We start from the raw sequence: 113,457 nt of genomic DNA, 5'->3' as shown, positions 1-113,457 counted from the left end.
GGGTGCGTCCTGAGGGGTGAAGCTGCCGCCGGGAACGGCCGGCGGCACGGGGGAAGCATGCGGAGGACACCGCGTGACCGAAACAGTCGTCAGCCCGGCCGGCTCCGGAGAAGGCTCCGGAGAGCGCTCCGAAGAGCCCGTGGCCGAACTCACACCCTTCCTCGATGCCCTGCGCGTCCCGCCGCTGCTCCGGCCCGGCCGGACGGAAGCGCTCCACGGCATCGAGATCGAACAGACCACCACCTGGGTCCGGCTGCACTCGCAGCTGCCGCCCACCCGCGTATGGGCCTACGAGGGCCACGTCCCGGGACCGACGATCGAGGTGCGGCGCGGCCGCCGCCTGCGCGTCACCTGGAGCAACCGCCTCACCGGACCCCACCCGGTGACCGCCGTGGAGGCCGCGCAGGCACCCGGCGCCCCGGTGCCCGACACGCTGCCCGGCCGCGGCGGGGCCGCACCGCTGGCCGACGTCGCCGCGCTGCCGCCGTGGACGGTCACCCACCTGCACGGCGCGGTCACCGGCGGCGGCAACGACGGCTGGTCCGAGAACGCCGTCGCGCCCGGTGACAGCCAGCTCTCCGAATATCCCAACGACCACCGCGCGGCCGCCTGGTGGTACCACGACCACGCCATGGACATCACCCGGTGGAACGTCTTCGCGGGCCTGGCGGGGATGTACCTCGTCCGGGACGCCGAGGAGGACGCCCTGCACCTGCCCTCGGGCAGGCACGAGATCCCGCTGATCGTCCAGGACCGCAACCTCGACACCGACCCGGACGGCAAGCTGTCCGGCCGGCTCCTCCACAAGACCGTCATCGTCGGCAAGGACGCGCAAGGGAAGAACGTCACCCGGTCCTTCAACGGCCCGTACACCCTGGTCAACGGCGTCATCTGGCCGCACCTGGACGTGACGGCGCGGTGGTACCGCTTCCGGCTGCTCAACGCCTCCAACGCCCGCACCTACGCCCTGCGCCTGGTGGACGAGGAGACCGGCGCCCCGGTGCGGGGCGCGGCCTGGCAGATCGGCACGGACGGCGGGCTGCTGCCGCGCCCCCTGCCGCTGGACGGGCCGCTGTCCGTTGCCCCCGCCGAGCGGATGGACCTGCTGATCAACTTCGGCCTGCTCCGGGGCCGCCGCGTCCGCCTGGTCAACGAGGACCCGGGGGCCGCCTATCCGCAGGTCATGGAGTTCCGGGTGGCGGACGAGGAGGCGGACGACCGGTTCGTGCTGCCGCCGGTGATCTCCAGCTCCTTCGAGCGGATCACCCATGACACGGCGCCCGCGCACGAGCACCGGCTGATCGCGCTGCTCCCTCCCGGCACGGCCGGGAACGCCCACCCGGGCCTGTGGGAGATGCAGCGGGTGGAGCCCGGTGACGTGCAGGTCCCGGGCGAGGGCGTGATCCAGGTCAAGGGCGCGGACGGCAAGCTGCGCACGTACCGCAGGGGCGCGCAGACCTTCGACGACGCGCTGGGCTTCATGGTCACCTACGACGGCTGGGAGCAGTGGAGCTTCCTGAACCTGGGCGGCCCCACGCACCCCATGCACATCCACCTGATCGACTTTCAGGTGCTGAGCCGGGACCTCTACCCGGCGGGCCCGGGGAGCCCGTTCGACACGGTCCTGGGCGGCACGCGCTCACCTCTGGAGTACGGGGGGACGGTGCCCGTGGCGGACGGCGACGCGGGCTGGAAGGACGTGATCCAGGTGCCCGCCGGGCAGATGGTGAACGTGATCGGCCGCTTCCACGGAGCGCGCGGCCGGTTCATGTACCACTGCCACCTGCTGGAGCACGAGGACATGGGGATGATGCGTCCGTTCGTGGTGATGCCGGGTGAGGTGCTGAAGTTCCATCACGGCGAGCACGCAGGCCACGGAGGACACGGTCACGGCGGTCACCCGGGTCACTCCGGCTGACGCTCCCGCGGGTGCTCGCGGCCCGCAGAGCGGCCAGGACGAGGAAGGCCGCCCCGGCCGCCGGGTAGCCGGCGTCGAGCAGCATCTGGCCGCCGCTCTGGTGGAGTTCGGGCCGGAGCTCCGGGCTGTGCGGGACCCGCCACAGCGCGTACGAGCAGAACAGCACGGCGGCCGCCGCGGTCCCCGCCCACCAGGCGGGGCTGCGGCGGTCGGCCGCCTCGCGGACGAGCAGCAGCCCGGCCGGCACGCACCACACCCAGTGGTGCGACCAGGAGACGGGGCTGACGAGCAGCGCGGTGGCCGCGCAGGCCAGGGCGCCCCAGGCGGCGCCCCGCGGCCCGGCCGGCCGGGTCCGTACGGCCACGGCCAGGCCGAGGAGGGCGACGGCCGCCGCGGCGACCGCCCACCACGGGCCGGGGTCGCCGGTGTGCAGCAGCCGGGCGAGGACGCCGCGCAGCGACTGGTTGGCGGTGTCCTCGGCGTTGCCCACGCGTTCGGTGGCGAAGACGGCGCCGGTCCAGAAGCGGCGCGAGTCGTGCGGCAGGGCCAGCGCGGCGAGCGCCGCCGTGCCGCCGAAGGCGGCAGTGGCGACGGCCGCGCGGCGCAGCCACGGCCCGCCGTCCGCCCGGCGGGCCAGGCCGGTGGCCGCCAGGTGGACGATGAACAGGGCGGGAGTGAGCTTGATGCCCGTCGCCAGACCGGTGCCGAGGCCCGCCCCGCGGTGCCCGGCCGGCCGCGTCAGGTCCCACAGCACCAGGGCGACGACGAGGAGGTTGATCTGGCCGTTGCGCAGGGTCTGCCACACGGGCTCGCACCAGACGCCCAGCGCGGCGACGGTGAGCGTCACGGCGGCCCGCGGGCGGCCGTCCACGAGCCGTACGGAGAGGTGGGCGAGGGCGAGCAGCAGGCCGAGGTTGGCGAGCTCGGTGAGGACGCGCAGCGCGGTCGTGCCGGGCAGGGTGAGGGCGGTGAACAGGAGCGCCGCGAAGGGCGGGTAGGTGGCGGGCAGGCCGCGGTGCGTGGCGCGCATCGCGTAGAGGTCGCCGCCGGTGCGGACGGTCCAGCCCTCCGCGCGGTAGACGAGGACGTCGGTGGAGGTGGCGTGGAAGGCCCGCTGGGCGAGGAGGAAGAGGCAGAAGGAGACCAGACAGCCCGCGGCGGCGGCCAGGGTGCTGCGGCCGGGGCGGCCGGGGCGGCCGGGCCAGGCTGTCACGAGGAGCGCTCCGGTTCCGCGGGTGACAAAACGGGCGAATAGGGGGCGATGTTATCCCATTCGCCCGGCCCGCCCGTGCTGCCGGACAGCCGATTTGGCAGGTGGCGGGGGTGTCCGTGTAATGTTGTCGATGTCGCCGGGGGAAACCGCAGAGGGCAGCGTCCCGAACCGATCCCGGTGGCAAACACCGCAAGGGGCTATAGCTCAGTTGGTAGAGCGCCTGCATGGCATGCAGGAGGTCAGGAGTTCAATTCTCCTTAGCTCCACAGGAAATAAGCGGGTCGTCCGGAAACGGACGGCCCGCTTTTTCGTTTCCTCGTACGTGGTTACGGGTGCCGGCGCGGGTCCGCGCCCCGTAGGGGCGCGGGGAACTGCGCGATCAGCCCCCACCGGCCCGCACGCGACGCACTCCCCTCCCCGCGGAGCGCTTAGTGCCGCCCCTCCTTGTCGAGTCTCAGGGCCAGCGCCGGGCAGCGGCGCACGGCCCGCTGCGCCCGGCCCCGCAGGTGGTCCGGCACCCCCGCGTCCGCGAGCGAGGGATAGCCGTCCGGCCCGATCCGTACGAGCTGGGGCAGCAGGCCCGCGCACAGCCCGTGCCCCTCGCACAGCGTCCAGTCCACCGCCAGCCGCTCCGCGCGCCGCGGGCCGGACGGGCTGCCGCCGTCCGCAGGGGCGTCCGCCCCGGCGGCCGAGGGCAGCGGCAGCACCCCGGCCGTGGGGCGGCCGCAGCCGCCGCTCAGGACGTGCGCCGCCAGGTCGTCGGTGAAGGCCGACAGCGCGCTCAGGACGAACCGCGCCGTACCGTCCGGGTGCCCGCACGCCCCGCGCCCCCGCACGGCCCCGGCCGCCTCCCGCACGCGCTCCAGGGCGCCCTGGCCGGCGCCCGCCGCCACGTCCGCGAGCGCCCCGGCGAGCGCGGGCAGCCCGGAGCGGCACGGCCCGCACTGCCCGGCCGACTCGGCAGCCAGCCAGTGCGCGGCCCGTACGGTCTCGCCCAGGGGGCAGGTGTCCGCGGGCAGCGCCAGCACGGCACCCACCCCGAGGACCCCGCCGCGGTCCGCGAGGCCCCCGTGCGAGACCCGGGCCCGGGCCGCCGTCGCCGCGTCCAGCCACGCGCCGTGGCAGCCGCCCGTCAGCACTCCCTGCGGGCCGGAAGTGGCGCCGCACACCTTCAGCACGTACGCGAGCGGCACCCCGCCCGGCACCTCCACAACCTGCGGCTCGGGCACCGCGCCCGAGACCGTCAGCAGCAGCGTGCCCGGCTCGCCCGGGGCTCCCGTGGCCGCGTAGCCCTCGGCGCCCAGGCGGGCGGCCAGGGCGAGTTGGGCGAACGTCTCCGCGTTGGACAGCAGCGTCGGCGCGCCGCCCAGGCCCTCGCGCGAGGCCCGGTCGTGCCGCCCGGGCGGCAGCGGGAGCCCGCCGTCGGCGGCCCGCAGCAGCGCCGAGGACTCGCCCGACACCAGCCGCTCGGGCAGCCGCACCACGCGGGCGCGCACGGACAGGGCCCGCCGGCCGGTGAGCCCCCGCTCGGCCAGGGCCTCCCGCACCGAGGCCTCGGCCGCCGCCCGGGTCACCCCGACGACCACCGAGCCGGCGCCGAGGGCCGCCGCCGTCAGCAGGGCCCCGTCCAGCACCAGGTGCGGGGCCCGCGCGAGCAGCACCGCGTCCTTGCGGCTCGTCGGGTCGCCCTCGCAGCCGTTGACCACGACGGCGGGGCGCGCGCCGCGCCGCCGCGCCGCCCGCCCCACCGCTTGCAGCTTGCGCGCGAACGGGAAGCCCGCGCCGCCCCGGCCGCGCAGCGCGACCGCCTCCGCCAGGGCCGTCAGCTGCGCTTCGGTGTGCTGGGGCAGCGATCCGTGCGCCGACAGGTGGGCGCTGCGGTCGAGGCGCGCCGCGCGGTCCAGGCCGGCCAGCAGGCGCGGGCGGCCGAGGGCGAGGACCGCCGGCTGTTCGGGGAGCGCGGCGCTCACCGGGCCCGGCCCGGAGCGCCGGCGTCACCAGTGGGGTCGGGGAATGCGGGCAGGTGGGGGAGGTCCATGGCACGGCACCGTAGGGAGCCCACCGGCGGCGTGCGGTCCGCTTCGCGCAACCCCGGTGCGAGGGGCCTCACCACTGCTAACGTCGGATCTTTTGCGATCGCCGGTCGCCGTCGACGGCCCGGGGCGGCAGGGCCCCGCGGTCCGCGGTGGCAGGGCCCTCGCGTCCCCTCCGGCACCGCCTTGATCTCTTCTTGACGAACTCATGCCCCACGGTTGAGCAGTTCGCCGAAAGAGTGACGCACTGTGGGCGTGCTCATGCCAGTACGCCCCATTGTTGTGCGACCACTCGTTTCGCAGGGGGTTCCATGAGATCAAGCCGCACCCGCGTGCGCGCCGGACTGGCCCTGGCGGCAGCGCTGCCGCTGGCCGCCGGGGCGCTCGCGCTCGGCACGCCCACCGCCCTGGCGGCCCAGCCCGGGCCGCACGACCGGCAGGCGCTGGTGGGCACCAAGCCGCTGTGGGCCACGCCTTCGGCCGACCGCGGCACGGCCGACGCGGCGGAGAAGGTCACCGCCCGCGTCTACCTCGCCGGCCGGGACGCCAAGGGCCTGGCCGCCTACGCCCGGGCCGTCTCCGACCCGGCGTCCGCCTCGTACGGCAAGTACTTGACGTCGCGCCAGGCGAAGGAACGTTTCGGGGCGACGAAGGAGCAGATAGCCGGGGTCACCGGCTGGCTGACGTCCTCCGGCCTGAAGGTGACCGGCACCAACGACCACTACGTCACCGTCACCGGTGGCGCCGCCGCGGCCCGGAAGGCCTTCGGCACCGAGCTGCACCGCTACGTCAAGGACGGCCGCACCTACCACGCGCCCTCCACGACGGCCTCCGTCCCCGCCTCGCTCGACGGCGCCGTCCTGACCGTCGTGGGCCTGAACGACGCCCCGCGCCTGGCCAAGCACCGCGAGACCCTGCCCGGCCCGTCGACCGCCTTCCGCAACGCCGGCCCGTTCTCCACGTATTACGGCTCGAACGTGAACAAGAGCCTGCCGTCCGCCTACGGCTCCCACGCGCCGTACGCGATCAAGGGCTACACCGGCAAGCAGCTGCGCGCCGCGTACGGGGCGAAGAACTTCACCGGCAAGGGCGTCACGATCGCCATCACCGACGCCTACGCCTCCCCGACGATCTCCCAGGACATCCAGCAGTACGCCAAGCGCAACGGCGACAAGAGCTGGAGCAAGGGCCAGTACTCCCAGGTGCTGCCCGCCGACTGGACGCACACCGGCGAGAAGGAGTGCGACGCCTCCGGCTGGTACGGCGAGGAGACCCTCGACATCGAGGCCGCCCACGCCGTCGCCCCGGACGCCGGCATCGTCTACGTCGCCGGCTCGTCCTGCCAGGACGACGACCTGATCGACGCCCTGCACAAGATCGTCGACGGGCGGCTCGCGGACATCGTCTCCAACTCCTGGGGCGACGTCGAGAGCAACGAGACCCCGGACGTGGCCGCCGCCTACGACCAGGTCTTCCAGACCGGCGCCGTCGAGGGCATCGGCTTCTACTTCTCCTCCGGCGACGACGGCGACAACGTCGCCAAGCACGGCACCAAGCAGGCCGACACGCCCGCCAACTCCCCGTGGGTCACCTCGGTGGGCGGCACCTCCCTCGCCGTCGGCAAGGGCGACAAGTACTTGTGGGAGACCGGCTGGGGCACCCACAAGGCGGAGCTCTCCAAGGACGGCCTGAGCTGGGAGGGCTCGGTCTTCACGGGCGGCGCCGGCGGCGGCACCAGCAAGATCCACCAGCAGCCGTTCTACCAGCGCGGCGTCGTCCCCGATGCGCTCGCCAAGGCGGGCGGCAGCACCCCCATGCGCGTCGGACCCGACATCGCGGCCGTCGCCGACTCCAGCACCGGCTTCCTCGTCGGCCAGACCCAGACCTTCCCCGACGGCTCGGTGAAGTACGACGAGTACCGCATCGGCGGCACCTCGCTCGCGGCCCCGGTGATCGCCGGCGTCCAGGCGCTCGCCCAGCAGGCCCGCCACGGCGTGCCGATCGGCTTCGCCAACCCCGCCATCTACGACCGCTACGGCACCGCCGCCTACCACGACGTCACCGACCACCCGCTCGGCAAGGGGCAGGGCATCGGCGTCGTCCGCGTCGACTACAAGAACAGCGTCGACGCCAAGGACGGCCTGGTCACCACGTTGCGCAGCCTCGGCGGCGACAGCTCCCTCTCGGCCGTCGTCGGCTACGACGACGTCACGGGCGTGGGCTCGCCGGGGGAGTCCTACGTGACGTCGTACGTCCCGGGTCACCGGCGCTGACCGCCCGAGGTCACCGCGGCTGACGCCGCGCTTCGTCTCGCCGTTGCGGCAGCGGACAGATGCCCGCCGCAACGGCGAGACGCCCGCACGGCGAGGGTCCGGCGGAATCCGTGGTCACCGGAACCCGTACATGGCCGTCATCCGCCGGAGGCTCCTGCGGTAACCTGGCTGCATGCGTGCCGTACGCCTTCTGCTTAGCGGGCCGCGCTGATCAGTACCGACCGGTGACCACGGTCGGCATCGGCGCGGCGTCCCCTCCTGTGCGAGGGGCTTTTTCATTTCCGCAGGTGCCGCAGGTAGAGACGACGACGATCGATGGAGCTTTGAGGACGATGAGCGAGACCAACACCGCCGCCGAGCCGGCTGCCCCGCACCGCTACACGGCCGCGCTGGCCGCCGACATCGAGGCACGCTGGCAGGACGCCTGGGACGCCGAGGGCACGTACGAGGCGCCCAACCCGAGCGGCGACCTGGCGGGCGACCCGGCGGTCGTGGCACGCCCCAAGAAGTTCATCATGGACATGTTCCCGTACCCCTCGGGTGCGGGCCTGCACGTCGGCCACCCGCTCGGCTACATCGCCACCGACGTCTACGCGCGCTACCACCGCATGACCGGGCACAACGTCCTGCACACCCTGGGCTTCGACGCCTTCGGCCTGCCCGCCGAGCAGTACGCCGTGCAGACCGGCACCCACCCGCGGGTCTCCACCGAGGCCAACATCGTCAACATGAAGGCGCAGCTGCGCCGCCTGGGCCTGGGCCACGACAAGCGCCGCTCCTTCGCGACGATCGACCCGGCCTACTACAAGTGGACCCAGTGGATCTTCCTCCAGATCTTCAACTCCTGGTACGACGAGGAGGCGAAGAAGGCCCGCCCGATCGCCGAGCTGGTCGAGCAGTTCGAGAGCGGTCGGCGCGAGGTGCCGGGCACGCGCGCGTGGAGTGAGCTGACCGCCGCCGAGCGCTCCGACGTGCTGGGCGAGTACCGCCTGGCCTACGCCTCCGAGGCGCCCGTCAACTGGTGCCCCGGCCTGGGCACCGTGCTGGCCAACGAGGAGGTCACCGCGGACGGCCGCTCCGAGCGCGGCAACTTCCCTGTCTTCAAGTCCAAGCTGCGCCAGTGGAACATGCGGATCACCGCGTACGCGGACCGCCTGCTGGAGGACCTGGACGCCCTGGACTGGCCCGAGGCCATCAAGCTCCAGCAGCGCAACTGGATCGGCCGCAGCGTCGGCGCCCGCGTCGACTTCGCCGTCGAGGGCCATGCAGAGGCCAAGGTCACCGTCTTCACCACCCGCCAGGACACCCTCTTCGGCGCCACCTACCTGGTCGTCGCGCCCGAGCACCCGCTGGTGACCGAGGACGAGGCGCACCGCTCCGCCATCCCGGCCGCCTGGCCCGAGGGCACCCACGAGGACTGGACCGGCGGGCACGCCACCCCGGCCGAGGCCGTCGCCGCCTACCGCAAGGAGGCCGCCGCCAAGTCCGACGTCGAGCGCCAGGCCGACGCCAAGGAGAAGACCGGCGTCTTCACCGGCGTCTACGCGGTCAACCCGGTCAGCGGCGAGAAGCTGCCCGTCTTCACCGCCGACTACGTCCTCATGGGCTACGGCACCGGCGCGATCATGGCCGTTCCCGCGCACGACAGCCGCGACTTCGCCTTCGCGCGCGCCTTCGACCTGCCGATGCGCTGCGTCGTGCAGCCGGCCGACGACCGCGGCACCGACCCCGCCACGTGGGCCGAGTCCTTCGACTCGTACGACGCCGAGATCATCAACTCGGCGGGCGAGGGCATCTCGCTGGACGGCCTGGTCGTCAGCGACGCGAAGGCCCGCATGGCCGAGTGGCTGACCGAGCGGGGCATCGGCGAGGCCACCGTCAACTACCGCCTGCGCGACTGGCTCTTCAGCCGCCAGCGCTACTGGGGCGAGCCCTTCCCGATCGTCTACGACGAGCAGGGCGTCGCCCACTCGCTGCCCGAGTCGATGCTGCCGCTGGAGCTGCCCGAGGTCGAGGACTACTCGCCGCGCACCTTCGAGCCCGACGACGCCGACACCGAGCCCGAGACCCCGCTCTCCCGCAACGAGGACTGGGTCAACGTCACGCTCGACCTCGGCGACGGCCCCAAGCGCTACCGCCGCGAGACCAACACCATGCCCAACTGGGCCGGCTCCTGCTGGTACGAGCTGCGCTACGTCGACCCGCACAACGACCAGCAGCTGGTCTCCCCCGAGGCCGAGCAGTACTGGATGGGCCCGCGCGAGGGGCAGCCGCACGGCGGCGTCGACCTGTACGTCGGCGGTGCCGAGCACGCCGTGCTGCACCTGCTGTACGCCCGCTTCTGGTCCAAGATCCTCTTCGACCTGGGTCACGTCTCCTCCGCCGAGCCGTTCCACAAGCTCTACAACCAGGGCATGATCCAGGCGTACGTCTACCGCGACGCGCGCGGCTTCCCCGTCCCGGCCACCGAGGTGGAGGAGCGCGAGGGCGCGTACTACTACCAGGGCGAGAAGGTCGGCCGGCTGCTCGGCAAGATGGGCAAGTCCCTGAAGAACGCCGTCACGCCGGACGAGATCTGCGCCGAGTACGGCGCCGACACCCTGCGCCTCTACGAGATGGCGATGGGCCCGCTGGACGTCTCCCGCCCCTGGGACACCCGCGCCGTCGTCGGCCAGTACCGCCTGCTCCAGCGCCTGTGGCGCAACGTCGTCGACGAGGCCACCGGTGAGGTCACCGTGGTGGACGCCGAGGCGGACGACGCGACGCTGCGCGCCCTGCACAAGGCGATCGACGGCGTCGCCCAGGACCTGGCGAACCTGCGCTTCAACACCGCCATCGCCAAGATCACCGAGCTCAACAACCACGTGACCAAGCTGCGCGAGGTCCCGCGGTCCGTCGCCGAGGCCATGGTGCTGATGATCGCGCCGCTGGCCCCGCACATCGCCGAGGAGCTGTGGCGCAAGCTCGGCCGCACCGGCTCCGTGGTGCACGCGGACTTCCCCGCCGCCGACCCCGCCTACCTGGTCGACGAGGCCGTGACCTGCGTGGTCCAGATCAAGGGCAAGGTCAAGGCGCGGCTGGAGGTCCCGCCGTCCATCTCCGACGAGGAGCTGGAGAAGGTCGCGCTGGGCGACCCGGCGGTCGTCGCGGCACTGGGCGGCGCGGGCATCCGCAAGGTCATCGTGCGGGCGCCGAAGCTGGTGAACATCGTTCCGGCGTAACGACTGAGGGTTTGTCCCTACGGGCAGGTTGGGGGTTCGTTCGGAACCCGCGGCCTGCCCGTGCCGTTTACGGTGGAGGGGGGAGCGGCTGCCCTCCTTTGTGCGGTCGCCGTCCTGCATACCGTTCCGCCGTCGTGAACACCGTCCTGAGCCCCGAGGAGCGTCATGGAAGCCGTGGCCGTGATCGTCGCACTGATCTTCGCGGTCTTCGTCGCCCTGGGAGTGATCGCCACGGTCAGGACGGTGCGGGCGGTCAAGCGCGGCGTGGACCGCACGGTCCACCAGGCGCGGCGCACGGTCGAGGACACCCGGCTGAAGGCCAGGCAGTTTGCCCAGCCGGGCGCGGCCGGGGAGGTCGCGCAGCTGCGCCTCTCGCTGCGCACGTCGATGCGCGCCACGCAGGACGCCCTGCAGACCGCCGCCCCCGAGGACCCCTCGCTGTCCGAGGCGCTCGCCCTCTTCCAGCGCCTCAGCGCCCACGGCCACGAGCTGGACGACGAGCTCAAGCGGCTGGAGACCGAGCCGGACAAGGCCCGGATCGCGGCCCGCCTGCCCGAGCTGCGTGAGCGCACGGCCCGGGTCAAGGACTCGGCGGACTCGCTGCGCTTCGCGGCCCAGGACCGGGCCCGGCGCTTCGCCGAGGACGACCTGGAGACGCTGAGCGGCCAGATCCGCATGGAGGCGGGCGCGCTGCGGCACTGGAGCGACGACGGGCTGGGCGAGGGGATCGGCGAGGGGACGGGCGAGGCTGCGGGGGCGGGCACGGGGGCGGGTTCCGGCGGTCGGACGGCCGCCCCGGGGGCCGGGGCGCCGGCGGGGGAGCAGCCGGAGGCGCGCGCGATCACCGGGCGGGACCGGGACGCGTGGCGTGCACCGGGCTATTCGTGGCAGAAGACGGGACGTACGGAGAACGCGGGCTGAATGGCAGGGCCCGTGGGGTCTCCCCCATGGCGTCTACCGCATGGGGGCTCCTACTGTCCGGCCGTCCCGCAGGATGATCACCTGTACGGGGGCCGTACTGCCGTCGGAGCGGCCCGGCGGGTAATCTCCGGAACATGTCCCGCCATGTCGCTGTCATTACTGATTCAACGGCCTATCTGCCGCAGCGGGCGATGGAGCGGCACCGCATCACCGCCGTACCGCTCACCGTCGTGCTGGGGGACGAGGCGCTCGAAGAGGGCACCGAGGTCTCGGCCCGCTGCGTGGCCGAGGCGCTGAAGAAGCGCAGGCCGGTGACCACGTCGCGGCCCGGCCCCGAGGTCTTCGCGGCGGCGTACCGCGCGGCCGCCGAGACGGGCGCGCAGGGAATCGTGTCGCTGCACCTGTCGTCGGAGTTCTCCGGCACGTACGACGCGGCGGTCCTCGCGGCGCGCGACGCGGAGGTTCCGGTGCGGGTCGTGGACACGGGCATGGTCGCCATGGCCCTCGGCTTCTGCGCGCTGGCCGCCGCCGAGACGGTGGACGCCGGCGGCACTCTCGACGAGGCGGTCGCCGCGGCGGAGAAGCGCGCGCAGGGCACGGCCGCCTACTTCTACGTCGACACCCTGGACTACCTCCGCCGGGGCGGCCGGATCGGCGCGGCCCAGGCCCTGCTGGGCTCGGCGCTCGCCGTCAAACCCCTGCTGCAACTGGAGGGCGGCCGGATCGAGCTGCGTGAGAAGGTGCGCACGGCGTCCAAGGCCATCGCGCGCCTGGAGGAGATCGCGGTCGAGCGCGCGGCCGCGGCCCCCGTCGACATCGCGGTCCACCACCTGGCGGCGCCGGACCGCGCGACCGAACTGGCCGACCGCCTGAGGGAACGCCTGCCGGCGCTGGAGGAACTGCACGTCAGCGAGGTGGGCGCGGTCATCGGGGCGCACACGGGGCCGGGTCTGCTGGGCGTGGTGGTGGCTCCGAAGTAGGCAGTATCTCCGCTACATCCGCTATCTCCGTTTCCCCTCGCCCGCCCGGGTGGCGAAGTTATCCACAACTGCCGGGTTATCCACGGAAATCAGACCGTCTCAGCGGGATCGGGGGAATCGCCCTACGGTCTTGCGCATGACGGATCGCGTGCAGGGCCACCTCTCCCCACCCGGGCGCAACCGCCCGCGGTGGGGCGGCGGTTGGCGGATCGCGGTGCGGGAGCGCCTGCCGCTGTGGCTGCAACTGCGGTGCGGCATGGAGCCGAAGACGCTCGCCGCACTCGTGGTCGTGCTGGCAGCGGCGTGCGCCTTCGCCGGGTACCACTTCCTGGCCGGGCGCCCGCAGACCGTCCGGGCACCCGCGCGGGAGACGCCGGTCGTGGTGACCTCGCCGCCTCCGCCGGTCGTGGCCTCGCCGTCCCGTACGGGCGGGGCGGTCGTCGTGGACGTGGCGGGCAAGGTGCGCAGGCCCGGCGTGCTGCGCCTGCCGCCGGGTTCGAGGGTGGCCGATGCGCTGGCGGCGGCCGGCGGGGCCCGCCCGGGCGCGGACACGACGGGCCTCAACAGGGCGCGCGTGCTCGTGGACGGGGAGCAGATCGTGGTGGGTTCCCCGGCGGGCGGCTCGGGCAGCGGTTCGGGCGGTGCGGCGCCGGTGGCGTCGGCGGCTGCCGGCGGAGGAGGGCCCGCGCCGGCCGGGCCGGTGAGCCTGAACTCCGCGACGGTCGAGCAGCTGGACGCGCTGCCGGGCGTCGGGCCCGTCCTGGCCCGGCACATTCTCGACTACCGCACGCAGCACGGCGGTTTCCGCTCCGTAGAGGAGCTCCGCAAGGTCAATGGCATCGGCAGCCGCCGCTTCACCGACCTCCGTCCCCTGGTGCAGCCATGACGGCGCCGCCGTCCCGGCCCCGCGGAGGCTCCTTCGAGGCCTCGCGGCTGCTCGGGCCCGCGTTCGGGGCACGCGGCCCCGCGGCGCTTCGCCCTCAGGCGCAGTCATGACGGCGGTCGTCGGCGGGCAAGAGCCCGGGGCAGCCCGCCCCGGGCCGGCGCTCCGGAACGAGGGCCCGGTGGATCTGCGGCTGATCGCGCCCGCCGTCGCGGCGTGGGTGGCTGCGGCCGCGGCCCTGACCGCGAGCGGCTGGGCGGTGGTCATGGCGGCAGGCGCCGGGGTCTTGACGGCCGGTGCGCTGCTGGCCCGGGGAAGAGGCGGCCAGGGCGGGCTCGCCGTCGCCCTCGCCGCCATCCTGCTGTGCGCCGCGACCGGCGGCGCGGTGGGCGCCCTGCGGGGCGCGGATTCCCGCCGGGGGCCGCTGCCCGGGCTGGCCCGCCGGCATGCCGAGGCCGTGGTGGAGGCGACGGTCACGGCCGACCCGCGGGCCGCGCGCCCGCAGGTGCGGGGAGCGGCCCGGGCGGCCCCCGCCGCCGTGGTCGAGGCCGAGGCGGTCAAGGTGACCGCAGGCCGCGTGACGACCGCCGTCCGCACGCCCGTACTGCTGATCGCGCCGCCCTCGTGGCTCGGGCTGCTGCCGTCCACGCGGGTGCGGGCCGAAGGGCGCCTCGCCGAGCCGACCGGGACGGCAGGTTCCGGCCCGCTGCCCGCCGCGGTGCTGCGGATCGGCGGCCGGGAGCCGCCCCGGGTCGTCGAGGGCCCGAGTGCGGTGCAGCGCGTCGCCGGCAGGTTCCGCGCGGGGCTCCGGGAGGCCACGGACGGGCTGCCCGAGGATCCGCGGGCGCTGCTCCCGGGCCTCGTGGTGGGGGACACCTCGCGGGTGCAGCCCGACCTCGACGAGGCATTCCGGGCGACCGGCATGACGCACCTGCTGGCCGTCTCGGGCAGCAACCTCGCGATCCTGCTCGCCGTGCTCGTCGGGCCGCCGCACCTGGCCGCCCGCACCGAGCGCCGCGGCCTCGCGGCCCGGCTCGGGGTGCCCCTGCGGGCGACGGCGGTGCTGGGCGCGGGGCTCGTGCTGGGGTTCGTCGTGGTGTGCCGGCCCGACCCGAGCGTGCTGCGTGCGGCCGCCTGCGGACTGGTGCTGCTGCTCGCCCTCGGCACGGGCCGCCGCCGCAGCCTGCTGCCCGCCCTCGCGGCCGCCGCCCTGCTGCTCGTCCTCTACGACCCGTGGCTCGCCCGCAGCGCGGGCTTCCTCCTCTCGGTGCTGGCCACCGGCGCCCTGCTGACCCTCGCGCCGCGCTGGAGCGGGGCCCTCCGGCGACGCGGGGTACCGCCGCGCGTGGCCGAGGCCCTGGCGGCGGCCGCCGCCGCGGAGGCGGTCTGCGCGCCGGTGATCGCCGTGCTGGCGGAGCGGGTGAGCCTGGTGGCGGTGCCGTGCAACCTCCTCGCCGAGGCGGCGGTCGCACCCGCCACGGTGCTCGGCTTCGCCGCGCTCGCCGTGTCGCCCCTGGCCCTGCCCGTCGCCGTGTGGCTCGCCCGGCTCGCGTCCTGGCCCGCCTCCTGGGCCGCCGCGGTGGCCCGTACGGGCGCGGATCTGCCCGGGGCGGAGCTGGCCTGGCCGGGCGGCTGGGCCGGCGGCCTGCTGCTCGCCGCGGTCGCGGCCGCCGCCGTGCTCACGGCCGGCCGGCTGCTCCGCAGCCCCTGGGCCTGCGCGGCCTGCGCCCTGCTGCTGCTCGTCTCGGTCGTCCGTCCGGCGCCCCTGAACCGCGCGGTGACGGGCTGGCCGCCGCCCGGCTGGCGGCTCGCGGTCTGCGATGTGGGGCAGGGGGACGCCTTGGTCCTCGCGGCGGGCGAGGGGAGCGCGGTCGTCGTGGACGTCGGCCCGGAGCCCCGGGCCGCGGACCGGTGCCTGAGCGCACTCGGCGTCGAGCGGATCCCTCTCGTCCTCCTGAGCCACTTCCACGCCGACCACGTGGACGGGCTGCCCGGGGTGCTGCGGGGCCGGGCGGTCGGGGGCATCGAGACGACGCCGTTCGCGGAGCCCGCGAGCCAGGCCGCGTTCGTCCGCCGCGAGGCCGGGCGGGCGCACGTGCCCGTGACCACGGCCCGGGCGGGGGAGCGCCGCCGGGTGGGCGAGCTGACGTGGGAGGTGCTGTGGCCGCCGCCGGCGGGCACGTCCGCGGTGGCCGAGGAGGGCCCCAACGACGCCAGCGTCACCCTGCTGGTGCGCAGCGCCGGGCTGACCGCGCTGCTGCTCGGCGACCTGGAGCCGCCCGCCCAGCAGGCCCTCCGGGAGGCCCATCCCGGCCTGCCCGCCGTGGATGTCCTCAAGGTCGCCCACCACGGCTCCGCCCGCCAGGATCCGCAGTTGATACGCGAGCTCCGGCCGCGCCTCGCGGTCGTCTCGGCCGGCGCCGGCAACCCGTACGGTCATCCCTCGCCCCGCACGCTCGGTGCGCTCCGGGCTCAGGGCACGGCCGTCCTGCGGACGGACACCGACGGCCCGGTCGCGGTGACCGGCAGCGGGGCGGAGGTCACGGCGGTCACCCGGGCCACGGCGGGACGGCGGAGAGACGCAGGGCGCCGGTGCCGGCACCGGCACCGGCACCGGCACAGACAAAGGGACGGGCCGCCGCGACACGGGCTGCGGCGGCGCAGCCCCCCGCGGTGCGGGGCACGGCGGCACAGCCCCCGCGGCACAGCCCCCGCGGCACAGCCCCCGCGGCACAGTCCGCCGCGACACAGGCTGCCCGACCACAGACCCGCATCCCACGGCCTGGGCCCACGACCGGGACCGCAGCCCGATGACATCAGCCGCGATCTGAGGGATAACTGACCCATGGACAAGATCATCAGCAGTGCGGACGCCGACGCGTACCTGGCCCGTATAGGCGTCCCCCGGCCGTCCGTGCCGGACCTGGCCGCGCTGCAGGAACTGCACCTGCGCCACCTGCACGCGGTGCCCTTCGAGAACCTGTCGATCCACCTGGGCGAGGAGATCGTGCTGGACCCCGCCGCCCTCGTGGCCAAGGTGACGGGCGGGCGGGGCGGCTTCTGCTACGAGCTCAACGGCGCGTTCGCCGCGCTGCTGGAAGCCCTGGGCTACCAGGTCACGCGGCTGGCCGGGCGGGTGATGGGGCCCGAGGGGCTGTTCGGCCCGCCCTTCGACCACCTCGCGCTGCTGGTCCGGACGGCGGACAGCGCGGAGCCGTGGCTGGTGGACATCGGGTTCGGCCGGAACAGCCACTACCCGCTGCGGTTCGACGAGCGGGGCGAGCAGGCCGACCCCGCCGGCACGTTCCGGCTCGCCGAGACGGCGGACGGGGACCTCGACCTCCTCCGGGAGGGTGACGTGCAGTACCGCCTCGAACTCCGGCCCCGGGAGCTGGCGGACTTCGAGGGCGGCTGCTGGTGGCACCGCACCTCGCCCAAGTCCCTCTTCACCCGGGCGGTGATCTGCTCCCGGCTCACCGGCAGCGGCCGCGTCACCCTCAGCGACCGCACCCTCGTGACCACCGGTGCGACGGGCCGTCAGGAGGTCCCGCTGGCGGAAGAGGAGATCCTGCCCGCCTTCCGGGAGCACTTCGGCATCGCGCTGGAGCGCATACCGCAGGCGAGCGGCCCCGTCCCGGCCGAAGGCTGAGTCACTCCCGCTCGAGCCAGCCGTCGTACTCCTCGGCCAGCTCGCGCAGGGCGGCGAGGTCGAGGTCCCCCTCGGAAGCCTCCAGGACGACCAGCCACTGGGCGTCCTCGGCGTCGTCCTCGCCGGCGAGGGCCTCGCGGACTATCTGAGGGTCGTCGTCGAGCGCGAAGCGCTGCGAGGCCTCCTCGGCCGCCTCCTCCGCGGCATCACGGTCGGGAAGCACCAGGAGGTGTCGTACGGAATCGGTGTCTGAGGAGAGGTAAGGGCTGCTCACAACGCACATTGTGCGATATGGCGGACGGGCGCGCGGGGGGAGGTGTCAGTAGCGCGTGGGATGCTGGTCGGGATGGCCAGGAAGACTGCAACCGACGACGTTCTCGCCCCCGTCACGCTCGCCGTGGGCCAGGAGGATCTCCTCCTGGACCGGGCCGTCCGGGAGGTGGTCGCGGCCGCCCGCGCCGCCGACGCGGACACCGACGTGCGTGACCTCACCCCCGACGCCCTCCAGCCGGGCACCCTCGCCGAGCTCACCAGCCCGTCGCTCTTCGCCGAGCGCAAGGTCGTGATCGTGCGCAACGCCCAGGACCTCTCCGCGGACACGATCAAGGACGTCAAGGGCTATCTCTCCGCGCCTGCCGAGGAGATCACCCTGGTGCTCCTGCACGCCGGCGGTGCCAAGGGCAAGGGCCTGCTGGACGCGGCACGCAAGGCCGGGGCGCGGGAGGTCGCCTGCCCCAAGATGACCAAGCCTGCCGACCGCCTGGCGTTCGTACGGAGCGAGTTCCGCGCGACCGGCCGCTCCGCGACCCCCGAGGCCTGCCAGGCCCTGGTGGACGCGATCGGCAGCGATCTGCGGGAGCTGGCCAGCGCCTGTACCCAGCTCGTCGCCGACGTCGACGGCACGATCGACGCCGCCGTCGTCGGGCGGTACTACACGGGCCGCGCCGAGGCCTCCAGCTTCACCGTCGCCGACCGCGCGGTGGAGGGCCGGGCCGCCGAGGCCCTGGAGGCGCTGCGCTGGGCTATGTCCACGGGCGTCGCGCCCGTCCTGATCACCAGCGCCCTCGCGCAGGGCGTCCGCGCCATCGGCAAGCTCGCCTCCGCCCCCCGCGGCGCCCGCCCGGGCGACCTCGCGCGGGATCTCGGCATGCCGCCGTGGAAGATCGACCGGGTCCGGCAGCAGATGCGGGGCTGGTCCGCCGACGGCGTCGCGGCGGCGCTCACCGCGATCGCGGAGGCCGACGCCGGCGTCAAGGGCGGCGGCGACGATCCGGAGTACGCCCTGGAGAAGGCGGTCGTGGCAGTGGTCCGCGCGGCCAGAAGCCGCGGCTGAAAAGCCGGCAGGCCCCGGGGGCTCGATGGCCCCCTGCCGAAGCCGGCAGGCCCCGGAGGGCCCGAAGGCCCCGCGCCGAGCCGGAAGGTCCCGAAAGCCCGATGGCCCCCTGCCGAAGCCGGCAGGCTCTGGAGACCCGAAGGGTCCCCTGCCCAAGCCGGAAGGCTCCGGGAGCCCGGAGGCCCCCTGCCGAAGCCGGCAGGCCCCGGAGGGCCCGAAGGCCCCGAAACCCCGAAGGCCCCGGCCAAACCCCGAAGGCCCCGCGCCGCCCTTGGGGAAAGGGGGCGCGGGGCCTTCGGATCGTTCATCGAGCCCTAGGGCTCATGCCGCGCACGCGTGGCGAACGACCGAGCGCGGCGGGGGTGCCGGACCGGAGCGGTAGAGGGGCCGCTGATTCCGATACCGGCGAAGGACCGGGGCTCACGCCCCGGAGAGGCTTCAGCCCTTGAGGGCGGCAACCTGCTTGGCCAGCGCCGACTTCTTGTTGGCGGCGGCGTTCTTGTGCAGGACACCCTTGGTGGCGGCCTTGTCGAGCTTCTTGCCGGCCAGGGCGACGGCGGCGACGGCCTTGGCGGCGTCACCGGCGACGATGGCCTCGCGGGCCGCACGGACAGCGGTCTTGACCGAGGACTTGACGGCCTTGTTACGCAGGCGCGCCTTCTCGTTGGTCTTGTTCCGCTTGATCTGGGACTTGATGTTCGCCACGAAAAGAGCCTTTTCAGGTTCGTTGGATTTCGATTGCGTGTCTTGTACGTGTGAGAGGCACGACAGACACAGTGGACCAGGCTACCAGCAGCCCCTCCGGCCGCCCAAACCGGACGACGGCCGCCGCTCATGGGACGATGGGGGAGTCGTATACCCGACTCCCGCCGAGACTGGCGTACCAACGCCGAAGTCACCGAATGGATCCTGCGTGCCCGCGACCCCTACCAACGTGCCCGAGCCGAGCCGTACCGACCCGGCTCTGATCCGTAACTTCTGCATCATCGCGCACATCGACCACGGCAAGTCGACGCTCGCCGACCGGATGCTCCAGCTGACCGGCGTGGTCGACCAGCGGCAGATGCGCGCGCAGTACCTCGACCGGATGGACATCGAGCGCGAGCGCGGCATCACGATCAAGTCCCAGGCGGTCCGTCTGCCGTGGGCGCCCACTGAGGCTGCGTCTGATTCAAAGGCCGTGGGCAACACCCACATCCTCAACATGATCGACACCCCTGGTCACGTCGACTTCACCTACGAGGTCTCGCGCTCGCTCGCCGCGTGCGAGGGCTGCATCCTCCTGGTCGACGCCGCGCAGGGCATCGAGGCCCAGACCCTCGCCAACCTCTACCTGGCGATGGAGAACGACCTCACGATCATCCCGGTCCTCAACAAGATCGACCTGCCTGCCGCCCAGCCGGAGAAGTTCGCCGCCGAGCTCGCGAACCTCGTCGGCTGCGAGCCCGAGGACGTCCTGCGGGTCTCCGCCAAGACCGGCGTCGGCGTTCCGGAGCTGCTGGACCGCGTCGTGCGCGACGTCCCGGCCCCGGTCGGCGTCAAGGACGCCCCGGCCCGCGCGATGATCTTCGACTCGGTCTACGACTCCTACCGCGGCGTGGTCACCTACGTCCGTGTCGTCGACGGCGAGCTCAAGAAGCGCGAGCGCATCAAGATGATGTCGACCGGCGCCACCCACGAGCTGCTGGAGATCGGCACCAACTCGCCCGAGATGCTCCCGGCCGACGGCCTGGGTGTCGGCGAGGTGGGCTACATCATCACCGGTGTGAAGGACGTCCGGCAGTCCAAGGTCGGTGACACGATCACCTCCCAGCAGAACGGCGCCACCCAGGCCCTGGGCGGCTACAAGGACCCGAAGCCGATGGTGTTCTCGGGCCTCTACCCGCTGGACGGCTCGGACTACCCGGAGCTCCGCGAGGCCCTCGACAAGCTCCAGCTCAACGACGCCGCGCTGGTCTACGAGCCGGAGACCTCGGCCGCCCTCGGCTTCGGCTTCCGCGTCGGCTTCCTCGGCCTGCTCCACCTGGACGTGGTCCGCGAGCGCCTGGAGCGCGAGTTCGGCCTCGACCTCATCGCCACCGCGCCCAACGTGGTCTACAACGTGCGGATGGAGGACGGCGCCGAGTACGTCGTCACCAACCCGAGCGAGTTCCCCGAGGGCAAGATCGCCGAGGTGCACGAGCCGGTCGTCAAGGCGACCGTCCTCGCGCCCACCGAGTTCGTCGGCGCGATCATGGAGCTCTGCCAGTCCCGCCGCGGCACGATGCTCGGCATGGACTACCTCTCCGAGGACCGGGTCGAGCTGCGCTACACCCTCCCCCTCGCGGAGATCGTCTTCGACTTCTTCGACCAGCTGAAGTCCAAGACCCGCGGCTACGCCTCCCTCGACTACGAGCCCACCGGCGAGCAGACCGCCGAGCTCGTCAAGGTCGACATCCTGCTGCACGGCGACAAGGTCGACGCCTTCTCCGCGATCACGCACAAGGACAAGGCGTACGCGTACGGCGTGCGGCTCGTGGCCAAGCTGCGCGAGCTCATCCCGCGGCAGAACTTCGAGGTGCCGATCCAGGCCGCGATCGGCTCCCGCGTCATCGCCCGCGAGACCGTCCGCGCCATCCGCAAGGACGTCCTCGCCAAGTGCTACGGCGGTGACATCTCCCGTAAGCGGAAGCTGCTGGAGAAGCAGAAGGAAGGCAAGAAGCGGATGAAGATGGTCGGCAGCGTGGAGGTCCCGCAGGAGGCCTTCATCGCGGTGCTGTCCAGCGACGAGTCGGGGGAGAAGGGCAAGAAGTAGCCCGCCCCCGGACCGGTCCCCGGACCGCTCTCCGGAGCGCACCCGGCCCGTACGAAGCGCCCGTTCCACACGGTGGGACGGGCGCTTTCGTACCACTGGGACGGGCGCTTCCGTACGTTCCGGCCGTCCCGCCGGTCACAGCTTCGACAAGCCCATCTCAGCCCCTTACGCCACGGGCCCGGGCCGCTTACGCTGATCACTGCTTTGAAGGTTACTCGTGAGTCACCAGCAACGAATCGGGCCCCGGAGGACGCCGTGACCGAGACACAGGCTTTGATCGAGAACCGGCCGCCCTCCGTGGCGACGATCCTCCTCGAACGCGTTGAGGCGACACCCGGCGCGGAGGCCTACCGCTACCCCGTCCCCGCCCCCTCCGGCCAGGGCCCCGAGACCTGGGCCTCGCTCACCTGGGGCCAGGCCGCCGAGCGCGTCTTCGCGATCGCCGCGGGCCTGGTCGAGCTCGGCGTGCAGCCTGAGGAGCGGGTCGCCCTCTCCTCCGCCACCCGCGTGGAGTGGATCCTCACCGACCTCGGAGTGCTCTGTTCCGGGGCGGCGACGACCACCATCTACCCCAGCACCAACGCCGAGGAGACGGCGTTCATCCTCTCCGACTCCGAGAGCCGGGTGCTGATCGCCGAGAACGCGGCCCAGCTCGCCAAGGCCCGGCAGCACCGCGCCGAGCTGCCCGGCCTCGCGCACGTCGTGGTCGTCGAGGAGGCCGACGCCGTCCCCGCCGAGGGCGACCCCGAGGGCTGGGTGCTCTCCCTCGCCGAGCTGGAGCGGCGCGGTGCCGCCCGCCTGGCGGCCGAGCCCGGGGCCGTGCGCGAGCGCATCGAGGGCCTGCGCTCCGACCAGCTCGCCACCCTCATCTACACCTCCGGCACCACGGGCCGCCCCAAGGGCGTGCGCCTGCCGCACGACACCTGGTCGTACATGGCCCGCGCCATCCAGGCCACCGAGATGGTCCGCCCCGACGACGTGCAGTTCCTGTGGCTGCCGCTCGCGCACGTCTTCGGCAAGGTGCTGACGTGCAGCCAGATCAGCACCGGGCACGTCACCGCGGTCGACGGCCGCCAGGACCGGATCGCCGAGAACCTGCGGATCGTCCGCCCCACCTACATGGCGGCCGTCCCGCGCGTCTTCGAGAAGGTCTACAACGGCGTCGCGAGCAAGGCCCGCGAGGGCGGCGGCGCCAAGTACAAGATCTTCCGCTGGGCCGCCGAGGTGGCCCGCGAGTACGCCAAGGCCTCCCAGGACAACTTCCGCCGCACCGGCACCACGGCCGTCCCCTTCGGCCTCGCCACCAAGCACAAGATCGCGGACGCCCTCGTCTACGCCAAGATCCGCGAGGCCTTCGGCGGCCGCCTGCGCGCCTGCGTCTCCGGCGCCTCCGCGCTGCCCCCGGACATCGGCTACTTCTTCTCCGGCGCCGGCATCCACATCCTGGAGGGCTACGGCCTCACCGAGACCAGCGCCGCCAGCTTCGTCAACCCCGGCGAGGCCTACCGCACCGGCACCGTCGGCAAGCCCCTGCCCGGCACCGAGGTCCGCATCGCCGACGACGGCGAGATCCTCCTGCGCGGCCCCGGCGTCATGGCCGGCTACCACCGCCTGCCCGAGAAGACCGCCGAGGTCCTGGAGAGCGACGGCTGGTTCCACACCGGCGACATCGGCGAGCTGTCCCCCGACGGCTACCTGCGCATCACCGACCGCAAGAAGGACCTGATCAAGACCTCGGGCGGCAAGTACGTCGCGCCCACCGAGGTCGAGGGCCGCTTCAAGGCGCTGTGCCCCTTCGTCTCCAACGCCGTCGTGCACGGCGCCGACCGCAACTACTGCACCGCCCTCATCGCCCTGGACGAGCCCACGCTCATGACCTGGGCCGCCGAGCACGGCCTCGCCGGCAAGCCCTACGCCGACGTCGTCGCCGACCCGCGGACCGTCGAGCTCATCGACGGCTACGTGCAGCGGGTCAACGAGGGCCTCCAGCGCTGGCAGACGATCAAGAAGTTCCGGCTGCTGCCGCGCGACCTGGACGTCGAGCACGGCGAGCTCACCCCGAGCCTGAAGCTGAAGCGGCCCGCGGTCGAGCGGCGCTACCAGCACCTGATCGAGGAGATGTACGAGGGCGCCAGGGAGGCCTGAGGGAAGCGGACGGGCCTGATCGCGGGGTGGGCGGGGCTGATCGCGGGAGCGGCCCGGCCGGTCCGCTCCCGCGATGCCGGACAATGGACCCATGCCTTCCGTACTGCCTGACGGCGAACCCATGCCCGAGGACGGGGCCCTGCCCCGGCACGCCCTTGCCGGCGCCGGGCAGCGGCCGCTCGGGTTCTACCTGCACGTGCCCTACTGTGCGACGCGCTGCGGGTACTGCGACTTCAACACGTACACCGCGAGCGAGCTGCGCGGCTCCGGCGGCGCGCTCGCCTCGCGCGACAACTACGCCGAGACGGTTGCCGAAGAGATCCGCCTCGCACGGAAGGTCCTGGGCGACGACCCGCGCCCCGTCGAGACCGTCTTCGTCGGCGGCGGCACGCCCACGCTGCTGCCCGCCGCCGGCCTCGTCCGGATGCTCGCCGCGATCCGCGACGAGTTCGGCCTCGCCGACGGCGCGGAGATCACTACCGAGGCGAACCCCGAGTCCGTCGACCCGCGCTACCTCGCCGAGCTCCGTGAGGGCGGCTTCAACCGGATCTCCTTCGGCATGCAGAGCGCGCGGCAGCACGTCCTGAAGATCCTCGACCGCACGCACACGCCGGGCCGCCCCGAGGCGTGCGTCGCGGAGGCGCGCGCGGCCGGGTTCGAGCACGTCAACCTCGACCTGATCTACGGCACGCCCGGCGAGTCCGACGAGGACTGGCGGGCCTCCCTGGACGCGGCGATCGGCGCCGGCCCCGACCACGTCTCCGCGTACGCGCTGATCGTCGAGGAGGGCACCCAGCTCGCCCGCCGGATCCGCCGCGGCGAGGTCCCCATGACCGACGACGACGTCCACGCAGACCGCTACCTCATCGCCGAGGAAGCGCTCACGGCCGCGGGCTTCTCCTGGTACGAGGTCTCCAACTGGGCCACGACCGACGCCGGCCGCTGCCGCCACAACGAGCTCTACTGGCGCGGCGCGGACTGGTGGGGCGCGGGCCCCGGCGCGCACTCCCACGTCGGCGGCGTGCGGTGGTGGAACGTCAAGCATCCCGGCGCGTACGCGCAGGCGCTGGCCGAGGGCCGCTCTCCGGGCGCGGGCCGGGAGGTCCTGCCGGACGAGGACCGGCGGGTGGAGCGGATCCTGCTGGAGCTGCGGCTGGTGGAGGGGTGTCCGTTGTCTTTGCTGCGGCCCGCTGGTGCGGCGGCGGCCGCGCGGGCGCTCGCGGACGGGCTGCTCCAGCCCGGCCCGTACGAGCAGGGCCGCGCGGTCCTGACGCTGCGGGGGCGGCTCTTGGCGGACGCGGTGGTGCGGGACCTGGTGGACTGACACGGGGCTCCGCCCGGACCCCGGTCCTCAATCGCCGGACGGCTCAAAAATATTCGAGCTGTCCGGCGATTGAGGCGACGCGCGTCAGGGGCACGTCACGAAATCGATCAGCTCCTCCACCCGCCCCAGCAGCTCCGGCTCAAGATCCTTGTACGAGTGCACGGACGACAAGATCCGCTGCCACGCCGCCCCCGTGTTCAACGGCCACCCCAGCGCCTCACAAACCCCCGTCTTCCAGTCCACTCCCCGCGGCACCCGCGGCCACTCCCGGATGCCCACGGAGGAGGGCTTGACCGCCTCCCAGACGTCCACGTACGGGTGACCCACGACGAGGACGTGCTCGCCCGTCACCTCCGCCGCGATGCGGGACTCCTTGGAACCGGGCACGAGATGGTCCACCAGGACGCCGAGCCGCGCGTCCGGGCCGGGCGCGAAGGAGCGGACGATCGCGGGCAGGTCGTCGACGCCCTCCAGGTACTCGACGACCACGCCCTCGATGCGCAGGTCGTCGCCCCACACCCGCTCCACGAGCTCCGCGTCGTGGCGGCCCTCCACGTAGATGCGCCCCGCCCGGGCGACCCGCGCCCGCGCGCCGGGGACGGCGATCGAGCCGGACGCCGTCCGGGCGGGCCCCCGCGACGCGGGAGGCGCCGCGGCGGGCCGTACGAGGGTGACCACGCGCCCCTCCAGCAGGAACCCCCGCGGCTCCATCGGGAAGACGCGGTGCTTGCCGAAGCGGTCCTCCAGGGTCACCACCGGCCCCTGCGCCGTCTTCTCGCAGCGGATCACCGCCCCGCAGAAACCGGTGGTGACCTCCTCGACCACGAGATCGGCCTCGGCCGGCACCTCGGGGGCGGCCGCCGTCCGCTTCCAGGGAGGGGTCAGGTCAGGTCCGTACTCTCTGCTGCGCATGCGCGCCATTGTGGATCACGATCACGGTCACCCTCACGACACACCGAAGCGCGCCGCCAACGCGTCCCGCTGCGCCCGCACGAACGCCGCGTCCACCGCCGCCCCGTGCCCGGGCACGTACACCGCGTCCTCGCCGCCGAGGGCCAGCAGCCGGTCCAGGGCCGCGGGCCAGCACCGGGGGAGGGCGTCCGGGCCGGCCTGCGGCTCGCCGGACTCCTCGACGACGTCCCCGCAGAAGACGACCTCGGGCGCGCCGCCGCGGCCCGCGACGAAGACCGCAAGGTCGTGCGCGGTGTGGGCGGGCCCGAGGTTGGCGAGGAGGGCCTGGCGGCCGCCGCCCAGGTCCAGCGTCAGCTCCCCGCTGACGCCGTGCCGGGGCACGACGAGGCGCTCGGCGGCCTCCGCCGCCGCCCCGGGCGCGAGCCCGTACCGCTCCGCGTCCAGCCGCAGCTCCTCGCGCTCGCGCCGCATCAGCTCGTCGGCGCCCACGGCTCCGTAGACCTCCGCGCCCGGGAACGCGGCGGTGCCGAATACGTGGTCGAAGTGGGGGTGCGTAAGAGCGATATGCGTCACGCTCCGGCCGAACAGCTCCCGCACCTCGTGCCCGAGCTCCGCCCCTTCCGCAACCGTCGCCCCGGTGTCCACGAGCAGCACACCCGTACTGCCCACGATCACTCCTACTGTGGCGTCCCACACAGGCATGCGGCGGCGTGCGACCCCGGGCGCGAGCCGTTCCCACCGCGCTGCCGCCCCCCGCCCTTGCTGACCACTGTCCATACCAGGACGCTAGCGGGAGCGCGGTACGGTTGCCCGTCCGGCCGCTTCGCCCGGGCTGCCGCGGGCGCGCGGCGCGGACGGCTCTTGCCCTGGCTGTGGTGCACGGCCGTACACTGGCTGGAGGGCTTTGGCACTCGCCACCACTGAGTGCCAGGATCGGCCCCGTAAGACGGTCTGGACTTGGAGGTGCGCGCGATGCTGAGCGAACGCAGGCTCGAGGTGTTGCGCGCCATCGTCCAGGACTATGTGGGCACCGAGGAGCCCGTCGGCTCCAAGGCCCTCACCGAGCGGCACCGCCTGGGCGTGTCCCCGGCCACGGTGCGCAATGACATGGCCGCGCTGGAGGAAGAGGGCTTCATCGCCCAGCCGCACACCAGCGCCGGCCGCATCCCGACCGACAAGGGCTACCGGCTCTTCGTCGACCGGCTCGCGGGCGTCAAGCCCCTGTCGACCCCGGAGCGGCGCGCCATCCAGAACTTCCTGGACGGCGCCGTCGATCTGGACGACGTCGTGGGGCGCACGGTCCGCCTGCTGGCGCAGCTGACCCGGCAGGTCGCGGTGGTGCAGTATCCGTCGCTGACCCGCTCGACGGTGCGCCACGTGGAGCTTCTTTCGCTCGCGCCGGCCCGCGTCATGCTCGTCCTGATCACCGACACCGGCCGGGTCGAGCAGCGCATGATCGACTGCCCGGCTCCGATCGGGGAGACCTCGCTGGCGGATCTCCGCGCCCGGCTCAACAGCCGTGTCGTGGGCCGCCGGTTCACGGACGTGCCGCAGCTGGTCTCGGACCTCGCCGACTCCTTCGAGCAGGAGGACCGCGGAACCGTTTCTACGGTGCTCGCCACCCTGCTGGAGACGCTCGTCGAGGAGACCGAGGAGCGGCTCATGATCGGCGGCACCGCCAATCTCACCCGCTTCGGGCACGACTTCCCCCTGACCATCCGGCCCGTGCTGGAGGCGCTGGAGGAGCAGGTCGTGCTGCTGAAGCTGCTGGGCGAGGCCAAGGACTCCGGGATGACGGTCCGCATCGGGCATGAGAACGCTCACGAGGGACTGAACTCCACATCGGTCGTCGCCGTCGGCTACGGTTCGGGCGACGAGGCAGTCGCCAAACTCGGCGTGGTCGGACCGACCCGCATGGACTACCCCGGAACGATGGGAGCGGTACGCGCAGTGGCACGTTACGTCGGACAGATCCTGGCGGAGTCGTAAGTGGCCACGGATTACTACGCGGTCCTGGGCGTACGCCGCGACGCCTCGCAGGACGAGATCAAGAAGGCCTTCCGCCGCCTCGCCCGCGAGCTGCACCCGGACGTCAATCCGGACCCGAAGACGCAGGAGCGGTTCAAGGAGATCAACGCCGCTTACGAGGTGCTCTCGGATCCGCAGAAGAAGCAGGTCTACGACCTCGGCGGCGATCCGCTGTCGGCTTCCGGCGGCGGTGGCGGGGCGGGCGGCTTCGGCGGCGCCGGCTTCGGCAACTTCTCCGACATCATGGACGCCTTCTTCGGGCAGGCGGCGCAGCGCGGTCCGCGCTCGCGCACGCGGCGCGGCCAGGACGCCATGATCCGTCTCGAAGTGACCCTCGACGAGGCCGCGTTCGGGACCACCAAGGAGATCCAGGTCGACACGGCCGTCGTCTGCACCACGTGCAGCGGCGAGGGCGCGGCCCCGGGCACCTCCGCCCAGACGTGCGACATGTGCCGCGGCCGCGGTGAGGTCTCGCAGGTCACCCGCTCCTTCCTCGGCCAGGTCATGACCTCGCGGCCGTGCCCGCAGTGCCAGGGCTTCGGCACGGTCGTGCCGACCCCCTGCCCGGAGTGCGCCGGCGACGGCCGCGTCCGCTCGCGGCGCACCCTGACCGTGAAGATCCCGGCCGGTGTCGACAACGGCACCCGGATCCAGCTCGCGGGCGAGGGCGAGGTCGGCCCCGGCGGCGGCCCCGCCGGCGACCTCTACGTGGAGATCCACGAGAAGCAGCACACGGTCTTCCAGCGCCGCGGCGACGACCTGCACTGCACGGTCACCATCCCGATGACGGCCGCGGCCCTCGGCACCAAGGTGCCGCTGGAGACCCTGGACGGCGTCGAGGAGATCGACATCCGGCCCGGCACGCAGTCGGGCCAGTCGATCCCGCTGCACCAGCGCGGTGTCACGCACCTGCGCGGCGGCGGCCGCGGTGACCTCATCGTCCACGTCGAGGTGATCACCCCGAACAAGCTGGACCCGCAGCAGGAGGACCTGCTGCGGCAGCTGGCGAAGCTGCGGGGCGAGGAGCGGCCGATGGGCGAGTTCAAGCCGGGGCAGCAGGGGCTGTTCTCGCGGCTGAAGGACGCGTTCAACGGGCGCTGAGCCCCCGTAACACCCTTGTCGGCGATCGCCGGGCGGGCCCCTCGCGGACCCGTCCGGCGATCGCCGTTGCCTGTGACACGATGTGTGCATGGCTTACGAACCCAGGGTGGCTTCCGCGCTCGCCGGCCTGTGCCGGCACCCGGTCGTGCAGGCCCCCATGGCGGGCGGTGCCTCCGGGCCGGCCCTCGCGGCCGCGGTCTGCGAGGCGGGCGCCCTCGGCTTCCTGGCCGCCGGCTACAAGACGCCCGCGGCGATGTACGAGGAGATCAAGCAGCTCCGGGCCCGTACCGCCGCACCCTTCGGTGTGAATCTGTTCATGCCCCAGCCCCCCGCCGCCGATCCGGCCGCCGTCGAGGTCTACGCCGAGCAGCTCGCCGGCGAGTCCGCCTGGTACGAGACGCCGCTCGGCGACTGGGACCAGGGCTGCGACGACGCCTACGAAGCCAAGCTCGCGATCCTCCTCGACGACCCCGTGCCGGTCGTCTCCTTCACCTTCGGCTGCCCCTCGGCGGAGGCCGTCGCCGCGCTCCGCGCCGCCGGCACGCGCACCGTCGTGACCGTGACCTCGGCCGCCGAGGCGCTGGCCGCCCGTGACGCCGACGCGGACGCGGTGTGCGCCCAGGGCGTCGAGGCCGGCGGCCACCAGGGCACCCACCGCGACGACCCGCACGCCGACGGCACCGGCGCGGGCCTCGGCCTGCTGTCCCTGATCGCCCAGGTCCGGGATGCCGTCGACCTGCCCGTGATCGCCGCCGGCGGGCTGATGCGCGGCGAGCAGATAGCCGCCGTCCTCGCCGCGGGAGCCTGCGCCGCGCAGCTCGGCACCGCGTTCCTGGCCTGCCCCGAGTCCGGCGCCCACGCGCTGCACAAACAGGCCCTGACCGACCCGATGTTCGGTGGTACGGAGCTGACCCGGGCCTTCTCGGGCCGCCCGGCCCGGGGGCTGGTGAACCGTTTCATCCGGGAGCACGGCCCGTACGCCCCGGCCGCGTACCCCCAGGTCCACTACCTGACGGCCGGGCTGCGCAAGGCCGCCGCCGCGGCGGGCGACCCGCAGGCGATGAACCTGTGGGCGGGCCAGGGCCACCGCCTGGCGAGGCCGCTGCCGGCGGCGGAGCTGCTGACGGTCCTGCTGGGGGAACTGGGGGCGGCCCTGGGGATGTTGAGCGATATGCGAGGGAGCAAGTCATGACAGCGCCGGTGTTCCTGGTCGAGGAGGACGCCCTGACGGGGGTCTTCCCCGGTACGGTCTTCCCCCTCGACGGCCCCGAAGGGCGCCACGCCGTCTCCGTCCGCCGCCTGCGGGTCGGCGAGGAGATCGGGCTGACGGACGGTCAGGGCACGGGCGCGTTCGGCACCGTGGCCGCCGTCGAGGGCAAGGACCACCTGGACGTCGCCGTGACGTCCGTACGCTCCGAGCCGCTGCCCGAGCCCCGCATCACCGTCGTCCAGGCCCTGCCCAAGGGCGACCGCGGCGAGCTCGCCGTCGAGACGATGACCGAGACCGGCGTCGACGCCGTCGTCCCCTGGGCCGCCTCGCGCTGCATCACCCAGTGGAAGGGCGACCGCGGCCTGAAGGCGCTCGGCAAGTGGCGCGCCACGGCCCGGGAGGCCGGCAAGCAGTCGCGCCGCCTGCGCTTCCCCACGGTGAGCGAGCCGATGACGACCCGGCAGGTCGCCGGGCTGCTCGCGGACGCGGCCTTCGCCGCCGTCCTCCACGAGGAGGGTCACAGCGCCCCCCTTGCCACGGCGCCGCTGCCCGCCACGGGCGACATCGTCCTCGTGGTCGGCCCCGAGGGCGGCGTCTCGCCCGAGGAGCTCGCGGCCTTCGCCGAGGCCGGCGCGCGGCCGTACCGCCTGGGGGCGAGCGTCCTGCGCACCTCCACGGCAGGGACGGCGGCCACGGCGCTGCTGCTGGGGCGCACGGGGCGCTGGTCCTGAGGGACTGTTTCCGGGCACCGGGGGAACTTCTGAGGAGCGGGATGACGGGGGTCACGAGGGGGGAGCAAGCTCTGCCATGGCAGCACAACTCCGCACACGGGACTACGGTCAGATGCTTGACCTCGTCGTCGCCGTCCTGGAGAACGAGGATGCCGACGCCGCCTGGCACGTGATGGCCCGGCAACTGCTGGACTCACTGGGCTGCGACTCCGCGACCTTCTCGCACGTACGGGTCGCCGAGGGCACGGGCTCGGTCGTCGGCTGGGCGCCGGAACCGCTGAGCCGCGTCGTGGACGGCCTCGTCCAGCGGCGCATCCAACAGCGGCACCCTTTGCTGGAGTACAGCCTTACGGAGACGGCGCCGGTGAACATCGCCGACATCTGCGACGGCTGGCGCAACACCAACTGGTACCGGGAGGCGCGCCGCGACTTCGGCGTCACCCAGCAGGTGGGCGTGCCGCTCCTCCACGAGAACGGCGGGATGTGTGTCGCCCTCCTGGGCCGCCGGGGCGACTTCATGTCCCATGACCTCGCCTTCCTCAGCCGCCTCCAGCCGGTGATCCAGACGATGGGCAGCCACCTGTCCGAAATGAAGCGCCTCCGGAGCGTGGGGGCGCCCGCGGCGGGCGGCGACCTGACACCGCGCGAGGCGACGGTGCTGGGGCTGCTGGCGGAGGGCTTGACGGCGGCTGCGATCGCCCGCCGCCTGGCCATCTCCCCCCACACGGTGAACCGCCACCTGGAACGGATCTACCGCAAGCTCGGCACGAACAACAGGGTGTCGACGGTGGCGGTGGCGCGGCAGGAGGGGCTGGTCGCCTGAACCGGCTGAACCGTTGGTCGGTTCGCCCAACTCTGCTGCTGGAAACCGCTATTCCCGGCGTGGGCGTCCTCCGGAGCACTCCCGGGCAGGGTGCGTTTGTAGGGAGGGGGCGCCCATGGGACGCCACCGGAAGAAGTCGCTTCTCGGACGTATCTGCGCGGTGATCCGCGAGTTCGGGAGGTGGCTGACCGGGCGGTGACCGCCAGTCCTCACCGATACTGAGGGCTGACGGCCACAGCCGTCCGAATCACTTTCGGTGGACCCTCGTCGCGGACAAGCCCTCCGTGGCGGGGGTCTATACGTGCAGCCGGTCGCCCAGCTGCACGCTCACCAAGCTAGCACTCGCGGCAGCGGTCGCACCACGACCCGCAGTGGCCGGAGCTTCGGCGGCGCGGCCCTCGCGGGTAGGAAGATCTTCCTATGGCGACCCCTGCCCGCCGTCGGCGAACCTTGACCCCGGAAGAACCGAGGCCGGCCGTCGGGTACGGGGGTACCGGCGGCCGCCGGGTTCATGGCCTGTTCGAACGTCCCGGACGTCAGGTCGTAGATGGACCAGGGGCGATCCACGGAGTAGTACGTCTGGAAGTCCGGGTCCACGGCGTCACAGGGGCCGGCCATCGCCCCCGATTCGGTGACTTTGCCTTTGACGCCCATCCAGGCGAGCAGCTGACTGGAGATTGCGTCGACCTCGTCCTCGGCAGGCTTGACCGCGCGTACTTCCGGTTCGTAACCGAGCTTGTCCCTGTCGCTGCTCAGTAGTGAGCATCCCGCCAGGATCAATGGAGCTACCAGAGCGGCGGTCAGCCGGGAGAGCCTTCGGGGTGCGAATATCGCCCCGAGGCGCAGCTCGCTCAAGTGTCCCGTCCTTCTGGTTCTGGTAGTCGCCGTGGCCGCGTGCGCGGTGCTCCGGGATTCGTACAGCGGGAACGCTATCCGGCGATCCGATCGCGAACATGAGTACGGATACCTATCCGGGCCGGAGTTGCCGCCGTGGGCGGCTTGTTTGCCGCTGGGCGGGAGGACCAGCATGGTTCCCTGACGGGAACGGGCGAGGGGAGTGGTCGGGAGTGGCTGTCCGGGATGGGGACAGGATCCGTGTCGAGACGAGCGGTTCGGGCTGGGTCGACGGGATCGAGGGCGTCGTCGCCGGGACGTGGGAAGGCCGTCTGCGGGTCAGGGTCACCAAGAACGCGCCGCCGGGGGTGAACGCGGTCCTCTTGGAAGAGGACGCCGTGTACGACGTGTGTGACGGGTTCGACCAGAACGGGGTGCCGGGACCGATGCCGTTGTGCTCCTCGTGCGGGGGAAGCGGAAAGATCGAGTGGGAGGACGAGGACGGCTGGCAGCACGAGGCGCCGTGCACGACGTGCGGCGGCGAGGGCGAGGTGAACCGCTGAGGTGACGGCGTCAACGTCACGCCCCGCGTAACCTCTTCCCGTGCCAGCCTCCCGCCTGCATCGCGTCGCCGTCCTCGTGCTCGAGGGGGCGAAGCCGCTCGACGTCGGAATTCCCGCGCAGGTCTTCACGACCCGCGCGAGCATGCCGTACGAGGTGCGGGTGTGCGGGGCGACCCCCGGTCCCGTGGCCGGCGGCGACGGTCTCGCGTACTACGTCGCCCACGGCCTCGACGCGCTCGCGTGGGCCGACATCGTCTTCGTCCCCGGCTACCGGCTCCCGGACCGCGACGACCCGCCGCGGGCCGTCGTCGACGCACTGATCGCCGCCCACGACCGGGGCGCGCGGCTCGCCGCCATCTCGACGGGCGCCTTCGCGCTCGCCGCCACGGGCCTGCTCGACGGCAAGCGCGCCACGACGCACTGGCACTACACGCGGGCGCTCGCGGCCAGGCATCCGCTCGTCCGGGTCGACGAGAACGTGCTGTTCGTCGACGAGGGCAGCGTGCTCACCTCGGCCGGCGCCGCCTCCGGCATCGACCTGTGCCTGCACATCCTGCGCGGCGACCTCGGAGTGGCCGCGTCCAACCACGCGGCCCGCCGTCTGGTCGCCGCCCCCTACCGCAGCGGCGGCCAGGCCCAGTACGTGCCGCGCAGCGTGCCCGAGCCGCTCGGCGAGCGGTTCGCCGCCACCCGCGAGTGGGCGCTGCACCGGCTCGGCGAGCCCCTGACCCTCGACATACTGGCGCGGCAGGCCGAGGTCTCGCCGCGTACGTTCTCGCGGCGCTTCGTCGAGGAGACCGGCTACACGCCGATGCAGTGGGTGATGCGCGCCCGCGTCGACCTGGCCCGCGAACTGCTCGAACGCTCGGAGCGCAGCGTCGAACAGATCGCCGCCGACGTCGGGCTAGGCACCGGCGCGAACCTGCGCCTGCACTTCCAGCGCATCCTCGGCACCACACCGAGCGAGTACAGGCGCACGTTCACCCGGGGTGAGTAACCCGCCCGCCCACTCGCCCGGCACCCGCATGGCGGGATCCTTTTGAACCGTGGCGATCCCGCCACTGTCAGCCGCGCGGGCTGCGGGCGAACCTGGTGGCAACGGGAAGGGACATCACACATGACTCGCATCGCCATCAACGGATTCGGCCGCATCGGACGCAACGTGCTGCGCGCACTGCTGGAGCGCGACAGCGATCTCGAAATCGTCGCCGTCAACGACCTGACGGAGCCCGCCACGCTCGCCCGGCTGCTCGCCTACGACAGCACGGCCGGACGGCTCGGGCGCCCGGTGACCGTCGACGGGAACGCCCTCGTCGTCGACGGCCGCCGCATCACGGTGACGGCCGAGCGCGAACCGGCGCAGCTGCCGTGGGCCGAACTCGGCGTCGACATCGTCCTGGAAGCCACCGGCCGCTTCACCTCGGCCGAGGCCGCCCGCGCCCACCTCGCCGCCGGCGCGAAGAAGGTGCTCGTCAGCGCGCCGTCGGACGGCGCCGACGTCACGCTCGCGTTCGGGGTCAACACCGACGCGTACGACCCGGCCGTGCACACGATCGTCTCGAACGCCTCCTGCACCACCAACGCGCTCGCTCCGCTGGCCGCGGTCCTCGACGAACTCGCCGGCATCGAGCACGGGTTCATGACGACGGTGCACGCCTACACGCAGGAGCAGAACCTTCAGGACGGCCCGCACCGCGACGCCCGCCGCGCCCGGGCCGCCGGCGTCAACATCGTGCCGACCACGACCGGCGCCGCCAAGGCGATCGGCCTGGTGCTGCCGCAGCTCGACGGCAAGCTGTCGGGCGACTCGATCCGCGTACCGGTGCCGGTGGGCTCGATCGTCGAGCTCAACACGACCGTCGCCCGCGACGTGACGCGCGAGGACGTGCTGGCGGCGTACCGTGCCGCGGCGGAGGGGCCGCTCGCCGGCGTCCTGGAGTACTCGGACGACCCGCTCGTCTCGTCCGACATCACGGGCAACCCCGCCTCGTCGATCTTCGACTCGGCCCTCACCCGCGTCGACGGCCGCCACATCAAGGTGGTCGCCTGGTACGACAACGAGTGGGGCTTCTCGAACCGCGTGATCGACACGCTGGAGCTCCTCGCCGCCGGCTGACGGACGCGGGGCCGCGGGGGGCCGCGGGGCGTTCCCTTGCCAAGCCTCCCCTCGTCAAGTGTCCCCTCGTCAAGCCTCTTCCGACGCGGAGTTGAATCGTCCGATTCGCGCTCGCAAGCGTTGACGGGCTCCTCCTTCCAGCCCCAGGATTCCGGCGTTCCGTCACTCACCCCGTACACCGGGAGGACGCAATGCGAGCACGGATCACCGCAGCAGCCATGGCCCTCACCGCCGGCGCCGCGCTTCTGACCGCCACGCAGGCAGGAGCCGCGCCGGCGCCCAAGCCGGTCACGCCCGCGGCATGGTGCCTGCAGAAGGGCGGTACGCCCGCCGACTACCGCGCGTACTACGACAACCAGCTCGGCCTCACCCCGCTGGGCACGGTGCGCGAGCTGTGCCGGTTCCAGAACGCGAAGGACAACACCCGGATCATCCTCCCGTCCGACACCCTCGCCGCGGACAAGCCGACCCTCGCGGCCCTGGCCTACATCCGTAAGCCCGCGCTGCCGTCCGTTCCCGGAGGGGCCAACCCGGCCGCGGTGTACTGCGCCCACCTGGGCGGGACCTCGCAGTTCGGTGCGGGCAAGCTCGACGTCGGCGGATGGATCAGGGAGGGGGACCGTGTCAGCCGGGACAACCTGCACTCCATGTGCATGTTCGCCGACGGCTCGGCCATCGACGAATGGGGGCTGACCTACCACACGTTCGGGGTCGTACGGGGCGCGAACCTGGAGAAGAAGTTCCGGGCGCACATCCCCTCCGCGCAGGGCAGGGAGGCGTGGAACCGGCTGTAAGCCGTCCGTGTCATCCGGGCCGTGGGGTGCGGCAGCCCCGGCCGCCGTACCCCGTAATCCGTACCCCGTAGCCCCACCCCCACTGCGTGTCAGACACCAGTCCACCGCACGCACATGCGAACATGTGGCGTTGGTGTACGACCTGGCGGGGGAGGCGGCTATGGGCAACGGCCCGGGCGGCGGCGGTAGCGGCGACGGCAAGATCCTGGACATCAAGACCGCGGACCTCAAGTCCGCGGCGCCGACCTTCAGCGAGCAGAGCGGCAAGCTGCGCGACGCCCTGTCGGAGCTGACCGACACCCTTGACGGCCTCGGTTCGCCGTGGGGCGCGGACGAGCAGGGGAAGGCGTTCGGCGAGTCGTACAAACCCAAGCGCACCCAGATCGAGAACGCGACGAAGATCCTCATCTCCGGCCTCGCGAGCATTCACGAGGCGATGGCCGACATGTCCGACGGCCACATCGAGAACGACAAGCTGATCGCCGCGATGTTCACGAAGAAGGGCGCCAAGGGCGCTCAGGGCAGCGGCGGCGGTAGCGGCAAGTGAGCGTCAAGCACAAGGTCCAGCACTTCCTCATCGACTACATGGGCCTGTACTGGCCCGACGGCGATGCCGGCAAGCTCCGTAAGGCCGCCAAGGCGTGGCGCACGTTCGCGGGCGAGGTCGAGAAGGTCCGCACCCCGGTCAACAACCAGGCCACCTCCCTCATCCACAACAACAAGGGTGAGGCGATCGAGGCCTTCGAGGTCTTCTGGCACCGCTACGCCAAGGGCTCGCAGGACGGCTGGCTGCACGACCTCGCGGAGTCGGCGAAGAAGATGGCGGACGGGCTGGAGAAGCTCGCCGAAGCGGTCGACAAGGCGATGGACCAGCTCTGGGACAAGATCATTGAGGACCTCGCCGTCCTGGGTGCCGCCGTCGCCGTCGCCGTCCTCACCGGCGGCGCCCTCTCCGGCGCTGCCGGAGCCGCCGCGACCGCAATCGTGGAAGCCGGTGCCGCGCTCGGCGTCGTCGTATCCACCACCGTGGCGGAAGTGGCCGGTGTGACCCTGGCCGCCGCGGCGTTCGGCGGCCTGGAGTCCGTCACGGTCAACCTGGCCGTCGCCCAGCCCATCAAGATCGCGCAGGGGCGGCAGGACGGCTTCAGCCTGACCGAGGCGAGTGACTCGGCCAGGGACGGCATGATCTACGGCGGCATGTTCGGCGGCTTCGGCAGCCTCGCCAAGAACGCCGGCGCCGCGGGCGGCTACCGCAACCTCTTCAAGGGCGTCCGCCCCATGGACGTCGAACTCGCCCAGGCCGCCCGCCTCCCCGTCAACATCGACTGCGCCCTCGACCCCATCGACGTCGCGACCGGCGCCATGCTCCTCCCGGCGACGGACGTCACCCTCCCCGGCTCCCTGCCCCTCGTCGTCGAGCGCACCCACGTCTCCTCGTACCGGGCGGGCGCCTGGTACGGCCCGACGTGGGCCTCGACCTTCGACGAGCGGGTCCAGCTCGACGGCGACGGCGTCGTCTACGCGGCCGCGGACGGCATGCGCCTGGTCTACCCCGTGCCGGCGCCCGGCGAGCCCGTCCTTCCGGTCAAGGGCCCGCGATGGCCCCTGACCTGGGACGGCCGGCCCGGCGGGGTCATGACCATCGCCGACCCGCAGACGGGCATCACCCGCACCTTCGGCGGCCTGGTCCCCACCGAGGAGCCGGGCACCCTCCAGCTGCCGCTGGAGAGCGTGGAGGACCGCAACGGCGCGCGCATCGACTTCGAGCGCACGGCCACCGGCACGCCCACCGCGATCCGCCACTCCGGCGGCTCCTACGTGGCCGTCGAGACGGACGTCATCGGCGATGCGGGTGCCCGCGTCACCGCCCTCCGCCTCCTCGACGAGCCGCCGTCCCCGTACGATCCTCCGACCGCCCCCGGCCGCGGCACGACCCTCATCCGCTACGGCTATGACGACGCGGGCAACCTGACGGAGGTCACCAACTCCAGCGGCAAGCCCCTGCGCTTCACCTACGACGCCGAAGGCCGAATAACCTCCTGGACCGACCGCAACGGCACGTCGTACGGCTACACGTACGACGCGTCCGGCCGCGTGGTCCGTACGGAGGGGAGTGACGGTTTTCTCTCGGGCTCGCTGGCGTACGACACCGCAACCCGCACGACCACGGTCACCGACTCGCTCGGCCACGAGCGCACGTACCGCTACAACGCCGACGCCCTGGTCACGGAGGAGACCGACCCGCTGGGGCACAAGACGGTCACCAAGTGGGATGAACGGGGCGCGGACCGGCTCTCCGTGACCGACCCGCTGGGCCGCACGACCCGCTACGCGTACGACGAGGCGGGCAACCTCGCGCAGGTCACCCTGCCGGACGGCTCGACGGCCTCCGCGGCGTACAACGACCTGCACCGGCCGACGGAGGTCACCGAGCCGGGCGGCGGGCGGTGGCTGCACGCGTACGACGAGCGGGGCAACCTCGTCGCGACGACGGATCCGGCGGGCGCGGAGACCCGCTACACCCACGACGAGCAGGGCCGCCTCGCCACGGTGACCGACGCTCTCGGCAACGTCTCGCGGGTTGAGTGCGACGCGGCGGGGCTCCCGGTCGCGATCACCGACGCTCTCGGGCACCGGACGACCGTGCGCCGGGACGTGTTCGGCCGCGTCGTGGAGGCGGTCGATCCACTGGGCCGGGCCACCCGCACGACGTGGACGACGGAGGGCCGGCCCTCCCGGCGCGAGTACCCGGACGGGACGAGCGAGACCTGGACGTGGGACGGCGAGGGCAACCTCGTCACGCACACGGACGTGGCGGGCAACACCGTCAGCCACGAGGCCGGGCACTTCGACCTCCCGGCCTCCCGGACCGACCCCGACGGGACGACGTACGCCTTCGCGTACGACACCGAGCTGCGCCTGACGGGAGTGACGAACCCGCAGGGGCTGGTGTGGTCGTACGCCTACGACGCGGCGGGGCGGCTCACCTCCGAGACGGACTTCAACGGCCGCACGCTCACGTACGCGCACGACGCGGCGGGCGGGCTGGCCGCCCGCACGAACGGCGCGGGCGAGACGCTGCACTTCACGCGCGACGCGCTGGGCCGCGCGACGGAGCAGCGGGCGGATGGCGCCGATGCGGCCACGACGACGTTCGCCTACGACGCCGCCGGCAACCTCACCCGCGCGGTGAACGCCGACGCGGAGGTCGTCTACGAGCGGGACGCGCTCGGCCGCGTGCTGTCGGAGTCGGTGAACGGCCGGGCGACGAGCTACGCGTACGACGCGCTGGGCCGCCGGGTGCGGCGCGTGACGCCGTCCGGGCTGACGTCCGAGTGGACGTACGACGCGCTGGGGCGGCCGACGGAGCTGCGGGGCGACGCGGGTGGGCTGACGTTCGCGTACGACGCGGCGGGGCGGGAGACGGAGCGCCGACTGGGCGGCGAGGGCGCGGCGCTGACCCAGGACTGGGACGCGGCGGACCGCTTGACGACCCAGGTCGTACGGGGCGCGGAACGCCTCCTGCAACACCGCGAGTACGCGTACCGCGAGGACGGCTACCTCCGCGAGATCCGCGAACTCACCTCCGGCACGCGCCGCTTCGACCTCACGGAAACGGGCCGCGTCACGACGGTCCGGGCGCACGGCTGGACGGAACGGTACGCGTACGACGGCGCGGGCAACGTCACCAGTGCTGCGGCCCCTGACCACTCGGCCCCGGGGCAGCGCGAGTTCGACGGCACGCTGATCCGCCGGGCGGGCCGCACGAGCTACGAACACGACGCCCAGGGCCGCCTCATTCGCAAGGCGCGCAAGCTCCTCAACGGCCAGACGCGGGCCTGGACGTACACGTGGGACGCGGAGGACCGCCTGAGGGAGGCGGTGACGCCGGAGGGGGAGCGGTGGCAGTACGCGTACGACCCGCTGGGCCGGCGCGTATCGAAGCGGTGCGCGGGGCGTGACGACGACGCAACGCTCTTCTCGTGGGACGGCACGAGGCTGGCGGAGCAGACGGCTGCTGACGGCAGGACGACGACCTGGGACTACGCCCCGGGCACGCACCGCCCTCTGACGCAGACGGACTCCCTGCGTTTGACCAGGTCAGCGGGCAAGTCCCTGATCGAGGACTTCGCGGAGGACGCGGAACGGGACTTCGGGACGCGTTTCTACGCCGTCATCACGGACGCGGTGGGCACCCCGACGGAACTGGTCACGCCGACGGGCGAACTGTCGTGGCAACACCGCACGACCCTCTGGGGCACGCACCTCCCGTCCCCCACGGCCGAAGGGGGCACGGACTGCCCCCTCCGCTTCCCGGGCCAGTACCACGACCCCGAAACGGGCCTGCACTACAACTACTTCCGCTACTACGACCCGGAGACCGGACGGTACCTCTCGCCGGATCTGTTGGGGCTGGCGGCCGCGCCGAATCACCACACCTATGTGGTTAACACGTCCTATTGGTCCGACCCGCTCGGTCTGGCGCCCGAGTGCGTGCCAGTACAGGGCAGGAACCAGTGGCCTGAAGGGACCATCCAGCCCGGGTTGGTGCGGTTCTCGCAGGACTCGGTGGGGAGAAGTTTCAGCGATGGTCTGACGATCGAACATGTTGCAGCAGGGCTCAGGTCAGGTTGGATCAACCCGGGGAAGATCCCCGAGATCCGTCTTACGGTGCGGGACGGTGAGCTGTACACGCTCGACAACAGGCGTCTTGTAGCCTTCCAGAAGGCTGGAATGCCGGTGCCGTTCCGCATGGCGACCTCCGAAGAGGCAGCCAATGAGGCCTGGAAATTCACCACGGTCACGAATGGCAAATCGATTCTTGTTCGTGGGATAGATGAGGAGTGGGCTCCATGAGCGCTGTGAATCCTGACCCGTCTGCTGTGAACTCAAGAGAAGACCTCTCCCGGTTCCTGCTTGAGCTGGTGCGCAGTGTGGAGTCGGGAAGCCTTCCCATGGAAAATGCGACGTCCACCGAGTATGTGAGAGCTGCGGCCTACTGGACTCGATCCATGCACGGGTTCTTCGCTAATCGTGGTGAAGAGTGCCCCGAAGAGCCGGACTGGAAGACTGTCGCAATGATTTTTTCAGCCGCGTTTGTGTATGAGTAGGCAGTTTGGGCATGGAATGGCTCTCCGCGGAAGAAGAGTGTCTCCTTGTCAACGCCAGGGAGATGTCGCCGCTCTGGTCTGTATTGGCCGACTGGACGCGTGGAGGAGACGAAGCCGAATGGCTAGCCGTTGCTCCTGTTTTTGCTGAGATCGTCGGCCGGTGGGAGCGGGCCGGGTACGTCGAGGTGTATCGAGGCGACGAGTGGCCGGCGCATGAGGGTGGGGAGCGGTTGACCGGTGGCGTGCTTGCCGACGTGCTTCGTCGGCCGTCTACCTGGGAATACCGGGAAGGGCCCCCGGTGATTGGGCTGTTGGCCGTGGCGGGGAGCGCCGCGCTGTATTCTCCGCCATCGGGTCGGCGTCCTTGAGCCCCGATCAATGTCCGGAGATCAAAGCCTGGGTCGAGAGTTTCACGGGCGCCCTGGACTCCGTCGGCTTCCTTAACGAGCACTGCACGGTGGGCACGTGGCTGGCCTTCGCCCACCTGATGAACCCCGAGTTCGTCGAGGTGCGTGGGTGCGTGCTGCGGAAGCGTTCGTACGTGCCGGGCAGCTTTGACGACTGGTACCGCCGGCTCGATGGCGACGTTCGCAGGATCGAAGCCGTCCTCAACCGCTTCGTGGTCGGGTATGCGATCGACTGCGGTGACACCGCCGAAGAGGAAGAAGCACTAGGGCACATTGCCCAGGCCGTGGCGCACTCCTGGGAGGCGGCGCTCCGGCGGGCCTTTCCGCGGAAGCGGTTCGACGTGCGGGTCTTGGAGACCGATGACGGGCCGACCGTTATCTTCGGCCAGGCGGCGGCGCCGTACGTCCCCGCGGCGCCTGACGAACCCTGGCTGCGGCTGGTGCCGCGCGACGCCACCGCCAGGGAAGTCGACATCCTGCTCGCGTCCGGGATGACGTTTGTCGCGCGGCTGGACGGGGCCGCGATGGGGGACAGCGGCGGGGTCTTCGAGCAGTTCTGGGACCGGCTGAGGTTTCCCGACTACTTCGGGTGGAACTGGAACGCTCTCTCCGACTGCCTGCGGGAACTCCACTGGCTGCCCGCCGACCAGTACGTCGTCGTGATCGAGAACTCGGATCGGCTGCTCTCGGAGAGCCCGGAAGACCGAAAGGATTTCTTCGTCCTGCTGAAGCAGGTGGCCGAGCACTGGTGCAACCCGCACCACAAGCCCCGCGGCGTCGGCATTCCGTTCACCGTGCTGCTCGTCTGCGACCCCGGTGAGGCAGCCGCGGACCTCCTCCGCCCGGACGAGCTTCCCGGCGGGTTTGTCTACCCCGCGGAGTTTCTCCGCGCGGTCGAGAGCGGTCTCGTGGGTCTCGAACCGTGGTGGCTCCTGGAAGGCGACGCGTTGCGGGCGCGGGCCGTGGGCCTTCTGGAACGCTTCCCCGAGCGGCGCCTGCTGCCGTTCGCCCGGCGTGAGGACAACGACGAGGTCGCCTGCTGGGACCTGGATACCGGCACGGTGTGGGTCGTTCATGACTTCACCACGCCGGAGCGCGTGAATCGGAGGCAATTCGCCGCGTTCCACGACTGGCTTCGGGCCGCCCTTGAAGACTTCATCGACTTCGGGGAAGGGGAGGCCTTGTGAGCCTCTGAATCCGAACGGGATTTAGAGGCTCAGCAGCAGGAGGAACGTTGAGGCGGTCAGCATGATGAGGCCCGCGAAGGTGAAGGCCACGCCCCTGAGGCGGAAATTGGTCGTGGTGAGACCACTGCGGCCTACCGACGGCATGGTCAGGCTGTCCTTGCCGGTGAGGCGGGTGTAGATCCGTTCGGACCTCGCCCGGGCCGTGGCCGCGGCCGTGTCCGCAGCGCCGCCGATGTTGAAGATGAGACGGATTCCGAAGACGACCACTGCCAGGCCGCCCACCGCGAACAGGATGGGGATTGCTATGCGCATGATGCACGATCATATCCTCGCCGCGTACAGGGAATTCCTTCCGCCCACCGCCGCCGCAGTTCGTCCGGAATTCGGTCGTTTATTTCATCTGTCGCCCTGGTCAGTGCATGACCCTTGTGGCCCGATGGCCCCCGGCATAGCCCACCGCGTTCAGAAGAGAGGCCGACATGCGCAAGGCATCAACCGCACTCGCCGTCGCCGCAGGACTGGGCGCCGTCGCGTTTGCTCTGGGCGCCGGAGCCGGGGCCCAGGCGCAGGCGCCGCAGCGGCCGGAGCTCTCCGGGCCCGCTGCCGGGAAGGCCGTGGTCGACGTCGGAGACGCCGCCGCGCTGCCCGGCATCGGGTCGGCCTCCAGACCCGCCGCCGACACCGTCTACCGCACGCCCGCGTTCACCAACAACCTCGGCAACCAGTGCCTCGACGGCGACCGGAACACCATTCCCAACAACGGCGCCAAGGTGCAGCTCTGGGGCTGCAACAACTGGGACAACCAGAGCTGGTACTGGACCCCCGTGCCCAACCAGCCCGCCGGCTACTACACGATCCAGAACGGCTACCGGTCGCAGTGCCTCGACGGCGACCTCAACACGATCCCCAGCAACGGCGCCAAGGTGCAGCTCTGGGGCTGCAACGGGTGGACCAACCAGATCTGGATGTGGAACGGCACCAACCTCCAGAACGCCCAGGGCGCCCAGTGCCTCGACGGTGACACCAACACCATCCCCAACAACGGTGCCAAGGTGCAGCTTTGGGCCTGCAACGGGTGGGCCAACCAGAAGTGGGTCTTCCACTAGGCGACCAAGGAACCAACCTCGCGCGCTGCCGGCCGGCTTCTTCTCGTGCCGGCAGCGCGTTCCGCTCCCTCACGCGACCCCTTAGTCGGCGTGTGTCCCCCTGGTGCCGTCCGGCCTTTCGCCCTGCTCCCCGGAGTGGGAAACTGCCGCGTATGCGGGCATTGGGGCGCCTACGGGGACGATCGGTGCTGTGTGCAACTGGTGCGGTGGTGCTCGCGGGCACCGCCGCCCTCGGGCTCACCGGCTGCCGTCAGGAGGGCCCCGGCGGGCTGGATTCGGTCGTCGTCGCCGTGACCGCCGACAAGCGGGCCACCGCCCGCCTGGAGCACGACGGCTACCCCGTCCAGTGGCTGACCTGCACCGGAACGGCCGAGGACCCCGGCGTCACCGAGAAGGGCGGGACGCGCCCCGTCACCGCCGTGGGCGTCGACTGCGACGGCCGCACCAGCGGCGGCCAGAAGATCATCGTCTTCGGGCGGGTGACCGGCCTCTACGACGACTCCTGCGTGCAAGGGAAGCTGACCGCCAAGGTCGACGGGAAGACCGTCTTCACCGCCGGTGTTCTCGGCGATTGCTCCGGGAGCGGCACCACCAACGGCGGCGGCAACGGCGACAAGCCCACGAGCAACAACGGAGACAAGCCCACGAGCAACAACGGTGACAAGCACTGGCAGGGCAGTCCCCACCAGTCCAAGTAGGGGGCCTCCTCCCACCCCCGCTTACCCTTGGTCCATGCCCGAAGAGTCCCCGCTCATCAAGAGCCTGCGTGCGGCCGTCGACTCCGCACCCGACGATGTGCCCCTGCGCCTGCACCTCGCCCAGCTCCTCCTCGACGCGGGGTTCAGCCAGGACGCCATTTCCCAGGTCGCCGCGGCCCTCCAGCGAGAACCGGGCAACGCCGAGGCCCAGGCGCTGATAGCCCGCGCCGTCGCCCCTCCCGTGACGGCCCCCGCATCCGCCGCCCCGGCCCCCGCTCCGGCAGAAACCCCGGTCCCGGCCCCGGCCCCCGCCGGAACCCCCGCCCCCGCCGAAGAAGCCCCCCGCTACGACTGGAAGCAGGCAGAGGACGAGCTGTCCGACGTCATTCCTCCCCGCTTCGTAGAGACGGACGTAGAGACCGAGGAGCCCCAGCCCCTCTCCGCCCACGGCCACGACGACCCCGCCGCCGCGAGCGCCTGGGACGTCGAGACCGCCGGCCTCTCCCTCGCCGACGTCGGCGGCATGGAGCAGGTCAAGGAGCGCCTGGAGGCCGCCTTCCTCGCGCCCATGCGCAACCCCGAGCTCCGCAAGCTCTACGGCAAGAGCCTGCGCGGCGGGCTCCTCATGTACGGGCCGCCCGGCTGCGGCAAGACGTACATCGCCCGCGCCGTCGCCGGCGAGCTGGGCGCCCGCTTCATGTCGGTCAGCATCACCGACGTCCTCGACATGTGGATCGGCAACTCCGAGCGCAATCTGCGCGAGCTCTTCGAGACGGCCCGCCGCAACGCCCCGTGCGTCGTCTTCCTCGACGAGCTGGACGCCCTCGGCGCCAAGCGCAGCCAGCTCCGCCACTCCGGCCTGCGCACCACGGTCAACCAGCTGCTGACCGAGCTGGACGGCGTGGACGCCGACGCCAACGAGGGCCTGTTCGTCCTCGCCGCCACCAACCACCCCTGGGACGTCGACCCGGCCCTGCGCCGCCCCGGCCGCCTCGACCGCACGGTGCTGGTGCTGCCGCCCGACGAGCCCGCCCGCGAGTCGGTCCTGCGCCACCACCTCAAGGACCGCCCGATCGCCCGCATCGACCTGCGCAAGCTGGTCAAGCGCACGGACGGGTTCTCGGGCGCGGACCTGCGCCACCTGTGCGAGAGCGCCGCCGAGCGCGCCCTGATGGACTCGGTCCGCACCGGCCGGGCCCGCATGATCGAGACGGACGACCTGCTTACGGCCCTCGCCCAGATCCGGCCCTCCACAGGCCCCTGGTTCGACTCGGCCCGCAGCGTCGCCCAGTTCGCCAACGAGGGTGGGCAGTACGACGAGCTCCTCGCGTACCTGAAGAAGAAGAGGATGCTCTGAGCGTGAGTGACACCCCTTACGGCGGCGGGCACCCGAACGTGGCCCGTGCCGAGGCGCTGCTGAGCGTCGGCCGGGTCGACGACGCCTGCGACCTCCTCACCCGGCACACGAGAGAGGTCTCCCACAAGGACGCCGACGTCTACGCCCTGCTCGCCTGCTGCCTCTACCGGAAGCAGGCGTGGCCCGCGACCCTGGTCATGGCGGAGTCCGCGCTCAGCCTCAACCCGTCCCACACCGACGGCCACATCTACCGCAGCGAGGCGCTGTGGCGCCTCGGCCGTGCGGACGAGGCCGTCACCGCGGCCCGCGAGGCGATACGGATCTCGCCGCACCACCAGACGCCCTACCAGTCGCTGTCGAGGGCGCTGCGTGCCACGGGCGATCTCGACGGTGCGCTGGCGGCCGCGAACGAGTCCGTGCGCGTCAGCCCGGAGTCCGTGAACTCGCACTTCGCCCGGTACTCCGTCCTGATCGACATGGGGGACAAGGCGGGCGCGCAGCAGACGATGCGCGACGTCCTGAGCTTCGCCCCCGAGGACGCCGACGCGCGCGCCGTCCTCGCCGGCCTCAAGGACGAGGCCCGCGAGCTCAGGCTGCCGGAGCTGGCCAAGGAGTACACCGCCGCTCTGGGGACCGACCCCGGTAACGCGTACGTCACCGCCAAGCTGGAGGACATCGCCCTCCGTCTCGTGCGCCGCACCCGCTGGGTCGCCCTGCTCTGCCTCGTGTACGCCGCCGTCACCGCCCGGGCCTTCCCGACCGGCGACGACCCGACGTCGCTGCCCGCGCCGCTCGGCCCCCGCCTGTGGTTCTTCTTCCTGATGTGCGTGGGCTGGGGCGTGTGCGTCTGGCGCACGTACTTCACGCTGCCGAAGGGCGCCCAGCTCACCCTGCGGTCGGTGGTCCGGCGCGCCTTCGCCGCGAAGCTCGCCGCGGTGCACTCGCTGTGGGGCACGCTCTGCGCGGTGCTGCTGGTGACCGTCCCCTGGACGGACCGGGGCTACGAGCAGGCGCTCGTGTGGATCGGCGGGGTGCCCGTGGTCCTCGCCATGTGGTACGGGGCCGCCCAGCGGCGGAACGAGCGCGAAGCCGCCGAGAAGGCGAAGGAAAAACGGCTGAAAGCCGCCCGCGAGAGGGAATCCGAGGCCGCCCGGTAACCTACGGACCGTAGGAGCCGACGAGCCGACGACCCGTGAGGAGCCCACCCGTGGCGGGAGAACCGCAGGCGGACTGCCTGTTCTGCAAGATCGTCAAGGGGGAGGTGCCCGCGACGGTCGTCAAGGAGACGGAGACCACCGTCGCCTTCCGGGACATCAACCCCCAGGCGCCCGTGCACGTCCTGGTCATCCCCAAGGTGCACTACCCGGACGCGGGCTCGCTCGCCGCGGCCGAGCCCTCGGTCGCCGCCGACGTGCTGCGCGAGGCGGCCGAGGTGGCCCGGCAGGAGAACGGGGACAAGGGCTTCCGCATCGTCTTCAACACCGGCGCCGGCGCGGGCCAGACCGTCTTCCACGCGCACGCGCACGTCCTCGGCGGCCGCGGCTTCAACTGGCCCCCCGGGTAGGCAGCGCCCCTTGTCCGTACGTGAACTGGTCGTCCTCGGCACCGCCAGCCAGGTCCCCACGCGCCACCGCAACCACAACGGCTACGTGCTGCGCTGGGACGGCGAAGGCCTGCTCTTCGACCCCGGCGAGGGCACGCAGCGGCAGATGCTGCGCGCCGGGGTGGCCGCGCACGACCTGAACCGGCTGTGCGTCACCCACTTCCACGGTGACCACTCCCTCGGCCTCGCCGGCGTGATCCAGCGCATCAACCTGGACCAGGTGCCGCACCCGGTCACCGCGCACTACCCGCGCAGCGGCAAGCGCTTCTTCGAGCGCCTGCGGTACGCGACGGCCTACCGCGAGACGGTGCAGCTCGCCGAGGAGCCCGTCTCCGGCGCGGGCGGGGTCCTCTGCGAGGGTCCCTCCTACCGCCTGGAGGCGCGCAAGCTCTCGCACCCCGTCGAGTCGTACGGCTACCGCCTGGTCGAGCCCGACGGCCGGCGGATGCTCCCCGAGCGGCTCGCCGCGCACGGCATCAGCGGGCCGGACGTCGGCCGGTTGCAGCGCGAGGGGGCGGTCGGCGGGGTCACCCTGGACGAGGTGAGCGAGGTGCGGCGCGGGCAGCGGTTCGCGTTCGTGATGGACACGCGGCTGTGCGACGGCGTGGACGAGCTGGCCGAGGGCTGCGACATGCTCGTCATCGAGTCGACGTTCACGGACGAGGACGCGGCCCTCGCCGCGGACCACGGCCACCTCACGGCCGGGCAGGCCGGCCGGGTCGCGGCCGGTGCGGGAGTGCGGCATCTCGTGCTGACGCACTTCTCGCAGCGGTACGACGACCCGGCGGTCTTCGAGCGGCAGGCCCGCGCGGCGGGCTTCGAAGGCGAGCTCACGGTGGCCCGGGACCTGATGCGCGTGCCCGTGCCCAAACGGCGTTAGGGCACGGGCGGAGGGGCGCTACGGCAGGAAGTACATCGGGTTCGGCAGCTTGTACGTGTGCTGGGCGTAGCCGCCCTGGAGGTCGCTGTACTGGTCGCCGAAGTTGCCGACGATGCGGTAGCCCTGGGACTCGATGTGCTTGCGCGTCCCCGCCTTGTACTCGACGGTGCTGCACGTGGCGCCGCACGGCAGGTACGCCGGCGGCGTCTTCTTGTTCTTCAGGAAGAAGTGCGCGGTGTCGGCGGCGGGCTTGTAGCCGGCGTTCTTGAGGTTGCGCACGCTCCAGTCGCGCTGGTGCTCGTCGCGCCCGGTGACGTAGAAGACCGTGATGCCCTTGGACTGCGCCCAGTTGACGAGCTGCGGCATGCCGAAGACCGGGGCCATGTCGGTGGACTTCAGGTAGGCGTCCTGCGACTCGGGCGTGAAGTGGAAGCCCTGCTGGAGCTCGTAGTTGTACGTGAGCAGCGTGGTGTCGTCCACGTCCAGGACGATGGCGGGCTTCGCGGCGCCCTTCGTGCCGGCCTGGTTCTTCCCGGACTGGTTCTTGACGGCCTTCTCCAGCTGCGCCTTCGCCTTCTTCTCGATGTCGGCGACCTGCTTGGCGTAGTTGCTGTCCGGCGACGCGTAGTGCTGGCCGTTCTTGTCGGTGGTGTCGCCGTAGTAGGCCTTGATCTTGTCCGTCACCTTGGTGAGGTTCGGGATCTCCTTGTCCGTGCGCGGCACGGAGTGCTCGGCGCTGGCGGCGCCGGCCGTGTAGAGGCCGGCGCCGACGGCGAGTGCGGCACCCGCCGCGGCGATGCGGGCGCGCTTGGACGCAAGGCTGAGCTGCACGTGTGTACTCCTGAGTAGCAAGGGCGGTGCAGCGCGAAGCTAGGGCCTTGGCGGGTGCAGGTCAAGCATCGACGGGTCAAACATGGGTGCAGGTCAAGCGCGGTCTACGCGAGTAGGGGAGAAGCGTCCCCTCCGGTACGCCGAACGGCCCCGCGCCCGGCCCGCTCCAGGATCCGCGCCGCCACCGCCGGCGAGTCGACCAGCGGGTGCAGGGCGAGGGCGCGCAGCGCCGCGTCGCGGTCCTCGTGCACGGCCGCCGCGATCGTGGCCCGCTCGACCGCCTTGAGCTGGAGCATCAGCCCCAGCTGGTCCTCGCGCAGCGGCGCGCACGGCAGCGGCCGGGCGCCCTCGCCGGTGACCTCGCACACCGTTTCGATGATGGCGTCCGGGGCCAGGCCGGGGACGGTCGTGCCGTTGGGCACGTTGAGGATCAGGCGCGCGGGCTCGTCCCGGGCGACGGCGCCCATCAGCGCGAGCGCCACCCTGTCGTAACCGCCGCCGTCCAGGTCGCAGGAGTCCCGCTGCCAGCCGCCGCTCGCCGCGCGGCTCTCGGCCATGTAGGTGGACTCGCGCTGCAGCCGGGCGCGCTCCCACAGCTCGTACGAGCGGTCCGGCGCGGCCGCCGCCTGCGCGAAGAAGCCGCTCTGCTGCTCGTCGAGGAACTGGCCCCGGGTCTCCGGCGACTCCAGCACCGAGCGCAGCGTCTCCCGGCGGAAGTAGTAGTAGTGGAGGTATTCGTTGGGCAGGGCCCCCAGGGCGCGCAGCCAGTCCGCGCCGAAGAGCTTGCCCTCCTCGAAGGAGCCGAGGGCCGCGTCGTCCGCCAGCAGGCGCGGCAGCAGGTCCTCGCCGCCGACGCTCAACGACCTCAGCCAGCCCAGGTGATTGAGGCCGACGTAGTCGAAGCTCACCCGATCGGGGTCGGCTCCCGCGGCGTGCGCCGCCCGCCGCACCAGCCCGACGGGGGAGTCGCAGATGCCGATCACCCGTCTGCCGAGGACGGACGACATCGCCTCCGTCACCATCCCCGCCGGGTTGGTGAAGTTGATGACCCATGCACGGGGTGCGACCGCCGCGACCCGCTCCGCGATCTCCAGGGCCACCAGCACCGTGCGCAGCCCGTACAGGACCCCGCCCGCGCCGACGGTCTCCTGCCCCAACACCCCCTCGCTCAGGGGGATCCGCTCGTCCAGGACCCGGCCGGCCGTGCCGCCGACGCGGATCGCGGAGAACACGAAGTCGGTACCGCGCAGGGCGTCGTCCAGGCTGTGCGCGAGGCGCACGGACGGGGCGTCCGGCACGCCCTCCGCCTGGGCCGCCAGCACCGAGGAGATCACTCTCATGCGCATGGAATCGGTGTCGTAGAGCACGAGTTCCGTACAGCGGCCCGGGGTGTCGCGCCGCGCGTCGTCAAGGAGGGCCCGGTGCACCAGAGGCACCCGGAACCCGCCACCGCCGAGAATCGTCAGCCTCATGTTCCGGAAGGTACCCCAGCATCGGGCACACTGTCCGGATCCGCACCCCGTGAGAGGAGCAGCGAGCGCGTATGACGACCTCTTCGCCCCACTCGGCCCCCCGGAAGGACCTACGGAACGGGCACTGCCCGGGCGAGCGCACGGAGGGCTTCGAGGGGTTCCGCGGGGCGGCTCCCGTCCTCGACCCGCTGGCCGCGGTCCGCTCGGAGGCCGACCCGCCGACCGACGTGTACCTGACCGGGACGGTCTTCCTGGACATCATCTTCACGGGCCTGGACTCGGCCCCCGTGCGCGGCACGGAGTCCTGGGCGCGGGGCATGGGGTCGAGCCCCGGCGGCATCGCCAACATGGCCACCGCCCTGGCCCGGCTGGGCCTGCGCACCTCCCTCGCCGCGGCCTTCGGCGACGACATGTACGGCGAGTACTGCTGGGAGGCGCTCGCGCAAGGGGAGGGAATCGATCTCGGCCCTTCGCGCACGGTGCCCGGCTGGCACTCGCCCGTGACCGTCTCCATGGCCTACGAGGGCGAGCGCACGATGGTCTCCCACGGCCACGAGGCGCCGCCGCCCGGCGACGGCGGGGGCGTGCCCGCCCCCGAGTGCCCGCCGGCCTCGCGGGCCTGCGTGGCGCTGCTCGTGCCCGGCCGCCAGGAGGAGTGGATCGCGCGCGCCGCCGCCCGTGGCAGCAGGGTCTTCGCCGACGTCGGCTGGGACGAGACGGGCCGCTGGGACCCGGCCGACCTCGCCGACCTGGAGCACTGCGAGGCCTTCCTGCCCAACGCGGAGGAGGCCATGCGCTACACCCGCACCGACTGCCCCCGCGCCGCCGCCCGCGCCCTCGCCGAGAAGGTGCCGGTCGCCGTCGTCACCATGGGGGAGAAGGGCGCGTTCGCGGTCGACAGCAGCACGGGGGAGAGTGCCGAGGTCCCCGCGATCGCCGTCGAGGCGCTCGACCCCACCGGCGCCGGGGACGTCTTCGTCGCGGGCTTCGTCACGGGCACCCTGGCCGGCTGGCCGCTCGCCGACCGGCTCGCCTTCGCCGGGCTGACGGCCGCCCTGTCCGTACAGGAATTCGGGGGGTCGCTGTCCGCGCCCGGGTGGGTCGAGATCGCCGCCTGGTGGAAGCACGTGCGCTCCTACGACGACCAGGCCCCCGCCGTCCGCCGCCGCTACGCCTTCCTCGACGGCCTGCTGCCCGCGGCCGTCCGCCCCTGGCCGCTGCGCCGGGCCGTGCCCACGCTCGGCTTCCGCAGCCCGTAGCCCCCGGGCCGCTTCCGTCCCGGAAAACCCGGCGGGCCTGCGGGCGACCCGTCGTACCCTGGTATTCCAAGGATCTCCGGACCCGGAATGCAGAAAAGAGGCGATGAGCAGGCCAGAGCGCCGGCCCATGACTCAGACACCCACACGACCGCAGGCGACGGCGCGGTTCACGGTCCCGGCCAAGCACCCCATGGTGACGGTCCTGGGCTCCGGTGACGCCCTCCTGCAGGTCATAGAGAAAGCGTTCCCGTCCACGGACATCCACGTACGGGGCAACGAGATCAGCGCCACCGGGGAGCCGCGGGAAGTCGCCCTCGTGCAGCGCCTGTTCGATCAAATGATGCTGGTGCTCCGCACGGGTGCGCCGATGACGGAGGACGCGGTGGAACGCTCGATCGCCATGCTCAGGGACGAGGCGCAGGGGGCCGAGACCCCCGCCGAGGTCCTCACCCAGAACATCCTCTCCAGCCGCGGCCGCACCATCCGGCCCAAGACGCTCAACCAGAAGCGCTACGTCGACGCGATCGACAAGCACACGGTCGTCTTCGGCATCGGTCCCGCGGGCACCGGCAAGACCTACCTGGCCATGGCCAAGGCCGTGCAGGCCCTCCAGTCCAAGCAGGTCAACCGGATCATCCTGACCCGCCCCGCCGTCGAGGCCGGCGAGCGGCTCGGCTTCCTGCCGGGCACGCTCTACGAGAAGATCGACCCCTACCTGCGCCCGCTCTACGACGCCCTGCACGACATGCTCGACCCCGACTCCATCCCGCGCCTGATGGCCGCCGGGACGATCGAGGTCGCCCCGCTGGCGTACATGCGCGGCCGCACCCTCAACGACGCCTTCATCATCCTGGACGAGGCCCAGAACACGAGCCCCGAGCAGATGAAGATGTTCCTGACCCGGCTCGGCTTCGACTCCAAGATCGTCATCACGGGAGACATCACCCAGATCGACCTCCCCGGCGGCACGAAGAGCGGCCTGCGCCAGGTGCGGGAGATCCTCGACGGCGTCGACGACGTCCACTTCTCCCTGCTCACCAGCAACGACGTCGTCCGGCACAAGCTCGTCGGCCGTATTGTCGACGCGTACGAACAGTACGACAGCCGAAACGAAAGCACCCCCCGGTAAAAACACGATGGCTATCGACGTCAACAACGAATCCGGCACGGACATCGACGAGCAGGCGGTCCTCGACATCGCCCGCTACGCCCTCGCCCGGATGCGCATCCACCCGCTCTCCGAACTCTCGGTCATCGTTGTCGACGCCGAAGCCATGGAGCAGCTCCACATCCAGTGGATGGACCTGCCCGGGCCCACCGACGTGATGTCCTTCCCGATGGACGAGCTCCGTCCCCCGGCCAAGGACGACGACGAGCCCCCGCAGGGCCTCCTCGGCGACATCGTGCTGTGCCCGGAGGTCGCCAAGCAGCAGGGCGAGGACGCGCCCACCCGGCACTCCATGGACGAGGAGCTCCAGCTGCTCACCGTCCACGGCGTCCTCCACCTGCTCGGCTACGACCACGAGGAGCCCGACGAGAAGGCCGAGATGTTCGGCCTCCAGGCCGCCATCGTCGACGGCTGGCGCGCCGAGCGCGGGATCGAGGGGCCCTCCCCGGCCCCGACGTTCACGTGACCGGGCGCCTGATCGCGGCCGCGGTCCTGCTCCTCGTCGTCGCCTGGCTCGCCGCCTGCGCCGAGGCCGGCCTCGCGCGGACCACCCGGTTCCGCGCCGAGGAGGCCGTCCGGTCCGGGCGGCGGGGCAGCGCCCGGCTGATGGCGGTCGCCGCCGACCCCACCCGCTACCTCAACGTGGCGCTGCTCGTCCGCGTCGCCTGCGAGATGGCGGCCGGCGTGCTCGTCACGTACGTCTGCCTGCAGGGCTTCGAGAAGACCTGGCAGGCGCTGACCGTCGCCATCGCCGTGATGGTCCTCGTCTCCTACGTGGCCGTCGGCGTCTCCCCGCGCACCATCGGCCGCCAGCACCCGCTGGGCACGGCCACGGCCGCCGCCTACGTGCTGCTGCCGCTCGCCCGGATCATGGGCCCGGTGCCGCAGCTGCTGATCCTCCTCGGCAACGCCCTCACCCCCGGCAAGGGCTTCCGCAAGGGCCCCTTCGCCTCCGAGGCCGAGCTGCGGGCCATGGTCGACCTCGCCGAGAAGGAGTCGCTCATCGAGGACGAGGAGCGGCGCATGGTCCACTCCGTCTTCGAGCTCGGCGACACCCTGGTGCGCGAGGTGATGGTGCCGCGCACCGACCTCGTCGTCATCGAGCGCGGCAAGACCATCCGCCAGGCCCTCACCCTCGCCCTGCGCTCCGGCTTCTCCCGGATCCCGGTCACCGGCGAGAGCGAGGACGACATCGTGGGCGTCGTCTACCTCAAGGACCTCGTCCGCAAGACGCACATCAGCCGGGACGCGGAGTCCGAGCTGGTGTCGACCGCGATGCGGCCCGCCGTCTTCGTGCCCGACACCAAGAACGCGGGCGACCTGCTGCGCGAGATGCAGCAGCAGCGCAACCACTGCGCCGTCGCCATCGACGAGTACGGCGGCACGGCCGGCATCGTCACCATCGAGGACATCCTGGAGGAGATCGTCGGTGAGATCACCGACGAGTACGACCGCGAGCTCCCGCCGGTGGAGGAGCTCGGCGAGGGCCGCTACCGCGTGACCGCGCGGCTCGACCTGGGCGACCTGGGCGAGCTCTACGGCCTCGGCGAGCTCGACGACGAGGACGTCGAGACGGTCGGCGGCCTGCTGGCGAAGTCGCTGGGCCGGGTGCCGATCGCGGGCGCCGTGGCCGAGGTGGACCTCGCGGAGTACGGGCTGGGCGAGCCGGGCGGCGTCACGGGCCTGCGCCTGACCGCGGAGGCGTCCGCGGGCCGCCGGAACCGCATCGTGACGGTCCTGGTCGAGCCGGTCCGCTGACGTAAGCGGCCGGCCGGCCGGTCGCCGGGCCGGTGCGCGCCGATCGCCCGGCCGATCTCGCGAAGCCCCCTGCGTCCATGCGGGGGGCTTTGTGAGCATTTCGTATCAGGGGCGGCCCGACGGGGCGATTCGGGAACCCCGGGCCGTGATTCCTTCATCTGGAGGCACGGAACTGACCGCCTTTGTCTGCCGGAGCACCACGATGACGAATCCCTCCACCGGGGCCTACCAGTCCCGCGGCCGCAACCGTGCTCGCCGTGCCCGACGATGGCTCGTTGCGGTGGCGTCCGTAGCCACGCTGGGGCTGATCGCCTGGCCGGTGATGAGCTACTTCGAGATCCCCCCGTTCACCGACAAGGGGGATCCCGTCAGCTACGGCCAGGCCGGTGGCGGGGGCGGGACGGACGCCAGTGGGAAGACGCTGATGCCCACGGGCCCGCAGGCCGACTTCAAGAACGCCAAGACGCTCCCCGACGGCACGCACGTCAGCGTCGTCACCCTGGACGGCAAGAAGTCCGGATTCAAGGGCAAGGTGTGGGTCTGGGCGCCCAAGGAGTACACCGACGACCCGAAGTTCGCCTCCAGCGGCTTCCCCGTCATGATCGCCCTGCCCGGCGGCCCCGGCAACGACAGCAACTACTGGGGCGTGGGCGAGTTCGGCCCGGACAAGCTCTCGCTGGAGAAGAGCGTCTCCAAGTGGTACCAGCAGGGCAAGAGCAAGCCCTTCCTGCTGGCCATGCCGATCCTCAACCCCGGCCCGGACGACAAGGGCATCTACTGGGACGGCAGTGACATCCCCGGCCAGGCGAAGATGGGCACCTGGCTGACCGAGGACGTCCCGGACCTGATGAAGGCCAACTTCCGCACGATCAAGTCACGCGACGGCTGGAGCTACATGGGCTCCTCCACCGGCGGCTTCGCGAGCCTGAAGTCCGTGCTGAAGCACCCCGACAAGTTCAAGACCGCGATCGCCAACGGCCCGGACATCGTGCCCGACTCGCCGCTGTGGCGGGGCCATGAGAAGGAGAAGGCGGAGAACAACCCCGAGGTGCTGGCCAAGCAGCTGGCGGCCGCCAAGGGGCCCGACGTCTACATCGCCTTCCAGTACGGCACCAAGGAGAACGCCAAGATGATCTCCGACGTGAAGAAGTTCATGGCCACCTACGGCAAGGGCCCCGTCCACACCAAGCTCTGGGAGATACCGGACGGCACGCACAACGCCGCCACGTACCTCAAGATGATGCAGGAGCCCATGAAGTGGATCAGCGACCAGATGGAGGGGCCGGTGCCCTCCTCCTGATCGCCTGATCACCCTCCGTACGCACGCCCGGGGCGGGCTGGAATCCCTCCAGCCCGCCCCGGGCGTTCGTCACGCCGCGCGCCGTTTCCGCAGGCCGACCGCGACGGCCGCCGCCACCGCCACGACGACCAGCGCGTCCACCCCGAGCCCCAGCCGGATGCCGCCCAGCGTGGCCGCCGCGAAGTCCGAGCCGCCGTCGGCAAGGGCCGCGGACCGGGCCGAGGCCACCGCGCTCAGCAGCGGGATCCCGATCGTGAGCCCGACCTGCTGCGAGCTGGTCACCAGCCCCGTGGCCAGACCCTGCTCGGTGTCGGGCAGGCCCGACGTCGCCGTCACTCCGTAGGCGACGATCGCCCACAGGTGCCCGACACAGGCGATGCTCGCCGCCACCAGGGCCAGCCACGCGCCGGAGGCGTCCTGCCCCAGCGCGAGCAGCGCGGCCGTGAACACGGCCTGCACGGCCAGGCCGGCCAGCAGCGTGGTGCGGGTGCCGATGCGGGCGATGACCTTCGGCGCGGAGATGCCGGCGGCGACGGCGAAGACGCCCTGCACGCCGAAGACGAGGCCGGAGCGGAAGGCCGACAGCTCCAGCACCTCCTGGAGGTACAGCGTGAGCAGGAAGATGACGGCGCTCATCATCGCGAAGGTGACCAGGCCGGCCAGGTTCCCCCAGGCGACCGTGGGTCGCCGCAGCATCGGCAGGGAGACCAGCGGCTGCGCGGCCCGGGACTCGACGACCACGAAGGCCACCAGCAGCACGGCGCCCAGGACGAGCGCGATCAGGACGTCCGCGCCGCCGAAGCCGCGCTGGGCCGCGGTCGACAGCCCATAGATGAGGGCCAGCAGGCCGCCGGTGACGGTCACCGCGCCCGGTATGTCGATCCGGGGCCGCTCCGCGGGCCGCGACTCGGTGAGCAGGCGCGGCGCCAGCGCCAGGATCGCCAGCCCGGCGACGCCCAGCAGGCCCATCGTCGAGCGCCAGCCGAGGGTGTCGGTCATGACGCCGCCGAGCACCATGCCGACGGTGAAGCCGAGCGAGAGCAGCGTGCCGCTGATGCCCAGGGCGCGCTCGCGCTGCGGGCCCTCGGCGAAGGTCGTGGTCAGCAGGGACATGCCGGTCGGCACGATGACGGCCGCGCCCAGGCCCTGCACGGCGCGCCCGGCGAGGAAGACGGCCGGGTCCCAGGCGAGCGCGGCGAGCACGGAGGCCGCGGTGAAGAGCGCGAGCCCGGCCAGGAAGACGCGGCGGCGGCCGTAGAGGTCGGCGATCCGGCCCGAGAGGAGCAGGAAGCCGCCGGACGGCAGGGCGAACGCGGTCACCGCCCACTGGAGGTCCGCCTGGCCCATGCCCAGGTCGTCGCCCAGGACGGGCAGCGCCACGTTCAGGATGGAGAAGTCGAGGGCCACGATGAACTGGGCGGCGCACAGCACCAGCAGGACCAGCTTGTCGCGGGCGGACATGCCCGGCGCGGCGGCGGTGGCCGCGCCGGCGGAGGGGGAGGGGGAGGTGGAGCGGGGAGGGGAGTCGATCGCCATGCCCCCACCTTCCGGCGGGCGGAAGAAACGTGGGGAGAGCGTGCTTATGGTGGTGGCCGCACCACCAGGCAAGGGGGAGAAAGTTGACTGCACAGGCGCGCCGCCGCCAAGAGCTGCGTGAGTTCCTGATGAGCCGCCGGGCCCGGGTGGCCCCGGCCGACGTGGGCCTGCCGGACGGCGGGGGCCGCCGGCGCACGCCCGGGCTGCGCCGCGAGGAGGTCGCGGTCCTCGCCGGCGTGGGCGCCTCCTGGTACCAGTGGCTGGAGCAGGGGCGGGACATCACCGTCTCGCCGCAGGTGCTGGACGCCGTGGCGAACGTGCTCAGGCTGAGCGGGGACGAGCGCCGCCACCTCTACGTGCTCGCCGGGCTGAACCCGCCGCAGCCGGAGTCCCCGTACGACCCGGACTACCTGTGCGAGGGCTTGCAGCGGCTGATCGACGGCTGGATGCCGTACCCGGCGCACATCATGGACCCGTACTGGAACCTGATCGCGTTCAACGACTCGGCCCGCCTGGTCATCGGCTTCCGCCGGCAGCCGCGGCCGAACTGCCTGGTCGACTTCTTCACCGACCCCGCCTACCGCGCCCGCGCGGCGAACTGGGAGCAGAACGCCGGGCGGGTCGTCGCGCAGTACCGCGCCGCGTACTCGGAGCGCCCGGACGACGAGGGGTTCCAGGAGATCGTGGCGGAGCTGTCCGCGGAGAGCCCGGAGTTCGCGGAGCTGTGGGCGCGGGGCGACGTGCAGGCGGGCGGGCAGCTGGTCAAGGAGTTCGACCACCCGGTGGCCGGGGCGCTGTACCTGGAGAGCACGCAGCTGCGCGTGCCGGCCCGGCCGGACCTGACGATCGTCATGCACAACCCGGTGGCGGACACGGGCACGGCCGCGAAGCTGGAGTGGCTGGTCTCGCCGGAGGGCCGGCGGGGCGGGATGTACTCGGTCGCGGGCTGACGGGGGACTGGCAGGAGCCGGTCCCGGCAGGGGCGGGCGCGCCCGGGCTCTTTATGCTCCCCCGTATGACGGAGAGCACGCTGGACCCAGAAGACCGCAAGATCATCACCCTGGCCCGCTCCGTGCGCGCCCGCAACGCCGTGCCCGAGGGCGCGGCCGTACGGGACGAGACGGGCCGCACGTACGCGGCCGGCACGGTCGCGCTCGACTCGCTGCGGCTCAGCGCGCTGCGGACCGCGGTCGCCATGGCCGTCGCGAGCGGCGCGAAGTCGCTGGAGGCGGCGGCGGTCGTCTCCGAGGCGGGGGCCGTCTCCGACGAGGACCGGGCCGCCGTACGGGACCTGGGCGGGGCCGCCACCCCCGTGCTCCTCGCGGGCCCCGACGGCGCCCTGCGCGCCACCGTCACCGCGGGCTGAGGCCGCGCGCGGGGCGGCGGCCGGGGAGCCCGCTGGTCGGCGGGGGGAAGTGGATCGGGGAGAATGTGGAGCATGGACAGCTCTGCCGCCCCCTCCCAGGCCCCTCACCGCGCGGGCTTCGCGTGCTTCGTCGGCCGCCCCAACGCGGGCAAGTCGACCCTGACCAACGCACTGGTGGGGACGAAGGTCGCCATCACCTCCAACCGCCCGCAGACCACGCGCCACACGGTGCGCGGCATCGTGCACCGGCCCGACGCCCAGCTCGTGCTGGTCGACACCCCCGGTCTGCACAAGCCCCGCACGCTGCTGGGCGAGCGGCTCAACGACGTCGTCCGCACCACGTGGGCCGAGGTCGACGTCATCGGCTTCTGCCTGCCCGCGGACCAGAAGCTCGGTCCGGGCGACCGCTTCATCGCGGCCGAGCTGGCCGGGATCAAGAAGACCCCCAAGGTCGCGATCGTCACCAAGACCGACCTGGTGGACTCCAAGGCGCTGGCGGAGCAGCTGATCGCCATCCAGAAGCTGGGCGAGGAGCTCGGCATCGAGTGGCGGGAGATCATCCCGGTGTCGGCCGTCGGCGACCAGCAGGTCTCCCTGCTGGCCGACCTGCTCGTGCCGATGCTTCCGGAGAGCCCGCCGCTCTACCCCGAGGGCGACCTGACCGACGAGCCCGAGCAGGTCATGGTGGCCGAGCTGATCCGCGAGGCCGCGCTGGAGGGCGTGCGGGACGAGCTGCCGCACTCCATCGCCGTCGTGGTCGAGGAGATGCTCCCGCGGGAGGACCGGCCGGCGGACAAGCCGCTGCTGGACATCCACGCGAACGTCTACATCGAGCGCCCCAGCCAGAAGGGCATCATCATCGGCCCGAAGGGCGCCCGCCTCAAGGAGGTGGGCATGAAGTCCCGCAAGCACATCGAGGCGCTCCTTGGTACCCCGGTCTACCTGGACCTTCACGTGAAGGTGGCAAAGGACTGGCAGCGCGACCCGAAGCAGCTGCGGAAGCTGGGCTTCTAGACGCCGGCAAGGCGTTACGCGCCTTCTTTCAGGACCAGCCTGATCAGTTCTCGTTGGTCGTGGGTGACGTGCGGGTCCGCGCAGTGGACCGTGCGGCCGTCGACGTCGATCTCGTACCGGAAGCCGTCCGGGACCCCCCGCGCGGCTCCCGCGCCGGCGGGCGGCGCGGCGAGTGCGCGGTGGGCCAGGGCCTGTACGTGGGTCGCGTCGGGCCGGCCGTTCGTGTCCAGCTCGGCCCGGCGCTCGATGCCGGCGAATCCGCCGGTCCGGGTGATGACGATCCGCATGGCGCCATTCTCGCCCCGGCGGGCCCACCTTTACGAGGTGGGTACGCCCACCTGCGACCACGCCTTGAGGACGGCCTGGACCTCGTCGCCGTCGCGGTAGAGCGCCCGCGCGGCCGCCACCGTCAGCCGGGCGAAGTCCGCGAACTGGGCGTCGGACGCCAGCTCTCCGCCGGTCAGCGTCGTGTACCAGATCTTCCCGGCCCGCTCCCACGCGTTGCCGCCGAGCCGGCTCGCCACGAGGTAGAAGGCGTGGTTGGGGATGCCCGAATTGATGTGCACTCCGCCGTTGTCGCGCGAGGTGCGGACGTAGTCGTCCATCGTCGCCGGCTGCGGGTCCTTGCCGAGGACGTCGTCGTCGTAGGCCGTGCCGGGCTCCTTCATGGAGCGCAGGGCCACCCCGCGGTCCACGCCCGGCCCCAGCAGCCCCTGCCCGATCAGCCAGTCGGCCTGGTCGGCGGTCTGCCCCAGCGCGTACTGCTTGATCAGCGAGCCGAAGACGTCCGAGACGGACTCGTTCAGCGCCCCGGACTGGCCGTAGTACTCCAGGTTGGCCGAGTGCTGGGTGACACCGTGGGTGAGCTCGTGGCCGATGACGTCCACCGGGATGGTGAAGTCGAGGAAGACGTCCCCGTCGCCGTCCCCGAAGACCATCTGGCTGCCGTCCCAGAAGGCGTTGTTGTAGCCCTGGCCGTAGTGGACCGTGGCGTCCAGGGGCAGGCCCGCGTCGTCGATGGAGTGCCGGCCGTACGCCTTGAGGTAGAGCTCGAAGGTGGCGCCGAGCCCGGCGTGGGCGCGGTTGACCGTCGCGTCCTTCGAGGGCGCGTCGCCCTCGCCGTGGACCTTCTTGCCGGGCTGCACCGCCCGGTGCCCGGCGTCGTAGATCGTCCGCTGCGGGGTGTCCGAGGGGGTGCCCGCCGGGGCGGTGACTCCGCGCAGCGCCGTGACCCGGCGCCGGGTGCGCTGCAGGGAGTCATGTTCCAGGGTGCGCTGGGCGGTCTCGGCCCGCGCGGCGTCGTCGGCGCGCGCGAGCTTGTCGAGCACGTGCGGCGGAATGATGGTGCAGAAAACGCTCTTCACGGTGTCACTCATGGCCTGAATCTGGCACCGGCCCCCGGCCCTGTCAGGCCCCGGCGCACCGATTAACACAATCGAGTGGAGCCGTTCCGTGTCCCGCATGCTGGAACGCCCGTACCGGATCCCGTACGGCTCGGCTACCGTGCTGTGCATCATGCGTTTCGGGCTGCTTCTTCTTAGCTGCCGCGGCGAGGGCCTGTAGTCGATCGGCCGACCCCCTCCCCGCGGAGTGAGGTGCTGCGGTCACGCTGTGACCCCGCCCCGTCGGCCGGCCCTTCCAGGACCCATGAGGAGCCCCCGCAGATGCCCGAGATCCCCGCTTCGGTCGGTCGTCCCACCCCGCTGACCGCCGCCACGGTCACCCAGCGCCCCTCCGGGATGCCGGTGCACAAGTACCGCCCCTACGAGGCCGTGGAGATCCCCGACCGCACGTGGCCCGACCGGCGGATCACCAAGGCGCCCCGCTGGCTGTCGACCGACCTGCGCGACGGCAACCAGGCCCTGATCGACCCGATGTCGCCCGCCCGCAAGCGCGAGATGTTCGACCTGCTGGTCCGCATGGGCTACAAGGAGATCGAGGTCGGCTTCCCGTCCTCCGGCGCCACCGACTTCGAGTTCGTCCGCTCGATCATCGAGGACGGCGCGATCCCCGAGGACGTGACGATCTCCGTCCTCACCCAGGCCCGCGAGGAGCTGATCGAGCGCACGGTCGAGTCCCTGCGCGGCGCCCACCGCGCCACGGTCCACCTCTACAACGCCACCGCCCCGGTCTTCCGGCGGGTCGTCTTCCGCGGCTCGCGCGAGCAGGTGAAGCAGATCGCGGTGGACGGCACGCGCCTGGTCGTGGAGTACGCCGACAAGCTCCTGGGCGAGGAGACGGTCTTCGGATTCCAGTACAGCCCGGAGATCTTCACCGACACCGAGCTGGACTTCGCCCTGGAGGTCTGCGAGGGCGTCATGGACGTCTGGCAGCCCGAGGACGGCCGGGAGATCATCCTGAACCTGCCGGCCACCGTCGAGCGCTCCACGCCCTCCACCCACGCCGACCGCTTCGAGTGGATGTCGCGGCACCTGTCCCGCCGCGAGCACGTCTGCCTGTCCGTGCACCCGCACAACGACCGGGGCACCGCCGTCGCCGCCGCCGAGCTGGCGGTCATGGCCGGGGCCGACCGCGTCGAGGGCTGCCTGTTCGGCCAGGGCGAGCGCACCGGCAACGTCGACCTGGTCACCCTGGGGATGAACCTGTTCTCCCAGGGCGTCGACCCGATGATCGACTTCTCGCAGATCGACGAGGTGCGGCGCACGGCCGAGTACTGCAACCAGATGGAGGTCCACCCGCGCCACCCCTACGCGGGCGACCTCGTCTACACCGCCTTCTCCGGCTCCCACCAGGACGCCATCAAGAAGGGCTTCGAGGCCATGGCCGCCACCGCCGCGGCCGAGGGCAAGGGCGTGGACGACATCGAGTGGGCCGTCCCCTACCTGCCGATCGACCCCAAGGACGTCGGCCGCTCCTACGAGGCCGTCATCCGCGTGAACTCGCAGTCCGGCAAGGGCGGCATCGCGTACGTCCTGAAGAACGACCACAAGCTGGACCTGCCGCGCCGGATGCAGATCGAGTTCTCGAAGATCATCCAGGGCAAGACCGACGCCGAGGGCGGCGAGGTCACCCCGGCCGAGATCTGGTCCGTCTTCCAGGACGAGTACCTGCCCACCGCCGGCAACCCCTGGGGCCGGATCGCGCTGCGCTCCACCCAGACGTCCACCACGGGCGAGGGCGGCGACGCGCTGACCGTCGAGGCGGTCGTGGACGGCGCCGACACGGTCCTGACCGGTACGGGCAACGGCCCGATCTCCGCCTTCGTCGACGCGCTGGCCGCGATCGGCGTGGACGCCCGCGTCCTCGACTACAGCGAGCACACCATGAGCGAGGGCGCGGCCGCCCGCGCCGCCTCGTACATCGAATGCGTGATCGACGGAAAGGTGCTGTGGGGCATCGGCGTCGACCCCAACACCACGCGCGCCTCGATCAAGGCGGTGGTCTCGGCGGTGAACCGGGCGTACCGCGGCTGACCGGCCGCGCCGCCGTCAAGGGACCCCGGGCGAAACCACCGTATCCGGTGGTGCCGTGGCGAGATCCCCCGTATGACGCCCGCCCGCTGCGCACGGGGTACTGACGTCGCATCATCGATGTGGCTAACATCACGTCAACGCGGCGACGAGGCCGTGGCGTTATGGAGGTGTGCGCCGTGATGCACGCGCAGGGCCGACCCGGCCGGGACCGGTGTGTGGTGGGCGTACGCACCGTGTGGCGCACGGTCGGCGACGGCGAGTTCTACTGCCCCGGCTGCGGCGGCGACCGCAATTACCGCCGCCGCACCGGGCGCCGCCGCCTCGTCGCCTTCGGACTGCCGCTGCTGCCGCGCGGCCCCGTCGGGCCGGTCGTGGAGTGCTCCGCCTGCCGCACCCGCTACGGCACGGACGCCCTCGACCACCCCACCACCACCCGCTTCTCGGCGATGCTGCGCGACGCCGTGCACACCGTCGCCCTCGCCGTCCTCGCCGCGGGCGGCACCGAGGCCCGCACGGTCCGAAGAGCCGCCGTGGGCGCCGTCCGGGCCGCGGGCTTCGTGGATTGCAGCGAGGAACAGCTGATCACCCTCATCGAGGCCCTCGCCGCCGACACGGGCCGCCTCCCCGGCGCGTACGGCACCGACCTGGGCACCCCGTCCCCCTATGCGGGGAGGGACGGCTTCGACCCGCGGGGCACGGCCCTCGCCATCGAGCTCCACGAGGCCCTGGAGCCCCTCGCGCCGCACCTCGCGCCCGCCGGCCGCGAATCGATCCTCCTGCAAGGCGCCCGCATCGCCCTCGCCGACGGCCCCTACCGGCCCGCCGAACGGGAGGTCCTCGCCACGGTCGGCCGGGCCCTCATGCTCGCCCCGGAGGACACGGACCGGCTGCTGACCGCGGCGCGGACCCCCTCCTAGCAGCGCCGCGGGCGCGCTACGCCCTGCTCTCCGAGGCGGCCGCCCCCTGCGGCTCCCCGGCCGGCTCCGGCCGCCGCAGCGCCCCCAGCACCCACGGCACGTGCTTGCGCTGCACGCCGATCAGCACCTCGTCGGCGCCGTCGCGGCAGACCACGACGACCTGGCGCAGCGCCTTCCGCCAGCCGCGGGTCTCGGCCGTGACGCCCGACGGATCCGACCAGTACGGCACGCGCACCCGCTCCACCACCAGCGTGCGCGGCAGCACCCTGCGCAGGGTGCGGCCCTCCGGGTCGGGCGTCACCGCCAGCAGGCCGGGGCCCACCACCAGGTACGGGCCGATGAGCTCGCCGCGGTACGGGGTGCGGGCCGCGACACCGCCCTCGACGCACTCCTCCCGCTCCGGCACGACCGGGGTGACCTCGAACTCCTCCGCCTGCCGGCGGCGCACCCTGATGCGCCACAGCGCGCCCAGGACCACGGGCAGCGCGCCCGCCCCGGTCAGCACCAGCGCCGTCGGCACCGTGTCCGTGACCATGGCCGCGACGAACGCCACGACCCCGGTCAGGACCCCTGCGCAGGGCAGCACGGTGGCCTGCCAGGCGTAGCGCGCGGGGTGGCTGCGGACCTGCCGGACCATCCAGTAGGTGAGCCAGGCGAACGTGGCGCCGAGCGCGAGCAGCCCCAGGCCGATGGCGAACGGGAGGCGGTAGGCGTCCTTCGGCTGGTCGGCGGTGAGCTGCACGGTGCCGCGGAAGTCGACGAAGCGGATCTTGCCGCGCCAGTAGGTGGCCTTCACCTTGTCGCCGGGCCTGACCGTGCCGTAGACCGAGGACGGGCCGTTCATATCGGCGTGGTGGGTGTCGCCGCCGCGACCGGTGATGGTGAGCCAGTAATGCGTCGTCTTGCCCCGGGGCACGGTCTCGGTGCCCTTCACGGTGCCGTCGATCGTCTTGCGGCACTCCAGGGCCGGCTCGTCGCCCACGCACGCGGGGGCCGTAGCGAAGGCCCGGCTGTCGGCGCGCTTGCCGGGCACGGTGACGAACAGCAGGAAGAGCGCGGCGAGCAGGCACACGAGGGTCGCCGCGGCGGCGGAACGGACGGGATGACGGCGCCTGCGGCGCCGGCGGCGGGTGGGGGTCACCGGGAACAACTCACTGGGGGAAGGAAGATCGACATGGCGCTCACATTGTGCCCTCGGAGGCGCGGGCGTTCAGCCCGCGTGGGTACGGGAGAATAGCTCCATGAGCCTCTTCCGCGACGACGGCATCGTGCTCCGCACGCAAAAGCTCGGTGAGGCCGACAGGATCATGCTGCTTTCTCCCGGGGGGCAACCCCCGGACCCCCGGCCGGACACCCGAGGGGGTGCGCGATGAGTCTTTTCCGCGACGACGGCGTGGTGCTGCGTACACAGAAGCTCGGTGAGGCCGATCGCATCATCACCCTCCTCACCCGCGGTCACGGCCGCGTGCGCGCCGTCGCGCGCGGGGTGCGGCGGACCAAGTCGAAGTTCGGGGCGCGCCTGGAGCCGTTCTCGCACGTCGACGTGCAGTTCTTCGCGCGGGGGAGCGAGCTCGTCGGGCGCAGCCTGCCGCTGTGCACGCAGAGCGAGACCATCGCCGCGTACGGCGGCTCCATCGTCACCGACTACGCCCGCTACACCGCCGGCACGGCCATGCTGGAGACCGCCGAGCGGTTCACCGACCACGAGGGCGAACCGGCCGTCCAGCAGTACCTGCTGCTCGTCGGCGGGCTGCGCGTGCTCGCCGCGGGCGAGCACGCCCCGGGCCTCGTCCTGGACGCGTTCCTGCTGCGCTCCCTCGCCGTCAACGGCTACGCGCCCAGCTTCGACGCCTGCGCCAGGTGCGGAATGCCCGGTCCGAACCGGTTCTTCTCGGTCGCCGCGGGCGGCGTGATCTGCGGCGAGTGCCGGGTGCCGGGAAGCGTCGTACCCTCCTCGGAGGCGATCGGGCTGCTCGGTGCGCTGCTGACCGGCGACTGGGCCACGGCCGACGCCTGCGAGGCGCGCCACGTCAGAGAGGGCAGCGGCCTGGTCGCGGCATATCTGCACTGGCACCTGGAGCGGGGCCTCCGCTCGCTCCGGTATGTCGAGAAATAGGGAAACAGGGACCAAGGAGTAGTGGCACGCATGGCACGACGCGGCATTCTGGGCCGTTCCCGACGCGAGTACCGCACAGCCGAGCCGCACCCGTCCGGGGCACGGCCGCCGAAGATCCCCGGCGAGCTGGTCCCGGGGCACGTGGCGATCGTCATGGACGGCAACGGCCGCTGGGCCAAGGACCGCGGGCTGCCGCGCACCGAGGGCCACAAGGTCGGCGCCGAGCGCGTGCTGGACGTGCTCCAGGGCGCGATCGAGATGGGCGTCGGGAGCATCTCGCTCTACGCCTTCTCCACCGAGAACTGGCGGCGCTCGCCGGACGAGGTGCGCTTCCTGATGAACTTCAACCGCGACTTCATCCGCAAGACCCGCGACCAGCTCGACGAACTCGGCATCCGGGTGCGCTGGGTGGGCCGCATGCCCAAGCTGTGGCGCTCGGTGGCCAAGGAGCTCCAGATCGCCCAGGAGCAGACCAAGGACAACGACAAGCTCACGTTGTACTTCTGCATGAACTACGGCGGGCGCGCGGAGATCGCGGACGCGGCGCAGGCGCTGGCGGAGGACGTGAAGGCGGGCCGCCTCGACCCGTCCAAGGTCACCGAGAAGACCTTCGCGAAGTACCTCTACTACCCGGACATGCCGGACGTGGACCTCTTCCTGCGGCCCTCGGGCGAGCAGCGCACCTCCAACTACCTGATCTGGCAGAGCGCCTACGCCGAGATGGTCTTCCAGGACGTGCTGTGGCCGGACTTCGACCGCCGCGACCTGTGGCGGGCCTGCCTGGAGTACGCGTCGCGGGACCGCCGGTTCGGCGGGGCGATCCCCAACGAGGAGCAGCTGGCGGGAGAGCAGGGCTCCGCGTGAGCTGAACGCGCCTCAGAACGGCACGAGGGCCCCGGGCATCCGCCCGGGGCCCTCGGTGCACACGCGGCAGGGTGGGTCAGCGCTTGGCGGCGCAGTCCCCGCAGGTGCCGAAGATCTCGATGGTGTGCGCGACGTCCACGAAGCCGTGCTCCTCCGCGATGGAGTCCGCCCACTTCTCCACGGCGGGGCCCTCCACCTCGACGGCCTTGCCGCACAGCCGGCAGACCAGGTGGTGGTGGTGCCCGCTGGAGCAGCGGCGGTAGACCGCCTCGCCCTCGCTGGTGCGCAGCACGTCGACCTCGCCCGCGTCGGCGAGGGACTGGAGCGTGCGGTAGACCGTGGTCAGGCCGACCGAGGCTCCGCGGTGCTTGAGCATGTCGTGGAGCTCTTGCGCGCTACGGAATTCGTCCACCTCGTCGAGCGCGGCCGCCACCGCTGCCCGCTGCTTGGTGGACCGGCCGCGTACGGGGGGACCCGCCGTCGCCACAGTTGCCTCCTCCAGCTCGCATGAACACCCATCCGCACATGTCGCACGGCAATTGTGCCAGTCCGCGGGAGCCGGTGGGAAAGCGCGGACGGGCGTCAGACCTTGACGTCGTCCGCCGCCGCGCGCTCCCCGGGCGCGTCCAGGGTGCACTCCGCCGCGGCGACGGCCTTCCCCGCCCGCCGCTTCGCCAGGGGCGTGGCGAGCGCCGTGAGGACACCGAACAGGCCGATGGCGATGAGCACGATGGTCGCGCCGGACGGCACGTCGGCGTAGTAGGACGTGGCGGTGCCGGACAGCGTCACGGTGACGCCGATGCCGACCGCCAGGGCGAAGGTCGCCTTGAAGCTGCGGGCGATCTGCTGCGAGGCGGCCACCGGGATCACCATCAGGGCGCTGACGAGCAGCAGGCCGACGACGCGCATGGCGACGGTGACGGTGACGGCGGCGGTGACGGCCACGAGCAGGTTCAGCATCCGCACCGGCAGGCCGGTGACGCGCGCGAACTCCTCGTCCTGGCAGATGGCGAAGAGCTGGCGGCTCAGCCCGACCGTGGTGAGGATCACAAAGGCGGCCAGGATGCAGATCGCGACGAGGTCCTCCTCCGAGACCGTGGCGATCGACCCGAAGAGGTAGCTGCTCAGGTTGGCGCTGGAGCCGCTGTCGGAGAGGTTCATCAGCATCACGCCGCCGGCCATGCCGCCGTAGAAGAGCATGGCGAGGGCGATGTCGCCGCGCGTCCGCCCGTACCAGCGGATCAGCTCCATGACGACGGCGCCCGCGATGCACACGGCCGTGGCCATCCACACGGGGCTGGTGTTCAGCAGGAAGCCGAGGCCGACGCCGGTGAGGGCCACGTGCCCGAGGCCGTCGCCCATGAGGGCCTGGCGGCGCTGGACGAGGTAGGTGCCGATGGCGGGCGCGGTGACGCCGACGAGGAGCGCCGCGAGCAGCGCCCGCTGCATGAAGGCGAGGTCGAGGATGTCCATCAGGTCAGCAGCCCTGTCCGAATCGGTTCCGCCGCGGGTCCGGCGTGCGGGTGTACGTGGTCGTGGCCGGGGAGCGCGTGCTGGCCCACGGCCTCCGGCGGGGGCCCGTCGTGGACGACGCAGCCGTCGCGCAGGACGACCGCGCGGTCGATGAGCGGCTCCAGCGGGCCGAGCTCGTGCAGCACGAGCAGGACGGTGGCGCCGCGGGCGACCTGGGCGCGCAGGGCGTCGGCGAGCACCTCCTGGCTCGCGAGGTCCACGCCGGCCATCGGCTCGTCCATGATCAGCAGCTCGGGTTCGCCGGCCAGGGCGCGGGCGATGAGCACCCGCTGGTGCTGGCCGCCCGAGAGCGCGTCCACCGGGTCACCGAGCCGGTCCGCCATGCCGACGAGCTCCAGGGCGCGTATGACCGCCTCCTTGTCGGCCTTGCGCATCATCCCGAACCGGGTGCGGGCCAGCCGTCCCGACGAGACGACCTCGCGGACAGTCGCGGGCACGCCGCCGGCGGCGGTGGTGCGCTGCGGGACGTAGCCGACGCGGGCCCAGTCGCGGAAGCGGCGCTGCGGGGTGCCGAACAGCTCCAGCTCGCCGCCCGTGAGCGGCACCTGGCCGACGATGCTGCGCACGGCCGTGGACTTGCCGGAGCCGTTCGCGCCGAGCAGGGCGACGACCTCGCCGCCGTGCACGGCCAGGTCCACGCCGCGCAGCACGGGGCGGCCGCCGAGGCTCGCGCCGGCGCCCCGCAGGGATATGACGGGCTGCTCCATGGTGATCTCCTCCGGGGCGCTCACTTGGTGCCGAGCGCCTTCTGCAGGGCGGCCAGGTTGGCTTCCATGACCTCGACGTAGTCGTGGCCCCTGGAGTCGTCCGTGATGCCCTCGATGGGGTCCAGGACGTCGGTCTTCAGCTTCAGGTCCTTGGCCAGCGTCTTCGCGGTCGCGGGGTTGGCGAGCGTCTCGAAGAAGATCGTCGAGACGTGGTGCTCCTCGGCGAGCGCGTGCAGGTCCTTGATGCGGGCGGCGCTGGGCTCGGACTCGGGGTCGAGGCCGCTGATGGCCTCCTCGGTGAGCCCGTAGCGCTCGGCCAGGTAGCCGAAGGCCGCGTGGGTCGTGATGAAGGTGTCCGAGGCGCGGTTCTTCAGCCCGTCCCTGAACTTCGCGTCGAGCCCGCCGAGCTTCTTCACCAGGGCGCCGGCGTTCTTCTCATAGTCGCCCTTGTGGTCCGGGTCCGCCTCCGAGAGGGTCTTGGCGACGCCCTTGGCGGCCTCGGCGTACTTCACGGGATCGAGCCAGATGTGGGGGTCGGCGCCGCCCTCGTGCTCGGAGTGCGAGTGGTTGTCGCCCGTGGTGTGGTGGTGGCCGTCGACCTCGGTGCCGTGCTCCTCCAGCGAGGTGAGGGAGGCCACGTCCACGGCGTGCTTGTTCTTCGACTGCTTGATCGCCTCGTCGACGGCGGGCTGGATGCCCTTGAGGTAGACGATCGCGCCCGCGTCGGCGAGGGAGCCGATCTGCTTGGGCTTGAGCTCCAGGTCGTGCGGCTCGACGCCGGGCTTGGTCAGGTTGGTCACGTGGACGTGGTCGCCGCCGATCTGCTCGGCGAGGTACTGCATCGGGTAGAACGACGCCACTACGGCGAGCTTGCCGTCCGCGGCCTTGCCCGCCCCGTCCGAGGACGAGCAGGCGGAGAGGCCGAGCAGCCCCAGCGCGGCGGCCGCGGCGACGGCGGTGGTGCGTATTCGGAGGGCTCGGGCACGGAGGGGACGGCTGACGTTCATGACACTCATTTTCAACAAAAATGGAAACGATTGTCAACAAGAGGGGGGTAAGACGGGGGCAAAGCGGGTGGCTAAGGGGCGTGGTCAAGCCAAGGCCAGAGCCGATTTGATGAGAGGGGGTGCAGCGCCGGTAACCTGAATCATTCGCTGTTCGTCGTCGCAATGAAGAGAGCACCGTGGCCGCCGACAAGATCGACACCATCGTCAGCCTGAGCAAGCGCCGTGGCTTCGTCTATCCGTGCAGTGAGATCTATGGCGGACAGCGTGCCGCCTGGGACTACGGTCCGCTCGGTGTGGAGCTCAAGGAGAACATCAAGCGCCAGTGGTGGCGCTCCATGGTCACCTCGCGCGACGACGTCGTCGGTCTCGACTCGTCGGTGATCCTCGCCCGCGAGGTCTGGGAGGCGTCCGGCCACGTCGCGACCTTCACGGACCCGCTGACCGAGTGCACCTCCTGCCACAAGCGCTACCGCGCGGACCACCTGGAGGAGGCGTACGAGGCCAAGCACGGCAAGCTGCCCGAGAACGGCCTCGCCGACCTCAACTGCGCGCACTGCGGCACCAAGGGCGCCTTCACCGAGCCCAAGCTGTTCTCCGGCCTGCTCTCCACCCACCTGGGCCCGACCCAGGACTCGGGCTCGGTCAGCTACCTGCGCCCCGAGACCGCGCAGGGCATCTTCACCAACTTCGCCCAGGTCCAGCAGACCTCCCGGAAGAAGCCGCCGTTCGGCATCGCCCAGACCGGCAAGTCCTTCCGCAACGAGATCACGCCGGGCAACTTCATCTTCCGCACCCGCGAGTTCGAGCAGATGGAGATGGAGTTCTTCGTCAAGCCGGGCGAGGACGAGACCTGGCACGAGTACTGGATGGAGCAGCGCTGGAGCTGGTACACCGGCCTCGGCATGCGCGAGGAGAACATGCGGTGGTACGAGCACGCCGCGGAGAAGCTCTCCCACTACTCCAAGCGCACCACTGACATCGAGTACCGCTTCAACTTCGGCGGCACCGAGTTCTCCGAGCTGGAAGGCATCGCCAACCGCACGGACTACGACCTGAAGGCCCACTCCCAGGCCTCCGGCCAGGACCTGACCTTCTTCGACCAGGAAGCCGGCGAGCGCTGGTTCCCGTACGTCATCGAGCCGGCGGCCGGCCTGAACCGCGCCATGCTCGCCTTCATGCTCGACGCGTACAACGAGGACGAGGCCCCCAACGCCAAGGGCGTCATGGAGAAGCGCGTCGTCATGCGCCTCGACCCGCGCCTGGCCCCGGTCAAGGTCGCCGTCCTGCCGCTGTCCCGCAACCCGCAGCTCTCCCCGAAGGCCAAGGGTCTGGCGACGGACCTGCGCAAGAACTGGAACATCGAGTTCGACGACGCGGGCGCGATCGGCCGCCGCTACCGCCGCCAGGACGAGATCGGCACGCCGTTCTGCGTCACGGTCGACTTCGACACGCTCGAGGACAACGCGGTGACGGTGCGCGAGCGCGACACGATGAAGCAGGAGCGGGTGTCCCTCGACCAGATCGAGGGCTACCTGGGCTCGCGCCTGCTGGGCTGCTGACGTCCGACTGCACGCCGGAGGGCCCGGCACCACGTCACGTGGTGCCGGGCCCTCCGGCGTTGTGTTCAGACCTCCCAGCCGGAGGTGTCGAGCTCGCAGTCGAAGGGGGCAGGGATGTGGACTGTATCGCCCAGCTTCACTTGGTGGTGGGCGCGGTAGCCGCGGTCGGGTGACGGATCGGAGTATGCGGTGACGGACTCCGCCAGCACATCGACGAGCACGTAGACGGGCACCCCGGCCTTGCCGTAGACCTCCAGCTTCTCCTCGCGGTCGGTGTTGGCTGTGGAGCGGGAGGTCACCTCTCCGACCAGAGACAGCGCATCGCCGGGAGCGTAGATGCCCTTGGTCTTGAGGGCTGCCCATTCCAGCGCGTAGAAGTCGGGGCCGTAGGACTCCTCCTGAGAGGGGAACGAAAAGAGCCGGGGGTAGCCTCGCAGGCGATGACCGTCAGGCACATGCGGACTGAGCTGTTCGACAACGCTCTCGATGATGTAGTCATAGGCGCACTGTGACCACGGTGACACGACGACATTCCCCCCGACGATCTCTGTGCGGTATCCGTCCGGGAGACCTGCATCAACCTGCTCAAGAACCTGGCACAGCTCCTCGAACCCCCCCTCGGGTACTGAGGGATGGCTTATCGCCTGGGACTGGGGCGGTGGTGTCTCGACCATGACTGCCATGATGCGCCTCCTTGGCTGTGTGCGCGCTGAGACACTCAACGTAGTGACGCCGCGGGCCCCGGAGCCCGAATTCCCCTCGCACGTTCATCCGATGGTGGCACTGGCTGTACCCCCGGCTCGGGCACCTGTACTATCGCCCGCCCCTGACCTGCGCACTTACCGTGTGAGCCATGCTGATCTCCGGTGTCCCCACCGCCCTCCGGCGCCCCTTCGACGGGGTCGGTCGTGCCGTTGCCTTTCTTGCCATGGGCGTGCTCGTCCAGTGCGGTGCGCTCGTCGTCATGGCGGTGCCGTGGCTGGACGGGGGGCCGACGAAGGCGTCGAGTTGTCTGCTCGCCCTGGCGGTGATGGCGGGGGTCCTCGGGGGTGCCTGTCCCGTGCTGAGCCGGGCGCAGCGGGCGCGGTTCCGGGCGTGGCTCGGGGTGGAGATACCGGGCGCGGGGCGGTCCTGGTCGTGGCGGCAGGTGGGTTACCACCTGGTGGCGGGGCCGCTGATCGCGCTGGGCGGTGCGCTGACGCTGCTGCTGTGGGCCGCGGCCGCCGTCGCCGCCACGGTCTACGTCTGGGTGTGGGCGCTGCCGCCCGAGACGCGGCTGGCGCAGGCGGGTTACGCCGTACAGGCCGCGTACGTCACCGCCGCCGGCCTCGCCGGGATCTACGCCGCGGCCCGGCTCTCCCACGCGCTCACCCGGCTCGACACCCGTACCGCCACGGCCCGGCTCGGGCCCAGCCGCGCCGACCTCCTGGAACAGCGCGTCGAAGAGGTCACCGAGAGCCGCGCCGGCGTCCTGGACGCCGCCGACGCCGAGCGCCGCCGCATCGAACGCGACCTGCACGACGGCGCGCAGCAGCGGCTCGTGTCGATGGCCGTCAACCTCGGGCTGGCCAAGGTGACGCTGACGGACCTGCCCGAGGACGCCCGCAAGGTCATCGACGAGGCGCACCGCGAGGCCAAGGAGGCCATCGCCGAGCTCAGCAACCTCGTGCGCGGCCTGCACCCGGCCGTGCTGGAGGACCGCGGCCTCGACGCCGCGCTGTCCGGCATCGCCGAACGCACGCCCCTGCCCGTCGGGCTGACGGCCGATCTGCCCGTCCGGCCCGCGCCCGCCGTCGAGGCCGTCGCCTACTTCGTCGTCTCCGAGGCGCTCGCCAACGTCGTCAAGCACGCGCGGGCGACCCGGGCCGACGTCCGCGTCGAAACGCGCGGGGGCATACTTCTTGTCGTCGTCACCGACGACGGCGTGGGCGGGGCCGGCCCTACGGGCGGCACCGGGCTGGCGGGGCTGGCCAAGCGGGTCGCGTCGGTCGACGGCACGTTCTCGATCAGCAGCCCCGCGGGGGGCCCGACCGTAGTGACCGTGGAGCTGCCGTGCGCGCCGTGATTGCCGAGGATTCCGTCCTGCTCCGGATAGGCCTGGTGAAGGTCCTGGAGGCGGCCGGGTTCGACGTGGTCGCGGAGACCGGCGACGCGGAGGCGGTGCTGGCCGCGGTGGAGGAGCACCGGCCCGGCCTGGTCGTCCTCGACGTGCGCATGCCGCCGGGCTTCACCGACGAGGGCGTCCGCGCCGCGCTCGTCATCCGCCGGCAATGGCCGGACACGGCCGTGCTGCTGCTCTCGCAGTACGTGGAGGAGCGCTACGCCGCCGACCTGCTGTCCGGCGACACGCGCGGCGTCGGCTACCTGCTCAAGGAACGGGTCGCCGACGTGGAGGAGTTCATCGACGCGCTGCGGCGCGTCGCGGGCGGCGGCACGGCGCTCGACCCGCAGGTCGTCTCGCAGTTGCTGCTGCGGCGGCACAGCGATCCGCTCGACCGGCTCACGCCTCGCGAGCGGGACGTGCTGGAGCTGATGGCGTCCGGGCGGTCGAACGCGGGCATCGCGGCGGCGCTGGTCGTGAGCGAGAGCGCGGTCGCCAAGCACATCAACTCGATCCTGGCGAAGCTGGACCTGCCGAAGGCGGACGCGGACCACCGGCGGGTGCTGGCGGTGCTGCGGTTCCTGGGCGTGGGCTGAGGGTGTACGGCCTAGCCTCGCAGGCCGCGCAGCAGCAGGTCGCATACGGCGTCGAAGGCCGCCTCGATGCCCGGCGTGGACCAGTCCGCGGCGTAGGCCGGGTCGTGGAAGCGGTTGGTGGCGTCCCACAGGGCGCGGGCGGTGGCCGCGGGGTCGGTGCCGGTGCTGGTGAACTCGCCGGTGCGGATGCCGCTCTCCACGATGCGGGCCAGCTGGGCGTTCATGGTCTCGATGTGCCGTTCGACTGTGTCGCTGTTCTCGCCGACGAGGACCATGTACGTGGCGAACAGCTCGGGGTCGTCCCCCGCCTTGCGCCGCTTCGCGGCGAACAGTGCGGCGAGCCAGTCGCGCAGGCGCGGGCCGGCGGGGCCGGCCGCGTCCGCGACGGCCGACAGCTCGGCGTGTGACAGGTCCAGCCAGCGCTGCGTGACGGCTTCCCGCAGGGCGGCCTTGCTGCCGAAGTGCCGGTAGACGCTGCCGTGGCTGACGCCCAGCGCGCGGGCGACGTCGACCACGGTGGCCTTGGCGGGGCCGTAGCGGCGCAGCACGTCCTCGGTGGCTTCGAGGATGCGCTCGGGAGTCAGCGGCTCGGGCGGCATGCGGGCTCGTACCTTTCACGTCGGAACGGGCGGCGGGTGAGACACACCGCCCAACGTGGACGGTACCGGGCCCGCTCCGCGGGGTGGCCTGCGGCCGGCGGCTCGCGCCTTCCGCTGCCGCGGCGGGCCCCGGCGGTGCCGGCCGGCTCCGGGCTTGCGGTTGTGCGGCACCGCCGGGTGCGCCGGTAGGGGTGGCGCGCCGTCGCGGCGGGATCTTTTTGCCTGGCGGCAGAGACCTTCTGCCTGGCGGCAGGGTCGTGGAGAGGGTAGGGCATCGAGGCGGACCGCCCGTAGGGCTTACCGTTCGCTGTCCAGGTGGGACATCTGGGAGTCCGGGTAGCGCGCGCCGGACGCCGCGCCCGCGGGGATCGCCTGCTCGATCGCGGCGAGGTCCGCCGCGTCCAGGGTCAGGTCGAGCGCGCCGAGCGCCTCCGTGAGGCGGTCGCGGCGGCGGGCGCCGACGAGGGGGACGATGTCCTCGCCCTGGGCGAGGACCCACGCGATGGCGGTCTGCGCGACGGACGCGCCCCGCCCCTCGGCGACCTTCCGCAGCGCGTCGACGAGGTCGAGGTTGCGCTGGAGGTTCTCGCCCTGGAAGCGCGGGCTCATGCCGCGGAAGTCGCCCGCGCCGAGCTGCCGGTCCCGCTCGAAGTGGCCGCTGATCAGGCCGCGCGAGAGCACCCCGTACGCGGTGATGCCGATGCCCAGCTCGCGCGCGGTGGGCAGGATCCGCTCCTCGATGCCGCGGGAGATCAGCGAGTACTCGATCTGGAGGTCGGAGATGGGTGCGACCGACGCCGCCCGGCGCAGGGTGTCCGCGCCCACCTCGGAGAGGCCGACGTGGCGCACGTGGCCGGCCTCGACGAGCTCGGCGATGGCGCCGACGGTCTCCTCGATCGGCACGTCGGGGTCGACGCGGGCGATGCGGTAGACGTCGATGTGGTCGGTGCCGAGCCGCTGCAAGGAGTACGCGGCGAAGTTCTTGACCGCGGCGGGCCGGCCGTCGTAGCCGGACCAGCCGCCGTCCGGGTCGCGCAGGGCGCCGAACTTGACGCTGATGCGCGCCTTGGCGCGGGCGGCCTCACCGGCGGTGCGCAGGGCCTCGCCGATGAGGAGTTCGTTGTGGCCCATGCCGTAGAAGTCGCCGGTGTCGATCAGGGTGACGCCCGCGTCGAGGGCGGCGTGGATCGTGGCGATGGACTCGGCGCGGTCGGCTTCGCCGTAGAGGGCGGACATGCCCATCGCGCCGAGGCCGAGCGCGGAGACCCGGGGGCCGGTGGTGCCGAGGGTGCGGTGCTGCACGGGAGCTCCTTCGGAGGGGAAGCGGGTATAGCAGGAGCAATCCACCCGTATGCGGGTAAGCAGGATTGCGGCTCCCTTGCAGAGTGACACATGGACTGACAGATTTCAATATCTGTCAGTCGTTCGCACGGCGCGGCATCCGCAACGTCAGCAGCACCGAGGCCACCACCGCCACCATCTGCGCCCCCAGCGTCACGGCGAGCGCATCCCGCATCCCCATCGACTCCGACAGCGTCAGGAACAGCGACCCGAGCGTGGCCACGCCCAGCGCCATGAACGACTGCTGCGTGGTGACCATGACCCCGCCGCCCACACCCGCCTGCTCCACCGGCACCTCGCTCAGCACCGTCCGCAGCGTCAGCGGCAGCAGCAGGCCCTGGCCCAGGCCCTGGACGGCCATCGCCGCGCACGGGCCCCAGACGTCCCGCCCTTCCCAGCCCCCGTAGAAGGCCGCGGCCACCCCGAGCAGCCCCACGCCCTGGATCAGCGCCCCGGCCGTGACGGCCCGCCGCCCGTAGCGGCTGAAGAGCCGGGGCCCGGCCAGCGAGCCCGCGAAGAACGTCACGCACATCGGCACCAGCACCAGCCCCGCCGCCAGCGGGCCCAGCCGCAGCCCCTCCTGGAGCACCACCGCGAGGACGAACATGAAGCCGCCCCAGCCCAGCGAGAACGGCACCACCACCGCCAGCCCCGTACGCACCGACCGCACCCGCAGCAGCGACGGCGGCACCAGCGGCGTCCGCCCGTCCTCACCCGTCCGCTCCAGGCGCCGCTCCGTGACGGCGAACGCCACCGCCGCCACGGGGAAGACCGCCAGCAGTACCCACGACCACACCGGCCAGCCCGTCGCCCTGCCCTCCGTCAGCGGCACCAGCAGGGAGATCAGCGACAGCGACAGCAGCGCCGTGCCCAGGCCGTCCACCCGCGTCGGGCGCTCGGAGCGGGTCTCGGGCACCGCCCGGGCGGCCAGCACCAGCGCGACCGCCGCGACCGGCGCGTTCACCAGGAAGATCGACCGCCAGCCGGTGCCCGCCACGTTCGCGGCGACCAGCACCCCGCCCAGCACCTGGCCCACCGAGGCGGACACCCCGGACGTGCCGCTGTAGAAGCTGAGCGCCCGGGCCCGGCCCGCCCCGCTCGTCGTGGCCTGGATCGTCGCCAGCACCTGCGGCAGCATCAGCGCGGACGCCGCGCCCTGCGCGATCCGCGCGGCCACCAGCCACCAGGCGCCCGGCGCGAGGCCGCACGCCACCGACGTCACGCCGAACGCGGCCGTTCCCCACATAAACAGCCGACGCCTGCCCACCATGTCGCCCAGCCGCCCGCCGAGCACCAGCAGGACGGCGTACGCGACCCCGTAGCCGCCCACGACCATCTCCAGCAGGGCCGGGCCCGCGTGCAGGTCGTGGTCGATGGCGGGCAGGGCGACGTTGACGATGAAGAAGTCGATCATCGGCAGGGCCGCGCCGGTCAGCACGGTGAACAGGCCGAGGGGGGTGAGGGCGGGGGAGGGGCGGAGGGTGCCCTCTCCGGCGGGAGCCGCCGTAACGGATTCCGTGGCAGGGGGAGTTGTTCGGGTATCGCTCACGCACTCGACAATGGCGGCCCGCTCAGCCCGGTACCAGAGCGTCCTTATCCTGGTATCGGCACTACCTGGAACAGGCCGCGGGCCTCGCGCACGCTGGAGGGATGACCACGATGCTGCACGAGCCGCCGGCCGCGGCCGCCGTCCCTTCCGTGTCCGCCCCTCCCGCGTCCGCGCCCCGCGTGCCCGTCTCCGGCGTGCCCACCGCCGACGACGTGCGCCGCGGGGAGCTGGCAGCGTTCCTGCGCAGCCGCCGTGAGCGCGTCTCGCCCGAGCAGGCGGGGCTGCCGCGCGGGCCGCGGCGGCGCACGCCCGGTCTGCGCCGGGAGGAGGTGGCGCACCTCGCCGCGGTGGGGGTCACCTGGTACACGTGGCTCGAACAGGCCCGTGACATCAAGGTCTCGCCGCAGGTCCTCGACGCCGTCGCCCGCGCCCTGCAACTCGACCGCAGCGAGCGCAGCCACCTCTTCGCGCTGGCGGGCGTGGTCGACCCGATGCCGGAGACCGACTGCCCGGGGGTCTCGGCCGATCTGCGGATGATGCTGGACCGGCTGGAGCCGTTCCCGGCCTGCGTCCAGAACGCGCGGTACGACCTCCTCGCCTACAACCGCACGTACAGCGCGCTCATGTGCGACCTCGACAAGCTGCCGCGCGAGGAGCGGAACTGCATGTGGCTCGCGTTCACCAACGCCGAGGTCCGCGCGACGCTCGTCGACCGGGAGGAGACGGTCCGCGCGATGGCGGCCAGGTTCCGCGCCTCGATGGCGGAGCACCTCGGGGAGCCGCCGTGGGAGCGGCTCCTGGCCAAGCTGCTGGCCGCCTCCCCGGAGTTCCGCATGCTCTGGGCCCGGCACGAGGTGGCTCCGATCACCTCGCCCCGGCTCCGTGCCCACCGGCACCCGGCGGTGGGCGAGCTCCGCCTCCACTTCACCAGCCTCTGGATGGGCCCCCACCCGGGCGCCCGCCTCCTCACGCTCACCCCGGCGGACGAGGCGACGCGGGTGGGCTTGGAGCGGCTGGCCTAGGCGGCCTTGCCTGGAGGATCACGGGGCCGAGGCCCGGGCAGGCACCGCCGGTCTGCGCCGTTGTGGTGCGGCGCCGTTGCGGCGGATGAGAGTCGGGCGGCCTGTCCCGGACAGCGGGGCTCGCCTCGCAGAGCCGCTGCTCGCCCGGGGGCGCCCCCTACGACCCCCCGCCCGCCAGCCTCGCCGTGATGCGCTCCAGCGTCGCCAAGTCCTCCGCCGGCAGCTCCAGCAGCGCCGGCGGCGGCGAGCCCAGGATCCGTTCCGCGCGGGCCGCCATCTCCTCGCCCGCCGGGGTGGCCGAGACGATCTTCGAGCGGCGGTCCGCCGGGTTCGCGGTGCGTTCGACCAGGCCGCGGCCCGCCAGGTCGTCCACGACCAGCGTCGCGTACGGGCGGTCCGTCAGCAGCTGCTCGGCGAGCTCGCGGAGGGTCAGCGGGCCGCGGGCGATGCGCCGCAGGGCCTTGATGCGGAAGAAGCTCATGCCGAGCGCGTCGACGACCTCCTTGCGGCGTTCGTTGCCGCCGAGGACGATCTCCCGCAGCTGCCCCCAGGTGCGCTCGGCCGTCGCGGCGTGTGTGTCGTGCGCGGTCATCGTGTCACCGGGATCCTGCTCTGCTCGGAGGAGAGGCCGGTCCGGGCCGCGGCCCGCTCGGCGGTCCGGGCGGCCCAGCGGCCGGTGGTGATCGTACCGACCACGAGGACGGCCGCGCCGCACCCCGTGACGATCCACCAGCCCGTCTCCCGCATCCCCGCCGCGACCGCCGCGCCGATCACCGCGACGCCCAGCGAGCTGCCGACCTGCCGGCTGGTCGAGGCGACGGCGGCGGCGACGCCGGCCCGGGAGCGGGGCAGGCCGGAGACGGCCGTGTTGGTGATGGGCGCGTTCACGAGCCCGAAGCCGATGCCGAAGAGGACGTACGCGGTGATGAGCAGCACGTCGGAGGAGCCGGCGGAGGTGCCCGTGCCGGTCAGGGCCACGAGCAGGCCGCTCGCCGTCATCGCGACCCCCGCGAGCACCAGCGGCAGCCGCGGCCCGCGGGCTCCCACCAGCCGTCCGGACAGCGGCGCGAAGACCAGGCACATGACGGCCATGGGCAGCATGTACAGGCCGGCGTCCAGCGCGGACAGGCCCCGTACGTTCTGCAAGTACAGCGTGTTGAGGAAGAGGAAGCCGCCGAGCGCCGCGAAGGCGGACACCGCCACGACCGTGGCCCCGCTGAACGGCGCGCTGCGGAAGAGCCGCGGCTCGATCAGCGGCTCGGGGCGCCGCCGCTCGTAGCCGGTGAACGCGGCCAGCGCGCAGCCGGCGGCGGCGAAGCAGCCGAGGATGAGGGGCGAGTCCCAGCCCGCGGCGGAGCCCTCGATGATCCCGTACGTGAGCGAGCCGAGCAGCGCGATCATCAGCACCTGGCCGACGGGGTCGGGGCGGCGCGGCCGGGGCGCGCGGGACTCGGGCACGTACCGGGCGGTCATCGCGAGCGCGGCCAGCCCGACCGGCAGGTTGATCCAGAAGATGGCCCGCCAGCCCGTGGTCTCGACGAGCGCTCCGCCGATGACCGGCCCCGCCGCCATGCTGATGCCGACGACGCCGCCCCACACGCCGATCGCGCGGGCCCGCTCCCGGGGGTCGGTGAAGGTGTTCGTGATGATCGACATGGCGACGGGGTTGAGCATCGAGCCGCCCACGGCCTGCACCATGCGGAAGGCGACCAGCCAGCCGAGCCCCGGCGCGAGGCTGCACAGCACGGATCCGGCGGTGAAGAGCACCAGCCCGGCCTGGAAGACGCGCCGGCGGCCCAGCCGGTCGGCGGTCGAGCCGGCGAGCATCAGCAGCGAGGCCAGGACGACGGTGTAGGCGTCGATCGTCCACTGCAGGCCGGGGACGGAGGCGTGCAGCTCGCGCTGCATGGACGGCAGCGCCACGTTGAGGATCGTGTTGTCGAGGCTCACCATCAGCAGGCTCGTGCAGCAGATGGCGAGGATCAGCATCCGGCGGCGCCGGGAGAGCTCGGGCACTAGGGACCCCCTGGGATACGGGCGCACAACAAGTAGTTGTACATCTCCAATGATTTAAAGAATACAACTAAATGCCCGGTGGCGGTACGCGACAATGGAGCCATGACGCATGACTCCGCCACGCCGCTCCAGATCGGCCCGCACACCGTGTGGCCGCCGGTGGTCCTCGCCCCCATGGCGGGCATCACGAACGCGCCCTTCCGCACGCTGTGCCGGGAGTTCTCCGGTGGGAAGGGGTTGTTCGTCAGCGAGATGATCACCACCCGGGCCCTGGTCGAGCGCGACGCCAAGACCATGCGTCTGATCCACTTCGACGGCACCGAGAAGCCCCGGTCGATCCAGCTCTACGGCGTCGACCCGGTCACCGTCGGCAAGGCCGTCCGCATGATCGTGGACGAGGACCTGGCCGACCACATCGACCTCAACTTCGGCTGCCCCGTCCCCAAGGTCACCCGCAAGGGCGGCGGCTCGGCGCTCCCGTACAAGCGCAACCTGCTCCGCTCCATCCTGCGCGAGGCCGTCGGCAACGCCGGCTCCCTGCCCGTCACCATGAAGATGCGCAAGGGCATCGACGACGACCACATCACCTACCTCGACGCCGGCCGGATCGCCGTCGAGGAGGGCGTCACCGCCATCGCCCTGCACGGCCGCACGGCCGCCCAGCACTACGGCGGCACCGCCGACTGGGAGGCCATAGCCCGCCTGAAGGAGACCGTGCCGGAGATCCCCGTGCTCGGGAACGGCGACATCTGGTCGGCGGAGGACGCCGTGCGGATGATGCGCGAGACCGGCTGCGACGGCGTGGTCGTCGGCCGCGGCTGCCTCGGCCGCCCCTGGCTCTTCGGCGACCTCGTCACGGCCTTCGAGGGCGGCGGCGCCCCCGCCGCGCCCACGATGCGCGAGGTGGCCGCCGTGATGGTGCGCCACGCGACGCTCCTCGGCGAGTGGCTGGAGAGCGAGGAGCGCGGCGTCATCGACTTCCGCAAGCACGTGGCCTGGTACACCAAGGGCTTCTCGGTCGGCTCGGAGATGCGCAAGAAGCTGGCGATCGCCTCGTCCCTGGACGAGCTCGGCGCTCACTTGAGCGAGCTCGACCTGGACCAGCCCTGGCCGGCCGGCGCCGACGGCCCCCGCGGCCGCACGTCGGGCCGCAACCGCGTGGTGCTCCCGGACGGCTGGCTGAACGACCCGTACGACTGCGCGGCCGTCAGCGCCGACGCCGAACTCGACACGTCCGGCGGCTGATGCGTCGGATCGGGCGTCCGAGGCGTCGCCCGGCGGCGTGATTCTCGCCACCCCTGATCAGCGGTCCGCTCAGATGAGCGGTATACGCAGGGGTGCATCTCTTGAGGGGTGGCACTGCGTGCCACCCCTCTTGCGTTCATGACTTGGCCCCATGCCCGCCATTTGATCGACGCTCCGTGATGCGGCGACTTCTGCTTGTCATTCTGTCTTCAGAAGTCGAACGAGCGGCTTCCGGACCCTTTACCGGGGCGTGACTTTCGATCTGCTGGCTGACAGGCGGTTACGCCCATATGGCCGGGGGGTGGACCTCCCTATAAGCCTTCGATCTGGGTACGCTCCCCGCCGTCAGCACGTTTGAGCACGCCTTCCCCCAACTGTGTACGGGGGGACCCCAGTGAGGAGTCGAGTCCCGTGCCGGAAACCACAGATCAGCAGAAGTTCGTCTACGACTTCACCGAGGGCAACAAGGACCTGAAGGACCTGCTCGGCGGGAAGGGCGCCAACCTCGCCGAGATGACCAACCTCGGCCTGCCCGTCCCCCCCGGCTTCACCATCACCACCGAAGCCTGCAAGGTCTACCTCGGCAGCGGCAGTGAGCCCACGGCCCTGCGCGACGAGGTCTCGGCCCACCTCGAAGCCCTCGAGAAGCGGATGGGCAAGAAGCTGGGGCAGGCGGACGACCCGCTGCTGGTCTCGGTCCGTTCGGGCGCCAAGTTCTCCATGCCCGGCATGATGGACACCGTCCTCAACATCGGGCTCTCCGACGCCTCCGTGGCCGGGCTCGCCGTCCAGGCCGGCGACGAGCGCTTCGCCTGGGACTCCTACCGGCGCCTCATCCAGATGTTCGGCAAGACCGTGCTCGGCGTCGACGGCGAGCACTTCGAGGACGCCCTCGACGAGGCCAAGCGCGCCAAGGGCGTCACCACGGACGTCGAGCTCGGCGCCGCCGACCTCAAGCGCCTGGTCGAGGAGTTCAAGGGCATCGTCGCCAAGGACACCGGCCGGGACTTCCCGCAGGAGCCGCGCGAGCAGATGGACCTCGCCATCCGGGCCGTCTTCGAGTCCTGGAACGGCGACCGCGCCAAGCTCTACCGCCGCCAGGAGCGCATCCCCGGCGACCTCGGCACCGCCGTGAACATCTGCTCCATGGTCTTCGGCAACCTCGGCCCCGACTCCGGCACCGGCGTCGCCTTCACCCGCGACCCCGCCAGCGGCCACCAGGGCGTCTACGGCGACTACCTCCAGAACGCCCAGGGCGAGGACGTCGTCGCCGGCATCCGCAACACCGTGCCGCTCGCCGACCTGGAGCGCATCGACAAGGCCTCCTACGACCAGCTGATGCAGATCATGGAGACGCTCGAAACGCACTACAAGGACCTGTGCGACATCGAGTTCACCATCGAGCGCGGCAAGCTGTGGATGCTCCAGACCCGCGTCGGCAAGCGCACCGCGGGCGCGGCCTTCCGCATCGCCACCCAGCTGGTCGACCAGGGCCTGATCGACGAGGCTGAGGCGCTGCAGCGCGTCACGGGCGCGCAGCTGGCGATGCTGATGTTCCCGCGCTTCGACGAGAAGGCGAAGACCAACCTGCTCGGCCGGGGCATCGCGGCCTCGCCCGGCGCCGCCGTCGGCAAGGCCGTCTTCGACTCGTACACGGCCGTGAAGTGGTCGCGCTCGGGCGAGAAGGTCATCCTGATCCGCCGTGAGACCAACCCGGACGACCTCGACGGCATGATCGCCTCCGAGGGCATCCTCACCTCGCGCGGCGGCAAGACCTCGCACGCCGCCGTCGTCGCCCGCGGCATGGGCAAGACCTGTGTCTGCGGCGCGGAGGAGCTGGAGGTCGACACCAAGCGCCGCCGGATGACCGCCCCCGGCGGGGTGGTCATCGAGGAGGGCGAGGTCGTCTCCATCGACGGCTCGACCGGCAAGGTCTACCTCGGTGAGGTGCCCGTCGTGCCCTCCCCGGTCGTCGAGTACTTCGAGGGCCGCACGGACGGCGCCGCCGAGGACGCCGACGAGCTCGTGAAGGCCGTGCACCGCGTGATGTCCTACGCGGACGGCCGGCGCCGCCTCCAGGTCCGGGCCAACGCCGACAACGCCGAGGACGCGGCCCGCGCCCGCCGCTTCGGCGCCCAGGGCATCGGCCTGTGCCGCACCGAGCACATGTTCCTCGGCGAGCGCCGCGAGATGGTCGAGCGGCTGATCCTCGCCGACCACGAGGACGAGCGCGACGAGGCCCTCAAGGCCCTGCTGCCGCTCCAGAAGTCCGACTTCGTCGAGCTCTTCGAGGCCATGGACGGGCTGCCGGTCACGGTGCGCCTGCTCGACCCGCCGCTGCACGAGTTCCTGCCCGACATCACCGAGCTGTCGGTGCGCGTCGCGCTCGCCGAGGCCCGCGAGGAGGCGCACGAGAACGAGCTGCGCCTGCTCCAGGCCGTGCACAAGCTCCACGAGCAGAACCCGATGCTGGGCCTGCGCGGCGTGCGCCTCGGCCTCGTCATCCCGGGCCTGTTCGCCATGCAGGTGCGGGCCATCGCCGAGGCGGCGGCCGAGCGCGTGCAGGCGGGCGGCGCCCCGCACGCCGAGATCATGATCCCGCTGGTGGGCACCGTCCAGGAGCTGGAGATCGTCCGCGAGGAGGCCGAGCGGGTCATCGCCGAGGTCGAGCAGGCCACCGGCACCGACCTGCGGCTCACCCTCGGCACCATGATCGAGCTGCCGCGCGCCGCGCTCACGGCCGGTCAGATCGCCGAGGCCGCCGAGTTCTTCTCCTTCGGCACCAACGACCTCACCCAGACCGTGTGGGGCTTCTCCCGCGACGACGTCGAGGCGAGCTTCTTCACCGCGTACCTGGAGAAGGGCATCTTCGGCGTCAGCCCCTTCGAGACCATCGACCGGGACGGCGTGGGCTCGCTCGTACGGGCGGCCGCCGAGGCCGGCCGGGCCACCCGCCCCGACCTCAAGCTCGGCGTCTGCGGCGAGCACGGCGGCGACCCGGACTCGGTGCACTTCTTCCACGAGGTGGGCCTGGACTACGTCTCCTGCTCGCCCTTCCGCATCCCCGTCGCGCGCCTGGAGGCCGGCCGTGCGGCCGCGCTCGGCGACGGGGGCTCCGACAGCCGCTGACGCGGCTGCCGCGCCGGCCCGGCACGAACCGGGCCGGCGCGGCGGAGCCGCCGCCCGGGCGAACCCCGACCCTCAGCCCCGGCGGCGGCTCCAGCACCTCGAAAGGGGCGGCACCCGTGCGGGGGGCCGCCCCTTCCCTTCGGCTGCCCCTCCACCCGCTTCACACGGACGACTTCACACGGACCGACCGGTACGGACCAAGGCCCCCCGCGGCCTCCCGCACGGAACCTCGATGGCCGGAAAACGCCGCTGTCATGGGGCCCGTGAGGCGCGTGATGCGGCGGCAGTGTCTCCGGCACATGACGCCGGAGTTACCGGGAGGTGGTCGTCCTGTGGTGATCCTGCGCCCGAGATGTGCCCGACCTGTGGCTTCCCTGTGCCGGACAGGGCGAAGGGGCGGCGCTCGTGCGGGAGCGCCGCCCCTCTTTACTCCCCCACCGGGAGTTGTTGCCGCCCGCATCGGCTCGGGCGGCAACTCGCATACTCAGCGGCCGCTTTTTCGCTCGCCACCCCCCACGGGAACGAGCGGGGTGCGGCCCCGAGTGCGTGAATAGCATTTCGCTTCCCCCACGTTCCCCGCGAGTCCTTTCAACTGTGGCCAAAAGGGCGTGGTAACAGCTCGTATCGGTGTGCATACTCAGTGAGCGGGGGGTGGTTGCGGATGTCTCATGTGGGGGTTTGGTGCTGCGCGTCCATTTCACTGGACTCGATCTGGCCCGGTTGCGCCTGGCCGGAGACCCGGACGCACTCTGGGAAACCGTATTGAGCCTCCACCGGCTCCGGGACAAACAAGGCGAGTCGATCTTCGGGGATTGGCGCTCGGAAACCCGGGCCAGGTTGAATGGTGAAACTCGGCTTCTCGCCCCGCTGGTGCCTTCCCGCGGGTATTTTCCGGACTTCCTCACGCCCCCCGAAGGGGTACTCGGACTCGACTCCGGCATGCAGGCCCTGCGCGAGACGCCGGGCGAGCGGGTGCACCGCGAGCTCGGCCGGCTCCCCACCGCCCGGACGCTCCCCGCTTGGATACGATCCATGGCCGAGGGGGACGACCGCGCCTTCGCCAAGCTCACCGGAGCGCTCCAGGCCTACCACGAGGCCGCGATAGCACCCTACTGGCAGCACATCCAGGCCCAGATCGAGGCCGACCGCGCCGTGCGCGGCCGGGCCCTGCTGGACGGCGGCGCGGACGCCCTGCTCTCCTCGCTGCCGCCCATGATGCGCTGGCGCGCCCCGGTCCTGGAGGCCGACTACCCCGTGGACCGCGACGTCCACCTCAACGGACGCGGGCTGCTGCTGGTTCCCTCCTTCTTCTGCCGGCGCACGCCCGTCACCTACCGGGACCCCGACCTCACCCCGGTCCTCGTCTACCCCGCCCGGCACATGTCGGAGTCCGCGCCCGCCGTGCAGGGCGCTCCGCGCTCGCTCGGCAAACTCGTCGGGCACACCCGCTCGGCGGTCCTCGGCTCCATCGGCGGCGGCTGCACCACCAGCGAACTCGCCCGCCGCGTCGGCGTGTCCGCGGCCTCGGCCAGCCAGCACGCGGGCGTCCTGCGCGAGGCGGGCCTGGTCCTGACGCTGCGCAACGGCAGCGCGGTGATGCACACCCTGACACCCCTGGGCGCGGCGCTCCTGCGCGGCGGCCACAAGACGACGCAGCTCGCGCCGAGGACGTCTCAGTCGTCGATCCCCGAACGCTCCACTCCGGCAACGATGTAGCGCTGCAACAGCAGGAAGACGAGCAGCAGCGGGAGGATCGAGACGGCGGCCGCGACGAACAGCTCGTGGATCTGGACGGTCTGGGCCGTGGTGAACGTCGACAGGGCCACCTGCACCGTCCACGCGTCGCGGCCCTGCCCGATCACCAGCGGCCACAGGAACGCGTTCCACGCCCCGATGAAGACGATCGTGCCCACGGCCGCGAAGACGGGCCGGGAGTTGGGCACCACGACCCGCCAGTACGTGCGCCAGTACCCCAGCCCGTCCACCTGCGCCGCGTCCTCCAGCTCCCGCGGGAAGCCCAGGAAGTACTGGCGGAAGACGAAACACGCGAAGGCGCTGAAGAGCGTCGGCACGATCAGTCCGCGCAGGCTGGAGACCCAGCCCAGCGACGACACCAGCACGAACGACGGCACGAAGGTGACCGCCGCCGGCACCAGCAGGGTGCCCAGGATCGCGTAGAAGACGGCGTCGGCGTGCCGGTAGGGGATGCGGGCCAGCCCGTAGCCCGCGAGCGAGGCCAGCAGCAGCGTGCCCAGCGTCGTGGCCACCGCGATCAGCGAGGAGTTCAGCAGGGCCCGCGCCATCGGCACGTCCGGGTCGGTGAACAGCTCGCGCACGTTCGACCAGTGCGGGCTCGTGGGGAAGAGCGTCCAGCCGGGTGCCGTGATCTCCTCCTCGGAGGCCAGGCCACCGCGCACCAGCAGGTAGAAGGGGATGAGGAACAGCACGGCGAGCGCCGTCAGCAGCATCAGCCGCAGGGCCCGCCCGGTGCGTACGAGGGCGTCGTCCACGTCGTCAGTCCTCTCTCCGGCCGAGCCCCGACCAGCGGGCCTGCACGACCGTCACCACGGCGATGATCAGCGCCAGCAGCACCGCCCCGGCGCTGCCCAGCCCCAGGTCCTGCCCCTGCCCGAGGGCGAGGTAGTACAGGTGGACCAGCGGCGGCCGGGCGTAGGGCGGGTAGCCGCGCTGGTCCGACAGGAGGTTGTAGAACTCGTCGAACGCCTGGAAGGCGTTGATGATCAGCAGCAGCACCACGGCCACCGAGGTGCTGCGCAGCGCCGGGAACGTGATGTGGCGGAAGGTCTGCCAGCCGGGCCGGGCGCCGTCCAGGGCCGCCGCCTCGTACAGCCGCGGCGGGATGCGCTGGAGGCCGGCCAGGAACAGCACCATGTAGAACCCGGCTTGCAGCCACAGCCGTACGGTGATGATGACCAGCCAGTACCAGGGCGGGTCGGTGGAGGCCAGCCAGGCCACCGGCTCGGCCCCGAACCAGCCGAGGACGGTGTTGGCCAGCCCGAAGCGCACCCCGTTGAACACCGACAGCTTCCACACCGTGGCCGCCACGACGTAGCTGCACGCCGTGGGCAGGAAGAACACCGACCGGAAGAACGCCCGGCCCGCGCGCAGCCGGTTGACCGCGAGCGCCAGCCCCAGGGACAGCGCGTACGTGGCCGGCACGATGAAGGCGCTGAAGACCGCGAAGGTCACGAGCGAGGACCGGAACGAGGCGTCGGCCAGCAGCGTCGCGTAGTTCTCCAGCCGGACGAACTCGGTGGGGGAGACGGTGTTGTGGGCGTCGAAGAAGCTCAGGTACACGCTCCAGGCGAGCGGTACGTAGGTGAAAAGGGCGAGCCCCGCGGCGAAGGGGCCCACGAAGGCCCAGAACCACAGCGCGCGGTGCCGCTGCCGGGCGGCGGGGAGGCGGCGCGGCGCCGCGGGCATCAGCCCCGGCTCCGTACGCGGTGCAGCTCGGCGCTCGCCTTGCGCACCACCGCCTTGAGCTCGCTGCCGGGGTCGGCGCCCTCCCGGATGATGCGGGTGACGGCGTCCAGATAGGCGGTTTGGCTCGCTGCCGTCCACAGAAGGGGCTGCGCGTAGGCGTGTTCCTTGGTGAAGCGCACGGCCTCCGCGGCCGCCCCGGACTTCAGCCGGTCCGCCCGGGCGGCGAGGGAGGCGCGGGCGGGGATGTGCAGCCCGTAGGACTGTGCGAAGTCCTGCTGGTAGTCGGTGCGCTCGACCCACAGCCACTTCACGTACGCCTCGGCCGCCTCCCGGTGCGCGCTGCGGCTGCTGACGGCCGCCGCCCACGCCCCCACGGGCACGGACGGCCGCCCGGCCGGGCCGTCCGGCGGGAAGGGCAGCACCCCGAAGTCGTCCCCGAGCGCCTTCTTCACCTGCGGCAGCGCCCACAGCCCGCACCACTGCATCGCGGCCAGCCCCTGGGTGAAGGCCGCCGGGTTGAACCAGTCGGTGGGCGCGCCCAGCAGCAGCGAGCCGTCGGTGTGGAACCGGCGCAGCTTGCCGAGGGTGCGCGCCGCGGCCGGGTCGTCGAAGCCCACGTCTCCGCCGGGGGTGACGAGGGACAGCCCGGCCGCGTACAGCGGCGTGCCGCCCAGGGCGCCCGCGCCGCCGGAGTTGCCCAGGAAGAGCCCCTTGACGTCCTTGCGCGTCAGCCGCCGGGCGGCGTCCACGAGCTCGTCCAGCGACTGCGGCGGCCGCACGCCCGCCGCGTCCAGCATGCTCTTGCGGTAGTACAGCAGCTGGGTGTCGACGAGCTGGGGGATGCCCCAGACGCGGTCCCGGTAGGTCCGGGGCGCGAGGATCACGGGGTCGAATTCGCTCTTGACGTCCTTCAGCAGGGCGGTCAGGTCGGTCACCTGGCCGGCCTGGATCTGCTCGATCGTCGGGCCGGCCACCTCGAAGACGTCCGGCCCGGAGTCCGTCAGCAGGGCGGCGGCGGTCTGCTGGTCGTAGTTCCCGGGCCGCCACTCGATCCGCACGGCGGCGTCCTTGTATGCGGCGGCGTACCGCCCCACTGCCTGCCGCGTGCCCGGCTCGCCGTACTGGTGGTACCAGTGGGAGAGCCGGGGCCGGCCCGGACGGTCTTCCCCGCCGCGCCCCGTGTTGGACCCGCACCCGGTCAGTGCGATGCCCGCACCCCCGGCCAAGAGCACTCTGCGGCTGATCGGCATGTTCGGTTCTCCCCCTCGCGGTCGGGACCGTACGGACCAACGATCAACGATGGGGGAGGATTACGACAGGCCGATTACCGCCGTGTCCCGGTCCGCCGGGCGGCCGGTTCCGCGCCGATGCGGAAGCGGAGGCGGCAGATCACCGCGTCCGTGTCGCGGCGGACCGCGTGGGCCACGACCGCGCCGCGCTGGTTCTGGAGCAGCCGCTGCCAGAGATGGGCGGGCTCGACCTCGGGGATGAGGACGGTGACGCGGTTGTCGGGGTGCCGGTCGGTGAGCTCGTGGACGTAGGAGACGATGGGGCGGCCCAGGGCGCGCGTGGGGGCGGGCAGTTCGACCAGGTCGACGCCCGGGTTCCACAGCTCCCAGTCGCGCCGCAGCGACTCGGCGGCCCGTGCCCCCTCCGCGTCGGGCTGGACGGCGGTCACCGCGACCACCTCGTCGCCCAGGGACACCGCGGCGGTCAGGGCCTTGCTGGTCAGCCGGGAGAGGGAGGAGACGGGCACGACGACCACGCTGTGGCAGCGGCGCGGCGCCTCCGGCACCCGGCCCAGCCCCAGCCGCTCGCCGATCCGCCCGTACGAACGGTGCACGGCCTCGAAGACCAGCACCATCAGCGGCAGCGCCAGGACGATCAGCCAGGCGCCCTCCTCGAACTTCGTGGCCGTCACCACGACGGCCGACACCCCGGTGAGCACGGCACCGAAGCCGTTGAGGAGCGCCTTGCCGCGCCGGCCCGCCGAGCGCTCCTGCCGCCAGTGCCGCACCATCCCGACCTGGCAGATCGTGAAGCCCACGAACACCCCGATCGCGAACAGCGGCACCAGCGTGTTGACGTCGCCGCCGGAGAAGACCAGCAGCAGCGCGGAGACCGCCGCGAGGGCCAGCACGCCGTGCCGGTGCACCTGCCGGTCCGCCTTGAGGCCGAAGACGTGCGGCAGGTAGTTGTCCCGGGCCAGCAGGGCCATCAGGACGGGCAGCCCGCCGAAGGACGTGTTCGCGGCCAGCGCCAGCAGCACGACGGTGGCGAACTGCACGACGTAGAAGGCCCAGTTGTGGCCGAGCGAGGCGTCGGCGAGCTGCGCGAGGACGGTGACGCCCTCGACCGGCTGCAAGTGGAAGCGGCCGATGAGCACCGCCAGGCCGACCAGCATGACGCCCAGCAGGGCGCCCAGCGCGACCTCCGTGCGCTGGGCCCGCCGCTGCGCCGGGGCGCGGAACGCCGGCACGGCGTTGGCCACGGCCTCCACGCCGGTGAGGGCGGAGCAGCCGGCAGCGAAGGCCTTCAGGAGCAGCAGGACGCCCACGGACGTGGCGTTCCCGGCGAGGGCGGAGGCGTGCCCGGCGGCGGCCTCGGTGCTCGCGGGCGCGTCCCGCAGCAGCCCGGCCACGATCATCGTCAGGACCGAGCCGACGAACACGGCGGTCGGCACCATGAACCACTTCGCGGACTCGGCGATGCCACGCAGGTTCACCCCGGTCACCAGGGCCAGCACGGCCAGGCAGATCCACAGCCGGTCGGCGTAGAGGTGGGGGAAGGCGGAGGTCAGGGCGGCGACGCCGGCGGTGACCGACACGGCCACGTTCAGCACGTAGTCCAGCACCAGGGAGGCCGCGGTCACCAGGCTGGTGCGCCGGCCGAGGTGCCGCTTGGCGACCGCGTACGAGCCGCCGCCGTCCGGGAACGCCGCGATGACCTGCCGGTAGGAGGCGACGAGGACCGCGAGCAGGGCGGCGATCGCGAAGGTGACGGGGAGCGTGAAGCCCAGCCCGTACGCGCCCGCCGCGGCCAGCACCAGGACGATCGACTCGGGCCCGTAGGCCACCGACGCCATCGCGTCCAGGGAGAGGGCCGCGAGCCCCTGGGAGGCGGTCAGCCGGTGCCGGTCCTCGGCGGAGGGCCGGGCGGCGCCGGTATCCGGCGGTTCCTCGCCGGCCCCTCCGGGCTGCTTGTTCGCGTGCGCGAGCAGGGACATGCTGTTCGTACCTCCGTGCCGGGGACGCCCAGCGTGCAGCCGCCCCCGTGCGCCCGCGCACACCCTTGGCGGCCTCTTGGCGCGTTCCGGAGGGATCTTCACGCGTTCTTGACGGCCCGGGCCGGGTGACGTCAGCAGGGCGTAAGGGTTGGCCCGAGCGGCGTCAGCACCCCGTCAACACCCGGCGCCCGCCCCCGGGCCGGGCCTAGCGTCACGAGCATGGGACGGCGACAGCTCTCGAAGGCGCGGGCAGGCGGCCCCGTCGCGCGGACGGCACGGACGAAGGCGCAGCCGCCGGGCGGCGAGGTCCTCGCCCACGACCGCGGCTGGCGGCGCGAGGCGCGGGCCGCCTGGTACTGCGGCTCCGCCCTCACCGGCGTCCTCGTCGTCGCCGACCTCACCCGCGGTGGCCTCGACGGGCCGCGCGCCGCCTGCTGGGCCGGCCTCGGAGCGCTCCTGCTGGCCGTCCTGCTGCCGCAGCGCGTCACCGCCGGCCACGACTGGCTCGCCGTGCGCGGCTTGCTGGGCGAGAAGCGCGTCCGTACGGACCTGCTCACGCAGGTGCGCCGCGCGGACGGCATGACGCCGCGGCTCGTGCTGCGGGACGCCGGGGGCCGGCGCGTGGAGTTCGACCCGGAGGTGCTCGTCGCCAACCCGCTGCTGTGGCACCGGCTGGACTCGGGGGTGCGGCGCGCCCGCGAGAGCGGCCTGCTGCGGGAGGGGGACGCGCCGCTGGCGGAGCTCGCGGAACGGATCGACGGGGAGGGGGCGCGGCGCCTGCTGGAGACTCACGACGGGTGAGGCCAGGCCTCCGGTGCGGCCCCGGCTACAGCCAGTCGTACGTGACGCCCGTCAGCCGCTCCGACGCCGCCCAAAGCCCCGCACTCGCCCGGTCGTTGCGGGTCCACGGCGCCCGCACCGCCCGCCGCGTAGGCGCCCCGGCACTGCGGAACTCGAAGCGCGGCCCGAAGTAGTCGTCCTGCCGGACGTCCTGCGCGGTCGCCGCGTACAGCGTGGGCAGTGCACCGGCCTCCGGGCTCTGCGCGAAGAGCCGGTTGAGCAGCTCGGCGGTGTGCTCGACCGAGGCGCGGCCCTCCATCCGCGCCCCGGCCGTCTGGAGGTTCGTGGCCGCGTAGCCGGGGTGCGCGGCGACGGCGACGACGCGCGAGCCCTCCGCCGTCAGCCGCTGCGACAGCTCGTGCGTGAACAGCAGGTTGGCGCTCTTGGAGCGGCCGTAGGCGAGCCAGCGGCGGTAGCGGTGCTCCATGTTGAGGTCGCGGGGGTCGACCGTGCCCAGGACGTGCAGCCCGCTGGCGACGGTGACGACGCGCGCGCCGTGCCCGGCCTCCCGCAGCCGCGGCAGCAGCAGCCCGGTCAGCGCGAAATGGCCGAGATGGTTCGTGCCGAGGTGCATCTCGAAGCCGTCGACCGTGCGGCGCTGCGGCAGCGCCATCACCCCGGCGTTGTTGATCAGCAGGTCGAGCCGGTCGCCGGGCAGGTCCGCGGCGAAGTCCCGCACCGAGGACAGGTCCGCGAGGTCGAGCGGGGCGAACTGCACGTCGGCACCGGGCGCCGCCCCCCGGACCCGCTCCTCGGCGGCCTTGCCGCGCGTCGCGTCGCGGCAGGCCAGGACGACCCGCGCGCCGCGCCGCGCCAGCTCGCGGGCCGTGACGTAGCCGATGCCGCTGTTGGCGCCCGTGACCACCGCCGTGCGGCCGCTCTGGTCGGGGATCTCGCTCGCGTTCCATCCAGTCACGTCTGCTGCGCTCCTCTGCGGTCCGCACCCGGCACATACGCGTCAGTAGCCCTCGTCGGTCCCAGCGTAGGCGAGGGCGGGCGGGTGCAGGGCGGGCATTCGCCCGATACGGTGGCCCGCGCGCGAGGCGCGTCCGCTCAGCGCAGCCGGACCGTATACGCCGGGACCGACACCGCGGCGTCGTCCAGGCACCGGCCGTCCGTCAGGTCGAACCGCCGCCCGGCCGGCGGTGAGGTGACGTACGGCCGCCCGCCCGCCGAGCCCAGCGGGCCGCGCGCGAGGACGAACGCCCCGCTGAACGGGTCCTGGTTGCCTATGGCGTACGCGCGTCCCGCCCGGTCGACGAAGACGGCGGCCTGCTGGCCGTCCGGCAGCAGGACCGCCACCCCGCGGCCGGGCTTCAGATCGCCCAGCTCGCAGAGGGCGTGCCAGCGGCGCCCGAGGAGCGCCTCTACGCGTACGGATGCGCGTACGGCCTGAGGCGCGGACCCGGGCGCGGGCTCCGGCGTGGGCGCGGGTACGGGCGCGTGCGGGAGCTGCTCGGGAGCGACGGTCATCGCGGGGAGTCCCTTCGGGAGAGCGGGCAGGGACGCTGGGGGAGCGGGCCGGGCTGCGGAGCGCCCAGCACTGTCGCACAGCCACCGCCGTCTGTCGCCACCGTGGCACACGTTTTCACCACAGCTGTGACGGCGGTGTGTCCGGCTCCGGCGGTCGTGTGTCACGGCTCCGAACGGGCTCTCCGGGAACGGGCTGCCGCCCTCCTCCGCAACCGAGTTGGGCCGAGCCCGTACGATCGCCGGGGTGACCACCGACATATCTCTGACGACGCTGCTCGTGCTCTGCCTCGCCGCGGCCGCGGCGGGGTGGGTCGACGCCGTGGTGGGCGGCGGCGGTCTCCTGCAGCTCCCCGCACTGATGGTGGCCCTGCCGCACGTCCCTGTCCCGCACGCCATCGGCACCAACAAGGCGGTCGCCATCTGCGGCACCGCGGCCGCCGCCGTCACCTACACCCGCCGCGCACCGGTGAACCGGCGCACCGCCCTGCGCATCGGCCTCGCCGCGCTTGGCGGCTCCTTCGCGGGGGCCTTCTTCGCCTCCGCCATCAGCAGTGCCGTGCTGCGCCCCCTGATCATGGCGATCCTGGTGGCCGTGCTGGCCTTCGTACTGCTGCGCCCCGCCTTCGGCACGGACGCGCTCCCCACCGCCGAGAAGCAGGTCTCGCGCCGCCGCGCCCTCGCCGCGATCCTCGTCGCGGGCCTCGGCATCGGCTTCTACGACGGGCTCATGGGCCCGGGCACCGGCACGTTCCTCGTGCTCGCCCTCGCCGCGATCCTGCACATGGACCTGGTGACGGCCTCCGGCACCTCCAAGATCGTCAACGTGTGCACCAACGTGGGCGCGCTCGTCACCTTCTCCTTCCAGCACGCCGTGATCTGGCAGGTCGCCGCCCCCATGGCGCTGTTCAACCTCACCGGCGGCGCGCTGGGCGCGCGGATGGCCCTCAAGCGCGGCAGCGGCTTCGTCCGGGCGGTCCTCGTCGTGGTGGTCCTGTCACTGGTGTGCAAGCTGGGATACGACCAGTGGGGCAGCGGCTGAGCTGCGGAAAGACCGCGAAAGGGCGGTGGGAGGGCTGTGGGAGGACGCCGCGCTGCGCCGAACGGCCGACCTTGCATAAGAAATCCCTTAAATAGGCCCGGCGCGATCCGGTGCGCCCGTTGAATGCGGCTAGCCTGACCACTACCTTCCTGACGTGGTGGGGGTTCTCGTGAGTTTCTCCCGGTGGGGCCGGGCCCGGTGGGTCCGGGCCGTGCTCGCGGGGCTCTATGTCGTCACCCTCGCGGCGGCCGTGCCGCACGGGGCCGGTGGTCACGGCCGGGAGGGCAGCTGGTCCAGCGAGGAGGCCCGGCGGTTCTGGGGCCCGACGCGGATCGAGCAGGCGGCGCGGGGCGGGGCCGACGGCGAGAACGGCGACGCCGTGCCCGACGCGCAGCGCATCACCGGCAGCGCCCGCCACTTCGACGGGGTGCCGTCCGTGGGCGTGCTCGTCTCCGTCGGCGAGGACCTGCGCGACCACCACTGCACCGCCAGCGTGGTGCACAGCCCCAAGGGCAATCTGATCGTCACCGCCGGCCACTGCTCCATCGGCGACGACGCCGCGTTCGTCCCCGACTACCGGGCCGGGACCGGCAAGCAGCCGTACGGGGTGTGGCCCCTGGACCGCGTCTTCGCCGACCCCCGCCGCAGCGACACGGGCGCGGGCTCCGACCTGGACTTCGCCTTCGCCACGGTCAAGGCCGACAGCCGGGGCCGCCAGGTCGAGCGCGTCACCGGCGCCAACCGGCTGGTCCGTACACCGGGCTACGTCAACCGCGTCACGGTCATCGGCTATCCCGACGCGGACGACGACTCCGCCGACGAGGCCATCCGCTGCACCGCCATGACCACCCGCCTCGAAGAACGCAACCAGCTGCGGATGCGCTGCGACGGCTTCGTCTCGGGCACCTCCGGCAGCCCGTGGCTCACGCACTTCGACGAACGGACGCGCACCGGCGACCTCGTGGGCGTCCTGGGAGGCCTCAACGGAGGCGGGCCGGACGGCGACGAGAGCGCGGCGATCTCGTACAGCCCGGTCAACGACGACGAGATCTTCAAGCTGTACGTGGACGCCATAAACGACCGCGAGCCGGCCCGGGACTAGGCCGGCCCGGCGGACCGGGCGCTATTGCGCGAGCGCCTGCTCCACACCCGGCTCGTGCGGCCCCAGGAACCGCGGCCCCGGCCGCACGAGCGCGTCCAGCGCGGCCTTCCCCGACGCGAACACCTCCCGCGCACCGCCCGCGTACCAGGTCACGTCGTGCTTCGCGGTGACCCCGACCCCGTACGCGTCGATCCCCGCCGCCCCGCACAGCGCCAGCGCCCGCCGGACGTGGAAGCCCTGCGTGATGAGCACCGCCTTCTTCACGCCGAAGATCCGTACGGCGCGCGTGCAGGAATCCCAGGTGTCGAAGCCCGCGAAGTCGCTCACGACGCGGTCCGCCGGCACCCCGCGCTCCGTCAGATACGCCCGCATCGCGTCCGGCTCGTCGTACTCCTCGCGGCTGTTGTCGCCGGTGACCAGCACCACGCGGACCTTGCCCGCCCGGTACAGCTCGACCGCCGCGTCGAGGCGGTGCGCCAGGTACGGGGACGGCTTGCCCTCCCACAGGCCCGCGCCGAAGACCATGGCGACCGGCGCGGACGGCACGTCCTCGACGGTCCGCACCCGCGGCTCCGCCGCCGCGTACACCCACGTCGCCGGCAGCAGCGCGAGCACGCAGCCGGCCACGGCGGCCCACAGCAGCCGCCGCCGCTCCCGCCGCGTCCGCGGCATCCGTACCCGCATCCGCAGTACGCGGCCCCGCATCATGTCCATCACTCTCCCCGTCGACCGGTAAGAACGCACCGGACACGCGTACGGTTCCGGCCCGGCCGCCGCCGTCGCTGCTGTCAGACCCGGCGGTTACCGTCGGAGTATGAACGGAACGGCACGCACCGCGGGCGAGCAGCCCCCCATCGCCGGATACGACGAGCAGGACCTGGAGCGCTGGGCTCCCGAGCCCGACAAGCGCCCCGGCCGCACCGCCTTCCAGCGCGACCGGGCCCGCGTGCTGCACTCCGCCTCCCTGCGCCGCCTCGCCGGCAAGACCCAGGTCGTCACGCCCGGCGTCAGCGCCCAGGCCTGGGACGCCAGCCCCCGCACCCGCCTCACCCACTCCCTGGAGTGCGCCCAGGTCGGCCGCGAGCTCGGCGCGGCCCTCGGCTGCGACCCCGACCTCGTCGAGACCGCCTGCCTCGCGCACGACCTCGGCCACCCGCCGTTCGGCCACAACGGCGAGCAGGCGCTCGACGAAGTCGCGGGCCCGTGCGGCGGGTTCGAGGGCAACGCCCAGTCGCTGCGCCTCCTCACCCGCCTCGAACCCAAGCGGTTCGTGCCCGCGGGCGACGGCGGCGGCGAGCCCGTCAGCGTCGGCCTCAACCTCACCCGGGCCGCCCTCGACGCCGCCACCAAGTACCCCTGGCCGCGCGGCGGCCACCCCACCGACCCCGCCTCCCGCAAGTTCGGCGTCTACGCCGACGACGTGCCCGTCTTCACCTGGCTGCGCCGCGGCGCGCCCGAGGGCCGGCAGAGCTTCGAGGCCCAGGTCATGGACTGGGCCGACGACGTCGCCTACTCCGTGCACGACGTCGAGGACGGCCTGCACGCCGGCCACCTCGACCCGAACGCCCTGCTCGCCGAGCCCGAGCGCCGCGAGGTCTTCGCCGTCGTCGCCGGCCGCTACGCCCCCGGCGCCGAGCCCGGCGAGCTCGCCGAGGCCCTCGACCGGCTCCTGGAGCAGGAGTGGTGGCCGCACGGCTACGACGGCTCGGCCGTGGCCCAGGCCCGCCTCAAGGACGCCACCAGCCAGCTCATCGGCCGCTTCTGCCTCGCCGCCGAGACCGCCACGCGCGCCGCCTACGGCCCCGGCCGGCTCACCCGTTACGGGGCCGAGCTCGTCGTCCCCCGCGAAACGCGCCTCGAATGCGCCGTCTTGAAGGCCGTCGCCGACCGCTATGTGATGCAGCGCGAGGACCAGGAGAAGCTCCGCGCCGAGCAGCGCGTCGTCATCGCCGAGCTCGCCGCCGCCCTCGTCGCCCGCGCCCCCGAAGGCCTCGACCCGCAGTTCCGCACGCTCCACGCCGCCGCCACGGACGACGCCGGCCGCCTGCGCGCCGTCGTCGACCAGATCGCCGCCCTGACCGACGTCTCCGCGCGCTCCCTGCTCACCCGCCTCACCGAAGGGCGTGGTGTGTCAGAAAGGTGACCGGATGTCCACAGAATCCCAGGACTTCCCCCACACCTTGCGGGTACTGACCCGTCCGGGGTAGTCCCTCTACCGGCGGCGGGCCCCGTGCGGCAACCTCTGCACGGGCCGGTTCCGGCCCGGGGGCGGTCCACCGCAGACGCACTGCAGACGCAGCGCGTGGCAGCGAGGAGGCAGCAAGTGGTCGACGCGAACCAGACGTTCGTCATCGTCGGAGGGGGCCTGGCCGGGGCGAAGGCCGCGGAGACCCTCCGCGCGGAAGGCTTCACCGGCAGGGTGATCCTCATCTGCGACGAGCGTGAACACCCCTACGAGCGGCCGCCGCTCTCCAAGGGCTACCTCACGGGCAAGGAGGAGCGCGACAGCGTCTTCGTCCACGAGCCCGCCTGGTACGCCCAGGCCGACATCGAGCTGCACCTCGGCCAGCCCGCCGTCCACCTCGACCGCGCGAACCGCTCGGTCCGCCTCGGCGACGGCACCCGCGTCCACTACGACAAGCTGCTGCTCGCCACCGGCGCCGAGCCGCGCCGCCTCGACATCCCCGGCACCGGCCTCGCCGGCGTCCACCACCTCCGCCGCCTCGCCCACGCCGAGCGGCTGCGCGGCGTCCTCGCCTCCCTCGGCCGCGACAACGGCCACCTCGTCATCGCCGGCGCGGGCTGGATCGGCCTCGAAGTGGCCGCCGCCGCCCGTTCCTACGGTGCCGAGGTGACCGTCGTCGAGCCCGAGCCCACGCCGCTGCACCCCGTCCTCGGCCCCGAGCTCGGCCAGCTCTTCACCGACCTGCACAGCGAGCACGGCGTCCGCTTCCACTTCGGCGCCCGCCTCACCGAGATCACCGGCCAGGACGGCATGGTCCTCGCCGCCCGCACCGACGACGGCGAGGAGCACCCCGCCCACGCCGTCCTCGCCGCCATCGGCGCCGCCCCCCGCACCGCCCTCGCCGAGGCCGCGGGCCTCGCCCTCGTCGACCGCGCCGACGGCGGCGGCATCGCCGTCGACGCCTCCCTGCGCACCTCCGACCCCGAGATCTATGCCGCGGGCGACGTCGCCGCCGCCGAGCACCCGTGGCTCGGCACAAGGCTCCGCGTCGAGCACTGGGCCAACGCCCTCCACACCGGCCCCGCCGCCGCCCGCGCCATGCTCGGCCAGGACGTCGCGTACGACCGCGTGCCGTACTTCTTCTCCGACCAGTACGACGTCGGCCTGGAGTACTCCGGCTACGCCCCGCCCGGCTCCTACGACCAGGTCGTCTGCCGCGGCGACGTCGGCAAGCGCGAGTTCATCGCCTTCTGGCTCGCCGAGGGACGCCTCCTCGCCGGGATGAACGTCAATGTGTGGGATGTCACGGACACCGTCCAGAAGCTCATCCGCTCCGGTGCGCCCCTGGACCCCGAGGCCCTCGCCGACCCCGGCGTCCCCCTCGACGCCCTGCTGCCCAGCCCGGCACAGTCCTGACCGGTCCGCGCCGGCCGCCCCCGCCCGTAGAATTCAGGCGTGGCAGGACGGATCAACGATGACGACGTGAAGGCGGTACGGGACGCGGTCCCGATCGACGCCGTCGTGTCCGAGTACCTCCAGCTGCGCAACGCGGGCGGCGGCAACCTCAAGGGCCTGTGCCCCTTCCACGACGAGAAGTCCCCGTCCTTCCAGGTCAGCCCGGCCAAGGGCCTCTTCTACTGCTTCGGCTGCCAGGAGGGCGGGGACACCGTCGACTTCGTCATGAAGATCGACCACCTCTCCTTCGCCGAGACGATCGAGCGGCTGGCCGCCCAGGCCGGCATCACCCTGCGCTACGAGGAGGGCGGCTACACCCCCGGCCGCCAGCAGGGCGAGCGCATCCGCCTCGTCGAGGCCCACAAGCACGCCGCGAAGTTCTACGTCGAGCAGCTCGACAGCCCCGAGGCGGAGATCGGCCGGCAGTTCCTCGCGAGCCGCGGCTTCGGCCAGGACGCCGCGGCCCACTTCAGCGTCGGCTACAGCCCCGCCGGCTGGGACCACCTCACCCGCTTCCTGCGCGGCAAGGGCTTCAGCGACAAGGAGCTGATCCTCTCCGGCCTCGCCCAGGAGAGCCGCGGCGGCCGCCCCATCGACCGCTTCCGCGGCCGCCTGATGTGGCCCATCCGCGACATCACCGGCGAGGTCGTCGGCTTCGGCGCGCGCAAGCTCCGCGACGACGACAACGGCCCCAAGTACCTCAACACCCCCGAGACGCCCCTCTACCGCAAGTCGCACGTCCTCTACGGCATCGACCTCGCGAAGAAGGACATCGCCAAGACCAGCCGCGCCGTCGTCGTCGAGGGCTACACCGACGTCATGGCCTGCCACCTGGCCGGCGTCACCACCGCCATCGCCACCTGCGGCACCGCCTTCGCCGGCGACCACATCAAGATCCTCCGCCGGCTCCTGATGGACAACTCCGGCGCCGAGGTCGTCTTCACCTTCGACGGCGACGCCGCCGGCCAGAAGGCCGCCCTCCGCGCCTTCGAGGACGACCAGAAGTTCGCCGCCGAGACCTCCATCGCCATCACCCCCGGCGGCATGGACCCCTGCGAGCTGCGCCTCGCCGAGGGCGACGCGGCCGTCCAGGCCCTCGTCGACTCCCGGACCCCGCTGTTCGCCTTCGCCATCCGCCAGGTCGTCGCCCGGCACAACCTGGACACCGCGGAGGGGCGCGCCGCCGCGCTCGAAGCGGCCGCGCCCATCGTCTCCAACATCAAGAACAGCTCCATCCAGCACGAGTACGCGGTGCAGCTCGCCGGCATGCTCGGCATCCTCGACACCCAGTTCGTCGTCCGCCGCGTCGGGCAGCTCGCCAAGTGGGCCCGCGAGCGCGGCCAGCAGCCGCCGTCCGCAGGGCGCGGCCGGGCCGCGGCGCCCGCCCCCGCGGCGGCGCAGGAGCCCGTGCGGCGCGCCGGCCCCGCGCTCAACCTGCGCAGCCCCGTCGCGCTCACCGAGCGCGAGCTGCTCAAGCTCGCTCTGCAGCGGCCCGAGCTGGTGGCCCCGGCCTTCGACGCGTACGGCGAGGACGAGTTCACCGCCGCGCCCTACGTGGCCGTGCGCCGCGCCATCGAGGAGGCCGGCGGTGTGACCGCCGCCCCCGCCGACTACCTCACGCGCGTCCGGGACGCCGCCCCCGACGACACCGTCCGGGCGATGATCACGGAGCTGGCGGTCGAGGCGATCCGGCACAAGAACGTGGACGAGGTCTACGCGGGAATGCAGCTCGTCCAGGTCCGGCTGCGCGCCGTCGAACGCCGCATCCAGGAGGTCCAGGGCAGCCTGATCCGCCTGGGCAGCCGCCCGGACCCGGAGCACCTTGCGGCCGTGCAGAACGAACTGTGGGTGCTGGAGCAGTACGCGCGATCCCTGAAGGACCGGGGCGCGGCGGCGCTCTAGCTGCGCCCGCACGGGTGAAGGCCCCGGCCCTCCGCCGCGGCGGATACAGGGTGCGGGGCTCCGCACGAGAGGAAGACCGGGGGCCGAGGTCCGTACCGCACCGTAACCACCGGTCACGGAACGGACTCAGAAAGTGCCCGCAAGCCCCTCGTGGCGGGCCCGCGTCGTACCCCACACTGGTGGGCGGTGCCTGAGTCCTCGGACGCGGCAGGCCCGGCCGCTCGGACCCGGAACTCGGAACCCTTCGCGAAGCCGCTCCTGATCCCCGGGACGGCCGGCGGCCAGGCCGCTGCCGCCCCTCCGGCGCATGCCGCCCCGAACCGGCAGCGATCACTTTGGAGGTCGCCCCCGTGCAGACCCGGACCCCGACCAGGCCCCAGCCACGGCCCGAGGCCGCCGCCGCGGCCCAGGGCGTGCCCCGGCAGCCCGCCGCACCGCAGGCCGAGAGCCTCCCCGACGAGCCGCTCCTGCCGGATCCGGCCGCGAGCCGGGCAGCGGAATCCGAAGCCGAGACCGGAACCGAGACCGGGACCGAGACCGGGACCGAAGCCGAAGCCGCGTCCGAAACGGCCTCCGCGGAGCCGGAATCCGACCCTCCGCGGGCGGCCTCCTCCGAGTCCGCCGACTCCGTACGCCCCGACACCGGCGGCCCCTCCTCCGACCTCTTCCGCCAGTACCTGCGCGAGATCGGCCGCATCCCGCTGCTCTCCGCCGCCGAGGAGGTCGAGCTGGCCCGCTGCGTGGAGGCCGGCCTGTTCGCCGAGGAGAAGCTCGCCGGCGCCCCGGACCTGGACTCCCAGCTCGCCCTCGACCTGGACCGCCTGGTCGTGCTCGGCCGGATGGCCAAACGGCGCCTCATCGAGGCCAACCTGCGCCTCGTCGTCTCCGTCGCCAAGCGCTACATCGGCCGCGGCCTGACCATGCTGGACCTCGTCCAGGAGGGCAACCTGGGCCTGATCCGGGCCGTGGAGAAGTTCGACTACGCCCGCGGCTACAAGTTCTCCACGTACGCGACGTGGTGGATCCGCCAAGCCATGTCGCGGGCCCTGGCGGACCAGGCCCGCACGATCCGCGTCCCGGTGCACGTCGTCGAGCTGATCAACCGCGTCGTGCGCGTCCAGCGCCGCATGCTCCAGGAGCGCGGCTACGAGCCCACGGCCGACGAGGTCGCCGCCCACCTCGACCTCACCCAGGAGCGGGTCAGCGAGGTGCTGCGGCTGGCCCAGGAGCCGGTCTCGCTGCACGCGCCCGTCGGCGAGGAGGACGACGTCGCCCTCGGCGACCTGATCGAGGACGGCGACGCGGCCTCCCCCGTGGAGTCGGCCGCGTTCCTGCTGCTGCGCGAGCACCTGGAGGCCGTCCTGTCGACGCTCGGCGAGCGCGAGCGCAAGGTCGTGCAGCTGCGCTACGGGCTGGTCGACGGCCGCCCCCGCACCCTGGAGGAGATCGGCCGCATCTTCGGCGTCACCCGCGAGCGGATCCGCCAGATCGAGTCCAAGACCCTCAACAAGCTCCGCGACCACGCGTTCGCCGACCAGCTGCGCGGCTATCTGGACTGAGGCGGGGCGGCCGGACCGGCCCGGTCAGCCGGCCTGGAGCGCTCCCGGATGGGTCTGTTCCCGCACGGCGGCGTACTGCTGCCGCACCGCCTGCCCCACGGCGAGGTCCTCACCCGGATCGAACGCCTGACCGGCGGCCGCGGGCCACATGGGCGGCTCGTGGGGCGCCAGCGTCCCCTGCTGGACGCCCAGCGCCCAGGCCGCCTGCCGGGCCGCGCCCAGCGCCGCGTAGTCCGCGGGCTGCGGCACGACGACCTGCGTGCCGAACAGCGCCGGCGCGATCGCCTGCACCGCGGGCAGCTCCGCCGCGGGCCCCAGCAGGAACACCCGCCGCACCTGCACCCCGCGCGTGCGCAGCACGTCGAGGGCGTCCGTCAGCCCGCACAGCATGCCCTCGAACGCGGCCCGCGCCAGGTGCTCGCGCTTCATGCTCTCGCGCCGCAGGCCCGCGAGGGTGCCCGCGGTGTGCGGCAGGTGCGGGGTGCGCTCGCCCTCCAGGTACGGCAGCAGCACGAGCCCGGAGGAGCCGGGGGACGACGCCAGGGCCAGCTCCGACAGGCCGGGGAGGTCCGTGCCGAGCAGCTCCGCCGTGCCGCGCAGCACGCGCACGGCGTTGAGGGTGTGCACCACGGGCAGGTGCATGCCGGTCGCGTCGGCGAGGGACGTGATCGTGCCGGAGTCGTCGACGAGCGCCTCGTGGTGCACGGCGAAGACCGAGCCCGAGGCCCCGAGCGAGATCACCGCGTCGCCCGGCCCCACGCCCAGCCCGAAGGCCGCGGCCATGGTCTCGCCCGTGCCCGCGGAGATCAGCAGCCCCTCGGGGGTGTGCCCGGCGGGCTCGGCGGGCGCGAGGACGTCGGGGAGCACCGCCTGGCGGCCCAGGGCGAGTTCCACCAGGTCCGGCCGCCAGGAGCCGGTCGCGGCCGACCACAGGCCGGTGCCGGAGGCGTCGCCGCGGTCGGTCGTGCGCCGCAGGGGGCGGCCCAGGAGCTGCCACACGAGCCAGTCGTGCGGCTGGAGCAGGGCGGCGATGCGCTGGGCGGACTCGGGCTCGTTGCGGGCGAGCCAGCGCAGCTTGGCGACCATCTGGCCGGGCTGCGGCACGGAGCCGACGGCCTGGGCCCACGCGGCCCGGCCGCCGAGCGCGTCGGTCAGGTCGGCGGCGGAGGGCTGCATCCGCTTGTCGTTGCCGAGCATCGCGGGCCGTACGAGCACCCCGCCGGCGTCCAGCGCGAGCAGCCCGTGCTGCTGCGCGGAGACCCCGATGGCCTGGACGCCCTCCAGGAGCCCGCCGGCGGCGGCCTCGCCCAGGGAGATCAGCCAGGCCTGGGGGTCGCCTTCGGTGTGCGGATGAGGGGCGTACCCCTGCCGGAGCACGGCACCCGTGTCCGTATCGCAGACGACGATCCGTGTGCTCTCGGTGGAACTGTCCAAGCCCGCGACTATGCCCATGCCGAGATGATGCCAAACCCCGGGGCATGCTCCGTGCCCCGGAGGGGTGTTAGCCGCCCCGCCGCCGGGCGGGGTCAGGAGTGAACCGCCGGGACGGGTGTGACCGGGGCGGGGGCATGCCGGGACAGGTCGGGAGAACGGGACCGAACGGCCGGGCCGGCGGCCGGGTCAGCGGGTCAGGTGTTGCTGGTGCCCCAGTCGTCCTCGGCGCCCTGGCCCCGCTCGCGCAGCGTCCGCACCCGCTCGGCCACCGACTCCGGCATCCGGTCGCCCGCCTTGGACAGGGCCTGGGAGGCCAGCGCCCGGCCGTTCTGCGCGGCGGACTCGACGGTGTTGCGTACGGCGGGGTTCTGGGCGATCTGCCGGGCCCCCTTGCGCAGCTGTTCGTACCGGTCCCGGCCGGCTCGCGCCCCCAGGACGTATCCGACGGCTGCTCCCAACATGAACGTCAGCCGGTAGCGCATCCCGCTCCACCCTTCCGGATCCCTCGGACACCTTGGTCGTCGCACCGTGGTCGCCGCCTACCCGCCGGGTGCGAAGGTCACTCCCGGGGTACCGATTGGCGGAGCACCCCCCTGCTTGCGCTAATGTATGTCTCGCAGCGAGCGCCCGCCGCCCGGAAGACCGGCCGGAAGGGCATTCGAGGCAAACGCAGCAGTCCCCTGTAGCTCAATTGGCAGAGCAGCCGGCTGTTAACCGGCAGGTTACTGGTTCGAGTCCAGTCGGGGGAGCGCGATCCTCTGTAGCTCAATTGGCAGAGCAGCCGGCTGTTAACCGGCAGGTTACTGGTTCGAGTCCAGTCGGAGGAGCAAGCGATCGAGGACCCCTACGGGGGTCCTTTTTCGTATCCCGATGCCTTCCGGAGGGAACCGTCCCGCCGTGATCGAAGTCCTCATGGTCAGGTAGGTCACGCAATACGCCCCCTCAGGGGCAGCAGATCGTATGAGCGGCTATGCTGCGGCAGACGGCGCGCACAGATGTGCGCGACGCGCCGTGAACGGGGCGGTAGCTCAGCCGGTTAGAGCAGCGGACTCATAATCCGTCGGCCGTGGGTTCGAGTCCCACCCGCCCCACTTTCGCGACGTCGCTGCAGAAACGATGCGACCTGCGTTTTCGAAGCCCCGCCCGGCCCGGCACCCGCTCGGCCCGGCGGGGCTTCGCGCTGTCCGGGGCCGGGGGGCGTATGACTTCGGCCACGTCCTGCCACGCGTTCCGCCTGCCCCGTCCTCGCACGGGTATGCGGCGGAATACGGCCCGGCGTCATCCTGTTGGCGCTGCTGGGCCGGTTACGACGGTCACCCGACGCCACAGCGGAAGCAGGTAGCGACGCATGAGCAGCAGCACGGTGGAGCTCACCAAGGACAACTTCGACGAGATCGTCTCCGGCAGCGGATTCGTCCTCATCGACTTCTGGGCGTCGTGGTGCGGCCCGTGCCGGCAGTTCGCGCCCGTGTACGAGGCGGCCGCGGAGCGCCACGGCGACCTGGTCTTCGCCAAGGTCGACACCGAGGCCCAGCCCGAGCTGGCCGCCGCATTCGACATCCGCTCGATCCCGACGCTGATGATCGTCCGGGACAACATCGCGGTGTTCGCGCAGCCGGGCGCGCTGCCCGAGGCCGCGCTGGAGGACGTCATCGGGCAGGCCCGGGGGCTCGACATGGACGAGGTGCGCGCCTCCGTCGCCGAGGAGCAGGCCAAGGCCGGGCAGCCGGCGGCGCAGGGCGAGGGACAGTCCTCCGGTGAGTGAGCTGCTGCTGATCCGGCACGGCGAGACGGAGTGGAGCCGCGACGGCCGCCACACCGGCTTCACGGACGTGGCCCTGACCGACCGCGGCGAGCGGCAGGCGGAGGCCCTGCGGCCGCTGCTCGCCGGCAGCACGCCCGGGAAGGTTCTGGTGAGCCCGATGAAGCGGGCCCTGCGGACGGCCGAGATCGCCGGGCTGGAGGGCGCCGAAGTCGACCCGGACCTCCACGAGTGGGACTACGGCGGCTACGAGGGCGTCACCACCGAGGAGATCCACCGCACCCGCCCCGGCTGGTACCTGTGGGACGACGGCGTCGCCCCAGGGCCGCCGGAGCACCCGGGCGAGACGCCCGAGCAGGTCGGCGCGCGCGCCGACCGGGTCCTGGCCCGCGCCGTCCCCTTGCTGGAGGCCGGCGGCGGGGACGTGGTTCTCGTCGCGCACGGGCACTTCCTGCGTGTCCTGACCGCCCGCAGGCTCGGCTTGCCGCCCGCCGCGGGCGCGCTCTTCCGGCTCGACACCGCGACCGTCAGCCGGATCGGCACCGAGCACGGGCGGCCCACGCTCGTGGCCTGGAACGTGCGATCGGCGTGATCCGGCCCTTCCCGCCGCGGCGGGCCGGGCTGACGTGATGTCGTAGAGGACCACGGAGCCGTAGCCCGGGCCCAGCCCATAAGCTGTGATCTCCGAGAACCGAGCAGTGACTGGAGGACGTTTCCGTGGCTACCACCCGCACCGCGCACACCGTCTGGGAAGGTGAGCTGCTCAAGGGCAGCGGCACCGTCACCTTCGACTCGTCCGGCATCGGCTCGCAGCCGGTGTCGTGGCCGTCGCGCGCCGAGCAGGCCAATGGCAGGACCAGCCCGGAGGAGCTCATCGCGGCCGCGCACTCCAGCTGCTTCTCCATGGCCCTCTCCCACGGCCTCACGGGCGCGGGCACCCCGCCCACCCGCCTGGAGACCAAGGCCGAGGTCACCTTCCAGCCGGGCGAGGGCATCACCGGCATCCACCTCACCGTCCGCGGCGAGGTTCCGGGGGTGGACGCGGAGGCCTTCCAGGAGGCCGCCGAGGGCGCCAAGAAGAACTGCCCCGTCAGCCAGGCCCTCACCGGGACGACGATCACGCTGACGGCCGAGCTGGTCTGACCGCCTGACCGTCTGACTCCCGTCCTCCTCGTCTACGCGGCCCGCCTTACGACGTCAGGGTCGCGTAGACGATGAGGTTCTTCTCCGGGTGCCCGTCGGCGCCGGGTCCGCCCGCGCAGGTGACCAGCCGCAGCGCCCGCTCCCCGGTCGGCCCGTAGACCTTCCGCGCCGGGAAGGCCGCCTTGTCGGCCGTCTCCTTGCCGGTGACGGAGAAGCGCAGCAGCTTGCCGTCCCCGCGCCGGACGTCGATGACCTCCCCCTCGTCCAGCTTCTCCAGGTCGTGGAAGACGGCACGGCCCTCGCGGGCGTCGCTGTGGCCGATGACGACGGCGGCTCCGGGCTCGCCGGGCGCCGCCCCGCCCGTGTACCAGCCGGCCGTCGTGCCCTTCTCCGGCGGCGGCACCTCCACGGTCCCGTCACCGTTCTTGCCGAGCCGCAGCAGCGCGCTGTCCACGCCGAGGGAGGGGATGGAGAGGCGGGCCGGCTCCTCAGCCGAGGCCGGGGCGCCGCTGGCCGCCGTGCTGTCCGCCGTGCCGGACGAGCAGGCGGTGACCAGGGCGGCGGCGAGCGCGACGGGCAGGATCAGGGCCGCTATCAGGGCGGGTACGGAAGAGGGCCCGCGGGGGAGAGGCATGGGGTGTCCGTCCGGTGTGGGGGATCCGGTCGCTGGTACCCGTCCACGCTAGAAACAGGCCGCTGCCCGGTGCCTCGGGTGAACGGCCAGTTCTGTCTCCCCCCAAAGGATGAGGATGGTTCAGGTTTGCATCACTGCGCCGCACTGACTGTTCATCCCGGGCGGAGCCGGCGGGTCCGGCGGATCCAGCGGGTCCAGCGGCCTCGGCGGACCCGGCGGATCTAGACGAACCGCTGCAAGAGCCCCCACGTGAACTCGACCACGTGCTCCCGGCGCTCCCCGGCGGCGTCCGGCGCGGTGAACGCGAGCCGCCAGCGGGTGGGGGCCGTGCCCTCCAGGGGGCGGGCGGGGGCGAAGGCACGCGCCACCTCGTCCACCGTGCACGACCAGGGCCGCAGATCCTCTACGGTGCGCAGCTCGGGGGCAGGCGCTCCGGGCGCGCGGACCAGCCACTCGTTCCACACGGCCCCGCCGGGCGCCGCCAGCACCTCGAACCGCAGGTCCGGCCAGAGCGGCAGCCGCCATGCCGACGACTCGCAGGACAGGTCGCCGATGCGGCGCTCGCCGGTGGCCTCGGGCGGGCCGAGCACCGACCGGTAGCGCGGCCCGGCCCCGCGCCGCCCGGGGGCCCGCAGCATGGCCTGCCAGCGGCGGTTGGCCTCCCGCATCTCCGCCTTGCCGACGCCGAGCTCGCGCAGGGCGTCCTCGACCAGGCCGGGCTGGTGGTCGGCCATCCGCCGCAGCAGGACGAGCTGGAAGCCGAGGGGCCCGAAGGCGCCACCGGCGCCTCCGCCACCGGAGTCACCGGAGTCACCGGCGGAGTGTGCGGACTCGGGTACGGGCTCGCGCGCTGGGTTCATGGAGGCATCGTCGCGCACGGGAGGCGGGCGCCGCCGGGCCCCGCCCGTTCACTGGCTAGGGTCAGGACGAGCGATCAACAGCGTACGGAGGCTTCTGATGACCGGCTCGACGGCGCCGAACGGCACCCCCGCCCCACTGCTGCGGCTGCGCGGGGTCAGCCGCACCTACGGGGAGCGGAAGGCGCTGCTCCCGCTCGACCTGGACCTGGAACCCGGTACCTGTACCGCCCTTTTCGGTCACAACGGCTCCGGCAAGTCCACGCTGCTGCGGATCGCGTGCGGCCGGGACGAGCCGACGAGCGGCACCGCGCAGTTCGCGGGCCGCAAGATCTCGGAGGACGACCCGGAGGTGCGGGCCAGGGTCGCGGTCGTCGGCGACACCGTCGCCACGTACCCGGACCTGACCGTGCGCGAGCACCTCGAACTCGTCACCGTCGCCCACGCCGTGGAGGACGCCGACGCCTGGATCGACGAGGTGCTGGCCGACCGCCGGCTGTCCGGCCACGCGCAGGCGCTGCCCGGCTCGCTCTCCTCCGGCCAGCTCCAGTCCCTGCTGCTCGCCGCCGCCCTCGTCCGCCCCCGCGACCTGCTCGTCCTCGACGAGCCCGAACAGCGGCTCGACCCGGACGCCCGCGTGCGCCTCGCGGAGCTGCTGAAGGGCGAGAAGCGCGACGGCGTGGCCGTCCTGCTGGCGACGCACCAGGCCGAGCTCGCGGAGGCCGTCGCGGACCGGATGATCGCCCTGGAGGACGGCCGGGTGATCGCCCAGGGCCCGCCGGCGAAGGTCCTGGGGAAGCTGGGGCTGCACGGATGAGCCACGACGCACCGGGCGGCGCGGGCGACGTCCTCGACGACGACGAGCCCGCATGGAGCGAGGAAGAGGACGACCGCACCGCCGAGGCGCTGCGCTGGCTGCGCGAGAAGCGCAAGGCTCACCGCCGCCAGAAGGGCCGCGACATCGCCGTCCTCATCTACTCGGTCGTGCTCCTCGGCGGCGCCTACGGAGGCGGGTACACCGTCGACTTCCTGCGCCGGATCCGGCTCGGCGCGGACTACAGCGCCGTCGGCGCGCACGTCCAGGGCGCCCTGCCGGCCCTGTTCACGCTCCTGACCGCCGCCCTGGCCCTGTTCGCCGCGCGCGACGCCCTGTGGCGCGGGCCCGTCGTCGTCCCCGCCCCCTCGGTCGGCTGGCTGCTCACCCATCCCGTACGCAGGGCGGTCGTGCTGCGCCCGTGGTTCTGGCTGTCGGCGGGGGTGTCGGCCGGCACCGCCCTGGCGGCCGCGTGCGCCGCGGCCGTCGTCCTGCGCATCCTGGGCCTGGCCTCGCTGGGCGGCGCCTTCCTCGCGCTGCTCCCGGCGGCCGTGTGCCTGCCGCTGCTGGCCGTCGCGGCGGGCATGGCGGTGGAGCACCGGGCCGGGCTCGCGCGCCTCGTGCGCCGCTTCTCGCCGGCGGCCGTCGTCGTGCTGATGCTGCTCGCCGGGCAGACCGCGGCCGCCGCGTACGGGCACCGGAGCGCCGTGCTGGAGCAGGTGGAGCTGTGGTCCGGGCCGTGGGGCTGGGCCGCCCAGCCCGTCGTCTCCGTCACCGGCGGCCACGCCTCCGGCTGGCCGGCCGCGGTCGTCCTGCTGGTGCTCCTGACGGCCGCGGGCCTGGTGCTGGGGCACCGGGACGCCGCGCTCGTGCCCACGGCGCAGCTGCGGCGGCGTGCGGCGACCGCCCAGACCGTGTCGTCGGTGATGTACTCGGCGGAGCTGCGGGCCGCCAAGCTCGCCCTCATGGACGCGGCCGCCGACGGCCCCGGCGCCGGCCGCACGCGCCGCGTCCGGCTGCCGCGCCCGCGCAGCAAGTACCTCGTGGTGGTCTGGCGGGACCTGCTGTCCCTGCTGCGGACGCCCGCCCGCCCGGCGAAGGCGCTGATGTGGCTGGCCTCGGCCACGGCGGTGGCCGCCCTGGGCATGCAGTTCAGCGGTGCCGCCCGGGTCATCGGCCTCGTCGCCGCCCTGTTGTTCGGCTACGTCGCCGTGGGCGCCCTCGCCGAGCCGGCCCGGCTGGAGACGGACGACGTGCGGCGCGCGGCCTGGTCCCCGTTCCGCTTCCGTACGCTCATGCTCCAGCACGCGGTGGTGCCGGCGGTGCTGGGCGCCCTGCTGGCGCTGCTCGCGGCGGTGCCGTTCGCGGTGGCGGGGGAGCCGTGGGCGCTGGTGCTGATGCCGGTGTGTGCGGTGCCGTTCGCCGCGACGGCGGTCTTCTCGGCGAGCCGCGGACCGGCCCGTCTGGAGCTGATGTTCTCCGGTGTGAGCACGCCGATGGGCGACCCCGGCCCGCTCCGCTTCTTCGCCTGGTACGCGGCCGGGCCGCTGGTGTCGGTGGGCGTGCTGGGGGTCGTCCTCTACGGGGTGCTGAGGCGTGCGCCGGATGCGGGTGCCGTGGCTGTTGCGGCCGGTGTGGCGGCGGTGTTGACGGCGGGGCTGCTGTTCTTCGCCGCACGGGCCGCGGACCGCCTCGTACGTCCCGGCAAATGACGGAAGGCGACGGGAGTTTGCGTCCTTCTCGCTGGTCACGGTGGTGCGTAACTCCGGCATATTCACCTGAACAGGCGATTCCGCCTATGAGTTGACGGGAGCACACTCGGGAGCAGGATGGTGCGCGCCCTCCCTCCACCGAAGCTCCCGGCAGCCGTCTCGCCGGGATGTCAGCGAAGTGAAGGAGGACCCATGTTCTCGTCCACTACTCGCCGCGTGGCCGCCGGTGCGGCCGCCGTCGCCGGGGCGCTCAGCCTCGGCCTCGGAACCACGAACGCCGCCGCGGCGGACGACGATCCCCTGGCCGCCGTGCTCCAGTGCACGGGCCCGGTGTCGTTCACGGTCAATGTGTCCACGGGCGCCGTCGTCGGAGGCGGCAACCTCCGCTGCACGGCGGCCGGCACGCCCTTCGTCACCTCCGCCAGCCTCACCGTCCTGGCGGGCTCGGCCACCGGCTCGGGCGGGTTCGTGAGAACGACGACCCTCGACCGGCTGCTCTACAACACCGGCGAGGAGACGTCGGTCAGCGCCGTACGGGACTACACCGGCCTCGGGGCCGGCACGCTCGAAGCCGGCCGGGGCAGCGCCGTGGGCGGGCGGTTCACCCCCTCCCGCTACAGCGACGCGGGCGTCGGCTCCAGCACCCAGACCGGCACTCTCCGCACGTTCAGCCTCAGCCGGTACACCCTGACGCTGAACGTCCCCTGATCCACCCCGGAAGGCGCCCCGCTCCGCCCGTGCGCCCGGAGCGGGGCGCCGTCACGCCCCCGTGACCCCGTCCACCCGCTCCCGCACCAGATCCGCGTGCCCGTTGTGGCGCGCGTACTCGCCGATGAGGTGGAGGAGGACGAAGCGCAGCGAGTACGTCTCGCCGCCGGCGGTGAACGTGTCGTCCAGGGACGCCTCCGCCACCACCGCGTCGGCCAGGCGCTGCTCCTCCAGCAGGCACGCGTAGTCCTCGGCGGCGCGGGCCGGGTCGCACTCCTCGAAGTCGGCGTTCCCGTTCTCCGCCGTGCCGTGCAGCCGGGGCACGTCCTGGCCGGCGAACCGCTCGCGGAACCAGATGCGCTCGACCTTCGCCATGTGCCGGACCAGCCCCAGCAGCGACAGGTCCGACGGCGGCACGGACCGCTCGGCCAGCTGTTCGCCGCTCAGCCCCGCGCACTTGTGGAGCAGGGTGCTGCGGTGCCAGGCGAGGAGGCCGGTGAGGAGGGTGCGTTCGCCGGCCGAGAGGGATCCGCCGGGCCGGGTGATTTCGGGTGCTGTCCATGTCATCCGGCGATCATGCC

Annotated in this window: 98 protein-coding genes, 4 tRNA genes and 2 pseudogenes; 68 read left to right on the top strand and 36 right to left on the bottom strand. The window is 72.6% G+C overall.

The window, feature by feature from the left end; translation table 11 throughout:
- Window positions 1-73: 73 nt before the first annotated feature.
- The gene (gene phsA / locus PS271_RS08180) at window positions 74-1,918 is read left to right on the top strand and encodes an O-aminophenol oxidase PhsA (RefSeq protein ID WP_398381320.1); all 1,845 of its coding nucleotides are present in this window, start codon (window positions 74-76) and stop codon (window positions 1,916-1,918) included.
- Here phsA and PS271_RS08175 read toward each other — a convergent pair.
- Window positions 1,908-3,131: pseudogene (locus PS271_RS08175) on the bottom strand (glycosyltransferase 87 family protein); the annotation flags it as partial. The gene phsA and the pseudogene PS271_RS08175 overlap by 11 nt on opposite strands.
- A 193-nt stretch (window positions 3,132-3,324) precedes the next feature.
- Here PS271_RS08175 and PS271_RS08170 point away from each other — a divergent pair.
- Window positions 3,325-3,397 (top strand) — tRNA-Ala (locus PS271_RS08170).
- A gap of 162 nt (window positions 3,398-3,559) precedes the next feature.
- On the opposite strand, the gene PS271_RS08165 is transcribed toward PS271_RS08170, so the two are convergent.
- Window positions 3,560-5,101 carry an NADH-ubiquinone oxidoreductase-F iron-sulfur binding region domain-containing protein gene (locus PS271_RS08165; protein ID WP_398381319.1) on the bottom strand — a complete coding sequence of 514 codons (1,542 nt, stop codon included), beginning with the start codon at window positions 5,099-5,101 and terminating at the stop codon, window positions 3,560-3,562.
- A 374-nt stretch (window positions 5,102-5,475) separates the two neighbouring features.
- On the opposite strand from PS271_RS08165, the gene PS271_RS08160 reads away from it, so the two are divergent.
- From PS271_RS08160 to PS271_RS08130, 7 genes are all read left to right on the top strand, one after another.
- Window positions 5,476-7,437, top strand: a complete 1,962-nt coding sequence (locus tag PS271_RS08160) for a S53 family peptidase (protein ID WP_398381318.1) — start codon at window positions 5,476-5,478, stop codon at window positions 7,435-7,437.
- A gap of 332 nt (window positions 7,438-7,769) precedes the next feature.
- Window positions 7,770-10,658, top strand: a complete 2,889-nt coding sequence (locus tag PS271_RS08155) for a leucine--tRNA ligase (RefSeq protein WP_398381317.1) — start codon at window positions 7,770-7,772, stop codon at window positions 10,656-10,658.
- A 165-nt stretch (window positions 10,659-10,823) separates the two neighbouring features.
- Window positions 10,824-11,579, top strand: a complete 756-nt coding sequence (locus PS271_RS08150; protein ID WP_398381316.1) for a hypothetical protein — start codon at window positions 10,824-10,826, stop codon at window positions 11,577-11,579.
- A 134-nt stretch (window positions 11,580-11,713) separates the two neighbouring features.
- Entirely contained in the window at window positions 11,714-12,559 is an 846-nt protein-coding gene (locus tag PS271_RS08145; RefSeq protein ID WP_398381315.1) for a DegV family protein, read from the top strand.
- A gap of 136 nt (window positions 12,560-12,695) precedes the next feature.
- Window positions 12,696-13,445: a ComEA family DNA-binding protein gene (locus PS271_RS08140; RefSeq protein ID WP_398381314.1), complete on the top strand. Its 750-nt coding sequence runs from the start codon at window positions 12,696-12,698 to the stop codon at window positions 13,443-13,445.
- Window positions 13,446-13,551: 106 nt separating this feature from the next.
- A complete protein-coding gene (locus PS271_RS08135; RefSeq protein WP_398381313.1) occupies window positions 13,552-16,284 on the top strand; it encodes a ComEC/Rec2 family competence protein in 2,733 nt (910 codons plus the stop codon).
- A gap of 3 nt (window positions 16,285-16,287) precedes the next feature.
- Window positions 16,288-17,091 (top strand): arylamine N-acetyltransferase family protein, encoded by an 804-nt coding sequence (locus PS271_RS08130; RefSeq protein WP_398381312.1) that lies wholly within the window; start codon window positions 16,288-16,290, stop codon window positions 17,089-17,091.
- A gap of 1 nt (window position 17,092) precedes the next feature.
- Here PS271_RS08130 and PS271_RS08125 read toward each other — a convergent pair whose 3' ends face one another.
- The gene (locus PS271_RS08125) at window positions 17,093-17,365 is read right to left on the bottom strand and encodes a hypothetical protein (RefSeq protein ID WP_398381311.1); all 273 of its coding nucleotides are present in this window, start codon (window positions 17,363-17,365) and stop codon (window positions 17,093-17,095) included.
- 72 nt (window positions 17,366-17,437) lie between these two features.
- Between PS271_RS08125 and holA the strand changes: the two genes are divergently transcribed.
- Window positions 17,438-18,424, top strand: a complete 987-nt coding sequence (holA, locus tag PS271_RS08120) for a DNA polymerase III subunit delta (protein WP_398381310.1) — start codon at window positions 17,438-17,440, stop codon at window positions 18,422-18,424.
- A 438-nt stretch (window positions 18,425-18,862) separates the two neighbouring features.
- Here holA and rpsT read toward each other — a convergent pair whose 3' ends face one another.
- Window positions 18,863-19,129, bottom strand: coding sequence for a 30S ribosomal protein S20 (gene rpsT, locus PS271_RS08115; RefSeq protein ID WP_398381309.1), 267 nt, complete (start codon window positions 19,127-19,129; stop codon window positions 18,863-18,865).
- Window positions 19,130-19,337: 208 nt separating this feature from the next.
- Between rpsT and lepA the strand changes: the two genes are divergently transcribed.
- The 3 genes from lepA (at window position 19,338) to hemW (ending at window position 24,687) form a co-directional block, all read left to right on the top strand.
- Window positions 19,338-21,218 (top strand): translation elongation factor 4, encoded by a 1,881-nt coding sequence (gene lepA / locus PS271_RS08110; RefSeq protein ID WP_398381308.1) that lies wholly within the window; start codon window positions 19,338-19,340, stop codon window positions 21,216-21,218.
- Between the two features lie 255 nt (window positions 21,219-21,473).
- Window positions 21,474-23,363, top strand: coding sequence for an AMP-dependent synthetase/ligase (locus PS271_RS08105; protein ID WP_398381307.1), 1,890 nt, complete (start codon window positions 21,474-21,476; stop codon window positions 23,361-23,363).
- A gap of 91 nt (window positions 23,364-23,454) precedes the next feature.
- A complete protein-coding gene (hemW, locus tag PS271_RS08100; RefSeq protein ID WP_398381306.1) occupies window positions 23,455-24,687 on the top strand; it encodes a radical SAM family heme chaperone HemW in 1,233 nt (410 codons plus the stop codon).
- An 84-nt stretch (window positions 24,688-24,771) separates the two neighbouring features.
- On the opposite strand, the gene PS271_RS08095 is transcribed toward hemW, so the two are convergent.
- Window positions 24,772-25,599: a DUF3097 domain-containing protein gene (locus PS271_RS08095; protein WP_398381305.1), complete on the bottom strand. Its 828-nt coding sequence runs from the start codon at window positions 25,597-25,599 to the stop codon at window positions 24,772-24,774.
- A 33-nt stretch (window positions 25,600-25,632) separates the two neighbouring features.
- A complete protein-coding gene (locus PS271_RS08090; RefSeq protein ID WP_398381304.1) occupies window positions 25,633-26,376 on the bottom strand; it encodes an MBL fold metallo-hydrolase in 744 nt (247 codons plus the stop codon).
- Between the two features lie 195 nt (window positions 26,377-26,571).
- On the opposite strand from PS271_RS08090, the gene hrcA reads away from it, so the two are divergent.
- From hrcA to PS271_RS08065, 5 genes are all read left to right on the top strand, one after another.
- On the top strand, window positions 26,572-27,588 hold the full coding sequence (gene hrcA, locus PS271_RS08085) for a heat-inducible transcriptional repressor HrcA (protein WP_120754635.1): 1,017 nt from the start codon (window positions 26,572-26,574) through the stop codon (window positions 27,586-27,588).
- Window positions 27,589-28,728 carry a molecular chaperone DnaJ gene (dnaJ, locus tag PS271_RS08080; RefSeq protein WP_398381303.1) on the top strand — a complete coding sequence of 380 codons (1,140 nt, stop codon included), beginning with the start codon at window positions 27,589-27,591 and terminating at the stop codon, window positions 28,726-28,728.
- 88 nt (window positions 28,729-28,816) lie between these two features.
- Window positions 28,817-29,920 (top strand): nitronate monooxygenase, encoded by a 1,104-nt coding sequence (locus PS271_RS08075; RefSeq protein WP_398381302.1) that lies wholly within the window; start codon window positions 28,817-28,819, stop codon window positions 29,918-29,920.
- Window positions 29,917-30,669 (top strand): 16S rRNA (uracil(1498)-N(3))-methyltransferase, encoded by a 753-nt coding sequence (locus PS271_RS08070; protein ID WP_398381301.1) that lies wholly within the window; start codon window positions 29,917-29,919, stop codon window positions 30,667-30,669. The genes PS271_RS08075 and PS271_RS08070 overlap by 4 nt, the downstream gene beginning before the upstream one ends.
- Window positions 30,670-30,745: 76 nt before the next feature.
- On the top strand, window positions 30,746-31,492 hold the full coding sequence (locus PS271_RS08065; protein ID WP_398381300.1) for a helix-turn-helix transcriptional regulator: 747 nt from the start codon (window positions 30,746-30,748) through the stop codon (window positions 31,490-31,492).
- A gap of 327 nt (window positions 31,493-31,819) precedes the next feature.
- Here PS271_RS08065 and PS271_RS08060 read toward each other — a convergent pair whose 3' ends face one another.
- Window positions 31,820-32,347 carry a hypothetical protein gene (locus PS271_RS08060; protein ID WP_398381299.1) on the bottom strand — a complete coding sequence of 176 codons (528 nt, stop codon included), beginning with the start codon at window positions 32,345-32,347 and terminating at the stop codon, window positions 31,820-31,822.
- A gap of 212 nt (window positions 32,348-32,559) precedes the next feature.
- Between PS271_RS08060 and PS271_RS08055 the strand changes: the two genes are divergently transcribed.
- From PS271_RS08055 to PS271_RS08020, 8 genes are all read left to right on the top strand, one after another.
- Entirely contained in the window at window positions 32,560-32,889 is a 330-nt protein-coding gene (locus PS271_RS08055; protein ID WP_398381298.1) for a hypothetical protein, read from the top strand.
- Window positions 32,890-32,929: 40 nt separating this feature from the next.
- Complete coding sequence (locus tag PS271_RS08050; RefSeq protein ID WP_398381297.1) at window positions 32,930-33,886, top strand: GlxA family transcriptional regulator; 957 nt, start codon at window positions 32,930-32,932, stop codon at window positions 33,884-33,886.
- A gap of 120 nt (window positions 33,887-34,006) precedes the next feature.
- Window positions 34,007-35,005, top strand: a complete 999-nt coding sequence (gene gap / locus PS271_RS08045; protein ID WP_398381296.1) for a type I glyceraldehyde-3-phosphate dehydrogenase — start codon at window positions 34,007-34,009, stop codon at window positions 35,003-35,005.
- A gap of 191 nt (window positions 35,006-35,196) precedes the next feature.
- Window positions 35,197-35,799 (top strand): hypothetical protein, encoded by a 603-nt coding sequence (locus PS271_RS08040; protein ID WP_398381295.1) that lies wholly within the window; start codon window positions 35,197-35,199, stop codon window positions 35,797-35,799.
- 133 nt (window positions 35,800-35,932) lie between these two features.
- Entirely contained in the window at window positions 35,933-36,346 is a 414-nt protein-coding gene (locus PS271_RS08035) for a WXG100 family type VII secretion target (protein ID WP_398386737.1), read from the top strand.
- A complete protein-coding gene (locus PS271_RS08030; RefSeq protein ID WP_495656750.1) occupies window positions 36,343-40,656 on the top strand; it encodes a DUF6531 domain-containing protein in 4,314 nt (1,437 codons plus the stop codon). Before PS271_RS08035 ends, PS271_RS08030 begins: the two co-directional genes overlap by 4 nt.
- The gene (locus PS271_RS08025; RefSeq protein WP_398381294.1) at window positions 40,653-40,910 is read left to right on the top strand and encodes a DUF7660 family protein; all 258 of its coding nucleotides are present in this window, start codon (window positions 40,653-40,655) and stop codon (window positions 40,908-40,910) included. Before PS271_RS08030 ends, PS271_RS08025 begins: the two co-directional genes overlap by 4 nt.
- Before the next feature lie 364 nt (window positions 40,911-41,274).
- A complete protein-coding gene (locus tag PS271_RS08020) occupies window positions 41,275-42,504 on the top strand; it encodes a barstar family protein (protein WP_398381293.1) in 1,230 nt (409 codons plus the stop codon).
- Between the two features lie 21 nt (window positions 42,505-42,525).
- Here PS271_RS08020 and PS271_RS08015 read toward each other — a convergent pair whose 3' ends face one another.
- Window positions 42,526-42,816: a hypothetical protein gene (locus PS271_RS08015; protein ID WP_398381292.1), complete on the bottom strand. Its 291-nt coding sequence runs from the start codon at window positions 42,814-42,816 to the stop codon at window positions 42,526-42,528.
- A gap of 167 nt (window positions 42,817-42,983) precedes the next feature.
- On the opposite strand from PS271_RS08015, the gene PS271_RS08010 reads away from it, so the two are divergent.
- The 6 genes from PS271_RS08010 (at window position 42,984) to PS271_RS07985 (ending at window position 48,148) form a co-directional block, all read left to right on the top strand.
- Window positions 42,984-43,610 carry an RICIN domain-containing protein gene (locus tag PS271_RS08010; protein WP_398381291.1) on the top strand — a complete coding sequence of 209 codons (627 nt, stop codon included), beginning with the start codon at window positions 42,984-42,986 and terminating at the stop codon, window positions 43,608-43,610.
- A 185-nt stretch (window positions 43,611-43,795) separates the two neighbouring features.
- On the top strand, window positions 43,796-44,308 hold the full coding sequence (locus PS271_RS08005) for a hypothetical protein (protein WP_398381290.1): 513 nt from the start codon (window positions 43,796-43,798) through the stop codon (window positions 44,306-44,308).
- Window positions 44,309-44,342: 34 nt separating this feature from the next.
- Window positions 44,343-45,665, top strand: coding sequence for an ATP-binding protein (locus PS271_RS08000; protein ID WP_398381289.1), 1,323 nt, complete (start codon window positions 44,343-44,345; stop codon window positions 45,663-45,665).
- A gap of 2 nt (window positions 45,666-45,667) precedes the next feature.
- A complete protein-coding gene (locus PS271_RS07995) occupies window positions 45,668-46,822 on the top strand; it encodes a tetratricopeptide repeat protein (protein ID WP_398381288.1) in 1,155 nt (384 codons plus the stop codon).
- A gap of 50 nt (window positions 46,823-46,872) precedes the next feature.
- A complete protein-coding gene (locus tag PS271_RS07990; protein ID WP_398381287.1) occupies window positions 46,873-47,229 on the top strand; it encodes a histidine triad nucleotide-binding protein in 357 nt (118 codons plus the stop codon).
- A 10-nt stretch (window positions 47,230-47,239) separates the two neighbouring features.
- The gene (locus tag PS271_RS07985; RefSeq protein WP_398381286.1) at window positions 47,240-48,148 is read left to right on the top strand and encodes a ribonuclease Z; all 909 of its coding nucleotides are present in this window, start codon (window positions 47,240-47,242) and stop codon (window positions 48,146-48,148) included.
- Between the two features lie 18 nt (window positions 48,149-48,166).
- Here PS271_RS07985 and PS271_RS07980 read toward each other — a convergent pair whose 3' ends face one another.
- Together PS271_RS07980 and PS271_RS07975 are read right to left on the bottom strand one after the other, a co-directional pair.
- Window positions 48,167-48,979 carry an HAD family acid phosphatase gene (locus PS271_RS07980; protein ID WP_398381285.1) on the bottom strand — a complete coding sequence of 271 codons (813 nt, stop codon included), beginning with the start codon at window positions 48,977-48,979 and terminating at the stop codon, window positions 48,167-48,169.
- Between the two features lie 104 nt (window positions 48,980-49,083).
- Entirely contained in the window at window positions 49,084-50,451 is a 1,368-nt protein-coding gene (locus tag PS271_RS07975) for a 6-phospho-beta-glucosidase (RefSeq protein WP_398381284.1), read from the bottom strand.
- A 71-nt stretch (window positions 50,452-50,522) separates the two neighbouring features.
- Between PS271_RS07975 and PS271_RS07970 the strand changes: the two genes are divergently transcribed.
- From PS271_RS07970 to PS271_RS07950, 5 genes are all read left to right on the top strand, one after another.
- Window positions 50,523-51,710 (top strand): carbohydrate kinase family protein, encoded by a 1,188-nt coding sequence (locus PS271_RS07970; RefSeq protein WP_398381283.1) that lies wholly within the window; start codon window positions 50,523-50,525, stop codon window positions 51,708-51,710.
- 127 nt (window positions 51,711-51,837) lie between these two features.
- Window positions 51,838-52,839: a PhoH family protein gene (locus PS271_RS07965; RefSeq protein WP_398381282.1), complete on the top strand. Its 1,002-nt coding sequence runs from the start codon at window positions 51,838-51,840 to the stop codon at window positions 52,837-52,839.
- Between the two features lie 7 nt (window positions 52,840-52,846).
- Window positions 52,847-53,344: an rRNA maturation RNase YbeY gene (ybeY, locus tag PS271_RS07960; protein WP_356279828.1), complete on the top strand. Its 498-nt coding sequence runs from the start codon at window positions 52,847-52,849 to the stop codon at window positions 53,342-53,344.
- Window positions 53,341-54,636, top strand: a complete 1,296-nt coding sequence (locus PS271_RS07955; protein ID WP_398381281.1) for a hemolysin family protein — start codon at window positions 53,341-53,343, stop codon at window positions 54,634-54,636. The genes ybeY and PS271_RS07955 overlap by 4 nt, the downstream gene beginning before the upstream one ends.
- 322 nt (window positions 54,637-54,958) lie before the next feature.
- A complete protein-coding gene (locus tag PS271_RS07950) occupies window positions 54,959-55,936 on the top strand; it encodes an alpha/beta hydrolase (RefSeq protein ID WP_398386734.1) in 978 nt (325 codons plus the stop codon).
- A gap of 69 nt (window positions 55,937-56,005) precedes the next feature.
- Here the strand turns inward: PS271_RS07950 and PS271_RS07945 are convergent, their stop codons facing one another.
- Window positions 56,006-57,472 carry an MFS transporter gene (locus PS271_RS07945; protein WP_398381280.1) on the bottom strand — a complete coding sequence of 489 codons (1,467 nt, stop codon included), beginning with the start codon at window positions 57,470-57,472 and terminating at the stop codon, window positions 56,006-56,008.
- 128 nt (window positions 57,473-57,600) lie between these two features.
- Here PS271_RS07945 and PS271_RS07940 point away from each other — a divergent pair, with 128 nt between their 5' ends.
- The 3 genes from PS271_RS07940 to era all read left to right on the top strand — a co-directional run bounded on the left by PS271_RS07940 (window position 57,601) and on the right by era (window position 59,852).
- Entirely contained in the window at window positions 57,601-58,422 is an 822-nt protein-coding gene (locus tag PS271_RS07940) for a helix-turn-helix transcriptional regulator (RefSeq protein WP_398386732.1), read from the top strand.
- Between the two features lie 65 nt (window positions 58,423-58,487).
- Window positions 58,488-58,838 (top strand): cytidine deaminase-like protein, encoded by a 351-nt coding sequence (locus tag PS271_RS07935; protein WP_398381279.1) that lies wholly within the window; start codon window positions 58,488-58,490, stop codon window positions 58,836-58,838.
- Between the two features lie 72 nt (window positions 58,839-58,910).
- Window positions 58,911-59,852: a GTPase Era gene (gene era / locus PS271_RS07930; RefSeq protein WP_398381278.1), complete on the top strand. Its 942-nt coding sequence runs from the start codon at window positions 58,911-58,913 to the stop codon at window positions 59,850-59,852.
- Between the two features lie 14 nt (window positions 59,853-59,866).
- On the opposite strand, the gene PS271_RS07925 is transcribed toward era, so the two are convergent.
- Complete coding sequence (locus tag PS271_RS07925) at window positions 59,867-60,139, bottom strand: protealysin inhibitor emfourin (protein ID WP_398381277.1); 273 nt, start codon at window positions 60,137-60,139, stop codon at window positions 59,867-59,869.
- A 30-nt stretch (window positions 60,140-60,169) separates the two neighbouring features.
- The gene (locus tag PS271_RS07920) at window positions 60,170-61,228 is read right to left on the bottom strand and encodes a M4 family metallopeptidase (protein ID WP_398381276.1); all 1,059 of its coding nucleotides are present in this window, start codon (window positions 61,226-61,228) and stop codon (window positions 60,170-60,172) included.
- Window positions 61,229-61,516: 288 nt separating this feature from the next.
- On the opposite strand from PS271_RS07920, the gene leuA reads away from it, so the two are divergent.
- The gene (leuA, locus tag PS271_RS07915) at window positions 61,517-63,286 is read left to right on the top strand and encodes a 2-isopropylmalate synthase (protein WP_398381275.1); all 1,770 of its coding nucleotides are present in this window, start codon (window positions 61,517-61,519) and stop codon (window positions 63,284-63,286) included.
- Window positions 63,287-63,465: 179 nt separating this feature from the next.
- Window positions 63,466-64,203: a TerB family tellurite resistance protein gene (locus tag PS271_RS07910; RefSeq protein ID WP_398386730.1), complete on the top strand. Its 738-nt coding sequence runs from the start codon at window positions 63,466-63,468 to the stop codon at window positions 64,201-64,203.
- Window positions 64,204-64,219: 16 nt separating this feature from the next.
- Here the strand turns inward: PS271_RS07910 and PS271_RS07905 are convergent, their stop codons facing one another.
- On the bottom strand, window positions 64,220-65,344 hold the full coding sequence (locus PS271_RS07905) for a hypothetical protein (protein ID WP_398381274.1): 1,125 nt from the start codon (window positions 65,342-65,344) through the stop codon (window positions 64,220-64,222).
- A gap of 100 nt (window positions 65,345-65,444) precedes the next feature.
- Here PS271_RS07905 and PS271_RS31360 point away from each other — a divergent pair.
- The 3 genes and pseudogenes from PS271_RS31360 to PS271_RS07895 all read left to right on the top strand — a co-directional run.
- Window positions 65,445-65,531: pseudogene (locus PS271_RS31360) on the top strand (DNA repair protein RecO); the annotation flags it as partial.
- 41 nt (window positions 65,532-65,572) lie between these two features.
- Entirely contained in the window at window positions 65,573-66,319 is a 747-nt protein-coding gene (gene recO, locus PS271_RS07900; protein WP_120754509.1) for a DNA repair protein RecO, read from the top strand.
- 30 nt (window positions 66,320-66,349) lie between these two features.
- Window positions 66,350-67,183 (top strand): isoprenyl transferase, encoded by an 834-nt coding sequence (locus PS271_RS07895; protein ID WP_398381273.1) that lies wholly within the window; start codon window positions 66,350-66,352, stop codon window positions 67,181-67,183.
- A gap of 76 nt (window positions 67,184-67,259) precedes the next feature.
- Here PS271_RS07895 and PS271_RS07890 read toward each other — a convergent pair whose 3' ends face one another.
- The 4 genes from PS271_RS07890 to PS271_RS07875 form a co-directional block, all read right to left on the bottom strand.
- Window positions 67,260-67,670 (bottom strand): Fur family transcriptional regulator, encoded by a 411-nt coding sequence (locus PS271_RS07890; RefSeq protein WP_030368877.1) that lies wholly within the window; start codon window positions 67,668-67,670, stop codon window positions 67,260-67,262.
- Window positions 67,671-67,765: 95 nt separating this feature from the next.
- Complete coding sequence (locus PS271_RS07885) at window positions 67,766-68,656, bottom strand: metal ABC transporter permease (RefSeq protein ID WP_398381272.1); 891 nt, start codon at window positions 68,654-68,656, stop codon at window positions 67,766-67,768.
- On the bottom strand, window positions 68,656-69,423 hold the full coding sequence (locus tag PS271_RS07880; RefSeq protein WP_398386729.1) for a metal ABC transporter ATP-binding protein: 768 nt from the start codon (window positions 69,421-69,423) through the stop codon (window positions 68,656-68,658). The genes PS271_RS07885 and PS271_RS07880 overlap by 1 nt, the downstream gene beginning before the upstream one ends.
- Window positions 69,424-69,443: 20 nt before the next feature.
- On the bottom strand, window positions 69,444-70,439 hold the full coding sequence (locus PS271_RS07875) for a metal ABC transporter substrate-binding protein (protein ID WP_398381271.1): 996 nt from the start codon (window positions 70,437-70,439) through the stop codon (window positions 69,444-69,446).
- Between the two features lie 167 nt (window positions 70,440-70,606).
- On the opposite strand from PS271_RS07875, the gene PS271_RS07870 reads away from it, so the two are divergent.
- Window positions 70,607-71,989, top strand: coding sequence for a glycine--tRNA ligase (locus PS271_RS07870; protein ID WP_058044533.1), 1,383 nt, complete (start codon window positions 70,607-70,609; stop codon window positions 71,987-71,989).
- 65 nt (window positions 71,990-72,054) lie between these two features.
- Here the strand turns inward: PS271_RS07870 and PS271_RS07865 are convergent, their stop codons facing one another.
- Window positions 72,055-72,672, bottom strand: a complete 618-nt coding sequence (locus tag PS271_RS07865) for a Uma2 family endonuclease (RefSeq protein WP_398381270.1) — start codon at window positions 72,670-72,672, stop codon at window positions 72,055-72,057.
- Between the two features lie 170 nt (window positions 72,673-72,842).
- Between PS271_RS07865 and PS271_RS07860 the strand changes: the two genes are divergently transcribed.
- Both PS271_RS07860 and PS271_RS07855 read left to right on the top strand, forming a co-directional pair.
- The gene (locus tag PS271_RS07860) at window positions 72,843-74,054 is read left to right on the top strand and encodes a sensor histidine kinase (RefSeq protein WP_398381269.1); all 1,212 of its coding nucleotides are present in this window, start codon (window positions 72,843-72,845) and stop codon (window positions 74,052-74,054) included.
- On the top strand, window positions 74,042-74,686 hold the full coding sequence (locus PS271_RS07855) for a response regulator transcription factor (protein ID WP_398381268.1): 645 nt from the start codon (window positions 74,042-74,044) through the stop codon (window positions 74,684-74,686). The genes PS271_RS07860 and PS271_RS07855 overlap by 13 nt, the downstream gene beginning before the upstream one ends.
- 11 nt (window positions 74,687-74,697) lie before the next feature.
- Here PS271_RS07855 and PS271_RS07850 read toward each other — a convergent pair whose 3' ends face one another.
- The 3 genes from PS271_RS07850 to PS271_RS07840 form a co-directional block, all read right to left on the bottom strand.
- On the bottom strand, window positions 74,698-75,285 hold the full coding sequence (locus tag PS271_RS07850; protein WP_398381267.1) for a TetR/AcrR family transcriptional regulator: 588 nt from the start codon (window positions 75,283-75,285) through the stop codon (window positions 74,698-74,700).
- A gap of 297 nt (window positions 75,286-75,582) precedes the next feature.
- A complete protein-coding gene (locus PS271_RS07845) occupies window positions 75,583-76,587 on the bottom strand; it encodes an aldo/keto reductase (protein WP_398381266.1) in 1,005 nt (334 codons plus the stop codon).
- A gap of 115 nt (window positions 76,588-76,702) precedes the next feature.
- Window positions 76,703-78,175 (bottom strand): MFS transporter, encoded by a 1,473-nt coding sequence (locus PS271_RS07840; protein ID WP_398381265.1) that lies wholly within the window; start codon window positions 78,173-78,175, stop codon window positions 76,703-76,705.
- A gap of 101 nt (window positions 78,176-78,276) precedes the next feature.
- On the opposite strand from PS271_RS07840, the gene PS271_RS07835 reads away from it, so the two are divergent.
- Window positions 78,277-79,197: an MmyB family transcriptional regulator gene (locus tag PS271_RS07835; RefSeq protein WP_398381264.1), complete on the top strand. Its 921-nt coding sequence runs from the start codon at window positions 78,277-78,279 to the stop codon at window positions 79,195-79,197.
- Window positions 79,198-79,354: 157 nt separating this feature from the next.
- On the opposite strand, the gene PS271_RS07830 is transcribed toward PS271_RS07835, so the two are convergent.
- Together PS271_RS07830 and PS271_RS07825 are read right to left on the bottom strand one after the other, a co-directional pair.
- Entirely contained in the window at window positions 79,355-79,789 is a 435-nt protein-coding gene (locus PS271_RS07830; RefSeq protein ID WP_398381263.1) for a MarR family winged helix-turn-helix transcriptional regulator, read from the bottom strand.
- On the bottom strand, window positions 79,786-81,213 hold the full coding sequence (locus PS271_RS07825) for an MFS transporter (protein ID WP_398381262.1): 1,428 nt from the start codon (window positions 81,211-81,213) through the stop codon (window positions 79,786-79,788). The genes PS271_RS07830 and PS271_RS07825 overlap by 4 nt, the downstream gene beginning before the upstream one ends.
- Before the next feature lie 102 nt (window positions 81,214-81,315).
- Between PS271_RS07825 and dusB the strand changes: the two genes are divergently transcribed.
- The 3 genes from dusB to PS271_RS07810 all read left to right on the top strand — a co-directional run bounded on the left by dusB (window position 81,316) and on the right by PS271_RS07810 (window position 87,303).
- Entirely contained in the window at window positions 81,316-82,458 is a 1,143-nt protein-coding gene (dusB, locus tag PS271_RS07820; protein WP_398381261.1) for a tRNA dihydrouridine synthase DusB, read from the top strand.
- Between the two features lie 411 nt (window positions 82,459-82,869).
- Window positions 82,870-85,587, top strand: coding sequence for a pyruvate, phosphate dikinase (gene ppdK / locus PS271_RS07815; protein WP_398381260.1), 2,718 nt, complete (start codon window positions 82,870-82,872; stop codon window positions 85,585-85,587).
- A gap of 681 nt (window positions 85,588-86,268) precedes the next feature.
- A complete protein-coding gene (locus PS271_RS07810; RefSeq protein ID WP_398381259.1) occupies window positions 86,269-87,303 on the top strand; it encodes an ArsR/SmtB family transcription factor in 1,035 nt (344 codons plus the stop codon).
- On the opposite strand, the gene PS271_RS07805 is transcribed toward PS271_RS07810, so the two are convergent.
- The 4 genes from PS271_RS07805 to PS271_RS07790 form a co-directional block, all read right to left on the bottom strand.
- Complete coding sequence (locus PS271_RS07805; RefSeq protein WP_398381258.1) at window positions 87,261-88,097, bottom strand: carbohydrate ABC transporter permease; 837 nt, start codon at window positions 88,095-88,097, stop codon at window positions 87,261-87,263. The two genes, PS271_RS07810 and PS271_RS07805, sit on opposite strands and share 43 nt — an antisense overlap.
- A 4-nt stretch (window positions 88,098-88,101) precedes the next feature.
- A complete protein-coding gene (locus tag PS271_RS07800) occupies window positions 88,102-89,031 on the bottom strand; it encodes a carbohydrate ABC transporter permease (RefSeq protein ID WP_398381257.1) in 930 nt (309 codons plus the stop codon).
- Complete coding sequence (locus tag PS271_RS07795) at window positions 89,031-90,281, bottom strand: ABC transporter substrate-binding protein (protein ID WP_398381256.1); 1,251 nt, start codon at window positions 90,279-90,281, stop codon at window positions 89,031-89,033. Before PS271_RS07795 ends, PS271_RS07800 begins: the two co-directional genes overlap by 1 nt.
- A gap of 74 nt (window positions 90,282-90,355) precedes the next feature.
- Complete coding sequence (locus PS271_RS07790; protein ID WP_398381255.1) at window positions 90,356-92,257, bottom strand: APC family permease; 1,902 nt, start codon at window positions 92,255-92,257, stop codon at window positions 90,356-90,358.
- Window positions 92,258-92,476: 219 nt separating this feature from the next.
- Between PS271_RS07790 and PS271_RS07785 the strand changes: the two genes are divergently transcribed.
- A complete protein-coding gene (locus tag PS271_RS07785; protein ID WP_398381254.1) occupies window positions 92,477-93,058 on the top strand; it encodes a hypothetical protein in 582 nt (193 codons plus the stop codon).
- Window positions 93,059-93,083: 25 nt separating this feature from the next.
- Here the strand turns inward: PS271_RS07785 and PS271_RS07780 are convergent, their stop codons facing one another.
- The gene (locus tag PS271_RS07780; RefSeq protein WP_398381253.1) at window positions 93,084-94,013 is read right to left on the bottom strand and encodes an oxidoreductase; all 930 of its coding nucleotides are present in this window, start codon (window positions 94,011-94,013) and stop codon (window positions 93,084-93,086) included.
- Window positions 94,014-94,150: 137 nt separating this feature from the next.
- Window positions 94,151-94,570 (bottom strand): nitrite reductase (NAD(P)H) small subunit, encoded by a 420-nt coding sequence (locus tag PS271_RS07775; RefSeq protein WP_398381252.1) that lies wholly within the window; start codon window positions 94,568-94,570, stop codon window positions 94,151-94,153.
- Between the two features lie 244 nt (window positions 94,571-94,814).
- Between PS271_RS07775 and PS271_RS07770 the strand changes: the two genes are divergently transcribed.
- Together PS271_RS07770 and PS271_RS07765 are read left to right on the top strand one after the other, a co-directional pair.
- A complete protein-coding gene (locus tag PS271_RS07770; protein WP_398381251.1) occupies window positions 94,815-95,609 on the top strand; it encodes a sulfite exporter TauE/SafE family protein in 795 nt (264 codons plus the stop codon).
- Between the two features lie 169 nt (window positions 95,610-95,778).
- Complete coding sequence (locus PS271_RS07765) at window positions 95,779-96,711, top strand: trypsin-like serine peptidase (RefSeq protein WP_398381250.1); 933 nt, start codon at window positions 95,779-95,781, stop codon at window positions 96,709-96,711.
- A 21-nt stretch (window positions 96,712-96,732) separates the two neighbouring features.
- On the opposite strand, the gene PS271_RS07760 is transcribed toward PS271_RS07765, so the two are convergent.
- The gene (locus tag PS271_RS07760; protein WP_398386728.1) at window positions 96,733-97,419 is read right to left on the bottom strand and encodes an ElyC/SanA/YdcF family protein; all 687 of its coding nucleotides are present in this window, start codon (window positions 97,417-97,419) and stop codon (window positions 96,733-96,735) included.
- A gap of 106 nt (window positions 97,420-97,525) precedes the next feature.
- Between PS271_RS07760 and PS271_RS07755 the strand changes: the two genes are divergently transcribed.
- The 4 genes from PS271_RS07755 (at window position 97,526) to PS271_RS07740 (ending at window position 103,812) form a co-directional block, all read left to right on the top strand.
- Window positions 97,526-98,854 (top strand): deoxyguanosinetriphosphate triphosphohydrolase, encoded by a 1,329-nt coding sequence (locus PS271_RS07755; protein WP_398381249.1) that lies wholly within the window; start codon window positions 97,526-97,528, stop codon window positions 98,852-98,854.
- A 180-nt stretch (window positions 98,855-99,034) separates the two neighbouring features.
- A complete protein-coding gene (locus PS271_RS07750) occupies window positions 99,035-100,312 on the top strand; it encodes an NAD(P)/FAD-dependent oxidoreductase (RefSeq protein WP_398381248.1) in 1,278 nt (425 codons plus the stop codon).
- Between the two features lie 39 nt (window positions 100,313-100,351).
- Window positions 100,352-102,253, top strand: coding sequence for a DNA primase (dnaG, locus tag PS271_RS07745; protein ID WP_398381247.1), 1,902 nt, complete (start codon window positions 100,352-100,354; stop codon window positions 102,251-102,253).
- Window positions 102,254-102,603: 350 nt separating this feature from the next.
- Window positions 102,604-103,812, top strand: a complete 1,209-nt coding sequence (locus tag PS271_RS07740; RefSeq protein ID WP_398381246.1) for a sigma-70 family RNA polymerase sigma factor — start codon at window positions 102,604-102,606, stop codon at window positions 103,810-103,812.
- 24 nt (window positions 103,813-103,836) lie between these two features.
- On the opposite strand, the gene PS271_RS07735 is transcribed toward PS271_RS07740, so the two are convergent.
- On the bottom strand, window positions 103,837-105,264 hold the full coding sequence (locus tag PS271_RS07735) for an FGGY family carbohydrate kinase (protein WP_398381245.1): 1,428 nt from the start codon (window positions 105,262-105,264) through the stop codon (window positions 103,837-103,839).
- A gap of 176 nt (window positions 105,265-105,440) precedes the next feature.
- Window positions 105,441-105,728: a YtxH domain-containing protein gene (locus PS271_RS07730; RefSeq protein ID WP_398381244.1), complete on the bottom strand. Its 288-nt coding sequence runs from the start codon at window positions 105,726-105,728 to the stop codon at window positions 105,441-105,443.
- Between the two features lie 194 nt (window positions 105,729-105,922).
- Here PS271_RS07730 and PS271_RS07725 point away from each other — a divergent pair.
- The 6 genes from PS271_RS07725 to PS271_RS07700 all read left to right on the top strand — a co-directional run bounded on the left by PS271_RS07725 (window position 105,923) and on the right by PS271_RS07700 (window position 108,151).
- Window positions 105,923-105,995: transfer RNA gene (locus tag PS271_RS07725), tRNA-Asn, on the top strand.
- Window positions 105,996-106,000: 5 nt separating this feature from the next.
- Window positions 106,001-106,073, top strand: a tRNA-Asn gene (locus PS271_RS07720).
- 190 nt (window positions 106,074-106,263) lie between these two features.
- A tRNA-Ile gene (locus tag PS271_RS07715) sits at window positions 106,264-106,337 on the top strand.
- A gap of 257 nt (window positions 106,338-106,594) precedes the next feature.
- Window positions 106,595-107,011, top strand: a complete 417-nt coding sequence (trxA, locus tag PS271_RS07710; protein ID WP_398381243.1) for a thioredoxin — start codon at window positions 106,595-106,597, stop codon at window positions 107,009-107,011.
- Window positions 107,004-107,600 (top strand): histidine phosphatase family protein, encoded by a 597-nt coding sequence (locus tag PS271_RS07705; protein ID WP_398381242.1) that lies wholly within the window; start codon window positions 107,004-107,006, stop codon window positions 107,598-107,600. The genes trxA and PS271_RS07705 overlap by 8 nt, the downstream gene beginning before the upstream one ends.
- Window positions 107,601-107,725: 125 nt before the next feature.
- Window positions 107,726-108,151 (top strand): OsmC family protein, encoded by a 426-nt coding sequence (locus PS271_RS07700; RefSeq protein WP_398381241.1) that lies wholly within the window; start codon window positions 107,726-107,728, stop codon window positions 108,149-108,151.
- Window positions 108,152-108,197: 46 nt separating this feature from the next.
- Here PS271_RS07700 and PS271_RS07695 read toward each other — a convergent pair whose 3' ends face one another.
- Together PS271_RS07695 and PS271_RS07690 are read right to left on the bottom strand one after the other, a co-directional pair.
- Complete coding sequence (locus PS271_RS07695) at window positions 108,198-108,785, bottom strand: class F sortase (protein WP_398381240.1); 588 nt, start codon at window positions 108,783-108,785, stop codon at window positions 108,198-108,200.
- A 221-nt stretch (window positions 108,786-109,006) separates the two neighbouring features.
- Window positions 109,007-109,645 (bottom strand): hypothetical protein, encoded by a 639-nt coding sequence (locus PS271_RS07690; protein WP_398381239.1) that lies wholly within the window; start codon window positions 109,643-109,645, stop codon window positions 109,007-109,009.
- Window positions 109,646-109,742: 97 nt separating this feature from the next.
- On the opposite strand from PS271_RS07690, the gene PS271_RS07685 reads away from it, so the two are divergent.
- The 3 genes from PS271_RS07685 to PS271_RS07675 all read left to right on the top strand — a co-directional run bounded on the left by PS271_RS07685 (window position 109,743) and on the right by PS271_RS07675 (window position 112,876).
- Complete coding sequence (locus PS271_RS07685) at window positions 109,743-110,459, top strand: ATP-binding cassette domain-containing protein (RefSeq protein WP_398381238.1); 717 nt, start codon at window positions 109,743-109,745, stop codon at window positions 110,457-110,459.
- On the top strand, window positions 110,456-112,168 hold the full coding sequence (locus PS271_RS07680; RefSeq protein WP_398381237.1) for a hypothetical protein: 1,713 nt from the start codon (window positions 110,456-110,458) through the stop codon (window positions 112,166-112,168). The genes PS271_RS07685 and PS271_RS07680 overlap by 4 nt, the downstream gene beginning before the upstream one ends.
- Window positions 112,169-112,360: 192 nt before the next feature.
- On the top strand, window positions 112,361-112,876 hold the full coding sequence (locus PS271_RS07675) for a hypothetical protein (RefSeq protein WP_398381236.1): 516 nt from the start codon (window positions 112,361-112,363) through the stop codon (window positions 112,874-112,876).
- Between the two features lie 51 nt (window positions 112,877-112,927).
- Here the strand turns inward: PS271_RS07675 and PS271_RS07670 are convergent, their stop codons facing one another.
- A complete protein-coding gene (locus PS271_RS07670) occupies window positions 112,928-113,443 on the bottom strand; it encodes a DinB family protein (RefSeq protein WP_398381235.1) in 516 nt (171 codons plus the stop codon).
- Window positions 113,444-113,457 lie beyond the last annotated feature (14 nt).

The organism is Streptomyces sp. SCA2-17, assembly GCF_044336695.1.
This window is presented reverse-complemented; position numbering and strand designations above follow the sequence as displayed.

What these genes read in the sequence shown, in the direction of transcription:
- gap (WP_398381296.1), top strand. Translation starts at nt 34,007, where the DNA reads ATGACTCGCATCGCCATCAACGGATTCGGCCGCATCGGACGCAACGTG.
- PS271_RS07775 (WP_398381252.1), bottom strand. Translation starts at nt 94,570, where the DNA reads ATGACCGTCGCTCCCGAGCAGCTCCCGCACGCGCCCGTACCCGCGCCC.
- era (WP_398381278.1), top strand. Translation starts at nt 58,911, where the DNA reads ATGGACAGCTCTGCCGCCCCCTCCCAGGCCCCTCACCGCGCGGGCTTC.
- PS271_RS07860 (WP_398381269.1), top strand. Translation starts at nt 72,843, where the DNA reads ATGCTGATCTCCGGTGTCCCCACCGCCCTCCGGCGCCCCTTCGACGGG.
- PS271_RS08075 (WP_398381302.1), top strand. Translation starts at nt 28,817, where the DNA reads ATGGCTTACGAACCCAGGGTGGCTTCCGCGCTCGCCGGCCTGTGCCGG.
- PS271_RS08010 (WP_398381291.1), top strand. Translation starts at nt 42,984, where the DNA reads ATGCGCAAGGCATCAACCGCACTCGCCGTCGCCGCAGGACTGGGCGCC.
- PS271_RS07940 (WP_398386732.1), top strand. Translation starts at nt 57,601, where the DNA reads ATGAGCCGCCGGGCCCGGGTGGCCCCGGCCGACGTGGGCCTGCCGGAC.
- PS271_RS07735 (WP_398381245.1), bottom strand. Translation starts at nt 105,264, where the DNA reads ATGGGCATAGTCGCGGGCTTGGACAGTTCCACCGAGAGCACACGGATC.
- PS271_RS07970 (WP_398381283.1), top strand. Translation starts at nt 50,523, where the DNA reads ATGACGACCTCTTCGCCCCACTCGGCCCCCCGGAAGGACCTACGGAAC.
- PS271_RS08015 (WP_398381292.1), bottom strand. Translation starts at nt 42,816, where the DNA reads ATGCGCATAGCAATCCCCATCCTGTTCGCGGTGGGCGGCCTGGCAGTG.
- PS271_RS07830 (WP_398381263.1), bottom strand. Translation starts at nt 79,789, where the DNA reads ATGACCGCGCACGACACACACGCCGCGACGGCCGAGCGCACCTGGGGG.
- PS271_RS07975 (WP_398381284.1), bottom strand. Translation starts at nt 50,451, where the DNA reads ATGAGGCTGACGATTCTCGGCGGTGGCGGGTTCCGGGTGCCTCTGGTG.
- PS271_RS07925 (WP_398381277.1), bottom strand. Translation starts at nt 60,139, where the DNA reads ATGCGGATCGTCATCACCCGGACCGGCGGATTCGCCGGCATCGAGCGC.
- PS271_RS08065 (WP_398381300.1), top strand. Translation starts at nt 30,746, where the DNA reads ATGGCAGCACAACTCCGCACACGGGACTACGGTCAGATGCTTGACCTC.
- holA (WP_398381310.1), top strand. Translation starts at nt 17,438, where the DNA reads ATGGCCAGGAAGACTGCAACCGACGACGTTCTCGCCCCCGTCACGCTC.
- PS271_RS08090 (WP_398381304.1), bottom strand. Translation starts at nt 26,376, where the DNA reads ATGGACAGTGGTCAGCAAGGGCGGGGGGCGGCAGCGCGGTGGGAACGG.
- PS271_RS08140 (WP_398381314.1), top strand. Translation starts at nt 12,696, where the DNA reads ATGACGGATCGCGTGCAGGGCCACCTCTCCCCACCCGGGCGCAACCGC.
- PS271_RS08145 (WP_398381315.1), top strand. Translation starts at nt 11,714, where the DNA reads ATGTCCCGCCATGTCGCTGTCATTACTGATTCAACGGCCTATCTGCCG.
- PS271_RS07785 (WP_398381254.1), top strand. Translation starts at nt 92,477, where the DNA reads ATGGGACGGCGACAGCTCTCGAAGGCGCGGGCAGGCGGCCCCGTCGCG.
- PS271_RS07835 (WP_398381264.1), top strand. Translation starts at nt 78,277, where the DNA reads ATGACCACGATGCTGCACGAGCCGCCGGCCGCGGCCGCCGTCCCTTCC.
- PS271_RS08150 (WP_398381316.1), top strand. Translation starts at nt 10,824, where the DNA reads ATGGAAGCCGTGGCCGTGATCGTCGCACTGATCTTCGCGGTCTTCGTC.
- PS271_RS08135 (WP_398381313.1), top strand. Translation starts at nt 13,552, where the DNA reads ATGACGGCGGTCGTCGGCGGGCAAGAGCCCGGGGCAGCCCGCCCCGGG.
- PS271_RS07790 (WP_398381255.1), bottom strand. Translation starts at nt 92,257, where the DNA reads ATGTCCCTGCTCGCGCACGCGAACAAGCAGCCCGGAGGGGCCGGCGAG.
- PS271_RS07865 (WP_398381270.1), bottom strand. Translation starts at nt 72,672, where the DNA reads ATGGCAGTCATGGTCGAGACACCACCGCCCCAGTCCCAGGCGATAAGC.
- hemW (WP_398381306.1), top strand. Translation starts at nt 23,455, where the DNA reads ATGCCTTCCGTACTGCCTGACGGCGAACCCATGCCCGAGGACGGGGCC.
- PS271_RS07950 (WP_398386734.1), top strand. Translation starts at nt 54,959, where the DNA reads ATGAGCTACTTCGAGATCCCCCCGTTCACCGACAAGGGGGATCCCGTC.
- PS271_RS07885 (WP_398381272.1), bottom strand. Translation starts at nt 68,656, where the DNA reads ATGGACATCCTCGACCTCGCCTTCATGCAGCGGGCGCTGCTCGCGGCG.
- PS271_RS07880 (WP_398386729.1), bottom strand. Translation starts at nt 69,423, where the DNA reads ATGGAGCAGCCCGTCATATCCCTGCGGGGCGCCGGCGCGAGCCTCGGC.
- PS271_RS08025 (WP_398381294.1), top strand. Translation starts at nt 40,653, where the DNA reads ATGAGCGCTGTGAATCCTGACCCGTCTGCTGTGAACTCAAGAGAAGAC.
- PS271_RS08155 (WP_398381317.1), top strand. Translation starts at nt 7,770, where the DNA reads ATGAGCGAGACCAACACCGCCGCCGAGCCGGCTGCCCCGCACCGCTAC.
- trxA (WP_398381243.1), top strand. Translation starts at nt 106,595, where the DNA reads ATGAGCAGCAGCACGGTGGAGCTCACCAAGGACAACTTCGACGAGATC.
- PS271_RS08070 (WP_398381301.1), top strand. Translation starts at nt 29,917, where the DNA reads ATGACAGCGCCGGTGTTCCTGGTCGAGGAGGACGCCCTGACGGGGGTC.
- PS271_RS07730 (WP_398381244.1), bottom strand. Translation starts at nt 105,728, where the DNA reads ATGCGCTACCGGCTGACGTTCATGTTGGGAGCAGCCGTCGGATACGTC.
- PS271_RS08095 (WP_398381305.1), bottom strand. Translation starts at nt 25,599, where the DNA reads ATGCGCAGCAGAGAGTACGGACCTGACCTGACCCCTCCCTGGAAGCGG.
- PS271_RS07875 (WP_398381271.1), bottom strand. Translation starts at nt 70,439, where the DNA reads ATGAGTGTCATGAACGTCAGCCGTCCCCTCCGTGCCCGAGCCCTCCGA.
- PS271_RS07945 (WP_398381280.1), bottom strand. Translation starts at nt 57,472, where the DNA reads ATGGCGATCGACTCCCCTCCCCGCTCCACCTCCCCCTCCCCCTCCGCC.
- PS271_RS07895 (WP_398381273.1), top strand. Translation starts at nt 66,350, where the DNA reads ATGGCACGACGCGGCATTCTGGGCCGTTCCCGACGCGAGTACCGCACA.
- recO (WP_120754509.1), top strand. Translation starts at nt 65,573, where the DNA reads ATGAGTCTTTTCCGCGACGACGGCGTGGTGCTGCGTACACAGAAGCTC.
- hrcA (WP_120754635.1), top strand. Translation starts at nt 26,572, where the DNA reads ATGCTGAGCGAACGCAGGCTCGAGGTGTTGCGCGCCATCGTCCAGGAC.
- ybeY (WP_356279828.1), top strand. Translation starts at nt 52,847, where the DNA reads ATGGCTATCGACGTCAACAACGAATCCGGCACGGACATCGACGAGCAG.
- PS271_RS08130 (WP_398381312.1), top strand. Translation starts at nt 16,288, where the DNA reads ATGGACAAGATCATCAGCAGTGCGGACGCCGACGCGTACCTGGCCCGT.
- PS271_RS07795 (WP_398381256.1), bottom strand. Translation starts at nt 90,281, where the DNA reads ATGCCGATCAGCCGCAGAGTGCTCTTGGCCGGGGGTGCGGGCATCGCA.
- leuA (WP_398381275.1), top strand. Translation starts at nt 61,517, where the DNA reads ATGCCCGAGATCCCCGCTTCGGTCGGTCGTCCCACCCCGCTGACCGCC.
- PS271_RS07685 (WP_398381238.1), top strand. Translation starts at nt 109,743, where the DNA reads ATGACCGGCTCGACGGCGCCGAACGGCACCCCCGCCCCACTGCTGCGG.
- PS271_RS07755 (WP_398381249.1), top strand. Translation starts at nt 97,526, where the DNA reads ATGAACGGAACGGCACGCACCGCGGGCGAGCAGCCCCCCATCGCCGGA.
- PS271_RS07910 (WP_398386730.1), top strand. Translation starts at nt 63,466, where the DNA reads ATGCACGCGCAGGGCCGACCCGGCCGGGACCGGTGTGTGGTGGGCGTA.
- dusB (WP_398381261.1), top strand. Translation starts at nt 81,316, where the DNA reads ATGACGCATGACTCCGCCACGCCGCTCCAGATCGGCCCGCACACCGTG.
- PS271_RS08040 (WP_398381295.1), top strand. Translation starts at nt 35,197, where the DNA reads ATGCGAGCACGGATCACCGCAGCAGCCATGGCCCTCACCGCCGGCGCC.
- PS271_RS08000 (WP_398381289.1), top strand. Translation starts at nt 44,343, where the DNA reads ATGCCCGAAGAGTCCCCGCTCATCAAGAGCCTGCGTGCGGCCGTCGAC.
- PS271_RS07800 (WP_398381257.1), bottom strand. Translation starts at nt 89,031, where the DNA reads ATGCCCGCGGCGCCGCGCCGCCTCCCCGCCGCCCGGCAGCGGCACCGC.
- PS271_RS07935 (WP_398381279.1), top strand. Translation starts at nt 58,488, where the DNA reads ATGACGGAGAGCACGCTGGACCCAGAAGACCGCAAGATCATCACCCTG.
- PS271_RS07670 (WP_398381235.1), bottom strand. Translation starts at nt 113,443, where the DNA reads ATGACATGGACAGCACCCGAAATCACCCGGCCCGGCGGATCCCTCTCG.
- PS271_RS08160 (WP_398381318.1), top strand. Translation starts at nt 5,476, where the DNA reads ATGAGATCAAGCCGCACCCGCGTGCGCGCCGGACTGGCCCTGGCGGCA.
- PS271_RS07920 (WP_398381276.1), bottom strand. Translation starts at nt 61,228, where the DNA reads ATGAGTGACACCGTGAAGAGCGTTTTCTGCACCATCATTCCGCCGCAC.
- PS271_RS07675 (WP_398381236.1), top strand. Translation starts at nt 112,361, where the DNA reads ATGTTCTCGTCCACTACTCGCCGCGTGGCCGCCGGTGCGGCCGCCGTC.
- PS271_RS07850 (WP_398381267.1), bottom strand. Translation starts at nt 75,285, where the DNA reads ATGCCGCCCGAGCCGCTGACTCCCGAGCGCATCCTCGAAGCCACCGAG.
- PS271_RS07680 (WP_398381237.1), top strand. Translation starts at nt 110,456, where the DNA reads ATGAGCCACGACGCACCGGGCGGCGCGGGCGACGTCCTCGACGACGAC.
- PS271_RS07965 (WP_398381282.1), top strand. Translation starts at nt 51,838, where the DNA reads ATGACTCAGACACCCACACGACCGCAGGCGACGGCGCGGTTCACGGTC.
- PS271_RS07695 (WP_398381240.1), bottom strand. Translation starts at nt 108,785, where the DNA reads ATGCCTCTCCCCCGCGGGCCCTCTTCCGTACCCGCCCTGATAGCGGCC.
- PS271_RS07760 (WP_398386728.1), bottom strand. Translation starts at nt 97,419, where the DNA reads ATGATGCGGGGCCGCGTACTGCGGATGCGGGTACGGATGCCGCGGACG.
- PS271_RS07690 (WP_398381239.1), bottom strand. Translation starts at nt 109,645, where the DNA reads ATGAACCCAGCGCGCGAGCCCGTACCCGAGTCCGCACACTCCGCCGGT.